Below are 115,343 nucleotides of genomic sequence, written 5' to 3' on the forward strand. Positions count from 1 at the left end.
TCAGCTTCTTCCGCCGGTTTCTCAGCCTCCGGCGCCTGCGCCTCATCCGCGTCCGCTTCCATAACGTCCTCGTCGATGTCCGCAATTACCGACTGCCGGTAATCTGTATCCAGGGCAGTGTCGCGATAACATTTCATGCCGGTTCCGGCCGGAATCAGCTGGCCGATAATGACATTTTCCTTCAGGCCTACCAGCGGATCCACTTTTCCTTTGATTGCCGCATCCGTAAGTACCTTCGTGGTCTCCTGGAAGGATGCCGCGGAAAGGAAGGAGTTGGTAGCCAGTGACGCCTTCGTAATACCCAGAAGCTCCTGCTGGCCGGTAGCCGGCTCCAGCCCTTCTGCTTCCAGTTTTGCGTTGGTTTCCTCAAAATCAAGGAAATCCACCAGGGTACCCGGAAGGTATTCGGAATCTCCGTTTTCCTCAATCCGGATCTTCTTCATCATCTGACGGACAATCACTTCGATATGCTTATCGTTGATTTCCACACCCTGCAGGCGGTATACACGCTGTACCTCTGCCAGCAGGTAATCCTGCACGGCAGCCACACCCTTGATTCTCAGGATGTCATGGGGATTGATGCTTCCTTCTGTGATCTGGTCACCAGCCTCAATCACCTGTCCTTCACTGACTACGATATGAGAACCATAGGGAATCAGATAGGACTTGCTGTCTCCGGTTTCTTCATTGGTTACAATAATGTCCACCTTTTTCTTGGTGTCGCGGATCTCGCACTTTCCGCCGAATTCCGCTACAATCGCCACACCTTTCGGCTTTCTGGCCTCAAAAAGCTCCTCCACACGGGGAAGACCCTGTGTGATATCGTTTCCGGCCACACCGCCGGTATGGAACGTACGCATGGTCAGCTGGGTACCCGGCTCACCGATGGACTGGGCTGCAATGATGCCTACTGCCTCACCGGCCTGAACACTCTGTCCGGTCGCCAGGTTGGTGCCATAGCATTTCGCGCAGATTCCCAGACGGGACCGGCAGGAAAGAATGCTTCTGACCTTCATGCGGCGGTCTTTGCTCTCCTGCTCCGCGAAAGGAACACCATCTTCGTCAATACCGAAATCCACCACTGCCTGGGCCCGTTTCGGTGTGATCAGCTGATTCCGCCCTACGATAATATTGCCGTCTTTGTCTTTTACGTCATAGCAGGAAGTTCTCCCGGTGATCCGTTCCTGGAAACTTTCCACCTCTTCCTTCCCTTTCATGAAGCTCATGACATAGGTGCCCGGAATCTCGTCCGCTCCCTCGCTGCAGTCATTTTCATTAATGATCAGTTCCTGGGAGACATCCACCAGACGTCTGGTCAGATATCCGGAATCGGCAGTACGAAGTGCCGTATCCGACAGTCCCTTGCGGGCGCCGTGGGCAGACATGAAATACTCCAGTACGTCCAGCCCTTCACGGAAGTTGGATTTGATCGGCAGCTCGATGGTACGTCCGGTGGTATCCGCCATCAGTCCGCGCATGCCGGCCAGCTGTTTGATCTGCTTATCCGAACCACGGGCACCGGAATCTGCCATCATGTTGATGTTGTTATATTCATCCAGGCCGTCCAGCAGCACTCTGGTCAGTTCCTCATCGGTTTCCTTCCAGGTCTCTACCACTTCCTTGTAACGCTCTTCGTCCGTAATCAGGCCTCGTTTGTAGTTCCGGGTGATCCGGTCAACGGTTTCCTGAGCTTCTTCCAGCATCTGTTTTTTCTGGGCCGGCACGGTCATATCCGAAATGGATACCGTCATGGCGGCGCGGGTGGAATATTTATATCCCATGGCCTTGATGTCATCCAGCACTTCCGCGGTCCTTGTGGCGCCGTGGGTATTGATTACCTTTTCCAGAATTTTCTTCAGATCACCCTTCTTTACCAGCTGATCGACTTCCAGCACCAGCTCATTGCCCGGGATAGACCGGTCAACAAATCCCAGATCCTGGGGCAGGATTTCATTAAAGATAAAACGGCCCAGGGTAGATTCGATGATCTGGGAGATCTGGGTGCCGTCCGGTTTTCTGCCATTGACCCGTACATGGATTCTGGACTGCAGCTGCAGCACTTTATTCTCATAAGCCAGAATTGCTTCATTCAGGCTCTTGAAGTATTTACCCTCGCCTCTGGAGCCCGGCCGTTCCTGGGTCAGGTAGTAGATGCCAAGGACCATATCCTGGGAAGGCACAGCTACCGGGCCGCCGTCAGACGGTTTTAACAGGTTGTTCGGAGACAGCAGCATAAACCGACACTCTGCCTGGGCTTCTACTGTCAGGGGCAGATGCACCGCCATCTGGTCACCGTCGAAATCGGCATTGTAGGCAGTACATACCAGGGGATGCAGCTTAATGGCTTTACCTTCCACCAGGATCGGCTCAAAGGCCTGGATTCCCAGACGATGCAGTGTAGGCGCACGGTTTAACATAACCGGATGCTCTTTGATGACTTTTTCCAGAACATCCCACACTTCATCCTGCTGGCGTTCCACCATCTTTTTCGCGCTCTTGATATTGTGGGCAGTTTCGTTGGCCACCAGTTCCTTCATAATGAAGGGTTTGAACAGCTCGATGGCCATTTCTTTCGGCAGGCCGCACTGGTAGATCTTCAGCTCCGGTCCTACCACGATTACGGAACGTCCGGAATAATCCACTCGTTTGCCCAGCAGGTTCTGACGGAATCTTCCGCCCTTGCCCTTCAGCATGTCAGACAGGGATTTCAGCGCGCGGTTGCCCGGGCCGGTCACCGGTCTTCCCCGCCGGCCATTGTCAATCAGCGCGTCTACTGCTTCCTGCAGCATACGTTTTTCGTTGCGGACGATAATATCCGGCGCGCCAAGCTCCAGCAGTCTGCTTAACCGGTTGTTTCTGTTGATGATTCTTCTGTACAGATCATTCAGGTCCGAGGTGGCAAAACGGCCGCCGTCCAGCTGTACCATCGGACGCAGATCCGGCGGAATCACCGGAATCACGGTCATGATCATCCATTCCGGCTTATTGCCGGATTCCCGGAATGCTTCCACCACTTCCAGACGTTTGATAATCCGGGCCCGTTTCTGGCCGCTGGATTCTTTTAACTCTTTTTTCAGAGCTGCGGCATCTTTTTCCAGATCAATGGCGCAGAGCAGCTCACGGATCGCCTCTGCACCCATACCCGCGCGGAATGCCGCGCCATAGGTGTCATAGGCTTCCTGATATTCGCTTTCGGAAAGGATCTGTTTGTAGCTTAAGTTGGTATCGCCCGGATCCAGCACGATATAGGACGCAAAGTACAGCACGCGCTCCAGCGCCCGCGGAGACAGATCCAGGATCAGACCCATACGGCTCGGGATTCCCTTGAAATACCAGATATGAGAAACCGGGGCTGCCAGTTCAATATGTCCCATACGCTCCCTGCGGACATTTGATTTTGTGACTTCCACGCCGCATCGATCGCAGATTACGCCTTTATACCGGATTTTTTTATATTTGCCGCAGTGGCATTCCCAGTCTTTGCTGGGTCCGAAGATCCGTTCGCAGAACAGACCGTCTTTTTCCGGTTTCAGGGTACGGTAGTTAATGGTCTCCGGTTTTTTTACTTCACCATGGGACCAGGCTCTGATCTTCTCCGGGGAAGCTAATCTGATTCGAACAGCATCAAACGTAGGATTCTGAACGGTTTCATTACTCATAGTATCTGTCATAAATACGCTTCCTCCTTAAATTACTCCTCGTCATCCAGTAAATCGTCAGAATCAAAATCGGCATACTCATCTGCCGGCTGTTCTGCCTCATCTTCCGGTGTCTCGGTTGCTACATTCTCAAATTCACCGGTCTGGGGATTTGCTTCCTGATGGGTGAACCCTTCTGCTTTGCCATATTCTCTGTTGCGGTCGTTGAACCCTCTGTCATCCGAAATAACGGAGTTGATATCCGTCGGGCCGTACTCGCTGGATTCCAACAGATGCACTTCTTCGCCCTCCGCGTTCTCCAGGGTAATATCCAGTCCCAGAGACTGCAGCTCTTTCAGCAGCACTTTAAAAGACTCAGGAATTCCCGGTTTCGGGATGTTCTTTCCCTTGATAATCGCCTCATAGGTCTTGACACGGCCGATGACATCATCGGATTTTACGGTCAGAATCTCCTGCAGGGTATAGGATGCTCCATACGCCTCCAGCGCCCATACCTCCATCTCGCCGAAACGCTGTCCGCCGAACTGTGCTTTTCCTCCCAGGGGCTGCTGGGTAACCAGGGAGTAAGGGCCTGTGGAACGGGCATGGATCTTGTCGTCTACCAGATGATGCAGCTTCAGGTAATGCATGTGGCCGATGGTAACCGGACTGTCAAATTCCTCACCGGTACGGCCGTCCCGCAGGCGGACCTTACCGTCTCTGGAAATGGGCACACCCTTCCACAGCTCTCTGTGGTCCAGATGGTCCCCCAGGTATTTCAGCACATCCGGGCGCAGCTCAGCCTCATGTTTCTCACGGAATTCCTCCCAGGACAGGTTGACGTAGTCATTGGCCAGGTCCAGGGTATCCATGATATCTACCTCGTTGGCGCCGTCGAAGACCGGTGTGCTCACATTAAAGCCCAGTGCCTTTGCTGCCAGGCTTAAATGGATCTCCAGCACCTGTCCGATATTCATACGGGAAGGCACGCCCAGGGGGTTCAGCACGATATCCAGGGGACGTCCGTTCGGCAGGAACGGCATATCCTCCACCGGAAGCACACGGGAAACGACACCCTTGTTTCCGTGACGGCCTGCCATCTTATCGCCGACAGAGATCTTTCTCTTCTGGGCAATGTAAATCCGAACGGCCTGGTTGACACCCGGCGCCAGTTCGTCGCCGTTTTCTCTGGAGAATACCTTGGCGTCTACTACGATACCATACTCTCCATGGGGCACTTTCAGGGAAGTATCCCGGACTTCTCTCGCTTTTTCGCCGAAAATCGCCCGGAGCAGGCGTTCCTCTGCGGTCAGCTCGGTTTCCCCTTTCGGTGTTACTTTTCCTACCAGGATGTCGCCGGCCCGCACTTCCGCGCCGATCCGGATAATTCCCCGTTCATCCAGGTCTTTCAGGGCATCTTCGCCGACACCAGGAACGTCACGGGTGATTTCTTCCGGTCCCAGTTTGGTGTCACGGGATTCTGCCTCATGCTCTTCAATATGAATGGATGTGTACACATCCTCCTGTACCAGACGCTCGCTCAGAAGAACCGCATCCTCGTAGTTGTAGCCTTCCCAGGTCATGAAGCCGATCAGCGGGTTTTTGCCCAGTGCCAGCTCGCCCTGTGAAGTGGAAGGACCGTCCGCGATCACTTCGCCTGCTTTTACATGGTCGCCCTTGAATACAATTGGTCTCTGATTGTAGCAGTTGGACTGGTTGCTTCGAACGAATTTCTGCAGTTTGTATACTTCTCTGGTGCCGTCATCATCATAACGGATCGTAATGGCGTCGGAGCAGGAGCGTTCGATCACACCGTCTCTCTTCGCCACAACGCAGACACCGGAGTCTACTGCCGCCTTCGGCTCCATACCTGTGCCGACCACCGGCGCGTCTGTTGTCAGAAGCGGCACGGCCTGACGCTGCATGTTGGCCCCCATCAGCGCGCGGTTCGCGTCATCATTTTCCAGGAACGGAATCAGGGCAGTCGCTACCGAGAACACCATTTTCGGGGATACATCCATGTAATCGAACAGGGCACGGTCGTATTCCTGTGTCTCATCCCGGAAACGGCCGGATACCATTTTACGCACGAAGTGTCCTTCTTCATCCAGCTGCTCATTCGCCTGGGCCACATGGTAATTGTCTTCTTCGTCCGCTGTCATGTATACGACTTCATCGGTTACCCGCGGATTTTCCGGATCGGTTTTGTCGATTTTGCGGTAAGGCGCCTCAATAAATCCGTACTGGTTAATCCGGGCATAGGAAGCCAGTGAGTTGATCAGACCGATGTTCGGTCCTTCCGGTGTTTCTACCGGACACATTCTTCCGTAATGGGAGTAGTGAATATCACGCACCTCGAATCCGGCACGGTCACGGGACAAGCCGCCGGGACCCAGCGCGGACAGACGGCGCTTGTGGGTCAGCTCGCCCAGAGGGTTGTTCTGGTCCATGAACTGTGACAGCTGGGAAGATCCGAAGAACTCTTTTACAGCCGCTGTTACCGGTTTGATATTGATCAGGCTCTGAGGCGAAATGGTATCCAGATCCTGGGTAGTCATACGTTCCCGTACCACACGCTCCAGACGGGACATACCGATGCGGTACTGGTTCTGCAGCAGCTCACCCACGGCGCGGATCCGGCGGTTGCCCAGATGATCGATATCGTCCGCGTTGCCGATGAGATGATCCCCGTCACCGTATTCCAGATGCATGTTGTAGTTGATGGAAGCGATAATGTCTTCCTTGGTGATATGCTTCGGAATCAGGTCATGGATATTTCTCCGGATGGCATCTTTCAGCTCTTCCAGGTCTTCGTGCTCGTTCATCAGCTGTTCCAGCACCGGATAGAATACCAGCTCGGTCACTCCCAGTTCCTTCGGATCACATTCCACAAAATTGGTGATGTCCACCATCATGTTGGACAGGACTTTTACATTTCTGGTCTCTGTCTGGATATATACGTAGGGGATGGCTGCGTTCTGGATCGCATCTGCCTGTTCCCTGGTGAGTTTTGTGCCTGCTTCGCAGATGATTTCACCGGTCACCGGGGAAACTGCGTCTTCTGCCAGCACATGACCGGCCACCCGGTTGCGCAGCATCAGCTTTTTATTGAATTTATAACGGCCCACTTTGGCCAGATCGTACCGGCGCGGGTCAAAGAACATGGCGGAAATCAGGCTTTCCGCGCTGTCCACGGACAGAGGCTCGCCCGGACGGATCTTTTTGTACAGTTCCAGAAGGCCTTCGCTGTAATTGGTGGCCACGTCCTTGCCGAAACTTGCCAGGATCTTCGGCTCTTCGCCGAACAGATCAATAATCTCCTGGTTGGTGCCCCAGCCAAGCGCACGGATCAGAACGGTAATCGGCACTTTTCTGGTGCGGTCCACATGGACATAGAACACGTCATTGGAATCGGTCTCATATTCCAGCCAGGCGCCCCGGTTCGGGATGACTGTACAGGAGTAAAGTTTTTTGCCGACTTTATCATGGGCGATATCATAATAGATGCCCGGTGAACGTACCAGCTGGCTGACGATAACACGTTCCGCGCCGTTGATGACAAAGGTGCCTGTCTCCGTCATCAAAGGAAGATCACCGATAAAGATCTCATGCTCATTGATTTCGTCTGTTTCCCGGTTATAGAGTCTCACCTTAACCTTCAGCGGAGCTGCATAGGTTGCATCTCTTCCCTTGCACTCTGAAATATCGTATTTTACATCCTCTCTGCAAAGGGTAAAGTCTGTGAACTCCAGGCTGAGATGACCGCTGTAATCGGTAATCGGAGATACATCTTCAAAGACTTCGCGCAGTCCGTCTTTTAAAAACCATTCATAGGAAGCTTTCTGAACCTCAATAAGGTTCGGCATTTCGAGAACTTCCTTCTGTCTGGAATAACTCATGCGCATGCTTTTTCCGCTATCTACCGGACGTATCCTGTTTTTCTCCATCGACGTTCCACCTCTCGTTTATCTGTACTTGATCAAAAACCTGCGGTGCTTCTGTGCGGATATTGTATTTTATCACATACAAGGGCGTTTTCAGGCTTCTAAAAAAGGGCGCAGTATCCCCTGTATTTCCGCAATAGTGCAACGTACATATTAACACCAGCTTTTCAGAAATGTCAAGTATTTTTTCTGCAAATTAAAAAAACAGCATCTGCAACGCTGCGTGCCGGGATCCCGGACACATACCACAGAAAAGATGCCGCCTGTGTTTTCGTAAAAAAAGGCCGCAGCACTGCTGCAGCCTTTCTGTCTGTTCTTTTGCGGAAGTAAAATTACTTGAGGGTAACTTTTGCGCCTTCTGCTTCCAGTTTCTCTTTGATCTGATCTGCTTCTTCCTTAGCTGCAGCTTCTTTTACAACTTTCGGAGCGCCGTCTACTACGTCTTTTGCTTCTTTCAGACCAAGACCTGTGATCTCACGGACAGCTTTGATGACTTTAACTTTGTTCGGGCCTACTTCTGTCAGCTCTACATCGAACTCTGTCTTCTCTTCGCCTGCTGCTGCGCCGTCAGCGCCTGCTGCTGCTACAACAACGCCTGCTGCTGCAGATACGCCGAATTCTTCTTCGCATGCTTTTACTAAATCATTTAACTCTAATACGCTGAGCTCTTTGATCGCTTCGATAAATTCTTCTGTGGTTAATTTTGCCATTATCGTTTTCCTCCAAAATCTGTTATTTTCGTTAATTACTCTGCTGCCGGAGCTTCTTCTGCTGCCGGAGCCTCTGCTGCAGCTTCCGCTGCTGCTGCACCGCCGCCATTCTCTGCGATCTGATTAAGAACGCGGGCAAGATTGGTAATCGGTGACTGAATGCTTCCAAGTAATTTGGAAAGAAGTACTTCTCTGGACGGAATGGAAGCCAGCTGCTGGATGCCGGCAACGTCGTAAGCTTCGCCTTCCACCATACCTGCCTTCACTTCCAGTTTGGGAGCTGTTTTCGCGAATTTGCAGATAATTCTTGCCGGTGCGGTTGCGTCATCTTTCGATACAGCAATGGCACTCGGACCTTTCAGCGCGTCGCTTAATGCTTCAAACTCGGTACCTTTGAATGCAATTCTCATCAGTGTGTTCTTATATACTTTATAAGTCACACCAGCTTCTCTCAGTTCCTTACGTAACTCGGTATCCTCGCCAACTGTCAGTCCGCGGGCGTCAACCAGAACGATTGATGCAGCGTCTTTAATTGTCTCGGAAATCTCCTGTACGATCGGCTGTTTCAGTTCAACTTTTGCCACGAATCGTGCACCTCCTTATAGTATTTTCCCTAAGACGGAGGGGAATAAAAAAACCTCTCTGCCCTGAGACAGAGAGGAAAATTTCTTTCGAACGAATCCAGCAGATTCGCTGTTCCCTCGGCAGGCTGCGATGATTATGCCTTACGGCGCCTGCTGTCTTCGGCGATTGCTATCGCATGATAGCACATTGTATGAATGATGTCAACACGAAATCATCAGTTAAACTTAACTGTATTCACTTTTACACCAGGACCCATCGTGGAGGTCAGGGTGATGTTCTTCAGGTAAGTTCCCTTCAGGGAAGAAGGTCTTGCTTTCGTGATGGCATCCATAAGCGTCAGGAAGTTGTCGGTTAATTGTTCTTTTGTAAAGGATGCTTTTCCAACTGGCACATGGATAATATTGCTCTTATCCAGTCTGTATTCAATCTTACCTGCTTTGATGTCGGCAATGGCTTTTGCCACATCCATGGTAACTGTGCCGGCTTTCGGGTTCGGCATCAGGCCTTTCGGTCCGAGCACACGGCCCAGACGTCCCACAACGCCCATCATATCCGGTGTAGCCACTACAGAATCAAAGTCCAGCCATCCCTCTTTCTCGATCTTCGGGATCAGCTCTTCGCCGCCGACAAAATCAGCGCCGGCTTCCTGTGCTTCATCCAGTTTTGTGCCTTTGGCGAATACCAGGACACGTACCTTTTTGCCGGTACCGTGCGGCAGAACCACCGCGCCGCGGATCTGCTGCTCTGCGTGACGTCCGTCGCAGCCGGTTCTGATATGGGCTTCGATGGTCTCGTCAAAGTTTGCCTTTGCGTTGTTCTGTACCAGTGCAATGGCTTCTTCCGGATCAAACGCATTGTGCTTGTCGTAAGATTTTACAGCCTCGATATATTTTTTTCCTCTTTTCATGAAATCCTCCTTGTGGTTGTATCGGGAGAGGGCCCTCCCACTGTCATGCTTACTCTTCTACAGTAACGCCCATGCTGCGGCAGGTGCCGGCAATCATGCTCATGGCTGCTTCCAGAGTTGCCGCGTTCAGATCCGGTTTCTTCAGCTCCGCGATCTCCTGCAGCTGTGCTTTGGTAATCGTAGCTACTTTCGTCTTGTTCGGAACACCGGAACCGGACTGGATCTTGCATGCTTTCTTGATCAGAACCGGAGCCGGCGGAGTCTTTGTGATGAAGCTGAAGCTTCTGTCCGCGTATACGGTGATAACGACAGGGATGATCAGGTCACCCTGGTCTGCGGTCTTGGCATTGAACTGCTTGGTGAATTCCACAATATTCACACCATGCTGGCCAAGTGCAGGACCTACCGGAGGAGCCGGTGTAGCCTTTCCGGCAGGAATCTGCAGTTTGATATATCCTTCTACTTTCTTTGCCATTTGAAATTGCCTCCTTCAAATCTGATGTCCGCGCCTTTACCCGCAGGACATCGCTACATTTTCTGTACGTCTGCGAAACTTATTTCTACCGGTGTCTCGCGCCCGAATAATTCCACATTGATCGTTACGATCTGTTTGGCGTGGTTCATGCTCTGAACAACGCCCACCGTATCTTTCCATACGCCGGCGATCACCTTGATGGTATCGCCTTCCGCATAGTCAACGACCAAATTCTCGACCTGAATTCCCAGAGGTCTCATCTCTGCTTCCGTAAGAGGAACCGGTTTGGATCCAGGGCCTACAAAGCCGGTAACGCCCCGTGTATTACGAACCACATACCAGGTGTCATCATTCATGACCATATTGATCAGAACATAGCCCGGAAACATCTTCTTCTGGACCGGCTTTTTCACGCCGTTGCGAAGCTCGACCACATCCTGCATCGGCACGCGGACCTCCAGGATCTCGTCTTCGAGATGACGGTTTTCTATCTTCTTCTCAATACTGGATTTTACTTTGTTTTCGTAACCAGAGTAAGTATGAACTACGTACCAGTTCGCTTTATCTGCCATAAATCTTCCTTTCCTCCCTGAACAGCCTAGAGATTTACGAGAATATCCACACCGTGCTGGATACCGAAATCCAGTGCGGCAATAATAATCGAGAGAATCACAGTAACAATAAGAACTGCCACTGTCTGTTTTCCAAGTGAAATCTTGTCAAGCCAGATAATTTTGCTGAATTCGGACTTCAGTCCTGCTCTCCAGCTCCCTTTTTCTTTCTTGTCTTTCTGATCGCCCATGCGATACCTCCTTCACTGGAACGGACTTATTTGGTCTCTTTGTGCAGCGTATGCTTTCTGCAGAAACGGCAGTACTTCTTAAGTTCCATTCGGTCCGGATGATTCTTCTTCTCCTTCGTCAGGTTGTAATTACGCTGTTTGCACTCCGTGCATTCTAATGTAATCTTAACACGCACAACTTCCACCTCCTATTTTTTGTGATTTTGGGCATAAAAAAAAAGCCCTGCTTCTTCCTACGCCAGATTAATATAGCATACCAGCTTTTTCGAGTCAACAGAAATTATTGTCCGGTCGACAATTCCCGGGAAATCCTTTATAGTAGGACTGCATCCGAAAAACTTCTCACAGCTGTAAGGAAAGGATACTGTCTGCTGTTATGATTCAGGATATTTTACCCCACAAATTCCACAATGAATACTGCCGGCCGGAATTTTCCCCGGAAGATACCGTTTTCTTATTTCACGAAAAAAAGGTGCTGTGCCGCACCTCTCCCGCCGGTCATCTCCATTTTCCCTCCCGCAGGGAATTTGAATGGAACATCCGCACGGTCTATCTGTTCCGTATCGACGGACACTGCTATTACCTGGGCGTGACCAGGGGAAAACACCCTTTCCCCTCCGGCTATTCCTTCGCGCCGGTTTTCTCCCTCCGTCAGTCCGCCCCGCCGGACCGCCGCATGGCCGCCGTCACCGCCTGGCACCTGTATGTATGGTATCGTGACAACCGGTTCTGCGGCAGATGCGGGGCAAAGCTCACCCATTCCGCCTCCGAGCGCGCGCTGTACTGCAGCTGCGGCAATCTGGTCTACCCGAAAATAGCCCCCGCGGTCATTGTCGGCATGGTCCATGGCAGCCGGATTCTCATGAGCCGCTATGCCGGCCGGGAATACCGGGGACACGCCCTGCTCGCCGGTTTCTGCGAAATCGGCGAAACCGCGGAGGAGACGGTCATGCGGGAAGTCATGGAGGAAACGGGGATCCGGGTCAAGAACATCCGGTACTACAAAAGCCAGCCCTGGGGCTTTGACAGCAATCTGCTGCTGGGATACTTCTGTGAACTGGACGGAGATCCCCGGATCACACTGGACCGGGAAGAACTGGCTGTGGCCGAATGGGTTCCCCGGGACGCGATTCAGGACGCGCCGGACCAGCTGAGCCTGACCCGGGAAATGATCCTGTACTTCAAAGACCACCCGGAGGCCTTTTCCTGACAGGCTGCCGGGATACCGGGTCACACCGCCTGACGGAATACCGGGACGCACCGCCCGCCGGGATACCGGGCACACCGCCTGACGGCTGCAGGGACTGCCGCCCTGCCGCTCCATCAGCCGGAAGTCCCGGATATTCCCGCGAACAGGCTGCTGTTTACCAGGTCCACGATCAGCGCATGGGCCCCTTTCCGTACTTCCGCGGCAGGCTTTCCCTGCTCTTCTTCCTTATTTATAAATCCCCAGATTCCAAGGGCAAAAAAGGCATTCAGACTTTCTCCGGAATACCGCAGATGAATCCGGTTCTGGTACCGGCTCTCAATATCCGCCATGGAACGGGTGATAAAACGATAGTAGGAAATCACCATCTCTGTGTCATCCAGCTTTTTTACCAGATTGTAGATTTTGATGTAACGGTCCCGGATATCCAGTATCGCGTCCATCAGATTCTGATAGCAGATCACCAGGTCATCGGCTGTGTTATTCTCCTTCTGCAGCTGCTGAAACCGTTCCAGCAGCTCCTGTTCCAGCTCGTTGAACACATCATCCAGCAAGTCATATTTATCCCCATAATGGTTATAGAATGTAATCCTGCTGGTATTTGCCGTTTCACAGATATCCTTCACGGTAATCTTCGAAAATGACCGTTCTTCCATCATGCGCAGCAGTGTCTGACGCAAATTCTGCCGCGTTTTATACACTCTCTTATCCAATCGGCGTCCTCCTAATTCATACATTTTTTCGTTTTGATTGATGACCCATTCCGGTCCGTCGATCCCCCCATTCATGACCTGCGCAACCGGAATGTCTGCAGACAGCCGGCGAGTCATTTTCGAATTGTAATACATGTTTTTCGAATTTTTCTGTATCCGCACTGTAAGCTTTATACTTAAAATAACATAACTTTTTAACTTTTCCTAGTAAATATAGCCAAATAAGAAATTTTTTCGTTATATCTAACAAAGATTATACGAATGTTAAAAAAACAGCGACGGCAGGATGCGTTTCATGCCAGTCGCTGTTTTTATCTGAGAAATATTTCTTTTTGATCACTGCGGGAAAACTTTTACATTGCCAGATTGCACAGAAGAAGCCCCGCTCCCGCAGACAGGAGAATCAGCAGCCAGTTGGGTGCCCGGAACTTAAAGAGCAGGAGCAGATCGGCCCCAAGGATTGCTCCGGTAATCAGGAACGCCGCCGGCAGGTTCATGTGCAGATCCAGTCCTGCGCTGAAATTCTGGCTGATCACAGACAGTACCACATTCAGCAGCAGCCCTGCTACAATCGGGCGGATCCACCGGCCGATCTGCCGGAACACGGAAACCTCCGCAAATGCCTCATACAGGAAGGCAAAGATGCAGAAAATACCGCCGGATGCCGAAACGCTGCAGGCGAACCCCGCCAGGGCAACACTGTATCCGCCGACGACTGTGCCCGATGCCCCATATCCGATGGAATATCCCACGCCTGCCAGGATTTTGCACAGGATTGACCCGGGCAGCACATTGGCCACCGGCACCAGACTGCCGTAAAAATCCGAATTGGACAGCATCCCGGTATGCACAAAAAGACCATCCGCCACAGTCAGATACGCGTCTCCTCCTCCAAACGACATAACGGAGGAAGCCAGTCCGCGGATCAGATAGGGAAGTGATTCCGATGTAACCAGCAGTCCGGGCACCGACAGCAACAGGGTAAATACCGCCCAGGCCAGCAGCTGCAGAAGCAGCGGTTTCGGACGGATCTGCACTGACACGCCGCTGCGGGCTGCGTCTTCCCGGATTCCCCGGATCAGTCCGCGGACCGCCAGGACTGCCATGACTGCCCACACCGTATATTTCACCGGGGCATATGCCAGCAGCCCGTTATTTCCCATACACAAAACATACACCGCGCTGACCGCGGCAGCGACTGCGGCATTCTTTTTATGGAATCTGCAGTTTGTGTACAAAATCCCGAAGAAGGCCAGCGCCAGCACCTGCACCGCAGACAGTCCGAAAAACGGCTCCGCCTGGATTCCCAGCAGCTGAAACAGCGTGCTTCCGCTGTTTAAGACAAAGACCCCTGCCATAATCACAGCCGCCCGGAACAGCCGTTTCTTTCCGGCGGCCCGTGCCATCTGCAGACTGTTTACCGCATAAAGGATCAGAAGGCAGCTGATAAAGGCGCCCAGCCCGATGGACAGGCACTGAATCTGACGCATCACACCGGCGCTGACATTGGACAGCAGCGACAGGATCACTACCGTAAGCAGCACACCGGGAACTGCCATCAAAAGGGACGCCGCAAGCATCCCTCTGATGCCTCCGGCCCGTTTTCCCAATCCCGCGGCAATTTCCACCGGAAGGGCCCCCGGCGTGACGCAGGCTTCCACCACTACTTTATTGTAATCCTCTTCGGTTACGATATGCTGGTCTTCGACCACTTCCCGCTCAATGACAGGAATCAGCGCGGAACCGCCGCCGAATCCGATGAGTCCGATTTTTGCCATGGACAGGTACAGCGGAAGCGTCCGCCTGCTTTTCCCGGCGGATGACAGCGCCTTCGCGCTGCTGCCGCGCTTTTTTCCAATCTTTAATTTTATTCCTTCTGGCTTGCGCTCTGCTGCTGCTTCCATCTTGCGTCTCTCCATTACCTAGTTAGTCTGTAGACTATTTGAATATTTCTATTTGTCTACATGATAACCTTTTCACAGAAAAAGAAAACACTTTTTCTTGAAATTTTTCGGTAACCATGCTATCTTTCATAATATATTTTTATTAATATATAATATTTTTCTTATGAATAAAGCAGGGGGATTTTTCAAAATGACTTTAAAGACACTGCAGATTTTTGTTACCGTCTATCGGGAGGGAAGCATTACCGGTGCCGCCTGCCGGCTGGGGATCACACAGCCCGCCGTCAGTTCCGCCATCCGGGAGCTGGAACACCACTTTGCCGTCAAACTGTTTCAGCGGTCCGGCAGAAGCATCGCGAAAACCCCAAACGCAGACACCCTGTATGACTACGCCTCCCACATCACCGCCCTGTACAGCGATATGAACCATGCCTTCCGGGACGCGGACGCCGGCATTCCGCTGCGCATCGGCTCCAGCATCAGTATCGGCACCTGTATCCTTCCCCGGTGCATCCGTGCCTATATTGACCATACCCATTCCCCGATGCCATATGTAAAGATTGACAGTTCTGATATTATAGTAAGGATGATTGAGGAAAACCAGCTGGACTATGCCCTGATCGAAGGAAGCACCCACTCCGGCCGGATTCTGTCCGAGCCCCTGATCACTGACCGGCTGATTCCGGTATGCAGTCCCGACCATCCGCTGGCTTCTAAAAAGCAGCTGCGTCTGGATGATCTGCGGGAGGAAAACTTTCTCCTCCGGGAGAAAAACAGCGGTACCCGGCAGCTGGCAGAATCGGTTCTGGCCCAGCATTCCTTCGTGCTGACTCCTGCCTGGGAAAGCACCAGCACGACGGCTATCATGGAAGCGGTATCCCTGAATCTGGGAATCTCCATTCTGCCGGCCCGTATGCTGACTGCAGCCCTGGCGGAGGGCTCCCTCAGGGAACTCTCCCTGCCCGGCATACGTTTTCAGCGCCAGTACTCCGTCATCTATCACCAGAACAAATATCTGACCCGCCGGATCACGGATGCCATTGATTTTTTCAAGCAGTATATCCGCGCCATGTGATCCGCACAAAGAAAGGACAATCCCGTGAAACTGAAAAGAAGACTCTCTCTGCTCCCCCTGATTCTCGCGCTGTGTGCCGCGCTTTCCGCCTGCAGCTCCGGTGCCGTCTCCGGAACCGCCCCCGCTTCCTCTGCCGAAACTTCGGTTCGGCAGGAAGCTGCCTCCTCCGGTTCGGATTCCTCCGGCTCTTCCAAAACCGCTGCTTCCTCCGAAACCCCCTCTTCCAAATCCGGTTCCGCCGGCAAAAGCAGCGGCATTTCGCTGAAAAAGCTCCCGGCTTATTCCGGATCCCCTTACATTGCCGTCAACAAAAACCGTCCCTCATTTTCCAAAAAAGAATTAAGCCGCAGGACTTCTTATCAGAAATTCAGCCCGCTGGACGGACTGGGACGCTGCGGAAAAACCACGGCCTGCATCGGCCCGGATCTCCTTCCTCGCACCAAGCGAGGCCCCATCGGCAGTGTCCGCCCTTCCGGATGGCATACCGTCAAATATCCCCGTCTGATCCGGGACCGCTACCTGTACAACCGGTGTCACCTGATTGCCTATGAGCTCACCGGACAGAACGCCAATGAAAAGAATCTGATTACCGGTACCCGCTATCTGAATATCGAAGGCATGCTGCCGTTCGAAAATAAAGTAACCGACTATATCCGCACCACCGGCAATCACGTCCTGTACCGTGTCACTCCCATTTTCAAAGACCGCTGCCTGGTAGCCTCCGGCGTGGAGATGGAAGCCCGCTCCCTGGAAGACAAAGGGAAAGGCATCTCCTTCCATGTATACTGCTACAATGTGCAGCCGGGCATCACCATTGATTATCGCGACGGCAGCAGCCGGGTCAGCGGCTCCGTCTCCGACACCGGAACCTCTTCCCAGGCGGCAGCCCCCAAAAAGCACAGCGCTGCAGCAAAAAGCTCCGGCTCTTCCGACACCCGGCAGACCTATGTACTGAACACAAACAGCCGGAAATTCCACCGGCCGGACTGCAGCAGCATCCGCAGGATCAAGCCTGCCAACAAAAAAAAGGTTACTGCCGGCCGCAGCGATCTCATCCGGGAAGGGTATGAACCCTGCGGAATCTGCACTCCGTAGCAGAATCCGCCAAATACGTGCAGAAACCCCGCTTTTTACACTGTCGTATCTCAACTTTTCGATCGATATAATAGAGCGTATAAGGAGAGATCATGACTACGAGGGAGTTAAACGAAGCAATCGGCAAAAGAATCGCAGGTCTTCGGGAACAGCGGCATCTGACCCAGGATGAATTTTCCGAACTGATCGGCACCAGCACCAAGCACTGCAGCGCAGCGGAGCGGGGTGTTTCCGGTTTTTCCCTGGAAAAGCTTGTCCGCGTATCCAAACTGTTTGATGTGTCCATGGACTATCTGATCCTCGGCCAGAAGCGGGAGGAAACTGCGCTGACCGGGTTTTTCCCGGAATCTATTCTGGATATTGCCGCTTCCGACAATGATGACGAAAAATCTGTTCTGCTGGAATATCTGCAGATGTACCGGAAAGTCCGGCAGCTCCCGGAAGAAACTTCCTGAACACAGCAGCCGCGCAAAGGAGAAATCCTCCCCTGCGCGGCTGCTTCTTTTCTGTCCGGCACGGATTACTGATTACTCATTCACCGTGCCGAGAATTTTACCCATATCCGCAATGTCATATCCGTTTACAAAACGGAACTCTTCCTGAAATTCCGGGGACTGAAGAATCTCCACCAGACGCCGGTACGGTTCCCTGGGCATATTGTGCTTTTTAATCACCAGATCATAACTTTCCTCCTGCAGCGGAATAAAGTCAATCCCGCGGATACTCAGCGCCACCTTCTTGGTGCCTACCCCGATATCCGCTTCTCCTTTGCTGACAGCTGCCGCCACAGCCAGATGAGAGGACCGCGGCGTACAGTATCCTTCGATATCCCTTCCGTCAATCCCAAGCTCCACCAGATGCTCATCCAGCAGAACCCTGCTGCCTGCTCCCGGCTCGCGGTTGGCCACGCTGATATCGTAACGTTTCAGATCCTCCCAGCCTTTGATTTTTTTGGGGTTGCCTTCCGCCACATAAAATCCCTCCGTTCGGCTGCAGATATGGATGATCACTGCCGGACAGCCGGGAAGAAGCCTGCGGACATGCTGAAAATTGTAGGTATTGGTCTCCATGTCCCACATATGGCTGGCAGCGGCCGAGACCTGATCCTTATACAGAGCTGCCAGGCTGTCATAACTGCCCTTGTACACCCGCTCTGTCTTCAGATTCGGCATCTGCCGGTTCAGATACTTCAGCAGCATGTCCAGGATTTCGTCCTGTCCGCACAGCCGGAACACTCTGTCCGTCCGCGCTGTTTCCGCCACCGTCTTCTGTCCCATCTGCAGACGGTCTCCCGACGGGAAAACAAAATCGGCTTTCGTTCGTCCGAAGTTCCCCTCTCCCTCTTTTTCCGCCATGGTTTCTTCCCGGGACTCCTGAATATAGCGCTGCACATCTTCATAGGTAAAGCGCATTTTTCTCCCGACTTTGTAACAGTTTAATTCGCCCCGTTTCACAAGTTCATATACCGTATTTTTGGCGATGTTAAGCATTTCCGCCACTTCTACCGCCGTCATAGCTTCTTTGTTCATGCTGATCCTCTCTTCTGTCTGCAGAAAGATGCCGGAAATACACTGCCGCTGCGGCTCTCCTTCCGGCTGCTCTTTTCTTAGCAAATAAATACGTTTTCATCATAGCAAATTCCATGATACCGCGCAAGGAAAGCACGTATTTTCACTTGATTCTGTCCCTTTTCATTTTTATTCACACAGCTTGACATCTTTTTCTGTTCTTATTATGATACATAATATCATAGAACGTATCAAAAGGAAGGAATTTTCTCTGTTTGTTACGTTTCGTCCTGTTTGTTATCGTCATAAAAGGAGGTATTTCAAATGATCAGCGCAAGAAACCAGATCAAAGGAACCGTAAAAGAAATCAAAGAAGGCGCAGTGAACGGAATTGTAAAGGTCGACGCAGGAAACGGCATCACCATTTCCTCCACGATATCCATGGAATCCATCCATAGCCTCGGCCTGGCTCCGGGCAAAGAAGTCACCGCCATCATCAAGGCCACTTCCGTTATGATTGCCAACGGCAAATTAAACATCAGCGCAAGAAACCAGCTTACCGGCACTGTAGCGTCCATCGAGAAGGGCGCGGTGAACGCGATTGTAAAACTGGACGTTCCGGGCGGCATCGGCATCACATCCACCATCTCCCTGGAAGCCGTTCAGGATCTCGGCCTGGCTCCGGGCAGGGAAGCCACTGCCATCATCAAGGCTACTTCCGTTATGATCGGCGCGTAAACTTCAGTTCCTTCTGGCAGGAACGCCTGTCCGCCTCAGTCTTTCTGAAGCAATCAAAATCAGGGACCGGCGGGGAAACACTTCTGTTTTCCCTGCCGGTCCCTGTTAATAACCGCCTTTATTTCCTTTTGCTGCTTCCTGTCTCCAGGTCTTCACGCAGGTGTGCAAGCACTTCCATCAGTCCCCGGAAAGAATTTTCCGGCCATTGATCTCTGCCTCGGTCACCATCCCCAGATATTCCACGCCTTCCGTCCGGATTCCGGACAGAATCACAACGGCTTTTCCATCTTCCATGCGGTACTCTTCCCGGCAGCTCTGTCCCACCGGTGTCCGTTCCAGCATTCTCTGGAAATCACCCAGGATCCCCTGCACTGCGCGGCCGCCTGCGCCGGCGGCCTGCAACGGCCCGTAGATACGGATCAGTTCCATCTGCAGCCGGCCAATCCATTCTCTTTCGTTTTTGTGTGTCATTCCTGCGTACCTCCTCTGCCGTCTTCTGTCGCTTTCAGGGCTTTGCTGATCATCTCCCGCTCATCACTGGCGCTGATCCGCTCCCGGATCTGCAGCATCCGCCGGTCCAGCTGATTGATCATTTCCGCGCTGTATGCCAGTTCTTCCACAATTGCGTCTGCATCCTTGATATCTTTTTTGTATTTCAGTTTATGCTCCAGGCTGGCCCAGAAATCCATCGCAATCGTGCGGAACTGCACTTCCACGATGCGGGTTTTCTTTCCGCCGGTCAGAAAGATCGGCACATCCAGAATCAGATGCAGGCTGCGGTATCCGTTTGTTTTCGGATGGGCGATGTAATCCTTTTCTTCTATCAGATGAATATCATCCTGCTCCACCAGACAGTTCCGCAGCATGTAAATATCGTCGATAAACGAACAGCTTACCCGGATGCCCGCAATATCCGTCAGGTTGTCCTCGATGTTTTTCACGGAAAAGGGAATGTTCCGCCGTTTCATTTTTTCATAAATGCTCACCGGTGACTTCAGACGGCTTTTAATCGCTTCGAAGGGATTGCGCTCTGTCCGCAGGGACAGCTCTTTATTCAGGATTTCCAGCTTTGTCCTGACTTCCCGGATGGCGCATTCGTATTCCATCATCAGATTCTGAAAGGCTTCCGCCTCTTTTTTATACTTCAGCAGCGCCTGGATATCACTGTCGCTGACCACTTCGTTCACTGTGGCTTCCAGGGCCCGATCCAGTTCGTCCCGTGTATGCTGTTCCATCTTTTTCACAAGCAGCCTCCCTTACTTTCCGCCGCTGCACAGCATCCTGCAGTCTTCTGACAGCTGATGCATGATCCGCGCGGTAATTCCCCAGAGCTCCTCACCCGGCCAGTTATAAAAAAACACTTCGTAAGGCCGTTCCCTCCAGGCATAATTCCGGCCCCGGGGGATCCGGTCATAGGGAAAATTCTCCCCCGGCTGCGTCGCCTGACGTGTCACATACCGTTCCGGCTCATTCTCCGCAAACCACTGAAGGGGGATCGTAAATACGTGATCCACTTCTTCCGGTGAAAAAGTGCCCCGATAATCATGGAGCCTTCCCAGGGTCACCCACAGGGGACGTCCCCCCGGCCCGATAAATCCGTCCAGCGGACTGATTACCTCCACCTGGCTCTCCGGAATCAGCAGTTCTTCACAAGTCTCCCGCACCGCTGTCTGCGCGCCGTTCTCTCCCGGCTCCATTCTGCCCCCGGGCAGACACACTTCTCCCGGCTGGGCATCCAGATGGGAGGCCCGCACTTCAAACAGCACCTGTGTGCATCCGTCTTTCTCCAGCAGAGGAATCAGCACACCGGCGCCCTGCTGCCTGGACTCCCGCAGAACCGGCTCCCTGTCTCCATACATCTTTCTGATTTGCTCTGTAATATCCATTCCGCTCCCTGCCTTTCCGCAACAGCACGGAAAAAGCTGCTGTATCATGTGCCTTTCGCCGCCGGGCCGGCAGAATTCCGGGCCGGCAGCTTTACACACTTCATACAGCAGCATCTGTGATCGCAGTGCAGTAGGTTCCGGACGGTCAGCGTTTTTTCATATACGCCACCACATAATAAGCGGATCCTGATTTTACGGTTTTTCTGCCGTATTTCGACACAGCAATCACCCTGATGTAATAATATCTTTTTCCTGTATTGATTGTTTTTCCTTTGTATTTCTTCAGATTATATCGGTTTCCCTTCACCGTTGCAACCTTTTTGAATTTCATGCCGCCGGTGCTGCTCCGTTTGGTTTTCTGCGGCGAAACGTAGACCATGTACCGGGAGGCGCCGGAAACCTTTTTCCACCGAAGCGCCACACGGTTCCGGTGGACATCTTTTTTTGTAGATGTTAACTTCGGCTGCGGCACGGCATAAAATGATGCGGAGGGTCCGGTGACGGACAGACCGCTCCCTGCTGCCTTCGGTGTGAGTTTTACGGTATAGCAGGTGGACGTGTTGGACTTGCTGAAATACGCAATGCAGTTCTGCCCGGATTTTACAGTAACCGTCTGCACCTTCTTGCCGGATTTCTTATAGAGTACAGCCGTGTACTGATTCGCGTATGAATTCGGCGCCCAGGCAACCTGCAGTCTGGAAGAAGCGGCAAAGGGCTTCCAGTAAGCGATTGTACGGACCTTCGGCAGGGACGCTGCGCCCCGGAATTCACTGGCTGCGTTATAATTTCCTGCGGAATCCGATGCCTGGAGATACAGGATATACATGCCTCCGGTCGGAATGCCCACCAGTTGAATCGACGGGTTTGTAACCGTCTGCCGGCCCCGGTTCACCCTCTGGCCGTCAGAAGAATAATACTCATACACACAGGTGTAGGAGGAAGCGCCGCTGACGGTATTCCAGCTGACCGAAGCGCTGTTTTTCGTCTGTCCGGTCTGGCGGAGGCCGGTAAATGACGGCAGCGTCTGCCCCCCCTTTACGGATACTCTGCCGGATCCGGCCGAATCAAGCCGCGGCACCACTGTACCGGCTTTCTGCTGTGCTGCGGCTGCCGACGCCGGCACCGCCGCGGCACCGGCCGCCAGGACGCCTGTTAACAAAACTGCTGCGGTACGAAGCTGTGTCTTTTTCATTTTCATAAAAGGACCTCCATTCTGAGTAAAACGCGCATCCCCCTGCCCGTCAACGGATGTTTGCCGGCTGCAAAGCTGATCTGATATATTAATTATATCGTATCCTGCCCTGTCTGCCTATATCCAATAGAGTCCTTATTCGTACTTTCCGTACCGCTTTTCTGCTGCTAATCCAGCGGATTTTCCTTCGCGTATTTACTGTAGCTGCTTCCGGACGAAGCCCCGGAAAAGTCAGTTTTTGTCGAATAGGAAGTCACCGTAATGGTATACTTGCTGTTTCCCTTGACATAGACGGTTCCGTCCGTTCCTTTTATCGTCACGGTATTGCCGTCCGTATCCCGAATCGTCCCCGCGCAGTTTAAACTGGTCACCGTGCTGTTTCCGGTTACCACCCAGGTGGAATCTTTGCTGATGACCACACTGCAGGTGCCGTCCCCGCCATCACCCGCATCTGATTCGTCATCTGCAAAAGAGCCCTTTAACGTACTGCCGTTTTTCATATAGAACTTCAGCGTGCTGATACTGTCATAAATTACCGTTCCTTCCATATCCTGCTGATCAGCGGTAAATGTACAGTCCGCGCCATTTTTTCCGCTGGTTCCCCAGCCCCGCTGATTGCTGTTGCCAGTGCATCGCAGGAAGAATTCCGCGTCATCTGCATAGGTAAGATCCACATTTTTCAGGTAAAACGTGCTTTCTGTATTCGTGGTATAAAACATACCGCCGTTTTTTGCGGTCAGGCTGCCGCCGGTCATCCGGAAGGTACTGTTTCCCTCTTCCGAATCTCCGGACATGCTCTGATAAAGGATCACATTCCATGTGGTGTCATTCTGCGCATCATCGCTCATATTGCCGGTGAGATCGCAGTTGTATAACCGAAGGGTATTCGCGCCTTCAATGCAGACCGCTTCCGATTTTTTGGCTGTCAGTTCCGCCTGGTTGACCGTGATATCAGCCGTACTGTATACTGCCGGGGAGCCGGTTCCTGCAGAAGTGTATGTTCCGCCGTCCACCACCATGGTGCCGCCGCCCCGGTCGCTTCGGATTGCCGCAGAGGATTCTCCGGAAGTGCTGACGGTGCAGTCCCATGCATAAAGGGTGCCGCCGCCCGCTGCATGCAGTCCGCCGGAAGTATCCTGGCTGGTCGTAATCTTTGTCCCGGACACATAGACGGTACCGCTGCCATAGGCAAACACGCCGGCTCCTCCTTTCGCGTCTGTCGTGATCGTACTGTTATTTAAAAACAGACTTCCCTTTGTCACCAGCGCAGCGGCGCCCACACCGTAAAAGCTGGAACTGTCGCCGCCTTTGCTGGTCTCCGAGGTTCTGGCAATCACCGCGTCGGATATCCTGGCTTCCGCGTCTGCGCCATTTACCAGCAGCGCATTTTCATCCGTTCCGGTGGATTGATACGTTTTCCCTTTTTCCGCAGTATCCGCGGAAATTTCGCGGACTGCGTCATAACTGGAAGGCGCGGAAGTCTGCTGCCCTCCTCCGCCGCCCGGTTTCTCCGGCACGGAAGAACTGCCTGATACACTGCCGGCTGTACCGGAGGAGGACGGAACTGCCCCGCATCCTGTCAGTACAGCCGCCGCCACAGCCGTTCCGCATAGAATAGTGATCGCTGCCCGTTTTCCCGGTTTTCGTTTGTTCTGCTCCATAAAAATTCCTCCTGCCGTTTTCTTAATTTTTTGTTTCTTCCAACAATGGAATCTTACAGATATTCTATGACGGAACTTTGTTTATCATATGAATTTTATATGTCTGCCCGGTGTTTTCTATTTCCGCACCGCTTTTCCGGAGATAATCCACGGCGCCGGCTCCTGGTCAAAAGTGTGTCCGGCATTCAGTTTGGACACCGCGACCTGGATGATCTCCGGATCCTGGATATCAAACCGTTCGAAGGTTTTTTCCATTTCCGCCGCTACCATGAAATCCAGGGTATAGATTACTACGCTGATCTCAGGGTTCAAGGCAGTCAGATACTCCAGTTCCTGCTCCATGCTGGCGGAAGCCACCAGGAACACCTGATCCGGCACCGGACACCCGTTCATGGAGGCGCTGTCCACATGGTCCACTACTTCCACATTGTGCAGCCCGAAATACTCGATGTTCTCCCGCATGGTCTCCCGGTCGTCCTGGTTGTATTCCACCGCGATTACCGTTCCTTCCGTCGCGATCAGCGCCGCTTCAATGGCAATGCTTTCCCCGCTGATGACACAGATGTTGTCCTGTCTTCCCACGTGCATCTTATTCAGAATCACCGACCGGATTTCACTGCCCACATAACGTACGGATCCTCTGCGGAAATCCCCGTTGTCCATCCCGATCTTATAGGTGCTTCTGGCATTGTCATTTATAATCAGCATTCCGGCAGACGCGTTAATTCCCCGGTTGATCATATTCCGCAGATGATCGTGGCGGATCGGACCGGAAGGCTGGGATCCGTCATTGTACCACACTTCGCAGTCTCCCAGTCCCGCGTTCCACATCCGGTAAAAGATATCCTCATCCCCGGCTTCGGTAAACACAAGCACCACACGGTGGGATTCCACCGTGGGAATGACATTTTTGTTTTTTCGGGTAATATCGATCATTTTTACCTTTTCCAGATCGATCTGTGTATTTCTGGCAAAATACTGCAGCCAGGACAAAATCACATCGTTGGTAAATGTCTGATTTTCCATAACATATGCTCCTTTGACTTTTCGATATACAATCTGACATCTTCCATCTTACCAGTTCACATCCCATAAGTAAACGTTTCCCGCTTTCTGTCCGTGCAGGCCGGCAGAGAATGTGCTAGTATTACAGTGAGCAGCACGGTTCGGCCACTGTTTTCTGGAGGTAATGAAATTATGAGTATACTGTTTTCTGTCTGGAACCACCTGGTGGGCTTCTTTGGAACTGTCTTTGTCCTGTTTGCAGTCATCAGCCTGGTACTGATTCTGCTGGAAATCCTGCACTATCGGACCGGACATTCCCACAGACGCAGCAGGAAGGAGTCATAAACATGCGCATTGTTCTGATCACCGGAGCATCCAGCGGCCTGGGCCGGGAATACGCCAGACAGCTGGATACTTCCGCAAAAGAAAATTTTGATGAGATCTGGCTGATTGCCAGAAGAAAAGAAAAACTGGAGGAGCTGAGCCGCGAACTGCAGCACACAAGCAGGGTCCTGGCGCTGGACCTGACCGCGGAAGACGCCTGCGGCCAGCTGGAAGAAGCGCTGACTGCCGCCGATGCCCGGGTGCACCTGTTTATTAACTGCGCCGGCTATGCCAAAATCGGCAATTATGCCAAGGTCAGCCGCTACGACTCCGCGCATATGATCGATTTAAACTGCAAAGCAGCCGTCTGCACCACCGTATCGGTCCTCCCATATATGGAAGCCGGGGACCGTATCATTGAAATCTGCTCCACCGCTGCCTTTCAGCCGCTGCAGCATATCAATATCTACGGCGCCGGCAAGGCATTTCTGTATCACTACACCCGGGCGCTCCGTATGGAACTGCTGCCGCGCCGCATCCGGGTGCTGGCCGTCTGCCCTTTCTGGATCAAAGATACCGAATTTATTTCCATCGCGGAACACAGTGAAGTTCCGCCAGAAGAGAAGCCGCCCATCCGGCATTATCAATTTGCCACCACAGCCCGTGCCGTGGTAAAAAAGAGCCTCCGGGCCAGCCGGGCCGGGTTTGCCGTCTGCACCCCCAGTGTGTTCTGCTTTCTGCACCGGCTGTTTTCAAAGGTAATCCCCCGGGAAGCTCTGCTCTATTTCTGGGAATTCATGCGGCGGATCTGACGGAACTTAATATTCCATATCCGTCCATCCTGCCAGGCTTCCCATGTCAAAGACATCTCTGTACTTCAGCGCGGCCAGAATCAGAGCCGCCCGCTTGGACCGGGCGCCGGAACGGCAGTATACAAAGACCGGCACCTCCTTGTCCGGCAGAATCTCAGCCGCTGTCTGAGCGTTGATGGTATTGACCGGAAACAGGATGGATCCCCGGGCGTGTCCGGTGATATACTCCATCTCATCCCGCACATCCACCAGATAGTACCGGTCCATCTGCTTCATTTTTTCCGCTGCTTCGTGCAGGGTTACTTTTTTTACCGGTGATTCCATCGCCTGTTTCTGCACTGTCTTATGATATATGAAAGGTCGTTTCATGATTCGTGTCTCCTTTTTTCGTTTCTGGAACTTGCCGTCTTCTCTGCCTTTCGGCTGCGGCTTATTTTACACGATTTTTTTCCCTTTTTCCAGTATCTGCCCGAAGCGGCGCCCTGAAAAACGCGAAAAAATTCCCGGATGCGGGGAGCGCTGTGTCTCCGGGCATCCGGGTTATTCACGAAATTCTGCTTAGCATCCGATTTTTAATCTCTGACAACTACCGAGATTCCGTTTGGAATACAGGTGAGGGAAGCATCCTCGCCTTTGATTTCTCTGGCCATCCGGTAAGCAGTATCCAGATCCGGCGCATAGGTCATTTTCAGACCTTCAATCATTTCTTTCTGTTCCGGTTCTGCCACAAAAATCACTTTGTGTTTGCGGACAATCCGCGCAAGGATCTGTGAGCACCACTGATCCGGGGCGGTATCGTTCTGCTCTGTGGCAAGGAACTTCTGATAAGCGTCCTCAATGGTGGGCTCATCCGCAATAATATGATAGAAGAAATCTCCGCCTGTGCCGTCAATGCAGGATGCCAGCATAATGATTACGCCGTCTTCCTTTACGGTGGCTTCCCCGGCTGTCATGCCTTTGGGGGACTGGTACGCGTTCTGATCCAGGGGATATCCGCCGTTTGTGGTGATGACGATATCCGCAGGCGCAGGTTTTACCGCGATGTAATCGGAAATAAAATCACAGCCCTTGCGGTGGGCGGTTTCGAAATTGCCGGCAAATGCGGCAACGGTCTTCTTATCTTCGTCAATGACTACATTGCAGATAAAGGCCAGGTTTGCCATTCTGGCTGCGGCGACCATATCTTCATGGATCGGGTTTTTATCCAGAATACCGGTGCGGGCATAGGGGCTGTCGATAAACTTGGAGCAGTGGTTGCCCATAACGGTTACCGCGTCTGCCACGCCGGGAAGGATGCTCTTGCGTCCGCCGGAGAATCCCGCGAAGAAATGGGCCTCGATAAATCCTTCCGCTACCAGCAGGGAAGCATTCACTGCCACTTTGTCCACAATACAGTCCGGGCCTGACGGCAGCACGCCGATTTTTGTGTTGGTTTCCGGATTATGCGCGTCATGGACAATGATATTATCTTTAAATTCATTGTATAATTCATCACCCAGCTTGTTTTTCAGCTCTTCCACAGTCGTCGGACGATGGAATCCCGTAGATACCAGCAGAGTGATTTTGATATCCGGACTTCCTTTGCGGAGTTCTTCGATCATCACAGGCAGAATATCTTTGCTGGGCACCGGTCTGGTGTGGTCGCTGATGATGATGACGCAGTCCGGTTTGCCCTTTGCCAGTTCGCACAGCCGCGGACTGTCAATCGGGTTCATCATCGCCTCTCTGACAATCTCAAGTCCGTTTTTGTCACTTTTCAGCTGATCCACCTTGGAGGTAAGCACCGGAGTATCATCCGGCACTTCCAGATCATAGGTTGTTTTGCCGTAAAAGAATTTAACTGTTTTCATGGTCTTGTACTCTCCTTCCTTTTCCTTTCTACCAATTTATCAGAAAATGTCGGGAATCACAATATACTCCTGTCAGTTTTTACTAAAAAAACTCTGTTTTTCCTTCTGTTACTGTAAAAAATACATTAAACTGCCGAATCTCCCACTGTGTATTTTCACTGTCAGATCATGCTGCCGGAGGCGGTCACTGTAACCGTCCCGCCAAATAAAAACAGAGAACCGCCGGCCATCTCCTCGTTCTTTTCCACCGATGTCTGACAGGTAATTTCCCCCCGGGCTCCCATCCGGCGGGCCCGTTCCCGGGTCAGACGGCAGAGATATTCCGCTGCGGTGTCCGCCGCTTCCTCAAAAGTCGCCCGATCGCGGTTCGACCCATCTGTAAAAACCCGGAACCCCGGATCGCTCCCGGAAGGATGGTAAATGATATCCAGGCTTTCCTGCACACGGACTCTCCCGGTCAGCGTACCGATGGCATTGGCCACTGCCGCATACCGGGGCAGGCAGAAAGAAGTATGCAGCCGTTCTGCCGCCGGCCGCAGGAATATGGGCGCCGGGCCGCCGACTCCCACAATGGGCAGCGGGCAGTGAAATTCTGTCCGCATCACGCCGTCTTTCTTCGGATCCAGGGTCAGCTTCAGATACTGAAGCAGTTCCTCCGGCAGTCCCTCCGGATACGTATGCCGGTATTCCTGTTCCAGAAGAATCCGCTCCAGATTCCAGACCAGTTTTTCCACAAACGCCCGATACACCAGTTCCGGCAGGGCATCCGCCCGGATTCCATGGATCCGGCCGAAGATTTCCGCAGCCATCCGGCTGGCTTCCCCGTCATATTCCGTATAATCGCCGGTCATGTGCATCATATCCGTAGGCGTCAGCCCGAAACGCATAATCCTGCCGTCTGCCTCCAGCGGGGCAAGGTTTTCCTCCAGGCGATAGCGGTCTCCCATCTGCGCCGCCTCTTCCAGCAGAATCGGACCGCTCTGCAGCCGTTCCAGGAACCTGCGCTCCCACTGGGTTTCCGCCAGTTCCTTCCCCTCTTTTTTCTGCAGGACAAATCCCTCCCAGGGCTCTTCCGTCAGAAAATAGCGCCGGGCCTGCAGGTTTTTCAGCTTTGCCCGGATCGACGGATCTTCCCGGCAGGCCACCGCCACTGGAATGACCCGGCAGGCATCCAGCACTGCCTGCCGGCCGGACCAGCGGACCGCGCTGTCTCCGCCCAGGCCGAAGGTATCTACAAACATCCCCTTGACAAAGGTCTTCCACCCGTTGATCCGGATGCCCTCTTCTGTCGTTACCGCCCGGTTTCCTTTTATGAGCGCCACATCCGTGGTGGTGCCGCCGATGTCCACAATCAAAGCGTCTGACTTCCCGCTGAGCCAGGCTCCGCCTACCGCACTGGCCGCAGGGCCGCAGAGAAGGGTCTCCACCGGATGCTCTCTGGCAAAGGCCTCGCTCATCAGGCTGCCGTCACTGCGCACAATATGCACCGGCAGCTTCAGTCCTCTGCTGTCCAGTACGTTTCTCACAGCTTCCAGAAATTCATGAATCACAGGAATCAGCCGGATATTCAGATAAGTCCCGGCGCCCCGCCGTATGATATTGCGATCGGAAAACAGATCGCTGCCGCAGACAATGGGCACCTGACAGGTCTCTGCCAGAATCTCTTTTGCCCGGTGTTCAAAGGCGCCGCTGTTTCGCTGGGGATAACTCTGCACGATCCCGATGGCCTCCGCGTCTGCAAACTCATGGGCCATTTCCCGCAGGCTGTCCCAGTCCGGCTGCACCGGATCCACATAACCGCCCTCCGGAAGTCCATCCATCACCCGGATATCCTCCAGACTGTCAAATCCGTATTCCCGATATACACTCCGCAGCACCTTCCGGTCCGCTCCAATCAGCAGCAGGCGTACCCGGCCGCCCCGGTTTTCCACACAGGCATTGGTGGCCAGTGTGGTGGAAAGAGCTGCCAGCTCCGCCCGGCGGAGCTGGTCCGGCTCCAGCAGATCCAGCGCCGCCGCTATGCCGTCTTCCAGATGTCCCTTTGTTGTCAGCGACTTGCCGGCGGACAGCACTTCTCCGGATTCCGAATCATAGAGCACCGCGTCCGTACAGGTCCCGCCGGTGTCAATTCCAAGACTGATCATCTGTTTCTCCCCCTTTTTCCGTCATTTCATACTGCGTCGTTCCGGATTATTATATCTGTTTTGTTCCGAATACTTTTAGAATTTTTTTGGATTCTTAATAATTTTTTCTCTGACAGCCACTTGCCGAACGAATCCGAATAGGGTAATATATCGAAGATTACATGCGTTCTGCAGGAGCACCTGTACGAACATTTCGATGACTTTCAAGCAAAAGGAGATCGCCTATGAGAAAATGGAAAAAGATCCTGGCGGCCGGCGCTGCTGTAATCGTAACAGCTGCCAGCGTTTCCGCCTGCAGTTTTCAGGATATTTTATCCAACAATAATAACAGCAGCTCATCCAGCGCCGCGGAAGAAGAAAGCAGCCCTTCCTACACCGGCCATACCACCATTGCCTTTTACGGCGTGGACAGCCGGAACAGCAAGGACAAAGGACGGAGCGACGTGATCATGCTCCTCTCCATTGACAATGATTCCCAGGATATCAAAGTCGTATCGGTCTACCGCGACACATTTCTGAATGTGACCCCGGACAAAGATACCGCCAACTTTGAAAAAGCGAATGCCGCCTACGCCTATGGCGGGGTGGAAGGCGCCAATTCCATGCTGGAGAAGAGTCTGGATCTGACCATTGACAATTACGCCACCTGTGATTTCGGCACCATCGCCAAAACCATTGACATTCTGGGCGGCGTTCCCATCAACATCAGCAGCAAGGAAGAACTGGGCTACCTGAACAAATACATCAGCAACACCAACAAGATTCTGCACACCAAGTCCAAGCATATCTCCTCCACCGGCAAGCATACCCTGGACGGTGTCCAGGCGGTGGCCTACACCCGGATCCGCTATACGGCCGGCGGGGATTACAAGCGGGCCCAGCGGCAGCGCACGGTCTTTTCCCAGATCGCAAAAAAGGCAAAATCCGCCAATTTCACCACGCTGATCAAACTGATGAACCAGGTGTACCCGAATATCAACACCAACTTAAAGAAATCCGAGATGCTGTCCATGGTCAAAGCCATGCGGGGCTATTCCACCAACGACATGCGGGGCTTTCCCTTCAAACGGGCAGCCGTCACCCTCGGTTCCAAGGGAAGCGTTGTGGTCCCCTGTGACCTCAGCACCAATGTGAAGCAGCTGCACAAATTCCTGTACGGCGCCGATACTGCATACACCGTATCCGATACCGTCAAAGAATACAGCCAGCACATTATCAACGAAACCGGCCTGACCTGTTCCAGCGCGGAAAGCGACGCCTTCGACTCCAAGGATTCCGCTTCCGGAAAGTCTGCGAACAAAACCCCTTCCGCAAAGACCTCTTCCACGGAAAAGAAAGCAGCCAGCTGACCCGCTGCCTGCAGAATCCCATATCATCCGGCGCTTCCATGAGCCGGATGCCACATATAAGAATAAGCTGCAGCAGCGGATATCAAACCGCTGCTGCAGCTTATTTTTTTCTTCCCAGAATCTTTATCGATGGGTTCTCCGGAAAGATCCGGCAGATGCGGATTTCTTCCCTCCGGAAGCATGCCTGTTCCTGCGGGCGCCGTGTCCCTTTCTGCCTGCAGAGGCCTTCGGTTTCTTCTCACTGTTGATCCTGCGGGGCGGAATCAGACACTTCGGTCCGAAGCCGATCAGGTCCTCTCTGCCTGCCCGCAGCAGCGCTTCCCGGACCAGGTCGTAGTTTTTCGGATTGCGGTACTGGATCAGCGCGCGCTGCATGGCTTTTTCATGGGGATCGGAAGCCACATAGACCGGCTCCATGGTACGGGGATCCAGACCGGTATAATACATACAGGTGGACAGTGTGCCCGGTGTGGGATAAAAGTCCTGCACCTGCTCCGGCGACAGCTTTCTCTCATTGAGATACTCCGCCAGCGCGATGGCGTCCTCCATACGGCTTCCCGGATGGGAAGACATGAGATACGGCACCAGATACTGCTCTTTTCCGATCTTCTGGTTCACCTTCTGAAATTCTTTCACAAACGCGTTGTATACCCGGACCGAAGATTTACCCATATAATTCAGCACCCGTTCGGAAATATGTTCCGGCGCCACCCGCAGCTGACCGCTGACATGATACCGGCACAGTTCTTTTAAGAAGTCCCGGTTTTTGTCTGCCATCACATAATCGAACCGGATTCCGGAACGGACAAAGACCTTCTTTACGCCGGGCAGCCCCCGCAGCTGCCGCAGCAGCGTCAGGTAATCGCTGTGATCCACTTCCAGCTGCGGACAGGGCTCCGGATACAGACACTGACGGTTGACACAGGCGCCGGATGTCATCTGCTTTCTGCAGGCGGGCTGGCGGAACTGGGCGGTGGGGCCGCCCACATCGTGAATGTACCCTTTGAATTCCGGATCTTTCGTCATCCGCCGGGCTTCCGCCAGGATGGAATCCCGGCTCCGGGCCTGCACGATCCGTCCTTCATGGAAGGTCAGGGCGCAGAAGCTGCAGCCGCCGTAACAGCCCCGGTTGGAGGTCAGACTGAACTTCACTTCCGCCAGCGCCGGGATTCCCCCGACCCGGTCATAGGACGGATGCCAGGTGCCGGTATAGGGCAGCCCGTAGATATCATCCATCTCCATGGTGGTCAGCGGCCGGGCCGGCGGATTCTGCACCACAAACATGCTGCCGTCATAGGTCTCGTACAGGCGCCGGGCCTGAAAAGGATCCGTATTCCGGTACTGGATGGCAATGCTTTCCGCGTATTTTTTCCGGCTGCCGCAGATTTCTTCGAAATCCGGCAGCCGCACGCCCTCATAGATATCTTCTTCATTTCTTGTTTTGTACACCGTGCCCGGAATGTAAGACAGATCGGATACCCGGAGCCCGCTGTCCAGCGCTTCCGCGATTTCCAGGATGCTGTGTTCTCCCATTCCGTAGGAAATCAGATCCGCGCCGGACTCTAAAAGCACGGAACGGCGCACCTTGTCCGACCAGTAATCATAATGTCCCAGGCGGCGCAGACTGGCTTCCATGCCGCCGATGATAATCGGCGTGTGTTTGTACACCCGGCGGATCAGATTGCAGTAGACCACCACGGCCCGGTCCGGCCGGTGCCCCATCTCTCCGCCGGGGCTGTAGGCGTCTTTTTTCCGGTGTTTTTTGGAGACTGTGTAGTGATTCACCATGGAGTCCATATTGCCGGAAGAGACCAGGAATCCAAGCCGCGGTTCCCCATATTCCGTCATACAGGCCGGATCCCGCCAGTCCGGCTGGCAGATCAGACCCACCCGGTAGCCTCTGGACTCCAGCAGTCTGCAGATAATCGCGCTGCCGAAACTCGGGTGATCCACATAGGCATCCCCCGATACATATACGAAGTCCGGCTGTTTCCAGCCGGCCTTCTCTGCTTCCTCCCTGCTGAGGGGCAAAAATGTATGCTGCATCAGAATTTCACCTGAACATTCTCCCGTTCCTCTGTCTGACTGACTTCATACATCTCCTTTTTTGTGAAATGGAACATGCCGGCAATCAGATTGCTGGGGAACATCATGACTTTGTTATTATACTGCTTTACGGTGCCGTTGTAATATTTTCTGGAATTGGCGATGTCCTCTTCCACCCGTTTCAACTGGTTCTGCAGATCCAGAAAGTTTGTATTTGCCTTCAGTTCCGGATAAGATTCTGCCACGGCAAACAGGCTCTTTAAGGCTGTGCTCAGCTGATTCTCTCCGTCCATCCGTTCGCTGACACTGCCGGCGCCCCCGATCATCTGCCGGGCTGCCGTCACCTTTTCCAGCGTACCGGACTCATGGGCCGCGTACCCCTTGACCGTTTCCACCAGATTCGGGATCAGGTCATATCGTTTCTTCATGTATACATCCATAGTGGAAAACGCCTCTTCTACATTGTTTCTGCTTCGGATCAGTCCGTTATACGTACCGGCAATCACAAGCAAAACAATTACCACAATGGCAATAATAACGATCCATGCTATCATATGCTTCTCCTCCTGACTGAGTTTTGTCTATCATAGCACAACCCGGCCGGTGCTGTCTGCAGTTTTTCACAGAATGCCCCGGCAGAAATTCCCTGCAGAAAGAAACCGCCCTGCCCGGACCCCCGGGAAAGACGGTTTCTTCTGCAGGGCCGAAGCCTGCCGGATCTTCTGATTTTTCTGCCGGATTATCCCAGCGCTCTGGTATACATCCGCACCAGATCTTCTTTGTCCGGTGCAGTACTGCAGTTTTTAATATTTCCTGCCTGGATGGCGATTTCCGCGTAAGTCCGGATTTCCTCCGCTGTCAGCCGGTACTCCGGCCTGCCCAGCAGCTGTTCCATCTGTACCTGGAATTCTTCCGTGGTCTCCATCCCCAGATAACTCAGACACTGGTTTAGTTTCTTTTCCTGTTTCTCTTCATAAAAATGAAACAGCGCAGGCAAAAGATAGCCGTTGGCTCTTCCGTGGGGCGTCTCCTTAAAGTAAGTCAGCTCATAGCCCATGGCATGGACCGCCGTGGTCCCGGTATTGGCAATCACCATGCCGGCCAGTGTGGAGGCATACAGGAGATTCTCCCGGTCTTTCAGCGTCAGGGTATCTGCCGCAACCGCCGGCAATGCGGCGCAGATCCGTCGGATGGACTCCCCGGCCAGCAGATCCGTCAGCGGGGAGGCATGTACGTTCAGGAACCCCTCCACCGCGTGAGAAAGCGCGTCCACAACAGTATCCACGGTCGTTGCATGCTTCAGGGTCTGTGTGTACCTTCCGTCGCAGAAAGACACTGCAGCGAAGATGCCCTCATAATTAATGGAGGACTTGGTTTTCGCCGCGTCATTGGTTATAATCGAGGCCTTCGTCACCTCTGATCCGGTTCCTGCTGTGGTAGGCACTGCCGCGATCGGAAGGACCCGTCCGGTATAGGGTCCGGTAAACAGCCGCTCCGGCGGAAGATCCTCTCCGGCCAGCAGTGCAATGGCCTTTCCGGAATCCATCGGACTTCCTCCGCCGATGCAGATTACGAAATCACAGGCTTCCTGCCGGGCAATCTCTGCGCCGCGGTACACCAGATCCATGGTGGGATTCGGGGTCACCTGGTCAAACAGCACGTATGCCTGTCCGTTCGCCTCCAGGGCCGCTGTCACATCATCCAGGGCGCCCACGGCTTTTGCCGCATGTCTGCCGGTTACCACCAGAGCCTTCTGTCCCAGGCCTTTCAGGGCTTCCCGATTTTCTCTGATACAGTTTTCACCGAAATATACCCTGGCAGGCATATAAAAAGAAAAATTCATTATGCTTGTTTCCTTTCCTGCATAGCTTCCGGAAAACGGATCCGGACATAATCCTCAATCAGTTCCACACATTTCTCTCTGCCGATCCGCCCGCTGTTTAACACCAGATCGTAGTTCGTGGGATTCGTCCAGTCCTTGCCCCCGGAATAAAACTGATAGTATTTGGCACGGTACTGATCCGTGCTGTGGATCAGCTGGTTCGCTCTTTTTTCTGTGACGCCCATTTTGGACATAATAGATTTCAGACATTCGGACCGGGTTGCCTCGATATAGAGGGAAATCACATTGCTGTAATCCTTTAAAATATCATCCGCGCATTTGCCGATGATAATGCAGCTTTCTGTCTGGGCCAGACTGCGGATCAGCTCTGCCATTATATTAAATAAATTCACATCAGATGTAAAGCCGTGTTCATGGGGCTCCAGCACCGTATTCACCGGGATGCTGTGCATTCTTCTGACCAGCCGCTGCCTGCGGAGTTTTTCATCCACATCCACAAAGAGGCTTTCGTCAATGCCGCTTTTGTCCGAAGCCATCGTAATCAGCTGACGGTCATAACAGGGAATTCCCAGTGCCTTGGAAAGACGCATGCCGATATCTTTTCCGCCGCTTCCGAATCCCCTGGCGATGGTAATCACATAATTCTTTTCTCTCTTCTGCATAACGTTCTCCTTCAAAAACGGTTCCGGGTCCCGCAGCAGGCAGAACCCGGAAAACAGGTGGAATGATCAGTCTCTGTCGGCTTTCAGCACCGCGTTCAGCATAACAGAAGCGCCTTCTGTACAGTGTTCCGGAGAAGAATATTCCGGTTCGCAGTGGGAAAGCCCGTCTCTGGACTGAACAAAGATCATCGTTGCAGGAAGTACATACGCCGCAAACTGGGCATCGTGACCGGCGCCGGAATGGATATACTGATGGGATACCCCCAGTTCCTCACAGGATTCTTTCACATAACCGACCAGCTTCTTATCCCAGTAAACCGTATCCCGGTTCCATGCTTTTTCCACTTTGCAGGTACAGCCCGCCCAGGTCTGCTTCTCACAACTCTTTACAATATCCAGCACCTGATCCAGTACCTTCGGATCTTCATGACGGACATCCAGGGAAAAATCAAAGTAATCCGGCACACAGGTATGCACGCAGGGGTGGCAGACCACTTCGCCGGTGGTATACACCAGTTCCGGATGGTTCAGGGCATCAATCTCTCTGTGCAGATAAAGCAGGGCCTGTGCGGCTGCATGGAACGCATCCTTCCGTTTCGGCATAGGGAAAGTTCCTGCATGGGTGGTCTGTCCGTAGAATTTCAGACGATAGTTAAACATCCCCAGCACACAGTCCACCACTCCGATGTCCTTCCCGTTGTCCTCCAGAATCGGTCCCTGCTCGATATGCGTCTCAAAATAGTACTGATAACGGTCCGGACTCAGGCGGTATTTCTTCTCCCCTTTATAACCGGAATGCTCCAGGGCTTCCCCAAAGGTGCTGGTGTTGTCCAGAATGCTCCTGGAAGCCATCATGTCCTCATAGCGGAAGCCACTGCGGATATCTTCCGGCAGATAGTCGTAGCAGACGATGCCGGAACACATCATTGCCGGCGGATACAGGGATCCTTCCTCGTTGGTCCAGATCATGGCGGTAATCGGATGCTTATGAGGAATGTGTTCCGCGGCAATCGTTGTCAGCACTTCCATGGCGGACATAACCCCCAGAATTCCGTCATAGTTCCCGCCGTTTTTTACGGAATCCACATGGGATGCCATAACGATGCGTTTGGCATCGGGATCCGAGCCCGGAAGCGTGGCATACATATTGCCTACATCATCCACTTCAATCTCCGCGCCGATGGCCTTCATTCTGCGCTCATACTCCTGTCTGGCCTGAATCGCTGCCGGCGACAGGGAGTAACGGGTGATTCCGCCGTGACCCGCGTCACCGAATTTTGAAAATGTTGCAATCATATCCTTCATTCTGTCCATACTGCATGTATACATAATTATCTGCCTTTCTGTTTGTTCTGTCTTTCTTTTACTCACATTTCCCGCAGTCCGGGAAACCGCCGCTATCTGGCGTGAATTCTCGGTATGACCCGGGCGCCGGCGGAAATCGCGCCTGCCGGGCATACCAGCCGGCACAGCTGACAGCCGACACATTTTTCCGGGTTCAGCCGCGGCTTCTCTTCCATGACAATGGCCTGATGTCCGCCGTCAAAGCAGGAAATGCTGCATCTGCCGCACCCCACACAGGCCTGCCGGTTAAACTTCGGATAACTGACGGTTTTACGGTCCAGCGCATCGGTGGGGACCACTTCGTCCAGGGCCTTTCCCACCAGATCCCTGACAGAGGAAATCCCGGTTCGCTGCAGATATCGTATCATACCGTCCAGCAGATCTTCAATGATCCGGTAGCCATACTGCATGACGGCTGTGGTGATCTGTACGGTATCACACCCGCAGGCCAGAAACTCCGCGGCGTCTCTCCAGGTCTCAATTCCTCCCATTCCGCTGATCGGAACGGAACACAGCTCCGGATCCTTTGCCAGGTCTGTGATAAACCGCAGGGCAATGGGCTTTACTGCTTTGCCGGAATATCCGCCCACACAGGAGCGGCCGCCCACATCCGGTTCGGAAGCAAAGGAATCCAGATCCACATTCATGACGCTTTTTATGGTATTGATTGCCGCGATGCCGTCTGCGCCTCCGCCGACAGCCGCTTTTGCCGCCACAGTCATATCCGTGATATTCGGCGTCATTTTGGCCAGAATCGGAAGGGAAGTTCCCCGCCGGACTGCCTGTGTAAATGTATAGACCAGGCGCGGATCCGTGCCCACGTCGCTGCCCAGCTGTTCACCCACCATCTGGGGGCAGGAAAAATTGCATTCGATCAGATCTGCCCCGGCATCCTCCACCCGGGCGGCCAGTTCGGTCCATTCGGCTTCGCTGCTGCCCATGATGGAAGCAAGAAACACCTTTTCCGGGTATCTCTTCTTCAGGTGACGGATGTACATGAGATTTTCTTCCAGCGGATGGGTGGAAATCTGTTCAATGTTTTTAAATCCCACAAAGGGGTTGCTTTCCTTGCGCAGGGCGGAAAACCGGGGCGAAGCTTCCTGGGGTGTAAACATGCCGATGGTTTTTCCGGCCACGCCTGCCCAGCCCATATCAAAGGCCTTCGCGATCATTTCTTCATTGCTTCCCACCACCGAGGAAGAAAGCAGGAACGGATTTTCAAAACGGACCCCCATGGAAGTAATGGACAGATCCGGGTTTCCTTTTTCCTGCCGGTCCGGCTCCGGAATTTCCCCGGAACCGGCCAGTTCCTGCAGGCAGTCAAGGATCTCCGTAATCGGTACCGGACGGTCGATCTTTCTTCTCCGGCAGGCCTGCATCGCCTTCCGCTCTTTTTCCGGATCCCGCCCGGCAACCTTTGCCAGGGCACCTTCGTAATTGTCAAACCGAATGGAACGTATCACGCCCGGAAGATCTGTCTTTCCGCCATACGCCTGCTGGCAGGCGGCCTGCGAACACAAAAGACATCTGCTGCAGGCTTCCTGCAGCCGCATTTTTTCATAAGCCATGACTGTTACCTCCTGTCCGCCGGACCGCCGCAGAACGGATTTCTTTATCCGCGTCCGGCAATCCGCTTTACAAATCTTCCGTCTCCCGGTTTCCCGACATAGGCGCCGTGATCATAGACCAGTCTGCCCCGCAGATAGGTCTGTATCGGATATCCATGGAACGTATGGCCTTCCCAGATGGTATGGTCATAATCGGAATGCATGTTTTCCATGGAAACGGTTACCTCTTCCTTCGGGTCGTAAATGACGATATCCGCGTCTTTTCCCACGGCCAGAGAACCTTTCTGTGCGCATCCGAATATCTTTGCCGGATTTGCGGCACATACCTCCACGGCCCGCTCAAAGGTGATTTTTCCTGTATTCGCCGCGTCCAGCATATAGGGATAGAGATTTTCCACGCCGGCGCAGCCGTTTGGAATCTTGGAAAAATCATGCAGTCCCCAGTCTTTTTCCGCCTGCTGGAACGGGCAGTGATCCGTGGCGACTGTGTCAATATAGCCGGCCTGCAGCGCCTTCCAGAGGGCCTGACGGCTCTCCTCCCCCTTCATCGGAGGAGAGCAAACAAAGTTTCTTCCGTCTTCCCTGCGGTATACGTCACAGGTAAATTCCAGATACTGGGGACAGGTCTCCACATAGACCGGATACCCCTGGTTCTTTGCCTGGATCACTGCCTCCAGACCTTCCTGATCTGACATATGCACGAGGTAAACCGGTGTGTTCAGGTGGGTGGCCCAGTGTACGGTTCTCTTATCCGCCTCGGCTGCCACAAATTCCGGCCGGCTCATATAATGGTACCAGGCCGATGTCTTTCCTTCCTTCAGATACTGCGCCGTGCGCAGGTCGATCAGATCCGGGTTCTCCGCATGGACATTGATCATGGCGCCCAGTTCCCTGCCCCGCAGCAGCAGGGTGGCCAGCATGCCGTCATCTACCATCATGCCTTCCTTCTTGTACACCAGAAAGCATTTAAAGCTGGTGATTCCGGCTTCTACTGCCTCTTCCATCTCATCCAGAATCGCTCCGTCGTTAAAATCCGTGATGCAGCAGTGGAACGCATAGTCACAGCAGGCATCGGTCTCACAGATTTCTTTTTTGGAATGGATCAGTCCCAGGATCGTCTCGCCCCGGTGCTGCACCGGATAATCAAAAATGGTCGTGACACCGCCGCATACAGCCGCCCGTGTGCCGGAGAGATAACTGTCGGCGGAAACGGTTCCGCCAAAAGGCATCTGCATATGGGTATGCGCGTCGATGGCTCCCGGCAGAACCAGCTTTTCGGAAGCATCCACGGTATGTTCCGCTTCCAGTTCCAGATGCTTTCCGATGGCCTGTATTTTTCCATGGTCCACCGCCAGATCCGCCTGAAAACTCTCGGACGCGGTTACTACCGTTCCGCCTTTTATCAGCAATTCCATATCCTTCACCCTTCTTTCGTTTTTTTATCGTTTTTTATTTAAAGTTTTCCGGTTTGTATACCAGATCCAGCCCGGATCTCTGGAATACCTGCGATACTTCCACCAGGTTCATGCCGGCTGCGTCCGCGGAAGCCAGGTTGGTCAGCCATGTGACGCCGAAATCAACGGTTCCGTTGTTGACTGCTGTGGTTTCGGAAATATCTCCGCCGCCGGATACAATTTTTACGGTCAGACCCGCATCTTTGTAATATCCTTTGCTTTCCGCAACGTAATATCCCATAAACTGAGCCTGCGGCAGCCATTTCAGCTGGATGGAAACGGATTTTTTCTCCGGTTTGAAAGAACCGTCCGACTTCTCAATGCTCTTCATAAAGCTGTCGTCCACCACGTCGCTGTCCTTGAGTGCCTTCAGTTTCTTCTGCGCGGAGGAGTCCTCCAGCTTCACGTATTTCTTCGCGATGGAAAGGGTCTGGTCCACAGCCTTTTTCTGGATACTGCCCAGATCTGTCACAGTTTTTCCGTCCATGTCGGTGGTAACCAGCTTGGCCACTTCACCGGCCATATATTTCTGATGATCCTGGGATACAGAAGAACCGGCCTTGTACACGATCTGCGCTGCCTCTTCCGGATGTTTCACCGCATAGTCCCATCCCTTCATGGAAGCGTATAAAAATGCCTTCACCGTCTCCGGATTTTCTTTGGCAAACTGCTTCGTACAGAAGATGTTATCTTCCAGCATTGCCACGCCTTCCTTGTTCATGTCGATGACATTCACTTTATTTCCATAGCCGTAGCCGCCGTCATAACTGTTCTTCACCAGTCCCAGTTCGTTATAGGTCATGGCGGAAGCCAGCGTAATGGAATCATTGTCAAACTGATCCATGCTGTAATCCTGGCTCAGATATTTATCCGACAGATTGTATTTTGCCAGCAGGGCCAGCAGCTCATACTGATTGCCCAGGCCCCAGTTTCCAATCTTTCCGTCTTTGGCTGCCTTGGTCAGCACCTCTTTCGTGGAAAGTTCGGAAGATGCGCTCTCATTTTCCGCGGAAGCACTGACAGATGCAGCGGCGCTGCCGGAAGAAGCGTCTCCGGAAGTTTTGGAAGAACTGCCGCAGCCGGCCAGAAGCATGGCGCTCATTGCTGCCGCGCATCCGATACTGAGTAACTTCGTCAAATGTTTTCTTTTCATTTTTTTGTCCTTTCTGCCGATGGGTTCAGCCATTTTTGTCTGCTTATCTGAATGGTTTCTGTATTTTCAGTGGTATCGTTTCATAATCAGCGTCTGTGCCAGCATCAGCAGTACATAAGACGCGATGCCGATGACACAGGCGGCGGTAATATAAACCCAGGCGATGGAATACTGTGCCAGTACGATGTTTTCCCTGATCTGCCGGCCTACCCCGATGATATTCTCCGCGAAATATTCACTGACAATCGCGGTCATGATGCTGGCCGGAACAGATACTTTCAGTGCGGTGAAAATATAGGGTACGGAGTTGGGCAGCTGCAGCCGGAAGAAGATCCGCGCCTTTGACGCCGCGTAGGTATCCATCAGATCTCTGGAATAGGGCTTTAACTCGGTCAGGCCGCGATAGGCATTCAGGCTCATGTTTGCCGCCGCGATCAGCAGCACCACAATGGTCTTTGATACCATGCTGCGGACGTCTGCCTGTGTGGATACATCCCGGGTCCAGTTATTCATCACCGGTGCCAGGGCCGCCGCCGGCATGGAGGCGAATGCGCCTACCAGAAACAGCCCGCCTTTTCCCATCCGCGGGAAAAAGGATGCCAGGACAGCTGCCCCGTAGCCGGCCAGAGAACCGAACAAAAGTCCCAGCCCGGTCACTGCCAGCGTCGCTTTGCTGTTGGAAATCACTGCGTCCCAGTTTTCCCCGATCAGTTCGCTGATTTTTGTGGGAACCGGAAGCACAAATGTGTCTACCCGAAACAGCGCCTGCAGAATACCGCCCTGCCAGAGCGCGAAAATCACTATGCCCAGCAGTACCGGAAGCACAATAGTGGATACCCGCTGTACCGTCCTGCTGTCTGCCAGTCTCCGGTAAAGGCTTTTTTTACGCTTTATCTTCTGCGAATAACCTTCCATAATGTTCCTTCCTTTCTTTTGCTTCTTCTGTCATCGCATGGTTTCTGCCTCTGCTGTGTTTCCAGCCGCCTTTTTTTCTTCCCGGTGTGGTCAGGTTTTCCACCCAGCCGATGATCAGTGTGCTGAGGACACCGACGATGGCGCTGAAGAATACGATCAGCCAGAAGACGTATATGCTCATGGCATGTTTCAGCGCCTGGGAAAGTACGCAGCCCAGGCCGCCGTCTCCCTGCAGGGTGTCCACCAGAATCGATGCGGTGATCGCCATCGGCGCCGCGATTTTCAGTCCGGTAAAGAGATAGTGTCTGGCGGAGGGAATCAGCACCTTGCCGTAAATCTGCCGTCTGGATGCCGCGTAGGTGGCCATCAGGTCATACTGATCTTTGCCCACCGCGTGAAAGCCGGCCAGTACATTGGTGGCCACCGGGTAAAAACTTAAGATCGCCGCGATAATAATCCGGCTTCGGTTGATATCTCCGGTCATAGCCAGAATGATAGGAGCCATGCCGATCACCGGGATCAGCTGGATGATCATCAGATAGGGGAGGATCAGTTTTTCCACAATTCCGGACAGCTTCATCACCAGGGCCAGGCCAAATCCGGCCAGTGCCCCGAGCAGAAACCCGATCAGTGCCCTTCCCAGGGTAGCTCCTGCGCTCTGCAGCACCACTGCTGTCGCTGTCTGTCCGGCGGATACCGGCTGAGGTGATACCGCCGCCAGGAGAATCTGGTACAGATGGGGCATGATATTCTGGGGTGTCGGCTTTACCGAAGCCACATAGGAGGCCCCGATCTCCCAGGCGATAATGATCACTGCAAACCAGAAGGCGATCCGAAACCATTTCCGATCCATCAGTGAACTTCTTTTGTTCTTCATCAGTAACTGCCTCCTTCAAAGCTGTCACGCACTGCCTGTTCCAGTTCCGCGAAGTGTTCCGTCGCTTTTAAGTCCAGCGTCCGCGGTCTTGGAAGATCAATATCCACAACTGCGGAAAGTCTTCCGGGATGCGGGGATAAGACACAGACCCGATCTGAGAGGAACACGGCTTCCTCAATGTTGTGTGTGACAAATACTACCGTTTTTCCTGTTTCCCGCCAGATCTTTAACAGATCTTCATGCAGTTTGTCTTTGGTGAATTCATCCAGTGCCGAAAAGGGCTCATCCATCAGGAGAATATCCGGTTCGATGCCGAAAGCCCTGGCGATGTTGACCCTTTGCTGCATGCCGCCGGAAAGCTGTCCCGGGTAATGATCTGCAAAATCTGTAAGGCCTACCATATGGAGCATTTCCATGGCCCGTTCTTCTCTCTGCTTTTTGCTGCGGTACATCATCTCCAGCGGAAGCTCCACGTTTTTTTTCACGGTTCTCCAGTCAAACAGCACCGGCTGCTGGAAGACAAATCCGAACTTATGCTGCAGTCTGGCTTCCCGGGGCGTCATCTGCTCCACCCAGAGTTCCCCGTAGGTCGGCTCCTGCAGATCGGCCACACACCTGAGCAGTGTGGTTTTCCCGCAGCCGGAGGGACCCAGGAGTGAAATAAATTCGCCTTTCTGAATCTTTAAATTGATATCCTTCAGTGCCTGTACGTCATTTCCGGCGTTGTCCTGAAAGAATACGCTGATTCCTTTTGCCACGATTTCGCCGCTGCTGCTCCGCAGCTCCTGTGTTTCTTCTGTTTTTCTGATTACTGCTGCTTCCATACCGTCTTCTCTTTCTCTTTCTGTGCCATAGAAAAAAGCACAGCCGGGCTTTCTGCTGATTCGCAGCGCCTTTGCTGTGCTTTTTTTATGTATCTTCACTGTATCCGGTTTCAGATCATGGTCTGATCCACTTCTGTCAGTACTTCATCCATCTTTTTCATCTCTTCCCGCAGCTGCTCTTCGGTAATAATCAGCGGCGGTGCCACCAGAATCATATTCTCATGGCTGAAGGTCAGAAATCCTTTCTGTTTTAACATGCCGATAATCTTTTTCATCTTTCCTTCCGGATCTTTTCCAAAGGGCACCAGCGGTTCCCGGGTCCTGCGGTCTTTCACCAGTTCCACCGCGGAAAACAGGCCGATGTAGCGGACATCTCCCACGGAAACATGTTTCGCTTTCAGGTCTTCCAGAATCTCTCCCAGAACTTTTCCCACCGTTTTTACATGTTCCGGTATGTTATGTTCCAGATAATAGGTGACACAGGCAGTTCCCGCCGCGCATGCCAGCGGGTGTCCGTTGTAGGTCAGCCCGCAGGAAAGCACATGATCGTCAAAATACTCTGCCACATCTTTGGAAACCACTACGCCGCCCAGCTGTACATATCCGCAGGTAACGCCTTTCGCGAAGGTGACCAGATCCGGTTTGACATCGAAATTCTGGAAGGCAAACATGGTTCCGGTCCGGCACCAGCCGGCCATTACCTCATCACATACCATCAGGATGCCGTATTTATCACAGATTTTCCGAACCCCCGGAAGATATCCTCTGGGCGGAATGATGACCCCGTTGGTACCGGTAACCGTCTCCATGATAATGGCCGCCACCTGGTCTTCTCCTTCAAACTGGATCTGTTCCTCCAGCCGTTTCAGACACCAGTCGGTATATGCTTCCTCTGTGTCAAAGGGAAGCGCATCCCGGTACCGGTACGGATCCCGGAATTTGATGAATCCCGGAATGCCCGGTTCCAGCGGAAACCGTCTGGGTTCGCCGGTGAGATTGCCTGCCCCGAAAGATGAGCCGTGATAGGAACGGTATCTGGAAAAGATTTTCTTTCTTCCGGTATACATCCGCGCGATCTTGATCGCGTTTTCATTGGCATCTGCTCCCGCATTGGTAAAGAATACTTTTGCCATATTGTCCGGCATCTGACGGATAATCAGTTCTGCCAGATCTCCTCTGTCCTTATCGCCGTAGGCTTCACTGACAAATGCGTACTGATCCAGTTTCCTCCGGATCGCGTCATTGATTTCCTGATTTCCGTAACCCAGATTCATGTTGACGTGCATGGAAGACATATCCGCGTAGCGATTGCCTTCATAATCATACAGATAGATGCCGGATGCCCGTTCGATGGGAATCGGATTCACGTTTTTCTGCGCGTTCCATGACTGCAGTACATAACTTTTCTGTTTGTTCCGAATGGCTTCGCCAATTGCTTTCTTCTCTGTAGCTTCCATAGTTTACTCCTTTACCTTCCGCCGGCGTTCTGCAGCTCCTTCTGCCCGCTGCCGGAAGCAATTTGTTTTTCATTGGATGCCCTTACTATACGGATTTCTGTATCCCGGTACAATGGGCCGCCGTCCAAAGCGCATTATGCCCGGGCACAGCATCGTCCCCTCCGCCGGCGATGCGACGATTGCGTTCCCGGCCGGAACTTGCTATAATATTCCCCAGGAAACAAAGAGGTTCTGCCCATTGGGCGGAGCCTCTTTTTTTGCGTGAACTGCACATCTCCCGCAGCAGAAAGGATTCAATTGTATGGAACTAAAACGATTAATTCAGCAGACGGAAGCGGTCACCCATGTCACCATTCATTTAAAAGCCGGTGCCCTGGGGCTGGAAAACAATGTCCGCTGGATGCATATTATTGAGAAATACAATACCGTGGAATTTATCAATGCCGGGGAACTGGTGCTGACCACCGGCATCGGCAATCTGGATGAAACCGAACTTCTGCAGATTATAGAAGCCGCCTGTCACCGGCACGCCTCCGGCATCCTGGTCAACACCGGTCCCTATATCCCGGAAATCCCGGATGCCGTCACCGCCTTCTGCGACGCCCACGGGTTCCCCCTCTACACCATCGCCTGGAAGGTGCAGCTGGCGGAAATCATGCATCAGTTCAGTATTTTTCTGACGGAAGAGGACCGGAAATACATCGAAACCGTAAACGCGTTTCGAAATGCCATCTTTCTCTATGAGCAGAAGGATCTGTATGAAATCTATCTGAATCGCTGCGGCTTCGATCCGGAATGGAATTACACAGCTGCCGTAATCCGGATCCATACGGACGCCTCCTCCGTCGATCTGACCCTTGCCGCGGAAAAGGCCTCCACCGATCTGCACAATTCCCTGTCCCATCACTTTCACCACACCATGGTCTTTTCAGACACGGACCGCATCATCGCAGTCGCGGGAAACTGCAGCACAAACACACTGAACTGCTTCCTTCAGGAGCTGCAGCGGTACCTGAAGATCTATCTGTCGGAGCAGGTATCCTGGACCATAGGCGTCGGCAAAACCACCAAAAGCATCCGTTGTCTGTACAAAAGCTACCGGCAGGCCGCTTCTGTGCAGAAGCTGCAGGAAAAACCGGAAATTTCCCGGGGAAAAATCTTTTATTCCGAGATGGGAATCTATAAGCTGCTGATGAATATCGAAGATCCCGAGATCATTGAGGACTATCTGGAATATACCCTCCGCCCGCTGCAGGACTATGACAGTCTGCATGAAGACGCCCTGGTGGAAACGCTGCGCTGTTACCTGAACAACGACGGAAGTGTGAAAAAAACCGCGGACCAGCTGTTTGTCCACCGGAATACCGTAAACTACCGGCTTCGGAAGATGGAATCCCTGCTGGGCACCAGCCTTTCCTCCAACGAGGGACGCATGCAGCTGACGGTGGCGCTGATGCTGCAGGATATCCTGTGATATGTGCCCGCCGGTCCGCTGACGCAGAATCCCTCTGTTCCCCGTTTCGTCTGCGGCTCCGGCACAGAAAAAACCGCAGGAAAACCGGAATGGCAAACTGCCCCCGATTATCAGATCTTCGGTCTGACAATTGGAGGCGGTTCCATTGCTCACAGTTTTCCTGCGGTTTTTCTTATTCTTCGGCCCGGGTCATCCCCGGCCCATCAGGCGGAAAATCGCCGTAAAGGCGCCGGCGCTGACTGCGCCCATAATGATCCCCGCCAGAATCACGCCCAGCATCACAGCAATGACGCTTTTCTTAAAGCCGAAATCCAGCAGGCTGGCGGCCAGTGTCCCGGTCCAGGCGCCGGTGCCCGGAAGGGGAATTCCCACAAAAAGAAGCAGCGCGAGAAACAGGCCTCTTCCGGCTTTTTCCTTCAGTTTCTGACCGCCTTTTTCTCCTTTTTCCAGGCAGAAGGTAAAGAATCTGCCAATCAGCGGTTTATCTTTTCCCCACTGCAGAAATCCCCGTGCGAAGAGATAGATAAACGGCACCGGAATCATATTGCCGATGACGCACAGAATATAGGACTGCAGCAGGGGCAGGTGCAGCCCCTGTGAAATGGGGATCGCTCCCCGCAGTTCCACAATGGGCACCATGGATACAAAAAAGCAGATTAAGTAGTTCTTAAACACAGAAACCTCCTGATGTTCTGATTTCCTCTGCCGGCTTCTTACATCTTACTCGGCAAGTGACTTGGGATTCACCATATCGTCCAGCAGCTTCTCCGCGCTGACCAGACGGACACAGATCGTAAACAGGTGGGCGGCCATCTTCAGGTCTTCAATCGGCGGATAGGACGGCGCCACGCGGATCGTTGTATCATAAGGATCTTTGCCGTAGGGCCAGGTCGCGCCGGCCTTTGTCATGGTCACGCCGGCCTTTTTGCATTTGCGCACCACACGCTGCGCGCAGCCCGGCAGGGTTTCAAAACTGATGAAATAGCCTCCCTTGGGCTTGGTCCATTCGCCAATGCCCAGCTCGCCCAGATTATCTTCAAAGATCTGCAGCACTGCCTCGAATTTCGGGCGGAGAATATCTGCCTGTTTCCGCATATGCTCCACCATCCCGTGGATATCGCCGAAAAATCTCACATGGCGCAGCTGATTTACTTTGTCGTGCCCGATGGTCTGGCAGGAAAGCTGTTCGATGATCTCTTCCATATTGTTCGGAGAGGTGGCCAGCGCCGCAATGCCGCTGCCCGGGAATGTGATTTTGGAAGTGGAGGCAAATTTGTATACCATATCCGGATTGCCGGCCCGCTTGCATTCTGCCAGAATCTCAATCAGATAATCCTGGTCCTCGTCGTAGAGATGATGGATCCCGTACGCATTGTCCCAGAAAATACGGAAGTCCTTGGCCGCCGGTTTCAGATGGGCAAACCGGCGGACCGTGGTATCCGAATAGGAATACCCCTGCGGGTTGGAATACTTGGGTACGCACATGATTCCCTTAATGGACTCATCCTTTGCCACCAGTTCCTCAATTTTGTCCATATCCGGTCCTTCCGGAGACATGGCAATGGGGATCATCTCAATATGAAAATGTTCCAGGATCTTAAAATGACGGTCATACCCCGGTACCGGACAGAGGAATTTCACTTTGTCCAGCTTGCACCAGGGGGTACTGCCCATCACACCCTGGGTCATGGCACGGGATACGGTATCGTAGATGACATTCAGCGCGGAATTTCCGTAGATGATGATATTGTCCGGATTGTTCTCCATCATATCGCCCATCAGTTCCTTCACTTCCTGAATGCCGGTCAGTACGCCATAATTTCGGCAGTCTGTGCCATCCTCGCAGCGCAGGTCCGCCTGGGAAGACAGGATATCCATCATTCCCATGGAGAGATCCAGCTGCTCGGTACATGGCTTTCCGCGGCTCATATCCAGAGTCAGATCCATATCCTGGAATCTGCGGTACTCTTTCTTCAGCTTGCTGATTTCTGCCTCAAGCTCTTCTTTGCTCATTTCTTTATACGGCTTCATTGCGATACCTCCCATTCCATACCTGTCATTCAAAAAAAACCTAAATGATATACTACTAACAATCTTACCCAAATGCAAGGGAGTCATCTAAAAAACATTTATTTTCCTCTGTGTCTGAATCTGTACCGGAGGGCAGCCAGAAGCCCTGCAGCAGCCAGGGATCCTGCCAGGAGCCCCCCGGCGGCATGCCTTCTGTCGCCGGTTTTCACCGGTTCTGTTTTCCGGCTGTTCCCGCTGCTGCCGGACGCGTCCGCCACTTCCGTGATATGCTCCGGCTCTGTCACCTGTATTTCCTCCAGGTCTTCTGCCCCGGGCGTATTCTCTCCCCGGGCCGCTGCCCGGTTCCGGATTTTTCCGTCTCTGTCAAACCTGCGGAAATCCGGATCCAGCTTCGTCCGGTAGGTCACTTTTAGTTCTTCACCATAAGACAGATCCACACCCGTGTCAATCCGGAAGGAGGTATCTTTTACCCGGATTTTACAAGTTTCGGTAATCTCTTTGTTTTTCCAGGTAACCGCGATGGAATCTCTGTCCATATGGGCTCCGGGATCCAGGATCTGATCCGTGACGGTCACCCGGCGGGCGGTTTCCTTTTCCCGCTCCTGGGTAACCAGCAGCGTGTATTCCGGTGTGTCCCCCGGATTCTGCCAGGTGTCCCCGGTCAGTTTATCCATATTCAGCCCCGGCGCTTTGACTGTTACGGTATGGGCTGTGCCGGCCTTTCCCCGGTCGCTGCGCACTTCCGCTGTATTTTCCCCTTTTTCGCCTGCCAGCTTTCCGTCTTCAATCACCGCCCGGTAAGTCACTGTCATTCCGGTCAGTGTCTTAGGGCCGTTCCATTCCTCCCAGGCGGCTTTCTCTTCTTTCCCCATCCGATCTGTTTCCGTAAGAAACGGATGGGCTCCTTTTTCCGATACCAGATTCCGGTTCGTAACAATCACAAATCCGTTCTCCCCCACGGACACAGCGGCATCTTTGATCAGAGTTCCTTTCGGATCCAGCAGCGTAATGGAATCCGGAAGAAGCCGGATCCCCTTGGTGCGGATCCGGTCCTGAATCACCACATGGCGGGCCAGGGTTCCCGGCTTCCGGTTGCTGACAGACAGGCGGTATTCCACTTCCTCGCCGACCCGGTATTTGTCCCGGCCGGCGGTTTTCTCTATGAAATCCTCTTCCCGGTTGATCCACACCCGTTCCCGGTCCCGGGCCTCCGGTACCGCATAGGCCAGGGCAGCGGCTGTATTGGTTACGGTCTTCCCGGCGGCTGCCCCGTCTGCTTCCGCCCGGAAGGTTATGGTAAGAATCTTTCCGTAAGGCAGGACCGCTCCTTTTTTCTGGCGCAGGATCCAGCCATTGTCCGGCGCGGTGTCCAGGATATAGTCCCCCGGATCCGCTCCTTTGATTTCGATGCTGTCTTTTCTCACTTTAAGATCCCGGGGCAGTGACAGATCCTGCACCCTGAGATCTGTGGCGTCCGCCTTTGGGTTGCGGTTTTCCACCTGAATCGTATAGGCCGTTTCCTCTCCCGGCTTCCCTTCAAAATGGTCCGCCTTTTTCTCCACAGCCAGACCGGGAGCGCCTTCGTTTTCCCCCCGGGGATCCGTTTTTGTGGTCAGATGCAGGGATGTGCGGGTCTGATTGGAAAAACGCCGGGTTCCGTTGATTGCCACCGAAGCCCGGTTCTCCCAGCAGACCCGGGTACGGGATTCGGAAAAATGCCGGTGCGCTTCCAGTTCCTCTTCCGTAAGATTTTTCCGCAGCCCCACGGTAAGAAAGAGCGCGATTTCCCCGCCGTCCGCTGCTGTTCCTGTCAGTTTTCCGGATTTCAGGGCCTCCGGTTTCGCCCGGGCGGTTATTTTCCCGTCTGTCCGGTCAATCGCGAAGCATTCTGTCAGATCCTCGCCCTTTTTGTTCCGCAGCTGAACCCCTGCGGTGGCTGCGTCCAGGCAGCTGTCCAGCTGATCTTCCCACACCAGGCTTTCCAGCAGAAGGCCGGCGGGAAGTTTCTGCCGGACACAGTAGGTCATTGTCTCATATCTGTGACGCAGGGAATTGGATGTTACTTTTGTTTCATCCGCGTCCGTTACCGTCTTTTCCGGCTCTTCCGGCTTTGGCACCGGCACATGGGTGACGGTCTGTTCCGTCTCTTTTTTCATTCCGTCCACCGTCAGCTCCCCACGGTTGCGGAAAATCCACTCCTGCTCCGATTCCCCGTGCCTGTGAGAGGGATCCAGGCGGGACCGGTCGCCGGAACGGGCCTCCGGACGCACCGATACATCCACCAGCAGACGGATGCGGCTGCCTTTGCGCCCGGTTCCGTAAAAGTCAGCATCCGCAAGAAGCTCCTCTTTGGCCCGGGCAGTAATCTCATTATTTGCAACCAAAATGTCAAACTGCCCGGTCAGTTCTCTGCCCTCTTCGGAAACAATCCGGATATCCGATGGTCTGATCGCATCCCCGTCACCGGAAACCAGACAGGTGTCTATGGCATCTTTCCATACGAAGCTGCTGTACTGCTCGCCGGCATTGTCCGCGATTCCCGCCGGAACCCGGTAACTGAGCTCATAGCGCCAGGAACTGCCGATATTCGGCACGGTATTTTCTGTCACGCCGGTTTCATCCGCTCCCTCGCCCAGGTCAGATACCTGTTTGCTCAGTTCTCCGTATGTCTTCCAGAAGGAATACCGGGAAGTGGCAAACCAGGCGCGTACCCCCTGTCTGCCGGGATGCGCCTGCCAGTCCGACTGTTTGCCGCCGGTTCCGGAGGATCCGGTATAATACGTCACCTTCAGGCGGCTGGAATGATAGGTAATGCCGAACATCTTCTCCGGTGTATGCACATCATCCGCGTCACGCAGGTCTCCGGCATCCGCAAAAAGATAAATGTCTCCATTGTCTGCCCGGGTATTGCGCTTTTTCGCTGTCAGACCGGCATACAGCGCCGTATCATCCGTGACGGCAGCCTGCGTCACGCCGCCCTGTACCGCCATGGCCTGCCCGTTGTCCACATCATTGTAGGTAACGTTGGATTTGATCGTATAGGACCTGCCCGGCGTCCTGGCTGCCGCGGATCCATAGGCAAAGGAATAGCTGATTTCCGCCTGTTCCACCCCCACGATATCCACGGCCGGCAGACCGCCTTCCAGGCTTTTTCCAAAGGCCGCGTAAGGATGGACATATGCCGGCGCGTTCTTTTCAAAAAACTTCCAGGGGCGGGTCCGGTATCCGGAAATCCTGGCGGTAACCTTCACCGGTACATAGCCGCTCCATTTTCCCTGCCGGACTGCGTTGCTGTCCGCGGGATCGTAGTAATAATAATTGTCATAGACCACAGACACCCCGTCCGCGTCGGTCTGGTCCAGGTTGTATACAATACTGTTTTTCCCGCCCAGTGTCTCCCGTTCCTCATTCTGTATCCAGGACGGCGCCGGCACACTGCCGGCCGACCAGGTGACCCGGGATAGGGCTGCGGCGGGGACACCATCATAAGCGGGAACCAGCGTTCTCCCGTATTCCGGATCAATCCGGAAGGCATGGCCCTTCGTCAGGGAAGAAGAAACCAGCGCGGAGGCACTGTCTCCGATCAGGGCAGAGGCAGGTTTCCTGTTTTCGGACTGCTGGATCATCTGATAGACTTTTTCTGTACTGTCTGACGCCTCGCGGATCTCTGATCCGACGCCCAGAGCCGCAAGAGGGGCCGTAAGGGGCAGCACAGCTGCCAGGCCGCCGCAGAACAGGATCTTCCGTTTGTTTCTTTTTTTCATGGATCATCGCTGGGAATGCCACAGACGGGAGGATATTTCGACCGGAATATCCGATGCAGGAATATGCGTCTATCCTAGCACATTCCGCAGACACACTCCAGAGATTTTCCGCTGTACAAAACAGAGATTTTACACCCGGTATTCCGGAAAAATCAAAAGGGAGCAGACCCTCCTCCGGTCTGCTCCCTTCGTCTGAATTTCTTTCCCTGTCCGGCTTTGTCCCTGCCGGGTCCCGGCTTGGCGGCCGAAAGAAAAGTGCACAATCCTACCGGGCCACAATCTCCAGTTCCCGCCGCAGATATCCCATGATCTGATCCCGAAGCAGCTGCAGGGCCTCTTCCTGCGCCGGGTACCAGACGGATGTCCCGTCCCTGTGCCGGATCTGTATTCCCGCGTCGGAACGAGCCAGAGTATCCGGATTCTCCACAGTTCCTGCCGTCTGACGCAGCCGCGACAAAAGCCAGGTTTCCTCCGCGGGGGTCAGATTTCTCCGGTATTTCTCATCTGCGCTGAAGAACTCCCCGCCGATCTGGCTGTTTTCATACAGAAGCATCCATCGGTCTGCTTCTGTCTCCAGTGTAAATCGATCCTCCTGACCGCCCCGGATCAGGGGTTCCGCCTCGGAATGCAGCGTAAATCCCGCAATGCCGGCCAAAGGATTCTCTTCCCCTGCCTTCCGTACTGCTGCCAGGGGCACCGACACCTGGCGCACCGGTTCGTGGGGCAGGAACAGATTGTCGGTGCGGTGCGCAAGAATCTCCTCCCAGCCCGGAAGGGTAGACAGGATTTCTTCCCAGTGTTCGCTGGGAAGCCTGCTGACTGCTGCCTTCAGTTCGGGCGAGGGCCGAAACCGCTCATCCCGGATGCTTCGGAGCAGACGCAGGATCCGGCTGTTCCAGACTTTTGTGGAATTCATATCATAGTAATACGCAAATCCGCCCGGTGTGCTGTTGTCCACACAGTAATAGACAAATCCGGTCAGCAGATCAATCTCCAGGCTTCTGATATACTGCCCCGGCTTTTCCTCCAGCGTCAGCAGTCTGCGCCTGGAGCGCCTGCCGAGGGGGATTTTATACGCGCCCTTTTCATCTTCATAATTCAGGCATCCGCCGTTAAGAAACGCGCGGTAAGTGCCCCGGACGTCTGATTTTTTTATTTCCTTCACGATCCTGTCTTCCTGTTCTTTCTGTCTGCCGGGTCAGGCGTTCCGCTTTGCCCTGGCTTTTTCGAATGCTTCTTTATTCTTATAAAATCCGGTTCGTTTCATGTAATCGGTTTTGACGGCGCAGATCCAGGTTTTTCCCTGATTCAGGGTAATTTCCTTTCCCTTGGAATCATAATAGCGGGTCGGCCCGGTTTTGCCTGATTTCTTCCAGGTGATGGCCTCGTATCTGCCCCTTGTAATGTAATACCCCTTGCCGCTGCCGGTATTCACCACATCCAGATATTCATGGGTCTTGTCCAGTACGCTCCATTTGCAGCTCTGAATGATGATATTGGTGACTTCCAGCTGTTTGCCGGAATTGGTATCCCGGTGGCGTTCTCCCCAGTCATAGTGACGATAGACCTTTCGGGAAGCATCATAGACAAAATACCCCTTGCCGCGGTAATATCCGGGATCTACGATTTTCGCGGATTTGCCTTCCGTCAGTTCCATGGGCTTTGCGTCATCCGTATGGAACCGGAGTCCGTTCCGGAATCCGGATTTGTGGGCAGTCCGGTACTTCCGTTTCTGAATGCCCGCGGCCAGGGCCCTGCCATTGGTATAGGCATTGTGGGGCGCCCGCCGGGTGCTGTCCCGGAAATAAGTCACATTGGCCAGATCGCCGTCCATACCATTCAGGTCATCGATGGCCTTTAATTTCGGCTTGGCGATCCAGGACTGCCCGTAGTGGGCGTAGATGGCGTCCTGTTCCTGCGCCCAGTAGATAAAATAATGGCGGGCGCTGCGGCAGGGCATCAGTTTGTCTGCTTTTTTATAATTCTGCATCACCAGCATGTATCTGGTTTCGTCCCCTTCCATCGGCGCCTCATAGATAAGATCCGCGGCACGCAGCCCGTAATGGGGATATCCGCCGATCTCGTTGCTGATCATCAGCGCCACCGGACGCTGACCGGCCAGTTTCGCGCTGATCCACTGGCCGGTCAGGGGACTTCTCTCCTGGCCGGGATGGGTATCCTGCACGGTCTGTTCTGCCGGGCCGGAACTGTCCGGCAAACTGCTGCCGGCGCTGTTCTGCTGTCTGCCGCAGGCCCCAAGCAAAGTTACACTCAATGCCGCAAGCAATCCGATGGAAACAATCTTTTTCTTTTTCATCTCATTTTCTCCACACTGCATCATCTGTTTACGGTACCGCACACCCCTGAAATCTCTGTTTTACTGCTGCAAAACCACGGACTGTGAATTAAGAAAATTATAGCATACTCCCGGTATCCCGTAAATCAGCCGCCCGGTAATCCCCCTGCTTTCTGTTCACGCTTTCTTCACACTTCAAACAAAATTACATAACAAACCTTTCGTATGATCAGTACCAGAAACAGCAGAAATGATTCAGACAGAAAACAAGCGCAGCGGGCCGGCAGATCTGCCTCCGCTGTGTGATCAGCAAATAGAAGGAGGATACACTTATGTATGAAGAAGATAAAAAAAGAGAAGAAGTGACACTGCCGGAGATCACAGTGGAATATGTGGAGGAAACGGGTTCCGGCGCCAACCATGACAGCCGGAATACCCGGGGACGGAAAACAGGACCCCGGAAGAAACTAGGATTTATCGGAAAGTCCCTCTGCGCGGCAGTCATAATCGGCGGCATTTCCGGCGGTATGGTGCTGGGGTCCTTTGCCCTGGGGTCGAATATCACCGGCAGCGCTTCCGCCACCACCACCTCCGCCGCGCTGAGTACGGTATCCGGCTCTTCCGGCAGTACCGGCAGTTCCGAAAGTTCCGGTTCTTCCTACTCCGTTTCCCAGATTGCGTCCAAATGCACCTCCTCCGTAGTGGCCATCACAAACAAGAGTGTCACCGAAACCCAGAACATGTTCGGTCAGAATACCATGTCGGAAAGCGAAAGCGCCGGCTCCGGCGTCATCATCAGCCAGTCCGGCGGAAAAGTCTATATTGTCACAAACTACCATGTCATCGAAGACGCCGAGACCCTCACCGTCTGCTTCAATGACTCGAAAAAATACGTCTACAAGGCCTCTGTCGTAGGCACGGATGAAGAGAATGACCTGGCGGTTATCTCCGTCTCCACCAAAAGCATGAGTTCTGCCGCCCTGAAATCCATCACCGTGGCAACCATCGGTGATTCTTCCAAATCTTCCGTGGGCGACCAGGTGGTAGCCATCGGCAACGCGCTGGGATACGGCCAGTCGGTGACCTCCGGTTACATCAGCGCCCTGAACAAGGAAGTAACGGTCAGTGACAGCGGAACCACCCAGACCCTGATTCAGACCGACGCAGCCATCAATCCGGGCAACAGCGGCGGCGCCCTGTTTAACATGCAGGGAGAACTGATCGGCATTAACTCGGCGAAATATTCCGACACCTCTGTAGAGGGCATGGGATTTGCAATTCCCATGTCCAAGGCAGAATCCATCATCAAAAATCTGATGAAAGGCAACTCCAACGCGAAGCTTACCAACGGATACGGCTATCTGGGCATCTACGGCCAGGATGTGGACTCTTCTGATTCCGAATCCTATAACATTCCCCAGGGAGTCTATGTTTCCCAGGTACTCAGCGGATCTGCCGCGGAAACTGCCGGCCTTCAGAAAGGTGATGTCATCACCGGCTTAGGCAGCAAGACCATCACCAGCATGTCGCAGCTGCAGAGCGCCCTGCAGTATTATAAAGGCGGAACAAAAGTAAAAATCACTTACTACCGCAGCAGCAACGGCAGCTACAGCAAAAAGACCGTATCCGTTACGCTGGGAACCGCCAGCAGCTCCTCCTCTTCTTCCTCTTCCGGAAATTCCAGCCGGAGCGGCAGCAATTCCGAAACCTATGGCAATTCCGAAAATTCCCGGGATTACAGCCAGTACTTCGGCAGCGGCCAGGGTTCTTCCCAGAATTACGGATACTGACAGCAAAAAAAAGGAACTTCTCCGGCCGGAGAAGTTCCTTTTTTTCCGGGCTGCTTCAGATCGGAAGCTTTCGCCCTTCTTTTTTCCACTGCAGGAATTCCGCAGTGGCGGTAAAAATCACGTCGCCGGAAGAATTCAGGGCTGTTTCCATGGAGTCCTGAATGACGCTGATAATAAATCCCACGCCAACCACCAGCATGGCCGTATCATTGGAAATCCCGAACATGGAGCATCCCAGCGGCACCAGAAGCAGGGAACCGCCGGCAACCCCACTGGAACCACAAGCCGCCAGCGTGGCTACCACGCTCAGCACAATAGCAGAGGGCAGATCCACATGAATCCCCATGGTATATGCCGCCGACAGGGAAAAGGTCGTGATCGTAACCGCCGCCCCGTCCATATTTATGGTGGCTCCCAGGGGAATGGAAACCGAATACATGTCCGGGTCCAGTCCCAGGTCTTCGCACAATTCCATATTAACCGGAATATTCGCCGCGGATGACCGGGTGAAGAATGCCGTCACGCCGCTCTGCCGGATACAGCGAAAGATCAGGGGATAGGGATTGTGCCGCAGGGTAATTCCCACAATCAGCGGATTCACCACCAGCGCCACCAGAAGCATCGTGCCCACCAGCAGGGCCATCAGTTTGCCGTAAGTCACAAAAATATCCAGTCCGCTGGAAGATACGGAATCAAAGACAAGTCCCAGGATGCCGAAGGGCGCGCAGCTGATAATCCAGCGCACCACCTTGGATACTGCTTCTGACAGATCCATCATCAGTGTCTTTGTCGTCTCTCCGGCCTTTCTTAAGGCCACCCCCAGGATCACCGCCCAGAACAGGATCCCGATGTAATTGGCGTTGCCAAGGGACTGGACCGGATTGGACACCACGCTGGTCAGAAGTGAAGTCAGCACTTCCGAAACTCCCTTCGGCGCCGCCGACGTATCCGCTGACGCGGCGGAGGAAGGCAGGGCAATCTCCACCGGATTCAGGAAATTCATTCCCACAGCCACAATCGCCGCGCAGAGCGTACTGAACAGATACAGGGCAATGACTGTACGGAATTTTTTTGCGCTGCCGCTTTTTGCCTGGGAAAGAGACGCGGATACCAGGACGAATACCAGTACCGGCGCGATTGCTTTCAGCGCTCCCACAAATAAAGTGCCCAGCAGGGCGATCCCCTTTATCTCCGGCGCCAGGATGCCCAGCACCGCGCCAATTGCCAGCCCGATGAGAATCCTCAGAATCAGGCTCATGCCATTCCATTTTTTCAGAATTTTTTTCATTTTCTCTGCTCTCCCGGTGATCAAAAAGGATGCAGCCGTCTCCATCTACGGAGGGCTGCCGGTTTTCAGACGTATTTGTTGATTATATCGGATTCCCCCTGTCTATGCAAGCATTCTGCAGTGGAGAAACAGATCCCCCAGCGCCCCTTCATATTCCGCAATGGTCCGGGCTTTCCGGATTTTTCGGATGTATTTCCCGCTGTCCGGGAACCTGCTGCCCAGATAGCCCCAGATCTCCTTCATTTTGCACATAACCTGCAGATCCCCGGACATTTCCGCCGCGTAGTCATTCATCAGGCAGTCCAAGAACTGTTTCAGTTCCTCCGGTTTCATCGGTTCGCCGCCCCGCAGTCTGCGGAAAACTGCCGGATCCGCCACCATTCCCCGGCCGATCATAACTGCCCGGACCGCCGGAAACTGCGCTTCGATCCGCCGGCAGTCCGCCACGGTATTCACATCTCCGTTATACACCAGCGGGTGTACACAGTCCGCGTAAAACCGGGCAAATATTTCCAGATGGGGCTTTCCCTGATACATCTCTTTCTGTACCCGGGGATGCACTGTGACCTCCGCCAGGGGGTAGCGATTGTATACAGCAATCAGCCGGTCTGCCTCTGCCGGCTCCCGGACGCCGATTCTGGTTTTCACTGACAGGACCGGGCTTTTTCCCTCTTTTTCCTTTTTCTGCCGCAGCAGCTCAAACACCTGCGCAAAGAACCGGTCCAGGCCATCCGGGTCTTCCAGCATACCGGCCCCCTTGTGCCGCGCGGTCACGGTCCCGGACGGACAGCCCAGATTCAGGTTGATCTCCGGATATCCCAGATCATACAGTTGCTCCGCGGCCCATACCAGCTGTTCCGGCCGGTTGGTGAGGATCTGCGGAATCAGGGTCAGTGTCCGGTTGTTTGCCGGAGCCACATCTCTCTGTTCTTTCTTCTTGAAGGTCAGGGTCTGATTCGCTACCAGAAACGGGGAAAAATACCGGTCCGCTCCCGGAAAAAACTTCTGGACAGCATTGCGGAACGGATAACCGGTGATTCCCTCCAGCGGTGCTGCGTAATACTTCATCCGTGCTTCTCCTAACTTTCTGAAAAATCCGTATCCATTGCCACCTGCAGGGTATACTCCGGATACCGTTCCTGTACATCCGCGATCACATGGCGGTACAGCGCCCGGCGGTCCTCTGCCTCGAAGCCCACCACCAGATCAAACCGAATGGTCTTTTTTTCTTCATTCAGGTAGAAGCCGTGCATCTGACGGATATGTTCATGGCTCATGACAATTTTTCTGACTTCCTCCCGTACCTCCCGGGCCCGCGGATCCCTGGTGTTTAAGGAATACACACCGATGGCTGTCAGGATCACATGACATTCATGGTATACTTTTACCGCGATTTCCCGCAGCAGCTCATCCAGCCGGTCCACGGAACAGGTATCCGGCACTTCGATATGAATGGATCCGTTGTAGGTATCCGGTCCGTAGTTGTTCAGCACCAGATCGTAAGCGCCCTGCACTTCCGGAAAACTGCAGACAATTCCCTTGATTCTGGCCGCCATTTCCGCGTCTGCCCGTTCGCCCAGGATTTTGGACAGAGTCTCCCGCAGCATATCTATTCCCGATTTGATGATCAGAGCAGCGATTGCCGCGCCCAGCCACGCTTCCAGGGACAGCCCGGTCCACAGATAAATCAGCGCGGCAGCCAGCACTGCGGCAGAGATCACCGAATCCAGTGTGGCATCCGCCCCGGAGTTTTTCAGGGAGTCGGAATTCACCCGTTTGCCGCGGCTGGTGACAAAGCGCCCCAGCAGGATTTTCACAAGTACCGCCACTGCAATAATTACCAGCGGCACCGGCGCGTACTCCGGCGCCACCGGATGAATAATCTTGCCGATGGATTCCTTCAGGGCGGTAATGCCCGCGTAAAGCACCAGGACCGCAATCACCATTGCCGTCAGATATTCGATCCGTCCATAGCCGAAGGGATGCTTCCGGTCCGGCTCCTTTCCCGCAAGCTTTGTCCCGGCAATGGTAATGACCGAGGAGGCCGCGTCGGAAAGATTGTTGACCCCGTCCATGGTGATGGCGATGGAGTGGGTCGCGAGGCCTGCCAGCGCCTTAAAAGCTGCCAGCAGTACATTGGCCAGTATGCCGATCACACTGGTCCGGATAATCACCTGGTCTCTGGAGAGCGTCCCGCCGGCACCCCCGCTGTCCTGTTCTTCTTTTTCAAATTGTTCCTTTGTTTCCTTCAGTGTTCCCGCCATGGATTCCTTTTCTCCTCCCTGTGTGCTTTCTGGAATCTAAGCATAGCACCGCGGAATCTTCCGCGCAAGAACCGGAGCAAAAAGAACCGGGGCGTTCCTGGGAGCAGAAAGGCGGGATCCCTTCCGGAATCCCGCCTTTCTGCTCCCATCTGCTGTTTTTGCGGATGCATCTGTTTATTTTTCGATGGATACGAATTCGTAATCTTTGTCTTCCACCGCTTTCTGAATCTCCGCATCTGCCACGGCGCCGCTGAGGTTCAAAACCGCGGTTCCCGTCTCATGGCTGACCTGTGCGCTTTCCACGCCGTCCAGCGCCTCCAGCGCTTTCTTTACCGCAGCCTCGCAATGGCCGCACATCATTCCTTTAATATGTACTGTTTCTGTCATCTCACTTTTCTCCTTTCGTGTGCTGCATTCTGTATGATGAACAGCCGGCTCACCGGCTGCCGCATCCTCTTCTGTCTGTCCCGGAACGGAGTTTTCTTCCGGTTCGCTGCCCAGAAGCCGCCCCTCTGCATCTGTCGGTACCGGATGACGGGCCTTCCGGTCATGCCGGGGATCGAAAAAGCGGAACAGATTCAGCCGCAGCGCGTTGCATACCACAAATACACTGGAGCAGCTCATGGCCGCCGCTCCCCACATGGGGCTCATGAACAGCCCCAGCTTCGCATACGCGCCGGCCGCCAGCGGAATCAGCGCCACGTTATAGATCAGCGCCCAGAACAGATTCTGCAGAATATCCCGGTAGGTCTGCCGGGACAGGCGTATGGCTGCCGCGGCATCTTTCAGCCCGGATTTCATCAATACCACATCCGCGGCATCAATGGCCACATCCGTGCCGGCACCGATGGCAATGCCGATATCTGCCCGGGTCAGCGCAGGCGCGTCATTGATCCCGTCTCCTACCATTGCGGTCTTGCCTTTTTCCTGGAGGCGGCGGATGACGGCTTCTTTTCCCTCCGGCAGCACACCGGCCACCACTTCATCCACACCGGCCTGCCGGCCGATGGCTTCCGCTGTCTTCCGATTGTCTCCGGTCAGCATCACCACATGGAGTCCCATCTCTTTCATCTGACGGATGGCCTCCGCGGAATCTTCCTTGATCGTATCTGCCACGGCAATCACACCGGCCAGTCTGCCGTCTGCGGAAAAATACAGGGGGGTCTTGCCGTCTGCCGCCAGTATCTCTGCCTGCTGCCCCAGGGCATCGGGAATCTCGGCCCGGGATTCGATGAATCGGGCATTTCCCCCGTACAGGCGCTTTCCATCCAGGACTGCCGTCAGGCCGCTGCCGGTCATGGTCTGAAACTCCGAAACCTCTTCGGCCTCCATGCGGTTCGCGTCCGCATAAGCCATCACCGCTTTTGCCAGCGGATGCTCGCTCTTTGCTTCCAGCGCGGCTGCCAGACGAACCAGTTCCCTGTCGGAATAACCTTCTGCGGGAATCAGATCTGTCACCTGCGGCGTTCCCTTGGTAATGGTACCGGTTTTGTCCAATGCAATAATCTGCATGGTACCGGTCTCCTGCAGGGATTCCGCCGTTTTAAACAGGATCCCGTTCTTTGCGCCCATGCCGCTGCCTACCATAATGGCCACCGGCGTCGCCAGGCCCAGCGCGCAGGGGCAGGATACCACCAGCACACTGATGCCCCGCTGCAGTGCCAGTCCGATGTCTCCGCCGCTGAGCACCAGCCAGATCACCGTCACCGCTGCCGCAATCAGCATCACCGCCGGCACAAATACGCCGGAAATCCGGTCCGCCAGTTTTGCCACCGGCGCTTTGGTCGCCGAAGCGTCGCTGACCATGGCAATAATCTGGGCCAGCGTGGTATCCTCGCCTACCCGGGTGGCCCGGCATTTCAGAAAACCGCTCTGATTCAGGGTGGCCCCGGATACCCGGCTGCCCGGTTCCTTATCCACCGGAATGCTTTCCCCGGTCAGTACGGACTCATTCACTGCGCTGTTTCCTTCCAGTACTTCGCCGTCCACCGGAATGTTTTCTCCCGGACGAACCGCAAAGATATCACCCGGTACGACTTCATCCACGGAAACCTGCTGCTCCACGCCGTCCCGAATGACATTCGCCGTCTTCGGCGCCAGTTTCATCAGGCTTTTCAAAGCGTCCGTGGTACGCCCCTTGGAATAGGATTCCAGGGTCTTTCCGATGGTAATCAGCGTCAGGATCATAGCGGCAGACTCGAAATAAAATTCGTTCATCACCGGAGCTGCTGCCGCATTGCCTCCTCTGCTCTGCAAATCACTCATCACAAACAGCATCACCAGACTGTATCCGAAGGAAGCGCCGGCGCCGATGGCAATCAGGGAGTCCATATTCGGCGCCCGGTGCGCCAGGCTGCGGAATCCGCTGATGAAAAATTTCCGGTTGGTATACATAATAACCATGGTCAGCAGCATCTGCAAAAGCCCCATGCCCACATGATTGTCCTGCAGAAACGGCGGCACCGGCCATCCCCACATATGCGCACCCATGGAAAAATACATCAGTACCAGCAGCACGATTACCGAAGCGGTCAGCCGCCGGATCATCTGAGGCGTGGTCCTGTCTTCCAGCGCCTCTTCCTCTGCCTGCAGTCTCTCTGTGATTCCTGTCTTCTTTGCGGATTCAAAAGTCCTGATCCGGGCGCCATAGCCGGCGTCCTCCACTGCCCGGCATACCGCGTCCGCGTCCGCGGTGCCTTCCACCCGCATGGAATTCGTCAGCAGGCTGACGGACACATCGGTCACGCCCGGCACCTTTGCCACCACTTTTTCCACCCGGGCCTGGCAGGCAGCACAGCTCATTCCTGTTACATCATACTGTTCCACCTGTGGATCCCTCCTTTACTTCATCAGTTTCTGCAAAAGCTTCAACAGCTCATCCACCTTATCTTCCCTGCCCGCGCGGATGTCCTCCGTCACGCAGGTACGGATATGATTGGCCAGCAGAACCTTGTTAAAACTGTTCAGCGCCGCGTTTGCCGCAGCCACCTGGGTTATAATATCAATGCAGTAGGCATTGGCATCCAGCATCTTGCGGATTCCGCGGATCTGTCCTTCCACCCGTCTTAACCGGTTGACCAGATCTTTGTATTCTTTTTCCGAACGCTCCTTGGTCTTATGTCTGCAGCAGTCGGGAATGGCCTGTGTTTCTTCCAGATTTCTCTCTCCGGAACAGCAGTTCTTTCCATCAGCCATCTGGGTCTCCTCCTCTCCGTCCGAACCGCCTGACCCGATACAGGCATCCGGCGGTTTTCTGTTTTATGATGGTATCCCCTTATGGGATATCCACTTGTTTATATACCCTCACGGGGTATCTTCCTGTTTTCATCACTATATACCCCCATGGGGTACTTTTTCAATTGGCACTTTCCACAGTTTTTCCATAAAAAGGCACAAAAAATCTGTGCACTATATACCCTATCCGGGTATTTTATGCACAGTCCATCCTTCCGTTCCGGATTCTTTTTACAGGAAATCCACACAGCCGGTATCCAGATGATACATTGCGCCTGAGACCTGCAGATCCGGATGTTTTGCTTCTGCCTGCAGCGCCCGGCGGATCTGTTCCGCGCCGTAGCGGGCATTTCGGCAGCCGGCCCGGTAATCATCCGTCTCTTCCCCGATGGCAGGAAGGATCGATGCCACCAGAGAACCGATGAACCCGTCCTGCTGCCTGCGAATGGCCGCGTCCACCGCGCCGCACCGGGTATGCCCCAGCACCACCACCAGCGCCGCGCCCAGATGATCCACCGCATACTCGATACTGCCCAGCTGGTGCGCGTCAATAACACTGCCGGCCACGCGAATCACAAACAGTTCCCCGATACCGGCGGAAAAAACCGCTTCCGGGATGACCCGGGAATCCGAACAGGAGACGATCACCGCATAGGGGTGCTGGCCGTGCAGCGCCAGATTTCTGGCTTTCCTGGTCAGGTCTCCGGCGGGACAGTCCGTTTCCATAAAACGCTGATTTCCCTCTTTCAGTTTTTCTAATGCTTCTTCTGCTGTCATAATCTTTCCCCTCAATGCTAAACACTTTTTTACCATTATATCTATTTTCGTTCGATAAATCAATTTTTTAGCGTTTAGGAAATAAACTTTTCATCAATGAATAAACCTCAGGCAGCAGATCTGCCTCTGGCTCCCCCTTGCTTTTTTTCGGAAAATACATACAATAGGAATACAATACCCTCTTGCGGTATCAGTCTCAGGGCCCGTGCCCTGCGAAAGTGAGGTAATACCATTGATGAAAAAAGCAAACCGCACATCCACCACCCGCAGAACCCTGCACTATTTCTGGGCAGTGACTAAGACCCATCCCTTCATTTTCCTTCTGGGGATTCTGTCCACCCTGGGGTATGTGGGACTGCTGACCTATGCCAACAGCTACTACATGGGACGCATTGTCGATCGGGTGACTGTCGGATCTGTTCCGGCCGATCAGGTCTTTCCGGTCTTCGGTCCCTATATTGCAGCGCTGATTATTGTCAACATTGTGGGGCAGATCTGCTCCAAACTGCAGGACTACTCCTGCTGGAAACTGGAAATCTATGCCAGCTACGATCTGGCCACCACCTGTTTTGACACCCTGTCCAATCAGTCCATGACTTTTCACAGCAACCGGTTCGGCGGCTCTCTGGTCAGTCAGACTTCCAAATTCATGAGTGCCTATTCCCAGCTTGCGGAACTGATGATTTACTCCATTCTTCCGATGCTCTTCTCCGTCATCCTGATCATTGTTATGCTGGTACGGACGGTTCCGCTGTTTGTTCTGATCCTGTGCGTGATCCTGTTTTTCTATATCCTGGTCACTTATGTGATGTACAAACGGGCCCTGCATTTAAATTCCGAGGCATCTTCCGCTCAGAATGCCCTCTCCGGCGAACTGTCCGACGCGGTAACCAATATTCTTTCCGTCAAAACCTACGGCAGGGAAGACTATGAGCGCAGCCTTTTTGAAAAAGCAAATGCCGACGTGGTGCAGGCGGATTCCCGCCGCATGCGCTCTTCCAACCGCAAGGGCGCGGTATCCTCTTCCCTCATCGTCCTGATTATGGCTGTGGTTACGGTCTTTATCGCCGGCGGCAATGCCTGGTTCGGGATCTCTGCCGGTACGCTGGTGATGATGTTTACCTACACCTTCCAGCTCACCAACCGTTTCAATATGATCAATTCCACCATGCAGCGGTTAAACCGCGCCATCGGAGATGCCGCGGAAATGACGGAAGTCCTGGACGCTCCTACCCTGGTGGCAGACCGGCCGGATGCCCTCCCCCTGGAGGTACGCCATGGAGCCATTGATTTCAGCCATCTTTCCTTCCGCTATCCCGATGCAGGGGAGCAGGATCTGGTCTTTGATGATTTTTCCCTCCATATTCCCGCCGGACAGCGGGTGGGGCTGGTGGGACGGTCCGGATCAGGCAAAACCACCCTGACCAAACTCCTGCTGCGTCTCTCGGATATCCAGCAGGGTGAAATTCTGGTAGACGGCCAGAACATCTCGGCCTGCACCCAGCAGTCCCTGCGGCGCCAGATTGCCTATGTCCCCCAGGAAGCACTGCTGTTCCACCGGACCATTCGTGAAAATATCGCCTACGGCAAACCGGATGCCACGCCGGAGGAAATCCGTACCGCTGCCCGGGAGGCCAATGCACTGGAGTTTATCGAAAAGCTCCCCCAGGGGTTTGATACCCTGGTAGGCGAACGGGGCATCAAGCTTTCCGGCGGCCAGCGGCAGCGTGTGGCCATCGCCCGGGCCATTCTGGCAGACGCCCCGATTCTGGTGCTGGATGAGGCAACCAGCGCCCTGGATTCCGAATCGGAAAAACTGGTACAGGACGCCCTGATCCACCTGATGCAGGGCCGCACTTCCATTGTAGTGGCCCACCGTCTCTCCACCATTGCTTCTCTGGACCGGATCATTGTCCTGTCTGACGGCAGAGCAGCCGAAGACGGCACCCACGAGGAACTGCTGAAAGCCAACGGCGAATACGCGCTCCTGTGGGGCCGGCAGACGGGAGCTTTTCTGGAAAACGAATAGCAGATCCATCCGCTTCTGTGCCTTGTTTTAAGGGGCGGCAGCACCAGTTTCCGGTGCTGCCGCCCCTTATTCCGTTACCGATGCAGCAGGTTTCCCTCATACAGTACCCGCAGCAGAAATTTTCTCTCCTGATCCGCAAACCGTATGAGCACCGCATCCTCTGTGACTGCCATAACCTCCCCGGTACCGAACACCCGGTGCCGCACCTCCCCGCCGGTGTCAATCCCGGCCCGAAACTCTTCAAAGGTTTCTTTCGGTTTTCCGTGGAAGCTTCTCCCTGCAGCAGAACTGCGGACATATGCCGGCCGTGCGGTTCCTGAGGCTGCTGTCCCGGATGTTCCTCGTTCAGCAGTTCCCTCCGTTTTTCCCTGTGCCGGAATTCCCGCGCCTTTCATCAGTTCCCGGATAAACAGGGACGGCCGGGATTTCTGCCGAAACAGATACAGCCGGTTTTTTGCCCGGGTGACTCCCACATAAAACAGGCGCCGTTCTTCTTCGTAGGCTTCCAGCTCTTCTTTTTTCGCCTGCTTCGGATTCAGGGGGATGGATTCCGGAAAGATTCCGTCCGCCACATCCAGCAGATAGACCGTATCGTATTCCAGGCCCTTGCTGGAATGAATGGTAGACAGCAGGAAGGGACAGCCGGGATCATTTTCCTTATACCGCAGAATCCGCGCCAGCTCATCCAGACGGGCCAGCAGGGATTCCGGCGACGCTTCCCCGTAGGAAAGGCTGCGCAGGATATAAAGTTTGTTGTCGTTTATACCGGCCCGGTCCAGATAGGCCGCGTATCCCATGTCCCGGATAATCCGGCGGATGCCCTGATCCGCGGAATCTGTCAGAAGCGCCTGCAGCTGACTGCGGATATGGCGGACACTTTTCTCTGTCCCGGAAGTCAGCGGAAGAAACCGGACCGCCGCGTCCAGCACCGGAATCTGCCGCTCCCTGCTCAGGCTGCAGGCCGCCCGGGCCTTTTCTTTGCTCAGATAGGTTCCCATTTTATAGTAAATCTGCAGAAACAGTTCCGTATTTTCCGGATCCCGGGCAAACTGTATGATCTGACGGATATCCGTTACGATTCTGCTGGTAAAGAATCCGGGATCCGCGTTTTTTACCTGATAGGGAATCCCGTTGCGCTCCAGCAGATCTGCCAGGGGCAGCATGCTCTCATTGTCCCGGTACAGCACTGCGGTGCGGTTTCCGCAGTTGGCTGCTGCCTTCACCAGATAACTGTACTGCGCGTATCTGCTTCCCACTTCGATGGCTCGCACGATCCCCCTGTCGGTGCGGTGTGCCCGCATTTTTTTCTGATGTCTGAGGATATTTTTCTGAATAAAGGCATCTGCCGCCTGCACAATGCCCCGGGCGGAACGAAAATTTTCCTCCATCAGCAGCACCTTTGCCCCCGGATGTTCCTGCTCAAACTGCAGCAGGGCCTGGGGATAGGCCGCCCGGAATCCGTAGATGCTCTGGTCCTCGTCCCCCACCATAAACAGGTTGCCCTGTTTACCGGCCAGCAGGGCAATCAGCGCATGCTGAATCCTGGAGGTGTCCTGTGCCTCGTCCACACACAGATACGGATAGCAGCTGCGGAAATACTGCAGAGTCCGGGGACTGCGCCGCAGGATGGTGTAGGCATAGGCCATCTGGTCATCATAGTCCATAAGCCCCCGTTTCCGCATTTCTCCGTGGTAGCGCTGATAAATTGCGGAAATCTTCATCTGGGCCGTATCATCCAGCCTGCGGATTTCTTCCTCTGTCAGCATCATATTCTTGATATAGGTAATCAGTGTCCGTACGGTCTTGCGGTCATTTTCCGTCGCGTATCCGCCTTCCACCTGCTGATAGATCTCTGCCAGCAGATGCAGGATCTCTTTTTCATCGGTGACCAGGCGAAAGGCCTCCCGCCCGGTCTGCCGGCCATAAAAATAGATCACCCGGGCACAGATCCCGTTAATGGTACGGAATTCCAGATGCTGGGCCAATTTCGCTCCAAACCGTTCGGAAAAACGGTCTGCCATATCCCTGGTGGCCGCCGCAGTATAGGTCAGGGTCAGGATGCGCTCCGGCGCGATCCCTTTGCAGAAAATCATGTATGCCAGCCGGGTCACGACTGCCGTGGTCTTCCCGCTGCCCGGAACGGCCAGCAGAAGCACCGGTCCTTCGGTAAGCTTCACCGCTTCTTCCTGCTGCGCGTTCAGATGGATCCCATACTGCTTCTGAAACTCTTCAAATGTCACCCTGTACCCATTCCTTTCCTGGCGTTTCCTGATTTTCACTGTGCCCTATTGTAGCATATTCCGCCTTCTGAAAAAAGAACCGGCTGCCCTGTCTTCCACTGCTTCACCGCCGGATCCTGCTTCTGATCCGGCGGCGAAACCGTTTCTGACACGGCAGCCGCCTGCTTTTATTCTTCTGTACTGTCTTCCGTCTCCATGGACGCTTCTTCCTTCAGTGTCCCGTCGATCCGGCGTCCCGGCCGGTGGTACTGAGGCACCTCCGGCATCAGCTTCCGGGACATGGTCTCCAGGATATGCCGGAGAAATTCCTGCTCTTCCCGGGTCAGATCCGTCTTTAACCGGTCAAACACCTGGCTCTGATACTGACAGCTGATATTGTAATAGTCAATATATTTCTGGGTCACTTCCAGATAATATTCCCGCTTGTCCTTCTGGGACTGCACTTTGCGCACATACCCTTTTTTGATCATGTTGTTGACCTTGTATGCGGCATTTGGCGGAGAGATCTGAATAAACGATGCAAATTCGTTGATGGTGGGCCGTCCCATGGCATAGATCACTTCCATGCAGAAGGTCTCCACGGTGGTCAGCGTTGCTTCCCGGTTGCCAAAACTGCGGAATACTTCCCGGTAAAAATGCATCTTGAATTTCTCATATACTTCGTAAAATGCTTCTGTTACATCCAATGTCTTCCCTCCATGGATCCTGTATTTTCCCCCTTCGCCTGCAGATCCGGCATTCCTTACTCCGTCTGCGAAATTGCAAATGTAAGCTCTGCCGTAACTGCTTTCTGTCCGTCTACGGAAGCCACTGCTCTGCCTTTGCCCACAGGTCCCTTGCGGGAAATGATCTCACAGTGCAGCTGCAGCACATCTCCCGGCTGAATCTGCCTGCGGAATCTCGCGTTGTTCACTCCGCCGAAAAAGACAAGTTTTCCCTTATTTTCCTCTTCGGTAAGAAGCGCCACTGCCCCGGTCTGTGCCAGCGCTTCCAGCACCAGCACCCCCGGCATTACATGATGGCCCGGGAAATGGCCGCAGAACTGCATCTCATTGGCGCTGACGCACTTGATGGCATCCGCGAACTGTCCCGGTTCACATTCCGTCACCCGGTCAATCATCAGAAAAGGGTACCGGTGAGGAAGGATCTCCTCAATTTCATTCGAATTCAATCTCATCTTAAGACCTCTGCTTTCTGAATACAAGGGTAACATTATGCCCGCCAAATCCGAGGGAATTGGATATAGCGACATTTATCGGGGAAGAATAGCCTTGGCCGGGCACGATGTCCAGGTCGCATTCCTCATCCGGTACCTGATAATTAATGGTGGGCGGCAGAAAATCCTGCTCCATTGCCTTTACGGTCAGAACTGCTTCCACTGCCGCGCTGGCGCCCAGGAGATGGCCGGTCATGGATTTTGTGGAGCTGATTTTCAGCTGCTTTGCATGGGCGCCGAATACCTGCTTCACCGCTGCGGTTTCACACCGGTCATTCATCGGTGTGGATGTGCCGTGGGCATTGATGTAATCCACTGCCTCCGGCGCCACCTGCGCGTCTTTTAACGCATCTGCCATACAGCGGGCTGCCCCGGCGCCGTCCTCCAGAGGAGCGGTGATATGATGGGCATCACAGTTTGCGCCGTATCCTGCCAGTTCTCCGTAAATATGAGCGCCTCTGCTTACCGCATGTTCGTATTCTTCCAGAATCAGGCAGCCTGCGCCTTCTCCCATTACGAATCCCCTGCGCTCTTTATCAAAAGGAATCGAGGCCCGGGAAGGATCCGATTCCGTGGTCAGTGCTTTCAATGTGGTAAATCCGCCGATGGACAGGGGAGTAATGGCTGCTTCTGCCCCGCCGCATACCATAAGGTCCTCATAGCCGTCCCGAATCAGACGAAAGGCGTCTCCGATGGCGTTGGCCGCGCTGGCGCAGGCGGATACCGTACAGCTGCAGTGTCCGTGAAGTCCGAAGCGGATGGCAATCTGGCCGGCAGCCATGTTGGAGATGGATTTCGGAATAAAATGGGGAGACACCCGGTCAAACCCCTTTTCCAGTCCTTTGGTCTGCTCCTGTTCGATAGTGCTGATGCCGCCGATTCCGCTGGCCATAATGATTCCCCAGCGATTCCGCTCTTCCCAGGTATCCGTATCCCCTTCCGGTTCTTCCAGTCCCGCATCTGCCATGGCCTGCACAGCCGCTGTCATGGCAAACTGGGTATAGGGATCCATTTTTCTCAGTTCCCGTTTGTCAATGTATTTCTGAAAATCCGGATCTTTGACTTCACCGGCCAGGGTCACTTTCCGCCCTGCGGTATCATAGTGTGTAATCGGCCCGATTCCGTTTTTTCCCTGCAGGACAGCATCCCACGCTTCTTCCACGGTATTGCCGATGGGGCAGATGATGCCCAGTCCGGTAATTGCTACTCTTCTGCTCATGTTTTCCTCCTATACGGCCATTCCGCCGTCCACACACAGGACCTGACCGGTCAGATACGCGGATTCCCTTGCCGCGAAAAAGGCGATGGCATTCGCCACATCTTCCGGTTCCCCGGCCCGTCTGGCAGGAATCGAATCCGCAATGGCTTTTTTTGCTTCTTCACTGACTGCCGCCATCATTTCCGTGGCAATCATGCCCGGTGCCACCGCGTTGACTGTGATTCCCTTCGCCGCCAGTTCCTTGGCCAGGGATTTTGTCATGCCGATCACTGCCGCTTTGCTGGCGGAGTAATTGGCCTGTCCCGCGTTGCCCCGGATTCCCACCACACTGCTCAAGGAAATGATCCGGCCGTACTTCTGCTTCAGCATAATCCGGGCCGCCCGTTTCATACAGTAAAAGGTTCCGTAAAGATTTACCTGCATGACACGGTCAAAGTCCTCCGGTTTCATCCGAAGCATGATATTGTCCCGGGTAATGCCCGCATTGTTCACCAGAATGTCAATTCTTCCGCCAAATTCCATGGCCTGCTGAAACAAAGCGTCCACCTGCGCAGGATCTGCCACGTCGCCTTTCACACACAGGGTACGGACCCCGTATGCTTCACAGGCCCTGGCTGTCTCCTGTGCCTTTTCTTCATTTCCCGCGTAATTAATGACAATATCGGCTCCCTCCTGTGCCAGACGGATGCATACCGCTCTTCCGATGCCGCGGCTTCCGCCGGTAACCAGGGCCACCTGATTCTCAAGTCCCATATTTTCCTCTTTTCTCCGTCTGTCCTGACGGACGTCTATTTTCCTGTCTCCGGAATTCCTGTTTTCCCATCCCCGGAACACCTGTCTTTCCGTCCCGAACGCCTGTCTTCCCGGCTCCGGAACGCTCTGTTCCCCGGGTCTGCGGATTCCTAACGCCCGAACCGCTCCAGCAGTTCGGCCATGCCGGCCGCGTCTTCCACCGCGCTGACCCGGATCTCTTTTGCCGTACGCTTCACAAAGCCGGACAGCGCCTTTCCGGGGCCGATCTCAAGGATGGTATCCACCCCCTGCGCTTCCATATAGCGAATGGTCTGCGCCATGCGGACACTGGACTGCACCTGCTGCTCCAGCAGTCCGGGAATGGTCTCTCCCTCTGCCAGCGGCCGGGCCGTGGTGTTAAAAATCACCGGAAACTGCATGGTTCCGAACTGCATCTGCCGAAACTGTTCCCGCAGGGCCTCCCCGGCGGGATGCATCATGGATGTGTGAAACGCGCTGCTGACCTTTAAGGGCACCGCGCGGCGCGCCCCGGCCTCTTTCGCAAAAGCTGCCGCTGCCTGCACCGCTTCCCGCTGTCCGGCAATCACGGTCTGACTGCTGGTGTTGTAATTGGCCACTTCCACCAGACCTGTGCCGGACGCTTTCCGGCAGGCCTCTTCCACGGCTTCGGCGTCCAGTCCCATAATGGCATACATGACGCCTTCCTGTCCTCTGGCGGCTTCTTCCATTGCTCTGCCCCGAAAGGCCGTCAGCTTCACCAGGGTCTCCGCGTCAAACACACCGGCTGCGTGAAGGGCGCTGTACTCGCCAAGGCTGAGCCCCGCTGCCATCTCCGGCCGGATCCCGTGTTCATACAGCACAGCCGTCACACCGGCCGCAAAGGCGGCCAGCGCCGGCTGTGTGTTGCGGGTCTCCATCAGTTCCTCCATGGTGCCGTCAAACATCATGGCCTTTAAGTCAAATCCCGGATCCACCCGATCCAGCACCGCCGCGAAGGCGGGATAGGCGTCATACAGATCTCTGCCCATTCCCGGTTTCTGACTGCCTTGTCCTGCGTATAAAAAAGCTAATTTCATGCCTGTAATCCTCTTATCACTTCTGCCGCTTCCTGCTCCAGGGAGGCGAAGATATCCGCCACCGGCCGAATCTCCTTCAGCTGGCCGCATACCTGGCCGGCCATCAGGGATCCTTCTTTTGTATTGCCGTCAAATACTGCCTTGCGCAGGGATCCCAGCGTCAGTTTCTCCAGTTCCTCCCGGCTGGCCACCTCTTTTTCCAGTTTCAGATACCGGCGGGCCATCTGATTTTTCAGTACCCGGACCGGCGCGTTCTGGCTTCTGCCGGTCACCACGGTACTGTTGTCTCCGCTGTCCAGCAGGGCCTGCTTGTAATTCTCATGAATCGGGCACTCTTCACTGACCAGAAGACAGGTACCCACCTGCACACCGCAGGCGCCCAGGGCATAGGCGGCCGCCAGCTGTCTGCCGTCCGCGATTCCTCCTGCCGCGATCACCGGCACATCGATCTGGTCAATCATCTGGGGCACCAGTGTCATGGTCGTCATCTCGCCCACATGGCCGCCGCTCTCACCGCCTTCCGCGATGATCAGGTCCGCGCCGGCCCGTACCAGGCGCCGGGCCAGCGCCACGCTGGCTGCCACCGGAATCACGGTGATTCCCTGCTCTTTCCACCGATCCATATATTTTCCCGGATTTCCCGCCCCGGTGGTCACCACACGGATTTTCTCCCGGGCAATCAGATCTGCCATTTCATCCGCCTGGGGATTCATCAGCATCAGATTTACCCCGAAGGGCTGATCGGTATGTTTTCTGGCAATGGCAATCTGTTCCTCCAGAGTGGCCGCGTCCATCCCGCCGGATCCGATCAGCCCGAGAGCGCCCGCATTGGAGCAGGCTGCCGCGAATTCACCGGTTGCAATATTGGCCATACCGCCCTGAATAAAGGGGTAACGGATAGCAAGAATTTCATTGAGTCGTTTCATTGATCTGTTTTCTCCATTCTCTGTATGCGTCTTACCACTCCAGATAAGCGCTTGCCCAGGTCAGTCCGCCGCCGAATCCGGAGACAAACATCCGGGTTCCCGGACTGCACATGCCGGCCTTCTTCATATCCGCCAGGGCCAGCGGGATGCTGGCGCCGGAGGTGTTGCCGTACCGATCCAGATTCATAAAGAATTTTTCCTCCGGCAGTTTTCTCCGTTTTCTGACATAATCAATAATGCGCCGGTTGGCCTGGTGGCAGACAATATAATCGATTTCCCCGGCAGATACGCCGGAGTCCTGTTCCATCAGGGTAATTCCCCGATTGATGGCTCCCGTGGCAAACCGGAACACCGCGTGCCCGTCCATATGAATCCACTGCTCCGGATACATCAGTCCCGGTGTATGCAGCGCTTCCGCATTTCCCCGGGAACCCAGCCGGCAGAAAAACCGGTGACTGTCGGAACGGTGGAGCACAGCAGCCGCCGCGCCGTCTCCAAACAGCACGCAGGTGCCCCGGTCCTGCATATTCAGCATTCTCGACAGCTGTTCCGCGCCGATCAGCAGTGCGTAGGGCCGTTCGATATTGCCGCAGCCCAGCATGGCGCTGACCACATTCAGTCCGTAGACGAAGCCCGCGCAGGCCGCGTTGACATCAAAGGAGGGGGTATCCTCGGGTATGCCCAGCGCCGCCTGTACCAGGCTTGCCGCGGAGGGGGTGTTGTAGTCCGCCGAGATCGTGGCCACCACACACAGACCGATCTGATCCGGTGTAACGCCCGCGTCTTCCAGCGCATTCCGTGCCGCCTCCGTGCACAGCTGGGTATGGGTTTCTCCTTTGCTGAAATACCGGCTCCTGATTCCGGTTCTGGTGCGGATCCACTCGTCTGAAGTATCCACAATCCGTGCCAAATCTTCATTGGTCACACGGTTGGCCGGCAGAGCGGCGCCCATTCCGGTGATCTGTATTCCCTGCATTTTACTTTTCTCTCTTTCCTGACTATTCTGCGTTTGCTTCCGCCTATCCGTTGGTCTTTCGCCGCACCGGATGTCTGTCCCCTTCAATATGGCGGAATTTTTCATAACGCTGCGCTATCAGCTCCTGCGCCGGTATGCGCATCAGCCGCTGCAGTTCCGTGCTGAGCTCCTGTTTGATCCGGGCCGCGCAGGAGAGGAAATCTTCCTGAATCCCCCCTTCCGGCTCCGGGATCACCCGGTCGATCAGCCCTGCTTCCAGCAGTTCGCCCGCAGTCATTTTCATCACTTCACAGGCCTCCCTGCTGCGTCCGGCGTCCTTCCACAGAATGCTGGCAAATCCCTCCGGGGAAAGGATCGAATAGACCGCGTTCTCCAGCATCCAGACAGAATCCGCCACCCCCAGCGCCAGGGCGCCGCCGCTGCTGCCTTCTCCGGTAACAATCGCGATCACAGGTACCTGCAGGGTACTCATCTGCGCCAGATTTTCGGCAATTGCCGTGCTGATTCCGTTTTCTTCCGCTTCCATGCCCGGATAGGCGCCCGGCGTATCGATCAATGTAATCACCGGACGGCCGAACTTTTCCGCCTGCTTCATCAGGCGCAGGGCTTTGCGGTAGCCTTCCGGCCCCGGCATGCCGAAGTTAAAATTTAGATTTTCCTCCAGGGTACTTCCCTTTCTGTGGCCGATCACCGTTACCGGCTGTTTCTCGAAAAATCCGATGCCGCCGTATATGGAGGCGTCTTCTTTTCCCAGCCGGTCTCCGCACAGCGGGAGAAACTCTTCAAACAGTTCCTCAATATAATCTGTGATTTTCGGCCGTCTGCGGTCCCTGGCCAGCAGGAGACGGTCGTAAGCTGTCAGTTTTTTCTTCATGCCTCTGCCTCCCTGTTCCGCCGATGTTCCCGGGGTTCGTGCAGGCGCAGGATCTGTCCGATGATCTTGCGCATATCATTCTTCGGCACCACCCTGTCCACAAATCCGTGCGCCAGCTGGAATTCCGCCCGCTGAAATCCCTCCGGCAGGGATTCCCCGATGGTCTGCTCGATGACCCGGGGGCCGGCAAATCCGATCAGGGCGCCGGGTTCCGCCAGAATAATATCCCCGAGGCTTGCAAAACTGGCGCTGACGCCTCCGGTGGTGGGATGCATCAGGACGGAGATATAGAGCCCGCCGGCATCCTTGAAGCGCTGAATGGCGGCGCTGGTTTTGGCCATCTGCATCAGGCCGTAGAGTCCTTCCTGCATCCGGGCACCGCCGCTGGCGGAGAAAATAATCAGGGGACAGCCCCGTTTCTGTGCTGCCTCAATGGTGCGGGTCAGTATTTCTCCTACCGCGCTGCCCAGGCTTCCCATCAGGAAGTCCCGGTTCAGATATGCCGCGAAGGCTGTCACTCCTTCGATTTTTCCGTAACCCGCAATCACCGCGTCCGAAAGGCCGGTTTTCTGTCTCAGGTCCTTCAGTTTTTTCTTATAGCCCGGAAAATTCAGCGGATCCACACTTTCGATCCTGTCATAGACCGCATGGAAAGTGCCCTCGTCAAACAGCAGCTCCAGGTCTCTGCTGCCGCTTTTTAAACTGACATTGTGTTCCCGCAGTTTTTTAAAGGAGAGCATTTTGTTCCTGCGTTCCGTAAAGCTGGTAAAACTGTTCATTGCCTGCGCCTCTTACACTTTCTTCCTACTGTTCCTTCATTTTGTTGCTTTCCCGGTTCCAGGCCAGAAGCCCGCCGGTATTGCGCTCAATAAAGGAGGTATCCACATTGCCCATCATGTAATCCAGATTGAACATGATCAGCAGCAGAAATTCGATATTTGTATCCACGCCCTCAATGATGGTCTCCTCCAGAGCCATCCGCATTCTGCGGATCGCCTCCAGCCGACCCGGCGCGTGGACGATGATTTTGGCCACCATGGAATCATACCAGGGGCTGATTCTGCATCCCTGATACAGTGCGGTCTCCACCCGCACATCAAAGCCGCCCGGCAGATGCAGGAATGTCACCTCGCCCGGGGACGGCAGGAAATTATTTTCCGGATTTTCCGCGTTGATCCGGCATTCAATGGCATGCCCGCCGCAGTGAATCTCATCCTGCTTATAGGACAGCCTGAGGCCGGCGGCAATCCGGATCTGTTCCCGGATCAGATCCACACCCGTTACCATCTCTGTCACCGGATGCTCCACCTGGATCCGCGTATTCATTTCAATAAAATAGAAATGCCCCTCGGCATCCAGCACGAATTCCACTGTGCCGGCGCTGTAATACTTCACTGCCCGGGCTGCTTTTAACGCAGCCTTTGCCATGGCATTTCTCTGTTTTGCGCTGAGTATTTTGGCCGGTGACTCTTCGATCAGCTTCTGATTCCGCCGCTGCATGGAGCAGTCCCGCTCACCCAGCTGGATGATATTGCCATGCTTGTCACCTAAGATCTGAAATTCAATATGATGGGGATTTAAGATCAGTTTTTCCAGATACATATCCCCGTTACCGAAGGCAGCCAGTGCCTCGGCCCGGGCGCTTTCGAAAGCGGCCTCCACTTCATCGGCATCGAAGGCGGTGCGCATTCCCCGGCCCCCGCCGCCCGCGGAAGCTTTCAGCAGTACGGGATATCCGATCCTGTCCGCGATTTCCCTTGCCTGGGCCGCGGATTCCACCAATCCGTCGGAACCGGGAACCACCGGAACCCCATTCTTCCGCATCAGGCTTCTGGCAGACTGTTTGTCTCCCATTCCGCGGATCATGTCCGCAGACGGACCGATAAACTCGATTCCGCTGTCTGCGCAGGCTTGGGCAAAGTCCGCGTTTTCCGACAAAAATCCGAATCCCGGATGGATCGCCTCGCAGTGATATGCCCTGGCAGCTTCCAGGATACTGTCCTGGTTCAGATAACTGGCCGCGGCTGCCGCGGGGCCGATGCAGACGGCCTCGGTACAGAACTGCACCGGCATGCTGTCCGCGTCTTCTTCGGAATATACTAAAACGGTTTCAATCCCCAGTTCTGTACAGCAACGGAGAATACGCATGGCGATTTCGCCCCGGTTGGCGATGAGCATTCTCTTAAACATTGCCCTTCTCCTCAATGCGCATCAGTACTTCTCCGTACTGCGCGAATGTGCTGTCTTCTGCCAGGATCTCTGTTACCACACCGTCACAGGGCGCCGGCACTTCGTTAATAATCTTCATGGCTTCGATCAGACCCACGGTCTCGCCTTTTTTCACGGAAGCGCCCACTTCCACATAGGGGGCTTCTCCCGGTTTGGATGCCCGGTAAAAGATTCCAGCCAGCGGCGCGGTCAGTTCGGTTCCGGCAGCCGCCGCGGATGCTTCCGGCTGTGCCGTTGTCTCCGGCGTCTGCGCGGCGGCAGAAGCAGACCCTGCTGCCGGTACCTGTGACACGGAAGGTGTCCCTGCTGCCGGTACAGGAACCGGAGCCGCGCAGTACGCAGGCTCCGGTTCAAAAAAAGCTTCTTTCTTTCTTACCGCAAGTTTGATCTCTCCGGCCTCAAACTCCAGCTCGCACATTTCAGACGCCTGAAACTGGGACAGCAATTCCTGTATTTCTTTCATTTCCAGATTCATGCTGATCACTCCCTTAGTTTGCGTGCGCGTCGATGTAGGATACGATCTCACTTACCTTTGTCAGTTTTGCGGCTTCCTCTTCCGGAATCTCAAGGCCGTATTCCTCTTCCAGTGCCATGATCAGCTCAACCGCGTCGATGGAATCCGCTCCCAGATCCTTGATCAGGTCCACATCCATTGTGATGTCATCCTCATTAAAGCTCATGGTATCTACGATAATTTCTTTTACTTTGTCAAATGTTGCCATGGTGTTTTCCTCCGATAAATGATTGTCTTTTCAGTCCTGTCATTTCAAACTATTTTATTAAATCTTTTTATTAAATAATTTGAACGATTAAAACTTAAAACAATTGAAGGAGTTTGTCAACCGGATTTTTCATCTCCCTGCCGTCGTTTCGCTTTTTATGCAATCCGTCATGCCGTTGGTTTTTTGACATCATGTCTCTTCTTCCGCCCTGCTCCCCTTCCGGACACCGCCGAAGGAAATCAGCAGAAGCGCCGCCAGAATCAGCACACAGCCCAGGATACTCAAAAACGATACCTGATCCCGGTACACCAGCATACTGACCACGATACTGGTGACCGGCTCCAGCATATTGATAAAGGAAGCCCGTCCGGCGCCCAGCCGTCCGATCCCCGCAAACAGAAGCATGGCGGAGGCAGACAGCAGGATGCCCACCAGAATGGCCAGACTCCAGTGCACGGCCGTTTTCGGATAGCTGTATTCTCCCCGGATGGCTGAGACGGCCAGGGCAGCCAGGGTCACAAAGAGATTGTAGTAAGCCGCGCGGACCATCGGCGACAGCCGGGCCGTCCGGCTCTTTTCATTGGCGATCATATAAAACGCATAGGCAAAGGAAGTGACCAGCGCCACCAGGATGCCGATTTTCCGGCCGCTGAACCGTCCGCCGGAAATCAGAAAAAGGCCCAGGACCGACAGAAGAACCGCCCCGGCTTTCCAGCCGGTCATCTTTTCCCGGAACACAACGGTCATAACCAGGCACACCAGAGCCGGATAAAAAAAGTGGATCATCGTGGTGAATCCCACCGGAATCATGGTATATGCCACATTCAGCAGGTAATCCGTCAGAAACAGTCCCAGAATGCCGACGGCCGCCAGCTGCAGAAGCGTCCGGCGGTCCACCCGGAAGGACTCCTTCCGAACAGTTCCCAGCAGCGCGGCAAAGGCCCCGGCGCTGGCATTGCAGATCACCACCAGTGACAGCGGCGAGACGCCGGAAAGTAAAATTCCTTTCTGCACCGAAGGATAAATTCCCAGAATCACCGATGCAATCGCTACAAGTAAAAATCCCATGTTCATTCCCCCTTGTTCGGTTGGAATCTCCCGGGGACAGTTTCCGGGAGATCCTGCGTAACTGTCTGCTGTTATTCTATCGGAAAAATCTGCTGAAAAAAAGCCAGGCAAGATATTCATCTTGTCTGGCTCCTTTACGGTCCCATTCCGGCTGCAGCCCCTGCTGCGCCTTGCACGGCACTCTTTTGCAAATGCCCTCCGATGTGCGGCAGCGCTGCGCTGCCGGCTGTGGTCCACATTCTATCAGGCAGTTTTTCTTTTGTCAATCATCTGCCGGTCTCCCGCCGGGTCCGAATCAAAAATTATCTTTATTTTCCGCGTATACTTCCGGCAGAATGGCGGCGAGGTTTGTGAATTCCTTGATATTATGGCCGAAGAGTCCCTGCGGAACAAAGGGCGGCACCGCTGCGCCTTCCGGAAGTGTCCGTACCGGTTTTCCCTCTGCCAGGCCGTATCCGATCCAAAATCTGGAGCAGAACATAACACCGTCCTGATAAGGATACCACTTGTGGGTCATGGCAGCAGCCACTTCGCTTTTGCCCACAGCGCAGACCAGGGAAGCACACTTGTCTGTGCCGATGATGGATTCATCATATCCGAAATCCGCCGGGCGCATGAACTGAAGAGCCAGGGCATCCGGACCGTTGCCTGCGTCTTCCATAATCATATGGGTCACGCCCCAGGTCTTCTCCCGGTTGGGAACCGCAGGATCAATGACGTAATCCACTTTATCTGCCTTGGCAAACCAGTGGTCTTCCGGATCCCAGATTTTGTAACGCAGGTCAGAGCCTACACTGTGCCACGGGAACCACCAGTCCAGCATTTCCACCGTTACCCCTGGCATATAGGTCTCGTTGCACACGAAGCCCGTGCCGTCGGGATTTACCCCGTATCCCAGCTGGCAGAAATTCTCGTCTTCTCCCTTCAGGAACAGGTTTTTATCATCAAAAGAAACACTCTGTCTGGCCGGCTGTCCGTCACGAATCGCGATTTTCTTCTCCGGAATCGGCGCCAGGTCCCGCTCATAAAATTTAAAATAGGATAAGGTCTGTTCTTCTTTGGTTACACCGATTTTTTTACCCATTTGCTGATCCTCCTTATGCATGGATGCGCTGCTCTGCGTTTGCTGTCCTCATTATAACAGAATCTCAGGGCGGCTGCTATCCGCATACGGACGGAAGGCTACTCTGTTTTTATCGTTTGCTACAGCGTTTTATCTGTACCGCTGTCCGCCCCGGCCGGTTTGCAGGATCTGCCCAGTTCTTTCAGCATCTCCCGGTCACTGCGGATTGTGGAGCCGCTTGTGGTCAGCATATTTCCGGTAATCGTCGCGCTGACGCCGCAGGCAAAGGCGTCCCTGCCGTCCGCCGGCATTAAGCTGCGTCCCCCTGCCATGCGGATCTGCGCCTCCGGGTTGATCAGGCGGAAGACCGCCATACAGCGGTGGATTTCCTTCTCTTCCAAGGGGCTGCGGTCTGCCAGCGGCGTTCCCGGGATCGGCATCAGAATGTTGATCGGAATGGAGCCCACACCCAGTTCCTGCAGCTCCAGCGCCATGTCAATCCGGTCTTCCCAGGTTTCTCCCATACCCATGATGCCGCCGGAGCACACTTCCATCCCCGCAGCCCGGGCGCGTCTGATCGCCGCCACTTTATCCTCATAGGTATGGGTGGTGCATATCTCAGGGAAAAACCGACGGGAAGTCTCCAGATTTTCATGATACCGGGTAACCCCTGCCTCCCTCAGTCTGGCGAACTGCTCATCGGTCAGAAGGCCGAAGGACGCGCACAGATCGATGGCGCAGCGTTCCTTCATTTCCGCGAAAGCCTCTGCCGCGTGTTCAAAATCATCGCCGCTCAGCGCCCGCCCGGAAGTTACGATGGCAAACCGGTCCACGCCGCCCGCCGCGTTTTCCATACAGGCCGCCAGCAGCCGCTCCCGGTCCATCAGGTCATAGACTTCACAGTCTGCTCCGTGGTGCGCGGACTGGGCGCAGAATTTGCAGTCTTCTCCGCAGTGTCCGCTTCTGCCGTTTACAATGCTGCACAGCTCCACCCGGTCTCCGCACAGCGCGCGGCGTACGGCATCCGCAGCTTCACACAATTCCTCCAGATCACAGGTAACCAGAAAAGACAGGTCTTCTCCCCGCCTGAGTCTGCGTCCCGCGATGATTTCTTCCGCAATGGTTCCGATCTCCATGATAGTTTCTGATGGCCCGGAAACAGGCGCTCTGTCCCGGACCGGCTCCTTTCTGACGTAATATGCCCTTACTATACGTCAGCAGGCGCTGATTGTCAACTTTTATTGCAATTTAGTTTACATTTCAGGACGCCGGTTTCTGATGCTCCCGCAGCCAGCGGATTTCCTCCTCATATCCGGCCAGGTCATTGGGGGTCTCCAGATAGAACGGCAGATTCCTGAGGGCCGGATGGCTGATGATCCTGACGCAGGCTGCGGCGCCAATGGTTCCCTGGCCGATTTTTTCATGCCGGTCCTTATGGGAGCCCAGCGGGTTTTTGCTGTCATTTAAATGAACGGCTTTCAGCCGTTCCAGCCCGATGACCGCATCGAATTCCCGCAGCACGGCATCCAGATTTTCTGTAATGTCATAGCCTCCGTCGAACACATGGCAGGTATCCAGGCAGACGCCCAGGTGGCTGCTTAATTCCACCCCGTCCAGAATCCGCCGCAGTTCTTCAAAGCTGCGCCCGATTTCCGTGCCTTTTCCCGCCATGGTTTCCAGCAAAACCGTGGTGGTCTGTTCCGGGGCAAGCACTTCATTCAGCATCTCTGTGATATACGCGATGCCCATGTCCACGCCCTGGCGCACATGGCTGCCCGGATGAAAATTATAGCAGCTGCCGGGAATATGCTGCAGCCGGGCCAGATCATCCGCCATGGTTTCCCGGGCAAAGGCCCGGACCCGCGGATCCGCGGAACACCCGTTTAAGGTGTAGGGCGCGTGGGCCAGCGGGGTGTGGATTCCGTTTTCCCGGGCAAAATTTACAAACGCTTCCGCGTCTTTTTCATCCAGGGGCTTTGCCCTTCCGCCCCGGGGATTCCTGGTAAAATACTGAAATGTACTGGCCCCGATGGACAGGGCGGTTTGTCCCATGGCCAGATAGCCTTTGGATGAGGATAAGTGGCATCCGATGGTAAGCATTGCGGTGTTCCCTTTCTTTTTACTGTTTTCCACGGCTGTTTAATCTGCGGTTGTTGGAACAGCAGTCCATTTTCCCGCTGCCGAATTCCTTCTGATTCTCCCGGGCCATATGATCCAGGGTTTCCTTCAGTTTTTCCTTCAGTGTCTTTTTTTCTGTCTTATCTTTCATAGTGTTTCCTTCTTAAAACATACTTAACTGCTATGTTATTATACCACACCGGAAGCCTTTCCCTTGTTTTTCCTGGAGTTCCGGATAATTGACAACTGCAGCTGTCTTCGCTAGTATGACAGTAAACGGCTGCCCGCGGCAGCACATACCTACGGAGAGGAGTTTCTTTTGGAACATAAACGAAGACAGCATTACAGCGGCAAATACCCGAAACGCTTTGAAGAAAAATACAAAGAACGAAACCCGGAAAAATACAGAGATACCATCGCCCACGTCATCGCCAAGGGGAATACCCCTGCAGGCATGCATATCCCGATCTGTGTGGATGAAATTCTGGAATTTCTGAATGTCCGCCCCGGCCAGACCGGTCTGGACTGCACCCTGGGATACGGTGGCCATTCCCTGGAACTGTTAAAGAAACTGGGAGAAAACGGCCACCTCTACGGCCTGGATGTGGATCCCATCGAATCGGTGCGCACCCGGGACCGTCTGGCCGCAGCAGGCTTCGGCCCTGACCGCTTCACCCTGATTCAGACAAATTTCGCCAACATCGACCAGGTGGCTGCGTCCCACGGCCCTTTTGACTTCCTACTGGCGGATCTCGGCGTTTCCTCCATGCAGATCGATAACCCAGCACGGGGATTTTCCTACAAGGCCGACGGACCGCTGGATCTGCGCCTGAACCCGGAAGCCGGACAGCCTGCCGCCCGGCGTCTGCAGGAAATGGACGAAGCGGAGATTTCCGGCATGCTGACGGAAAATGCCGATGAACCCTGCGCAGACCAGATCGCCCGGGCCATTGTGCGGGCACGTCGCAGCGGACAGCAGATCCGGACCACCACGGACCTGCGGCGGATCATTGCGGACGCCCTGTCCTTTCTTCCGAAACAGGAGCAGAAAGAAGCCGTAAAAAAATCCTGCGCCCGCACCTTCCAGGCGTTACGGATCGACGTAAACCGGGAATACGAAGTTCTTTACGAACTGCTGCGCAAACTGCCGGAAGCCCTTGCCCCCGGCGGACGGGCCGCGATTCTTACTTTCCATTCCGGGGAAGACCGTCTCGTAAAGCACGTTTTCCGGGAACAGAAAAAACAGGGGCTGTACACGGAAGTATTCAAAGAGGTCATCCGCCCTTCGGCGGAAGAATGCAGACGAAACCCCCGGGCCCATTCCGCCAAGCTGCGCCGGGCCATCCGCTAATGACTCAGACAGGAGATTCCCATGACCAATGAACAGATCTTAAAGATCTATGGAACAGACTACAGACGCAATACCCGCACCCTGCTGGAGGCTGCGGACCTGGCTGCGCGGATTCCCTCCGCTAACAGCCGGATCCTGATCAAGCCCAATCTGGTATCCCCCGTTCCGGCCTCCGCCGGAGGCACCACCCACCCGGAAATCGTCGCCGGAATCATCGAATACCTCCAGGACCACGGATTTTCCCATCTGCGGATCGCCGAGGGCTCCTGGGTGGGCGACCGTACTCCGGAAGCTTTTGACTGCTGCGGATATTACGCCCTGGCCCGCCGGTACGGCGTGGAACTTCTGGATACCCAGCAGGATACCTTCTATTCCGCGGACTGCGGCGGCATGACACTGAAGATCTGCAGCTGTGTCCGTCAGGCGGATTTTATCATCAACGTACCGGTTCTGAAGGGACACTGCCAGACCAAAATCACCTGTGCCTTAAAAAACATGAAAGGCCTGATCCCCAATGCCGAGAAAAGAAGATTTCATGCCCTGGGGCTCCACAATCCCATCGCCCACCTGTCTGCGGGCATCCGGCAGGACTTTCTTGTGGTCGACCACATCTGCGGGGACCTGGATTTCGAGGACGGCGGCAACCCGGTGGTCCGCGACTGCATTATGGCCGCCGCTGACCCGGTGCTGACCGATGCCTATGTCTGCCACCTGCTGCATTACCGGCCGGAAGATGTCCCCTATCTGACCCTTGCCGCGGAACTCGGGGTCGGTTCCCTGGATCTGACCCGGGCCGAAATCCTCACCCTGGGGGATTCCCGGCCGGAGGAACTCCCTTATACCCGCAAAGTCGTGGAACTGGCAGACGCGGTGACCGAAGTGGAATCCTGCAGCGCCTGCTACGGATACCTGATTCCAGCCTTGGACCGCCTGAAAGAAGAAGGGCTTTTCTCCCGCCTGACGGAAAAAATCTGCATCGGCCAGGGATTCCGGGGACAGACCGGCACGCTTGGCGTGGGGAACTGTACCCGGGGCTTTGCTTTCTGCGTGGAAGGATGCCCGCCCACAGAAAATCAGATCTATGACCAGCTGAAAGCCTATCTGTCCTCTGTGCAGCCGGAATCTCAGAAAGAAAGCGCCGACGGCACCCAGGCTTCCTAAGAAGCGTGGGGCCATCGGCGCTTTCTTTCTCTGTCGTATCGCAGATTTATTTTGCTCTGCCGCAGCATTTTTTGTATTTTTTTCCGCTGCCGCAGGGACAGGGATCATTGGGATAGATCTTCTTTGTCTTTAATACAGTCTTGGCGGACCAGCTTTTGGTAAAGCGATCCGGTCTGCGCAGACTCCTGCCGACTGCCGGCTGTTCCTGGTCCGCTGACGCCGCAGCTGCTGTCCGGCTGCTGCCCGCTGCTTCTTCTGCCGCCGGTTCTGCTCCCCCTGCTTCCTCCGTGCCGGTGGCTGTACCCGTCGGCTGTACATCTTCTGCCTGTGTGAACACCGCACGCTCTTCTTCTGTCAGGACTGTAAGATCTGCCTCAGCTGCCGCTTCGGCAACTGCCTCCGCAAGCTCAGCTTTCTTTAATTTCGATACACCCTTCAGTTCCAGCTTTTTTGCCAGTTCTTTCAGGTCTGCCACCGTATATGTTTCTTCCAGCAATTCCTTTAAAAGTGCCATACTTACCTCACTCATAGAATCAATCGTTTCTTCTGTTCATTTTCACAACGTTACTTATAATAGCATAAAAGTAAAAATTCGTATACCGCCTGAGACAGAAAAACACCCAAAATCTCCCGTATGCCTCACATACCGTCAATTTCGGGTGTATGGTCAGAGGCCGGCCTTTCGTCCGGGTCCCCTGTTATCTGCCTTCCGAATAGGCACAGGCTGCCGCCACGAGGCCGCGGAACAGCGGATGCGCGTGGTTCGGTCTGGATTTGAACTCCGGATGTGCCTGGGTTCCGATATAGAACGGTTCATCCGGCACTTCGATCATTTCCACAATCTTGCCGTCCGGTGAAATGCCGGACAGGATCAGGCCCGCTTCTGTAAGACGGTCCCGGTATTCGTTGTTGACCTCATACCGATGGCGATGCCGCTCGGAAATCTGGTCTTCACCGTACAGCTTATGGGCGAGGCTGCCCTTTTTCAGTACACAGGGATAGGCGCCCAGACGCATGGTGCCTCCCAGATCGGTTACATTCTTCTGTTCCGGCATCAGATCGATCACCGGATGTGTGGTTTCCTGTACCAGCTCCGCGCTTCCGGCATCTTTCCAGCCCACCACATTTCTGGCATATTCCACCAGGGCCATCTGCATGCCGAGGCAGATGCCCAAGAACGGGATATGGTTGATCCGGGCATATTCCGCCGCCTGGATCATTCCTTCTGTGCCGCGGTTGCCAAATCCTCCGGGAATGATCATTCCGTCGATTCCCTTCAGATAATCTTCCGGTGTGCCCTTTTCCATTTCTTCCGAATCCACCCAGCGGATCCGCACTTTCACCTGGTTCTCAATGCCGCCGTGATTCAGCGCTTCCACTACAGACAGGTACGCGTCATGCAGCTGGGTGTATTTTCCTACCATGGCAATTTCCACGGCTTTCTTCGGTTCTTTCAGGGCGCGGACCAGATTCTGCCACTCTGTCAGGTCCGGTTCCGGGCAGGGCATCCGCAGACACTCGCAGACTGCCTGGGCCAGTTTTTCCTCTTCCATCATCAGCGGCACCTCGTAGATCGAAGACGCATTCATGTTCTGCAGCACATGCGTCGGCGCCACATTGCAGAACAGGGCGATTTTGCCCCGAATGGCATCATTCAGCGCATGTTCCGTACGGCACACGATAATATCCGGCTGGATGCCCATGCCCTGCATCTCTTTTACGCTGGTCTGGGTGGGCTTGGTCTTCAGTTCTTCCGACGCGTGCAGATACGGAATCAGGGTGACATGGATCATACATGCGTTTCCCGGGCCGGCTTCCTGCATAAACTGGCGGATGGCTTCGTAGAACGGCTGGGATTCAATGTCTCCCACGGTGCCGCCTACTTCAATAATGGCAACCTGTGTCTTTTCGTCACAGTCCTCGCCTGCCCTGCCCTGATAAAACCGGCTTTTGATCTCATTGGTCACATGGGGAATTACCTGTACCGTGCCTCCGCCGTAATCTCCATGGCGCTCCTTATTCAGGACGGACCAGTAGATCTTGCCGGAAGTCACGTTGGAATTGTGGTCCAGATTCTCATCGATAAAACGTTCGTAATGGCCCAGGTCCAGATCGGTCTCGGTTCCGTCGTCTGTGACAAACACTTCGCCGTGCTGGATCGGGTTCATGGTACCGGGATCCACATTCAGATAAGGATCAAACTTCTGCATGGTTACCTGATATCCCCTGACTTTCAGCAGACGTCCCAGCGACGCGGCTGTGATTCCCTTGCCGAGTCCGGATACGACACCGCCTGTTACAAATACATATTTTATCATTCTCTGACCCCTTCCTGTCTGTACAGATCGCTTCACAAAAAAAGAGACAAAGCCCCTCTCTACCGCCGCACTGCAGTTGAGACGTCCTTGCCTCGCATATCCTGAATCCTGATCCGCCTTCCGCGGTTTTTCAAATCATGCTGTAGATTATATGCTTGCCCCCTCGGATTGTCAAGTGGTTCTTTTCCCTCCGGCTGCCAGGCAGGATCTCCGCCCTGTTCGTTTCCCCTGACTGAACAGCGGGCGCCGCTCCGTCAGTCCGGAGGGCGCCCGCTGTATGCATCTTCTGTTTTCGCTTTCCTTTAAATGAAAGCCTTAATCCTGCAGCGCGTCATAGCCTTCTGCGCCTGTGCTGATCTTAATTGCGTTTTCCACATTGTATACGAAGATTTTCCCATCCCCGATGTGTCCGGTATAAAGGACTTTCTTCGCCGCGTCAATTACAGTACGCGGGGAAATCTTGCTTACAACGATATCCACCTGAATCTTCGGCAGCAGGTTCATGTTCAGTTCCGCGCCACGGTATTTGGTGGTACGTCCGCCCTGGGCGCCGCAGCCTAATACATTGGTGACGGTCATGCCGTTGATGCCGATTTCACTCATGGCATGGTTCAGTGCCTCATACTTGCTCTGTCTGGTGTAAATCGTAATCTTTGTGATGCTTACATCACTGCCCAGCGAAACGGAAGGATCTGCTGTTCTCAACTGTACCGGAACCGCTTCATCCATCGGAACCTTTCCTTCTGCCAGCGCTTTGTCCCGCTCGATTTCAGCGGCAGCCGCAACCGCATGGGAACCGAAGTTGTTGATGCTGGAAGTCAGGGCAAAGTCTGCGTACGCGCTTTCCAGACCGTGTTCACTGCGGTCCAGTCCTTCGATTTCATCCTCTGCGGAGCAGCGCAGACCTACTGTTTTCTTTAATACCGTAAATACAATGACCATGGTCACTGCTACCCAGGCGATGACAGATACCACACCCAGAAGCTGCAGTCCCAGCGCATGGAAACCGCCGCCGTATACCAGGCCGGCTTTTTCTCCCAGGCCATAGTCATAATAGGCCAGGAAACCAACCAGGATGGTTCCGACACAGCCGCAGCAGCCATGCACGCCTACCGCGCCGACCGGATCATCCACCTTCAGTTTCTGGTCTACAAATTCAATGCCGAAGACTACCACAAATCCGCAGACAATGCCGATAATCGCTGCGCCGACCGGTGTGACGGTATCACAGCCGGCAGTTACGCCTACCAGGCCTGCCAGGGTACCGTTTAATGTCATGGAAACATCCGGTTTGCCATAGCGGATCCAGGTGATGATCAATACGGTAATCGTTGCGATTGCGGCTGCCATATTTGTGGTATAGAAGATTCTTGCCGCAGACAGATATGCGCCGCCGCTTAGCGCGGTTGTGGAACATCCGTTGAATCCGAACCACGCGAACCAGAGGATAAATACACCCAGGGCAGCCTGCAGCAGGTTGTGTCCGGGAATGGCGTTTGCCTTGCCGTCTTTCGTATATTTTCCGATTCTGGGACCGAGGATTGCCGCGCCTACAAACGCTGCCACACCGCCGACCATATGGACTGCCGTGGAACCTGCGAAATCATGGAAGCCCAGCTGTGCCAGCCAGCCGCCGCCCCAGATCCAGTGGCCTTCAATCGGATATACTACCAGGGAAATAATGGCGCTGTAAATACAGTAAGCCGCGAAGTTTGTCCGCTCTGCCATGGCGCCGGATACGATGGTGGCTGCCGTCGCGCAGAACACTGTCTGGAAAATCATGGTGGTGAAATCATCGGAATGCAGTGAGAACAGATTCAGTCCTCCGATAAAACCGTTGCATACCTGGTTGGTTCCAAACATAATGCCAAATCCGATAAACCAGTAAGCCGGTGTACCGATACAAAAGTCCAGAAGGTTTTTCATAATAATGTTACCGGTATTTTTCGCCCGGGTCATCCCCGCTTCCACCAGTGTAAAACCGGCCTGCATGAAAAATACCAGCGCTGCTCCCAACAGGGTCCAACCCGAATCAAGAGCTGTTGCCAATGCCTGTAGTGTCATAACACAATCTCCTTTCAGTTGCTTTTTTTTATATAGAAAAGGCGCCGTGGAGATCTTCTCGATCTCTCCGGCGCCTTTGCCATATCCTGTCTGTTCTTTTTATTTGTCCATGTCCGTATACCCCATCAGGTATCGGTCTGTCTCCACCGCGCAGGCCCTTCCTTCACTGATGGCCCATACCACCAGCGACTGGCCCCGGTGCATATCACCTGCAGTAAACACGCCCGGCTTACTGGTCATATAGCTATCCGGCTGTGTCTCCACCGTGCCCCGGCCGGTGCATTTTGTACCGAATGCCTTTGCCGTATAAGGCTGGCATCCCACAAATCCGGCTGCAACCAGAATCAGGTCACAGGGAACTTCTTTTTCCGTGCCTTCCACTTCGACCAGTTTCCCTTTGTCAAAAGCGGTCTGCACCAGGACAGCTGATTTCAGCTTGCCTCTGACGGTTTTCACTTCCCGGATCGTGGTGGTAAACTCTCTCGGGTCTTTGCCGAACACCTGGATGGCTTCCTGCTGACCGTAATCCGTTTTCAGGGTTTTCGGCCATTCCGGCCACGGATTATCCGCGCTGCGCTCTTCCGGCGGCTTCGGCATGATTTCCAGCTGACGGACACTTTTGCATCCCAGGCGGATGGACGTTCCCACACAGTCATTGCCTGTGTCGCCGCCGCCTAAGACAATCACATGTTTGCCCTTTACCAGCGATTTTACATTGGTTTTGCTCTTTCCCTGCCCCAGGACGACCTGGCGGGTAACTTCTGACAGGAAATCCACGGCGTAGTACACGCCTTCCATTCCTGCTTCATATCCCTTTGCCGCAAAGGGCCGGGGCTCTTTGGCTCCGGTACACAGGATCACTGCGTCAAAGCTGTCTGTGAGCTCTTTGGCCGATACGGTATTGCCCACATCCACACCTGTGCGGAAAACCACGCCTTCTGCTTCCATCAGCTCCCGTCTCCGCCGGATATACTGTTTGTCCAGCTTCATATTCGGGATGCCGAACATCAGCAGGCCGCCGATCTCTTCCTCCCGTTCAAAGACGGTTACACTGTGTCCTCTGTGGTTCAGCTGATCCGCAGCTGCCAGGCCCGACGGGCCGGCGCCTACGACAGCCACCCGCTTGCCGCTTCGGATCTTCGGGATCCGGGGTTTCATCGACCCGTTGGCAAAGGCGGTTTCAATAATAAATAACTCATTGTCATGCACGGTCACCGGATCATCATTCATTCCGCAGATGCATGCCTTTTCGCAGAGTGCCGGGCAGACCCTTCCGGTAAATTCCGGAAAATTATTGGTCTTGAGCAGACGGCTCAGCGCCTGCTCATTCTGTCCCCGGTAAACCGCGTCATTCCATTCCGGAATCAGGTTGTGCAGCGGACAGCCGGTTACCATCCCCTTCAGCTTCAGTGCCGACTGGCACAGGGGCACGCCGCAGTCCATGCAGCGGGCAGCCTGCTGCCGGCGTTTTTCCTCATTCAGTGCGTCATGGAATTCCGAAAAATCTGTAATTCTATCCTGTACCGCTTCCGTTCTGTTGTCCATCCGCCGGTACTCCAGGAATCCTCCTGCTTTTCCCATAATTTCTGTCTCCAATCCTGATTGTTCTATGCCTGCGCTGTTTTGCCTGTGATCTCGTTAAATGCTTCCATTACCGCATTGTCATGAGACAGGCCCTGCTCTTCAAACCGTCCGATGGCGGATAACACTTTCTGATATTCCAGCGGAACAATCTTCTTGAAGTGGGGCCGGTAGGTTTCAAAATCATTCAGGATGTCGCCGGCCAGTCTGGATCCGGTTGCTTCATAATATTCTTTCAGAATATCCTTCAGTTCAGCGATGTCATATTTGTCGGTCAGTTCATCCGCCGGCGCCATATCTTTATTCATACGGCGGTACAGACGGTGATCCATATCCAGGACATAAGCCACACCGCCGCTCATTCCGGCGGCAAAGTTCTTGCCGGTGGGGCCTAAGATCACTGCGCGTCCACCGGTCATATACTCCAGTCCATGGTCGCCGCAGCCTTCCGCTACTGCCACCGCGCCGGAATTCCGGACACAGAACCGCTCGCCGGCCACGCCGTTGATAAATACTTTGCCTGCAGTCGCTCCGTAAAGCGCCACATTTCCCACAATGATATTCTTTTCCGGGGCAAAGGAAGAACCCTTCGGCGGCTGAATGATCAGCTTTCCTCCGGAAAGGCCCTTGCCGAATCCATCGTTGGCGTCTCCGTATACATGAATCGTCACACCCTTCGGCAGGAATGCGCCCAGTGACTGTCCGCATCCGCCGTCCAGAATAATCTGGTAGGTATCGTCTTTCAGGGTATCCCCGTAGCATCTGGTTACTTCCGAACCGAAAATCGTTCCTACGGAACGGTCGGTGGAAGATACCTTTGTATGGTATGTTTTCGGCTGACCGTCCGCCAGAAGCGGCAGCAGCTCTTTTTCGTCGATTGTCGTACTGAGACCGAAATCATAGACTTGTTTCGGGTCAAAATGCTGCATTTTTTCGGATGCCGTCTTCGACTGAAGGATTCTGGTCAGATCTACCATCTGTGCCCGTGTCGTAAAGGGATGGTCCTTCACTTTCAGGCAGTCGCTGCGGCCCACCATCTCATCCACGGTGCGGAATCCCAGGGAAGCCATGATTTCCCGCAGCTGTGTGGCAATAAATGTCATGAAATTCATCACATATTCCGGTTTGCCGGTAAAGCGTTTTCTCAGAACTTCGTTCTGTGTCGCGATACCAACCGGACAGGTATCCTGGTTGCAGACACGCATCATCATACAGCCCATGGTTACCAGCGGAGCTGTGGCAAAGGCGAATTCCTCCGCGCCAAGAAGGGCTGCAATCGCCACATCCCTGCCGCTCATCAGCTTGCCGTCCGTCTCCAGAATCACGCGCTGCCGCAACCCGTTCTCCATCAGCGTATGGTGCGCTTCCGCCAGTCCCAGTTCCCAGGGAAGGCCTGCACCGTGTACGGATGACATGGGCGCGGCTCCTGTACCGCCGTCGTATCCGGAGATCAGGATTACCTGGGCACCGGCCTTGGCTACACCGGAGGCAATGGTGCCGACCCCGGCTTCTGATACCAGTTTTACGGATATTCTTGCCTTTCGGTTGGCGTTTTTCAGGTCATAAATCAGCTGCGCCAGATCCTCGATGGAATAGATGTCATGATGGGGCGGCGGGGAGATCAGGGATACTCCCGGTGTGGAGAAACGGGTATGCGCTACCCACGGATAAACCTTTTTCCCCGGCAGATGTCCGCCTTCGCCCGGCTTTGCGCCCTGGGCCATCTTGATCTGAATCTCGTCCGCGCTCATCAGGTATGCGCTGGTGACGCCAAAGCGTCCCGATGCCACCTGTTTGATTCTGGAATTTTTCTCCGTGCCGAACCGTTCCGTCAGTTCTCCGCCTTCGCCGGTATTGGATTTTCCGCCCAGACGGTTCATGGCAATCGCCAGCGTCTCATGGGCTTCCTTGGACAGAGAGCCGTAGCTCATGGCGCCGGTTTTAAACCGTTTGACAATCTCGCTGACCGGCTCCACTTCTTCCAGGGGAACCGGTTTCTTCTTCGGATCAAACTGCATCAGTCCCCGCAGGGTATGGGGAAGTTCATTGTCTACCATAGCAGTGTACTCGCAGAACCGTTTGTAGTCATTGTTTCTGGTGGCCTGCTGCAGCGCGATGATCGTATCCGGGTTGTACAGATGATCTTCTTTATTTTCCCCGCTTCTCAGCTTGTGGAAGCCGATGCTGTCCAGTGTGGTATCCAGCCCCAGCCCCAGGGGATCAAAAGCCCGGTCATGACGGAACATGACGCCCTCGCCGATTTCCTCTAAGCCGATGCCGCCCACACGGCTGACTGTGCCGGTAAAGTAGCGGTCAATCACATCCTGACGGATGCCGATGGCCTCGAAGATTCTCGCGGACTGATAGGACTGCAGCGTGGAAATTCCCATCTTGGCCGCAATCTTAACCACCCCCTGCAGCAGGGCGTTGTTGTAGTCATCAATCGCCGTATGATAATCCTTGTCAAGTACTCCCTGATCAATCAGTTCCGCAATGCATTCATGAGCCAGGTACGGGTGGATTGCCCGGGCGCCGAAGCCCAGCAGGCAGGCACACTGATGCACATCCCGGGGTTCCGCGCTTTCCAGCACAATGGAAACCTGGGTTCTCTTCTTTGTGCGTACCAGATGCTGCTCAACAGAAGAAACTGCCAGCAGAGACGGAATGGCCAGATGGTTTTCATCCACGCCCCGGTCCGTCAGGATAATAATATTCGCGCCTTTTGCCACGCTGCGGTCCACACTGATGGACAGCTGCTCCACCGCCCGCTCCAGGGAGGTGTTTTTGTAATACAGCATGGAAATCTCGCTGACCCGGAATCCCGGCTGATCCAGCGCTTTGATTTTTAACAGATCCACGCCTGTAAGGATCGGGTTATTCACTTCCAGCACATGGCAGTTGCTGCTTTTTTCTTCCAGAAGATTTCCGTCAGAACCGATATATACCGTCGTATCCGTCACAATCTTCTCCCGGAGAGAATCAATGGGCGGATTTGTCACCTGCGCGAACATCTGCTTAAAGTAGTCAAAAAGGCTCTGATGTTTCTCCGACAGAACCGCCAGAGGCACATCATGTCCCATGGATACAATGGGTTCGGTGCCGTTTTCCGCCATGGGATGGATCATGTTCTTCACATCTTCATAAGAATAGCCGAAGGCTTTGTAGAGCTGATCTCTGCGCTCCTTGGAATACATGGGAATCCGTTTGTTCGGAATCTTAAGGGCCGACAGATGCAGCAGCTCTCTGTCCAGCCATTCGCCGTAAGGCTGCCGGCCGGCATAATATTTTTTGCATTCCTCGTCGGAAATAATCCGTCCCTTCCTGGTATCTACCAGAAGGATCCGTCCCGGCTGCAGCCGCTGTTTTGCCACGACGTGTTTCGGGTCCAGTCCCAGCACGCCTACCTCGGAAGAAAGGATCAGACGGTTGTCATCTGTAATATAGTACCGGGACGGACGCAGACCGTTTCGGTCCAGAGTGGCGCCCAGGATATCGCCGTCGGTGAAAATCACAGCCGCCGGACCGTCCCAGGGCTCCATCATGGTGCCGTAGTAATGGTAAAAATCTTTTTTCTCGGAAGGCATGTCCCTGTCGTGTTTCCACGGTTCCGGAATCGTAACCATGACAGACAGGGGCAGATCCATCCCGTTCATATACATGAATTCCAGGGTGTTGTCCAGAATACCGGAATCCGATCCGCTGCGGTTCACCACCGGGAAGATTTTGAGCATGGTGTCCTTGTTCTTTAAGAATTCGGAAGACATGGTCTCCTCCCGGGCCAGCATACGGTCCACATTGCCGCGGATAGTATTGATTTCTCCGTTGTGGGCGATAAAACGATAGGGATGCGCCCGTTCCCAGCTGGGGGTGGTATTGGTGGAGAATCTGGAATGTACCAGCGCAATGGCTGTATGATAGTCCCTGCTCTGAAGGTCTTCATAGAATTCCCGCAGCTGTTTTACCAGAAACATTCCCTTGTATACAATGGTTCTGGAAGACAGGGAACAGATATAGGTATAGGAGCCGTATCCTTCCGTATGTTCCGGATCCGGCTTCTCTTCCGAACTCTGCTCAAACTCCCGGCGCAGCACATACAGCAGCCGGTCGAATTCGAAGCCCGGCGCCACATGCTCCGGACGCTCGATAAAGCACTGCGCGATGTAAGGCATGCAGTCCCTGGCCATATCGCCTAGGATTTCCGGATGTACCGGAACCTTGCGGAAGCCCAGGACCTTCAGGCCGTTCTTGCGGGCAATCACTTCAAACATTCTGCGGGAAAAAGTCCGCTTTAACTGATTCTGCGGGAAGAAAAACATCCCGATTCCGTAGTCTCCCGCTTCTCCCAGCTGAATGCCTTCCTTTGCCGCTGCTTTGACAAAGAAATTGTGGGAGATCTGTGTCAGGATCCCTACGCCGTCTCCGACTTTTCCACTGGCGTCTTTTCCGGCGCGGTGTTCCAGCTTTTCCACGATCGACAGCGCGTCGTCCAGCACCTGGTAATCCTGGCGGCCGTCAATATTGACCACCGCGCCGATTCCGCAGGCATCATGCTCCCGGAATACCATATTTTCCGCATCCCGGGACGCTGTGCTGTCTGATCTTCTCATCATAGGGTTGTTCATCTGTTACTCTCCTTGTGTTTTTTCCCTGCAGGGTATGGATCCCTCATACCCTGCTGCCCTTCGCTGCCGGTTCGGCAGCCTGTGCCTTACTCGGAAAACAGCATATCGCTGTATACCGGGAACGGCCAGTATTTTTCATCGGTAATTGCTTCCAGCTGGTCCGCTGCAGTTCTCGCGCTGACCATGTCCGCGATTACAACATCTTTATAGTAGTCCATGGCTACCACATTATCTTCCGGTACTGCCTCCAGGTGGCTTTCCAGCTTCTCTGTGGCATCCAGCAGCGCGTCGGTCAGAACGGCCAGTTTCTCGCAGGTCTTTGTTTCATAGACCACCGGCACTTCCGCTGCTTTCAGATCTCCCATCCGTCTGCACAGTTCTGCGGCATAGGCGGATACTGCCGGAAGGATCTGTCTGCGGATCATATCGTCCATGGTGTGGGCTTCAATGGAAATCTGCGCGCAGTAGGTATCCACGTGGATGTTGTATCTGGCAAAGATTTCTTCTTTTGTATAGATACCGTTGCTTACATACAGATCGATGTTTTTCTGATCGATGTAATGCGGGATTGCGTCCGCCGTTGTCTTCAGGTTGCTTAATCCCCGCTTTTCTGCTTCCTCAATCCAGGAGTCGTCATAGCCGTTGCCGTTGAAGATGATGCGCTGATGTTTGATCAGGGTCTCACGGATCAGGGTGTGCAGTTCTTTCTGGAAGTCATCGGTTTTTTCCAGAATATTCGCGAACTCTTTCAGCTCCTGTGCCATAATGGTGTTCAGGGCAATATTCGGTCCGGAGATGGACTGGGAAGATCCCAGCATACGGAACTCAAATTTGTTGCCGGTAAATGCCATCGGCGAGGTCCGGTTTCTGTCTGTCGTATCCTGACGGATGGCGGGCAGCATGTCAATGCCGATCTCCAGCATCTGCTTGCCGTTTTCCTTAAATTCCTTGTCGTTGATAATGGACTGGACAATTGCCTCCAGCTCGTCCCCAAGGAAAATGGAAATGATGGCCGGCGGTGCCTCCTGGGCGCCTAATCTGTGATCGTTGCCGGCGCTGGCCACTGTGTTCCGCAATGCTTCCTGATATTCATCCACACCTTTGATAAAGGCGGCCAGGAAAAGCAGGAACTGGGCATTCTGGCTGGGGGTGGAACCGGGGCTGAACAGGTTGCGTCCGGTATCGGTTCCCAGGGACCAGTTGTCATGTTTGCCGGAACCGTTGACACCTGCAAAAGGCTTTTCATGAATCAGGCAGGCAAAGCCGTGACGGTCTGCCACCTTTTTCATCAGTTCCATGGCCAGCTGGTTCTGGTCGGCTGCCTGGTTGGCGTCACAGTAGACAGGCGCCATTTCGTGCTGGGCCGGTGCCACTTCGTTATGTTTGGTTTTGGACAGCACGCCGACTTTCCACAGCTCGTTGTCCAGATCTTTCATATATGCGGATACCCGGGGCTTCAGCTGGCCGAAGTAATGATCCTCCAGCTCCTGTCCTCTCGGCGGTTTGTTTCCGAACAGGGTTCTGCCGGTCAGCCGCAGATCCTCACGCTGATCCCTCAGTTTCTTGTCAATCAGGAAGTATTCCTGTTCGGAACCTACCTGGGCGGTGACCCGTTTTGTCTCCGTATCCCCGAAAAGCCGCAGGATTCTGACTGCCTGTCTGGATACTTCATCCATGGACTTTAACAGCGGTGTCTTTTTATCCAGTGCCTGTCCGGAATAGGAGCAGAAAATTGTGGGAATGTATAAGGAATCGTCTTTGACAAAGGCAAAGGATGTGGGATCCCATGCCGTATAACCTCTTGCCTCAAAGGTGGCCCGCAGACCGCCGGAAGGGAACGAGGAAGCATCCGGCTCGCCTTTTACCAGCTCTTTGCCGGAGAATTCCATAACGATCTTCCCGCCTTCGGAAGGATTGATGAAGCTGTCGTGCTTCTCTGCTGTTACGCCGGTCATCGGCTGGAACCAGTGGGTAAAGTGGGTCGCGCCTTTTTCAATCGCCCACTGCTTCATCCCCTCCGCAATTTCATTTGCGGTCGCGAGATCCAGCTGCGTGCCGTCGGTGACACATTTTTTCCAGGCCTGATACGTAGCCTTGGAAAGACGCTGTTTCATGGTTTCTTCGTTAAACACCATACTTCCGAAAAGTTCCGGTAAAGTTTCTGTACTGCTGGTCATAGTCAGTCCTTTCTCTGCCTGCGGCAGTCGAATCAATTTTTTAAGAAGCTGGAATTTTCACATTTTGCCACTGTAAAAAACAGAAAAAAGGCAATGGGAATCCAACGTGGATGTGGCCCCATTGCCGCTATTCGTTTCAATTATTCCATTGCCTCCGGCAGATGCGCTGCCTGCTGTTGTGCTGCAACACATACCTGCTGTAAAAATTTGTCTTTGATTATATGGCGTCCGTATGGAATTGTCAATAGGATTTTATGGTTGACTTCTGAAAAAAACTGTGTATACTGACTGTAAAAGCAAAGGCGCTTTGATCGGTATCCCGGTCAGAGCGTCTTTTTCTTTATTATCAAAAACACTTCCCCTTTTTGGAAGTGCTTACAGGAGGAACAAATCTATGTGTTCAATCATGGGTTACATGGGCAGCCGGATGACTGCCGAAGAATTTGCGGACGCACTGGCCGCCACCACATCCAGGGGCCCGGACGCCACCCGGATCACCGATATCCCCAACGGGTATCTCGGTTTCAACCGACTCGCTATTATGGGGCTGACTGCCTCCGGTATGCAGCCGTTTACACGAAACCGGAACGCACTGGTGTGCAACGGTGAGATCTTCGGATTCCGTCCCATCAAGGCACAGCTGGAAGCCGAGGGCTGCCGCTTTGAAAGCGACAGCGACTGCGAAATCCTCCTGCCGATGTATGAGAAACTGGGCACCGACATGTTCTCCCGTCTGGACGGGGAATTTGCCCTTATTATATATGATGCAGACAAAGACTCCCTCATCGCAGCCCGCGATCCCATGGGCATCAGACCCCTTTACTACTGTTATGACAGCGATGAAAATATTGTGTTTGCATCTGAACCAAAGAATCTTACGAAATATTTCGACCGTATTATGCCGTTTCCACCAGGGTATTACTACGAAAACGGAGAGTTCATCTGTTATCGGGACATGTCGGAATCCAGTTTCTATTCCAAAGATTCTATGGACGAAATCAGCCGCAACATACACGATAAGCTGATCGCCGGCGTACGCAAGCGGATGGACTCCGACACACCGGTAGGCTTTCTGCTGAGCGGAGGCCTGGATTCCTCCCTGGTCTGCGGAATTGCGGCCCGGGACAGCAGCCGGCCGATCCGCACCTTTGCCATCGGCATGGATACGGATGCCATCGACTTGAAATATGCCCGGGAAGTGGCGGAATATATTCACAGTGATCACACGGAAGTCATTATCTCCGCCCAGGATGTCATCGATGCCCTGGAGCCGGTTATCCGGATTCTCGGCACTTACGATATCACCACCATCCGTGCCTCCATCGGCATGTATCTGGTGTGTAAATACATCCATGAGCACACGGATATCCGCGTGCTGCTCACCGGCGAGATCTCTGACGAACTCTTCGGCTACAAATATACCGATTTCGCGCCGAGTCCGGAAGCCTTCCAGGAAGAAGCCCGGAAACGGATCCACGAAATCCACATGTACGATGTGCTTCGGGCCGACCGCTGCATCAGCAGCAACAGCCTGGAAGCCCGGGTTCCCTTCGGTGATCTGGACTTCGTTGACTACGTCATGCATATCGATCCGGAGATCAAGATGAACCATTACGGCATCGGCAAATATCTGCTGCGCCATGCGTTTGAAAAAGACGCCCTGATCCCGGAGAATATCCTTATGCGGGAAAAAGCCGCCTTTTCCGACGCGGTAGGCCATTCCCTGCGGGATGACCTGCAGGACTATGCGGAACAGCACTACACAGACGCCGAGGCCCAAGCCCTTTACGGCAAATACAAAAACCCGTCACCCTTTACCAAAGAATCCCTGCTCTACCGGGAAATCTTTGAGAAATACTATCCGGGTGAATCCCAGATGGTGATCGACTACTGGATGCCGAACCGGGACTGGGAAGGATGCGATGTCAACGATCCTTCTGCCCGTGTACTTTCCAACTACGGCGCTTCCGGCGAATGATGCCGTCCCTGCCGTCCGCCCGATCCTTCGCGGACTTCTGAAAAAAACACGCCGGCAATAGCCGGTTCAATACCTGCCGTCCATTCCGGACGGCAGGTTTTTTATCTGGCTGCGGAATTTATTCAAACCGGTTTTTCGATGTCTCTTCCGGCAGTTCAGTCGGATATTCTCCGGAGAAGCATGCGGTACATGTCTGGTCCGCGTATTCCCCCGCCAGCTGTCTGGCATGTTCCAGGGACAGATAGCCCAGGGAGTCCGCGCCGATAAACGCGGCGGTTTCCTCCACGGAGTAGCGGCAGGCAATCAGATTCTCCTTGGAATCAATATCTGTGCCGTAATAGCACGGATTGAGAAACGGCGGCGCGGAAATACGCATATGCACTTTTCTGGCGCCTGCGTCCCGTACCAGCTGTACCAGACGTCTGGATGTGGTGCCCCGGACAATGGAATCATCCACCAGGATCACGTCTTTGCCCCGGATGACTTCGGATATGGCGTTTAATTTCAGGCGCACCAGTTTTTCCCGCTCTTCCTGTGTCGGCGCAATGAATGTCCTGCCGATGTATTTATTCTTCATCAGACCGATTTCATAAGGGATTCCCGATCCTCTGGAATAGCCGATGGCTGCGTCCAGGCCCGAATCCGGCACGCCGATGACCAGATCCGCCTGTACCGGATGCTCCTTGGCCAGGAATTTTCCCGCTTTTACCCGGGCTTCATGGACGGAGATCCCCTGGATCACAGAGTCCGGACGCGCAAAGTAAATATACTCAAAAATGCAGAAGGAAGGTTTTTTCTTTCCGCAGTGGGTGCGGATGGAACGGAGACCGTTACCGTCTGCCACAACAATTTCACCCGGATCCAGCTCCCGTTCGAATCTGGCGCCTACCGCATCCAGCGCGCAGGTCTCCGAAGCAAATACATATGCGCCTTCCGGTGTCCTTCCGTAACACAGCGGGCGGAATCCCCGGGGATCCCTTGCGGCAATCAGCTTGGCCGGAGACATCAGAAGCAGCGAGTATGCGCCGTCGATGGTATACATGGCGCGTTCCAGCGCCTCTTCGATGGAGCCGCAGTTCAGTCTTTCTCTGGTCACAATGTATGAGATTACCTCAGTATCGCTGGTGGTGTGAAAGATGCAGCCTTTCATCTCCAGTTCTCTGCGCAGCACATCTGAATTCACCAGATTGCCGTTATGGACCAGGGCAAGCTGTCCTTTGATATGTTTGATGACCATTGGCTGGGCATTGCTTCTGGTTACTGTGCCGCTGGTAGAATAGCGGACATGCCCTACTGCCATATTGCCCGCTCCAAGGGCATCAATCTCCGCCTTGCTGAATACTTCCTGCACCAGGCCGAGATCCTTGTGTACATAGATCAGGCGGTCTCTGTTCACTGCGATGCCGGCAGATTCCTGCCCTCTGTGCTGCAGCGCGGTCAGTCCGTAGTACACCTGCTGAGCCAATGCTCCGTCGGTCTCCTGACGGATGCCGAAGATTCCGCACTCTTCATGTATTTCCTGCATGGTATCTGTTCCTCCTTCATGCACCGACTATACGGTTCCAGCAAAAAAGTTACTCCAGTTTCCTCAGATATGTCAAGGGCTTTTCCCTGTTTATCGGAAAATTCTTGACACGCAATTTCCCGCAACGTATAATTTGACTGTATTTTGAACTGATTGAGGCAAAGACGTCCGCAGATACCCACTGAAGCATCGGCCGGATTTTCTTGCCTCTTTTTTGTTTCTGCTGCGCAGGCGGATATGGAGGATTCATATGAAAGCATACAGAGAAATTATAGATTTTATCGAAGAGGAAAATGTCCAGTTTATCCGGCTGGCCTTCTTCGACGTGTTCGGCAAGCAGAAAAACATTGCCATCATGCCCGGTGAGCTGCACCGCGCCTTCACGGAAGGCATCTCCTTCTATGGCGGGGCGATTGCCGGTTTCGGCACGGCAGCCCGCTCGGATCTCTTTCTTCATCCGGACCCCACTACCTTTTCCCTGGTGCCCTGGCGGCCCATCGACGGCCGTGTCGCCAAGATGTTCTGTGATATCACCTATCCGGACGGCACTCCCTTCGAACGGGACAGCCGCGCCATCCTGAAGCAGGCGGTATCCACCGCCCGGGAGAAAGGCGTGGAAGTGTATTTCGGACCGGAAGTGGAATTCTATGTCTTCAAAAAAGACGATTACGGCAATCCCACTAACATTCCGCTGGACAACGCCAGCTACATGGATGTGGATCCGGAAGACCGGGGCGACAACATCCGCCGGGATATCTGCTTTACCCTGCAGGAAATGAACATCACCCCGGAAACCTCCCATCATGAACAGGGTCCCGGCCAGAATGAAGTGGATTTCCGCTACTCCGATGCCCTGACTTCCGCGGATAATACCGCTACCTTTAAATGGGTCGTAAAAAGCATTGCCGAAAGCAACGGCAACTGGGTGGACTTTTCCCCAAAACCCCTTCCGGACAAACCGGGCAATGGCATGCATCTGAACATTTCCATTCTGGACAAATCCGGCAAAGACCGGACCGATTCGTTTATGGCAGGCATTCTCCACTATATTCTGGATATGACACTGTTCCTGAACCCTACCGCGGAATCCTACAACCGCCTGGGGCACAGCATGGAAGCGCCCCAGTATGTCAGCTGGTCCGCCGAAAACCGCTCCCAGCTCATCCGCATTCCCGCATCAGATCAGAAGCGGATCGAACTGCGCTCCCCGGACCCCACCGCCAATCCCTACATTGCTTACGCCCTTCTGATTTACGCAGGACTGGAAGGACTGGAAAAAGGCCTTGTCCCCAGCGCTCCTGTCGACAGGAATCTCTATCAGGTGGATGTGGCCCTGGAAGAGGATCTGACTCCCCTTCCGTCTTCCATCAGCGAAGCCGCGAAATACGCGAATCAGAGCGCCTTTATCCGTGAGCACATCCCGGCGTCTCTTCTGGACGCGTATCTGAAACAGGCACAGCAGTAAGAAAGGACAGGTATGGCACGCACAGAGTATTCCTGCAATGCACTGATTGTCACCAAAAGCACCAATGCATACAATTCCATTGCCACCGTGGTCAAATCCGTTTTCACGAAAACCACCCAGGCCGCTTCCATCGTGCAGGCCCGTCAACGGCTTGCCTCCGGCGATATCCGGGCACTGATCATCAACACCCCCGCAGCAGATGAATTCGGCATTGAAGCCGCCATCGATCTGTCTTTCCGGCACACCATCGCGATTCTTCTGATTGTCAAGGCGGATATCTACGACCGGGTAAACTATCAGACCCAGGGCACCGGTATACTGGTTCTGACCCGGCCTCTGAAGGGACAGATCCTTGTGGAAGCAGCCAATATCATGAAAGCCACCCAGAGCCGGTTGGCTGTCATGGCTGCCGAAAACGCGAAACTGCGCAAACGTCTGGACGAGCTGGGACTGATCACCCGGGCCAAATGCCTGCTGATCGAACACGAGCATCTCACCGAGGACATGGCGCATCACACGCTGGAAAAGACCGCCATGGATCAGGGACTGTCAAAGAAGGAAGTGGCGGTTCAGATTATCCGCAGATATGAATAATACGGCGGAATACCGATCCCTCCAACGGAGGAACACAGCTTACCTGCTGTAAAGATTCTGTAAACTGTTTCGAAACAAAACATGAAACTTATCAGGGTCCGCAGAAAGCATTAGAACATTGGACCGGATTGTACTATAATAATCTTATCTTGTGAACGGCATAAAACACAGCAAGGAGAACTTATACACATGAAGATATTACTGGTTTATCCTGAGTATCCGGTTACATTCTGGAGCTTTAAATACGCACTGAACTTTATCCACAAAAAATCAAACCTCCCGCCCCTGGGCATCCTGACCGTAGCGGCCATGCTTCCGGAGGACTGGGATCTGGAGCTGGTGGACATGAATGTTGACCCTCTGCGGGACAGTCAGATCCGCCGGGCGGATTATGTCATGATCAGCGCGATGAATATTCAGCAGGACTCGGTCCGCACGGTGATTGACCGCTGCAAAAAGCTGAATACCAAAACAGTGGGCGGCGGCCCCCTGTTTTCCACCGAACCGGAAAAATACGATGACGTAGATCATCTGCTTCTGTATGAAGGTGAGATCTGCGTACCGGAATTTGTGGCAGACCTGAAAAAAGGTACGCCCCGGCACATCTACCGTTTTGAAGAATATCCTTCCATTACCGAAACCCCTATCCCCCGCTGGGATCTGTTAGATAAAAAACAGTACGCCATGCTCAGCCTGCAGTACTCCCGGGGCTGCCCGTTCCACTGCGAATTCTGCAACATCGTGTCCCTGTTCGGGCATACGCCCCGCACCAAGAGCACCGATCAGATTCTGGCCGAGCTGGACGCCATCTACGACATCGGCTGGAGAGGCGCCATCTTTTTTGTAGATGACAATTTTATCGGCAACAAGAAAAAATTAAAGACCGAAGTTCTTCCTGCCATGATCCAGTGGATGCGCCAAAGAGACTATCCCTTTGCCTTCTTTACGGAAGTATCCATCAATCTCTCCGATGATGAGGAACTCATGAACCTTATGGCAGAAGCCGGGTTTGACAACGTCTTCATCGGCATTGAGACTGTGGACGATGACTGTCTGAATGAATGCGAGAAAGTCCAGAACCAGAAGCGTGACCTGGTGGAATGCGTCCGAACCATCCAGCAGCACGGCATGCAGGTCCAGGGCGGATTTATCATGGGATTTGATCACGAAAAACCCACCATCTTCAAAAATATGCACCGGTTCATTCAGCGCAGCGGCATCGTGACCGCCATGGTCGGCCTCCTGACAGCGCCTCCCGGCACGAAACTCTACGACCGCATGAAAAAAGAAAACCGGCTGGTGGACGAGTTTTCCGGCATCAACACCAAAACCGACATGAATTTTATCCCAAAGATGAACATGGACACGCTGCTGCATGGCTATACCAGCATGGTGCGCTCCATCTACAAGCCGAAAAACTACTACCACCGTGTCCGGACGTTTCTGGCCAACTACAGGCCGAAAGGACTGCACAAATCCAAACTGACCCTTACGGAATTTAACGCCTTTCTGAAGTCCTGCTTCCTTCTTGGAATTGTATCCAAAGACCGGAACGACTACTGGAGACTCCTGTTCTGGACACTGAAAAACCGCCCGGAACTCTTCGGACGGGCGGTTGCTTTCTCGATTTACGGCTATCACTTCCGCAAGTGTCTGCCGGAACAGCTGTAAGTATCTTTGGAAACGGCTGCCGGTTTCCTCTTCCGTAAGTATCTTCGGAAATGACTGCCGGCTCCCTCTTCTGCAAATATCTGCGGAAGCGGGAGCCGGCTCTTTTTCAGCACAGAATCAGTTCGGTGACAAAGACCACTGCGCAGCATACCGCTGCCACCTGAAACAGGCCGGCCCTCAGCCATGCGCAGAGGACACCGGCCGCCAGGGCCAGGGCACCGGCGGCCGGTGTCTGTGTGGCTTTCAGAATCGCCGGAAATGTCATCACAGCCAGCGTCACATAGGGCACGTAGTACAGAAACGACTGCACAAACCGGTTGCGGATCGGCTTCCGGATCAAAAGAATCGGCAGCACGCGCACCAGATATGTGGTCAGTGCCATCAGCCCAATATATACATATACATTCGGAGCCATGCTACAAGTTCTCCTTTCTGCTTTCCGGCGAAAGGCCGGTTTCCGGATGTTCCTGTTCCGAAAGCGCCTCTCCGGGCGCTTTTTCCGGCTGAATCGGGCACAGCAGCGCCGCCAGCGCGGATATTCCGACGGTCAGAAGAATGGTGCGGTTGCCTTCTGACAGTCTGGAAATTCCGGGCAGCACGCCGGCTGCCCAGCTGGCCGCAAAGGCAATGGCCACAAACACACCGACTTTTTTATCTTTTCTGGATGGCGGGATAATAATCGCGAGAAACATGCCGTACAGCGCTACGCTTAAGGCGCTGACCAGCCGCAGCGGAAGAATGTTTCCCACCACAATCCCGGCTGTGGCCCCCGCCGCCCACACAGGCATACAGAGACACCAGGCTCCCAGCGGATACAGCACCTGCAGCGGCCCCCTTCTGGCAATCGTTATGCCAAAGATTTCATCTGTAATGGTAACCCCTGTCAGCATCCGCTTTCCCAGTGAGGTCCCAGGCGGAATTTTCTGATTCAGTGCAAATCCCATCAGAAGGTAGCGCGCATTTGTAATTATGGACACCAGCACCAGCTGCAGATAGCCTGCCTGGGCCGCAAACATGGTAAATCCCACATACTGGCCGGCCGACGCATAGACCAGCGCGCTGGCCAAAAAGCCCTGACCGGCAGTAAATCCGGCACTTCTGGCAATGATTCCCAGTGAAAATGACACGGCGAAATACCCGATAGCGATGGGAACTCCATCTCTGACGCCGTCTGTAAAAACTTTTCTTTTCTGATCCATTTCCTGCCCCGTACGATCTTTCTCCCTGTTCCGTACAATTTTTTCTGCTCTGTACCATCTTATTTCCCGCTTCCCAGGATCTCTGTAACAGACCTGGTCCTGCAGATCCGCAGGCAGAGCTTTTCCTCTTTTCCCGGATCCGGCAGATTTCTTTTTCTTCTGCCGTTTTCAGCCCAGCCGACGGTGATAAGTTATACCGGATTCACATGGACCATGCAGTGCTTTACCCGCGGAAAATTCTTTTCAATCGTCCCGTGCACCTGCTCCGCAATCGCGTGTGCCTCCCGCAGGCTCATATCGCCTGCTGCACGGATTTCCACATCCACATAGACTTTGGATCCGAAGGTGCGTGTTTTCAGTTCATCCACACCGCGCACACCGTCCACTGAGCAGATGGTGCGGCGCAGTTCTTCCACAGTCTCCGGCGTGCAGGCATGATCTGTCATCTTGCTGACCGCATCCCGGAAAATATCTATCGCAGATTTTATGATAAAAATGCAGATCACCACGCTGGCCAGGGGATCCATCGCCGGGAAACCCATCCGGGCGCCGATCACACCCACCAGACTGCCCACCGAAGACAGGGCGTCGGAGCGATGATGCCATGCGTCCGCCATCAGTGCGGTGGAGTCAATCTGTTTGGCCGCGTTTCTTGTATACCAGTACATTCCCTCTTTGACTGCAATGGATACCACTGCAGCCACAAGCGCAAGCAGACCGGGAATTCCCAGATGTTCGTAGGAACCCGACCGAAGTGTCCGGATTCCCGCCATTCCGATTCCGGCGCCGGTAATGCCAAGCATCACCGCCAGCACCAGCGACGCCACACATTCAAAGCGTTCATGGCCGTACGGATGGCTGGCATCCGACTCCCTGCCGGAGATCTTTACACCGATGATTACAATAAATGTGCTGAGCACATCTGAAGCAGAATGGATACTGTCCGATATCATTGCGCTGGAACCGGCAAAAATACCAGCCAGCAGTTTGAACAGTGTCAGCAGTACATTGGTCACAATACTGACCGCTGATACCTCCATGGCAATTTTTTCTCCGGACTGATGGTCTGTGTCATATTCTTTCCATTTCAATGTATCACACCTCATCTTCCGCATAAAATAAAACAGATTCCAGTCGATTATACTGTAGAACCGGACAGTATGCAAATCTCCGGAACAAACGCCGAAGATGGCGGAAAAACATTGAATCCTTTTGTTTCTTCCACTCTTTTTGCCGTCTGCGCCGGATATCTGCTTCAGCAGAAAAACTCCCGGCAGCTGGATCTGCTGCCGGGAGGCCGACGCCCCTGGGGGCCGTTATATTACCGGATCTGTCTGTTTTTACCGGATTTTCAGTTTCTGCGCTTTCTTATCTGTTTTCATAACCGGCTTCCTGTTTCACAAATGTGCCGGCATTGATCTCATCGACTGCCGTAATCATCTCATCTGTCGTATTCATAACGATCGGGCCGTACCATGCCACCGGTTCTTCCAGACGAACCGAACTCATAAAAAGGATCTCGATGGGCTCATCCAGCGCGGCAACTGTCACCTGGTCCCCTTCTCCCAGTTTTGCCGCCGTCTTGGCAGCCACATGGGTTCCGCTGACCATGGCGTCGCCTTCCAGTGTAAAGACCATAGCGGAACGTCCCTCCGGAAGGTCCAGAGTCACGCTGCCCCGGGGATCCAGGAAAATATCATAATAGTCCAGCGGCAGATATCTGCCCTGTATTCCGCTGGCAGATCCGTAATTTCCCGCGATCAGCCGGAGTTTTCCGTGTTCCAGCGGAAATTCCTGAATTTCCTCTCGCAGGATTCCATGATAAAAGGGAGGTGCCTGCATCTTGTCCTTCGCCGGAAGATTCAGCCAAAGCTGCACTCCCAGCATCCGCTCCGCCGGCTGCGGCATTTCTTCGTGAAACGCGCCGGATCCGGCCGTCAGCCACTGGGCCTCTCCGTCACGGATGGCCGCTTCTGTTCCCAGATGGTCCCGGTGCACAATTTTTCCCCGGGATAAAAAGGTCACTGTCTCGATGCCCCTGTGGGGATGCATCGGAAATCCGGCTGTATAATCAGCCGGATCGGCAGAGTCAAACGCATCCAGCATCAGAAACGGATCATACATCTCTGCCGTCTGGTTTCCCAGTACACGCACCAGACTGACACCTGCGCCATCGGTCGTTCTGGTTCCTGTCACCTGATGAATTACTTTTTTCTCCATATATCTGTCCTTTCCCGCAGAAACAGTCCGGTCAGCTTCCCGATCTGCCGCCGCTTCCTGAAAACAAACGCTTTCTTACCACGGGATCTGTCGAATCCCGTTTCAATCGGTCTGACTAAATGTGTAAGACTGGATCATATATTATTGGACTGTTTTTGTCAAGTATGTATTCCGAAATGTCTCCTCCTCTATCTTCCAAAATGTCTTTCCCCTTATGCTCTGCTTCTTTTTCCCGATCTGCTCCCTCCCCCTTAACAAGCGGTCCGAAATCTAGTATGATAAATTGGATTTATATCGAAACAACTTGGCAGAAATGGAGGCTTTCATGAAAATCATTGTCTTAGACGGATATACGGAAAACCCCGGCGATCTTTCCTGGGACGGCCTGCGGGCCCTGGGGGAACTTACCGTATACGACCGCACTTTATCCGCGGCGGATGCCATTGCCCGCATCCGTGACGCCGAAATCGTCTTTACCAACAAAACCCCTGTGACCGCAGAGGTGATCCGTGCCTGTCCCGGGATGCGCTACATCGGCGTACTGGCCACAGGATACAATGTTGTGGATCTTGCTGCTGCCGCCGAGGCCGGCGTCACCGTAACCAATATCCCCTCCTACGGCACAGAATCCGTTGCCCAGTTTACCATTGCCCTGCTGCTGGAACTCTGCCATCACATCGGCGCCCATTCCGACAGTGTCCGACGGGGGGACTGGGAACGCTGCCCGGATTTCTGCTACTGGAATTATCCTATGATGGAATTAAACGGAAAAACCCTGGGCATCATCGGCTTCGGGCGCATCGGTCAGCGGGTTGCCCAGATTGCACGCGCCTTCGGCATGAATATCCTGGCCAATGCCAATCACCCGGATCCTTCCCTGGAGGATACCCACTGCCACTACACAGACCTGAACCGGCTTCTGGCGGAATCCGATGTGATATCCCTTCACTGCCCTCTCAATGACAGCACCCGGGAACTCATCAACCGCCACACCATTGCCCGGATGAAAGACGGCGCCCTGCTGATCAATTCCTCCCGGGGCGGCCTTGTCAACGAATCTGACCTCCGCGGCGCCCTGGACAGCGGAAAACTGGGCGGAGCTGCAGCAGATGTGGTCTCAGCCGAACCCATCCGCAGTGACAATCCCCTGCTGAACGCCCGCAACATGATCCTGACACCCCATATCGCCTGGGCGCCCCGGGAAGCCCGGCAGCGGCTGATGGATCTGGCGGTGAGCAACCTGGAGGCATATCTTGCCGGCAAGCCGGTAAATGTTGTATCGTAGCTTTGACCTGCCCGCCTGTGCAGGCATGAGGTTTCTCAGAAAGTTACCGGCGATTTCCGCATCTTTCCCTTGTAACTTTCCCCCGGTTTTGCTATGATTCAATCAGATACACAAATATCCTTTTCTTTTTGTGTTATCTGAATACTCGTTGCGATGGGCAGAGAGGTCCGTTTTTTTGGATCTCTCTGCCCATTTTCTATCTATTGCCGTAAAAACACGGAAAAGGAGGCTTCTGCTATGTCTGCATTTGAACGCATCCAGTCCGGCATTCCCCAGATGGATCAGGCCCTGGACAGCATCCGGCTGGGCGATAACGTTGTGTGGCGGGTGACAGATCTGGAGGAATTCCGCCAGGTAGTCACCCCCTTTGTGGAACAGGCGCGGAACGATCATCGAAGCATCTATTATATCCGCTTCGCCAGCCATCCGCCGCTGGTGCAGCAGCAGCCCGGCGTCACCGTGATCCCCGTGGAACTCTCCCACCGCTTTGAAACCTTCACCGTAGACATCCACCGCATCATCGAATCCGCCGGCCGTGAAGCGTTCTACGTCTTTGACTGTCTCTCCGAACTGCAGACCGCCTGGGCCACCGACCTGATGATGGGCAATTTTTTTCAGGTGACCTGCCCGTTTCTGTTTGAGCTGGATACGGTTGCCTATTTTCCGCTGATCCGCGGCAAACATTCCTCTTATGCCATCGGCTGCATCCGGGAAACTGCCCAGGTATTTCTGGATATGTATACCGGGACGCCTTCTTCCGCATCCGGGGATCCTCTTTACTATGTCCGCCCGGAAAAAATATGGCGCCGGGACTCTGCCACCATGTTTCTGGCCCACATGTTCCGCCCTGCGGAAAAAAGTTTTCAGCCGATTCTGGACGGCGTCCAGGGCAGCCACTTCTATCAGGTGCTGTCCCGGTCCGGCAGTCAGACCGTCTCCAGCTGTGCCGACAGCTGGGACCGATTTTTTGACAATACCCGGATGCGCCTGGAAGCCGGTGAGGACGTTACCGAAGCCTGCACCCGCATGTGCCGTATCATGATGACCCGGGACGAGCGTATGCGCCTGATGGTGGGAAAACATTTTCAGCCGGAAGACTACCTGCGGGTCCGTGACCATATGATCGGCACCGGTATGATCGGCGGAAAATCCTGCGGCATGCTCCTGGCCAGAAAAATCATCGCCAATCTCCATCCGGAAATCAGCGCCCGTCTGGAGCCCCACGACTCCTTCTATGTCGGTTCCGATGTGTTCTACACCTATATTGTACAGAACCATTTCTGGAAACTCCGGGTGCAGCAGCGCACCGAAGAAGGATATTTTGCCCTGGCCGAGACCTGCGCGGAACATTTTCGGAACGGCAGATTCAGCCGCAGCATGCGGGAGGAGTTCGTACGCCTGCTGGAATACTACGGAGGCGATCCCTTTATCGTGCGCTCCAGCAGTATCCTGGAAGACGGATTCGGCAACGCGTTTGCGGGTAAATACGAATCGGTCTTCTGCTCCAACACCGGCACGATTACGGAACGGCTGGAGGAATTTGAACAGGCCATACGTACGGTTTACGCCAGCACCATGTGTCTGTCTGCCCTGGATTACCGCAAACGGCGCGGCCTGGACAAACGGGACGAACAGATGGCGCTTCTGATCCAGCGGGTATCCGGCTCTCACTTCGGCACCTGGTATCTGCCCTGCGCCGCGGGTGTCGGCTATTCTTACAGTCCTTACCGGCTGATGCGCCAGAGCGATCCCCGGGCGGGCATGCTGCGTCTGGTCATGGGGCTTGGCACTTCTGCCGTGGATCGGACGGCTGAATCTTATCCCCGTCTGGTCAGCCTGGATATGCCGGAAAAGACAGCCGCCGCTGACATTGCCCGGCGGCACCAGTTTTCCCAGCGCAGATTTGACGCGCTGGATCTGGTTGCCCGAAGCGTCCGGCAGCTGCAGCTGGAAGATATCCTTGAACTTCTGCCGGAGTATCTGAAAAAGCTGCTTTTAGAAAACGATTACGACGCGGAACGCCGGCTGCGGGAACGCGGCATCTACCGGCGCATCCCGTTTATTTCCTGCCGGGGACTGGTGGAACACAAAGCCCTGATGCAGGACATGCAGTGCATCCTTCAGACCCTTCAGGCAGAATACGACTACCCGGTAGATACCGAATTCACCATCAATCTGGCGCAAAACGGCGAATACATCATCAATCTGCTGCAGTGCAGACCGCTGCAGATTTCCTCCGGGCAGCAGGAAATTCCCCAATGGACGAATATTCCGAAGGAAACTGTTTTCCTGGAGTGCGTCGGCACATCCATGGGATGGTCGGATCAGTTTCCGGTGGATCTGCTGGTCTGGGTAGACCCTGTGGGCTACTACAACATGCCCTATCAGAAAAAACACGCCGCAGCATCTGCTGTAGGCCGGATCAACTGGCACTTTCGCGGAAGCGGCAAAAAGCTGCTCCTGATGGTGCCCGGCCGCATCGGCACTTCTTCCCCGGAACTCGGCGTGCCCTGCACTTTTTCTGATATCAGCGAATTTTCTGCCATTTTTGAACTGGCAGACTCCAGAGCCGGCTATCAGCCGGAACTGTCCTATGGCAGCCACTTTTTCCAGGATCTGGTGGAATCCGGCATTTTGTATACTGCAGTGTTTGAAGCCTCCAGTACACGCTGTTTCCATCCGGAATGGCTGAAAAAAAGCGGGAACAGACTGAAGGATCTGTTCCCGGATCTGAAAGATCTGGAGGATATTATCCGGATCTGCACGCCGGACGCTGCCCACAGCCTGCTGCAGTATGATATGCAGAAAGATCGTCTGCTTCTTCAGCTCACACCTGCAGGGGAAACTGATTGATCCCAGGGTTGTCCCATAGCTTCCCGATTGGCCCGGGGGCTGTTCCTGTGGCTGACGCGGCACAGCAGCCACAGGCGGCCCGTTACCGCGGCTGCTGCTCAAAGTCTCCGCCGATGTTCTCCAGCAGAACATCTTCCACCCCGCCGCAGGCCATGCTGTTTTTCTCTCCATTGATTTCTGTATTGTCAATCGTAATGACGCGGCAGCCCCTTTCCGGATGCCGCATCATTGCCCTGGCATTCCGGATCACTTCCGCTTCACCGCATCCGCCGCCGATGGTCCCGATGGTCTGTCCGTTGGCGCCAATCAGCATCTTTGTGCCTTCCTTCCGCGGAGAAGACCCCCGTTTTCCCACAATCGTGCCCAAAACCCACCGGGTCCCGGTATCAGTCTGTGTCAGGCACTCCAGGATATCATCCGGGTAGCCGCTGCCTGTTCCGCTGCTTCGGGGATGAGCCTTGGTTCCGCGGCAGATCTGTATGATCTCCGCCAGAATCGATACCGCGATTTCCTCCGGTGTCTCCGCGCCGATATCCAGTCCGATCGGCATGTGAATCCGGTCCGTAATGTCATCCGGATATCCCTGCTCCCGCAGCTGCTCCCGAATCACCGCTGTCTTTCTTCTGCTGCCCATCATTCCCAGATATGCCCAGGGCTTGGGAAGGATCTTCTGCAGGCAGTCCGCGTCTGACCGATGTCCGCGGGTCATGATCACGAACCAGGTGTTCCTGTCTCCCCTGATTCCATCCAGCGCCTGACAGAAATCATCGCAAACCGTGCGGTCCGCGCCTGCTTCCCCCGCCTGACCTGCAGGCAGCGGCCGGTCATCAATCACCGTCACGTGAAATCCCAGCTGTCTGGCCTGCCGCGTCAGAGCCAGTCCCACATGTCCGGCACCGCAGATCACCATTTTTTTTCTGCCGCTGAGCTGCTCGTAAAACACTTCGCAGCCGTCGATCTGACAGCGGCCGGTGCCGTTCAGCCCCTTCAGTTCCTGCAGATGCTTCAGCCAGAAGGAGCCTTCCGCATATACCGGACGCTGTTCGCTGCCGGACACCAGGATCTTCTCACCAGCTGCTGTTCCGCTCAGTACCGTAGCTGTCAGATGCTCTTCCAGCATATCTCTTTCTTTGATTTTCTGATAGAATTCCGCCCTCATAGCAGCTCCTTCCCTCTTATTTTTCCGAACTTTTTGACAGGTTTCCATATTTTTTGTTTGGTTTTATTATAGCACCGCCCGGGAAGATTGAAAAGGAAGAAAGCGCACAAAAATCTAACTTTTCTTTAGACAGTATGCCTGTTTTTCTGCATTCGGAAATCTGCTAAACTGATAGCACACCCCAAACGAAAGGAGACACAAAGGATGGAAGCATTATACCGGCTGCTGCGCATTACGCCGGGTATTACTTCTGTCATCGGCAGCGGCGGAAAGAGTTCCCTCATCCGCTGTCTGGCAGAAGAACTGCCCGGACGGGTGCTTGTAACCACTACCACTCATATGTATCCCTGGCGCCCGGAACATTTTCTCCCGGTCACCGGACCGGAGGATCTGCCCGCCATGGTCGAAGGGCTGGCTCAAACGCCCCTTCTCTGCATCGGCACTCCCGCTGCGGATGGAAAGATTTCCGCTCCCGGCGTCCCGTTTTCTGAACTTCTGCCTCTGGCAGACTATATCCTGGTGGAGGCCGACGGCTCCCGGCAGCTTCCGCTGAAGGCCCACGCGGACTGGGAGCCTGTGATCCCGGACGCCTCCGGACAGACCATCTGCGTCGTCGGTGCCTCCGGCTTCGGAGGGCCCGTCCGGGAAGTCTGCCACCGCCCGGAGCTGTACTGCCGGCGTTCCGGCCTGTCTCTCCAGGATCCCGCCACTGCGGCCTCCTGTATCCGGGTTCTGCTGCAGGAACAGCTCTGTACCCGCATCTTTATCAATCAGGCGGATCCGCCGATTTCCGCTTCTTTGCGGCAGGAACTGGATCTTTTCGCAAAACAGTGGAAAAAAAATGTGTACGCAGGCTCGCTGCGTACACATCATTGGTTTTCTCTGCATCCGGAATGACTTCCGGATGCAAAATGACATTCTTTCTGTAAATAATTAAGAAAGAGTCTGCCTGTATGGAGCAGTTCCATACAGATGCAGAATATATATGAAACATATCATTTGCGGGCGGGTTCCCCTTTTCCTGAC

General features: G+C 54.1%; 94 protein-coding genes and 1 other annotated feature (1 of these 95 only partly in view). Of the genes, 20 read left to right on the top strand and 74 right to left on the bottom strand.

What is annotated here, in order from left to right; all coding sequences use genetic code 11:
- The 9 genes from rpoC to rpmG all read right to left on the bottom strand — a co-directional run.
- Window positions 1-3,671: the 5' portion of a DNA-directed RNA polymerase subunit beta' gene (gene rpoC / locus CXIVA_RS01540; protein ID WP_013976247.1), read on the bottom strand. Its footprint begins 127 nt before the window's first position; the window shows 3,671 of its 3,798 coding nt (coding positions 1-3,671); its start codon is at window positions 3,669-3,671; its stop codon lies beyond the left edge, outside the window.
- A 20-nt stretch (window positions 3,672-3,691) separates the two neighbouring features.
- Window positions 3,692-7,585, bottom strand: coding sequence for a DNA-directed RNA polymerase subunit beta (locus tag CXIVA_RS01545; protein WP_013976248.1), 3,894 nt, complete (start codon window positions 7,583-7,585; stop codon window positions 3,692-3,694).
- Between the two features lie 329 nt (window positions 7,586-7,914).
- Window positions 7,915-8,292: a 50S ribosomal protein L7/L12 gene (rplL, locus tag CXIVA_RS01550; RefSeq protein ID WP_013976249.1), complete on the bottom strand. Its 378-nt coding sequence runs from the start codon at window positions 8,290-8,292 to the stop codon at window positions 7,915-7,917.
- A 35-nt stretch (window positions 8,293-8,327) separates the two neighbouring features.
- On the bottom strand, window positions 8,328-8,876 hold the full coding sequence (rplJ, locus tag CXIVA_RS01555; protein ID WP_013976250.1) for a 50S ribosomal protein L10: 549 nt from the start codon (window positions 8,874-8,876) through the stop codon (window positions 8,328-8,330).
- A 38-nt stretch (window positions 8,877-8,914) separates the two neighbouring features.
- Window positions 8,915-9,057: a sequence feature (ribosomal protein L10 leader region), on the bottom strand.
- 34 nt (window positions 9,058-9,091) lie between these two features.
- Window positions 9,092-9,784 (bottom strand): 50S ribosomal protein L1, encoded by a 693-nt coding sequence (gene rplA / locus CXIVA_RS01560; RefSeq protein WP_013976251.1) that lies wholly within the window; start codon window positions 9,782-9,784, stop codon window positions 9,092-9,094.
- 49 nt (window positions 9,785-9,833) lie between these two features.
- Complete coding sequence (gene rplK / locus CXIVA_RS01565) at window positions 9,834-10,259, bottom strand: 50S ribosomal protein L11 (protein WP_013976252.1); 426 nt, start codon at window positions 10,257-10,259, stop codon at window positions 9,834-9,836.
- A gap of 53 nt (window positions 10,260-10,312) precedes the next feature.
- Window positions 10,313-10,831 (bottom strand): transcription termination/antitermination protein NusG, encoded by a 519-nt coding sequence (gene nusG, locus CXIVA_RS01570; RefSeq protein WP_013976253.1) that lies wholly within the window; start codon window positions 10,829-10,831, stop codon window positions 10,313-10,315.
- 26 nt (window positions 10,832-10,857) lie between these two features.
- A complete protein-coding gene (secE, locus tag CXIVA_RS01575; RefSeq protein WP_013976254.1) occupies window positions 10,858-11,061 on the bottom strand; it encodes a preprotein translocase subunit SecE in 204 nt (67 codons plus the stop codon).
- Between the two features lie 26 nt (window positions 11,062-11,087).
- Complete coding sequence (rpmG, locus tag CXIVA_RS01580) at window positions 11,088-11,237, bottom strand: 50S ribosomal protein L33 (RefSeq protein WP_013976255.1); 150 nt, start codon at window positions 11,235-11,237, stop codon at window positions 11,088-11,090.
- 200 nt (window positions 11,238-11,437) lie between these two features.
- Between rpmG and nudC the strand changes: the two genes are divergently transcribed.
- Window positions 11,438-12,271, top strand: coding sequence for an NAD(+) diphosphatase (gene nudC / locus CXIVA_RS01585; protein WP_013976256.1), 834 nt, complete (start codon window positions 11,438-11,440; stop codon window positions 12,269-12,271).
- A 113-nt stretch (window positions 12,272-12,384) separates the two neighbouring features.
- On the opposite strand, the gene CXIVA_RS13250 is transcribed toward nudC, so the two are convergent.
- Window positions 12,385-12,981 (bottom strand): TetR/AcrR family transcriptional regulator, encoded by a 597-nt coding sequence (locus CXIVA_RS13250; RefSeq protein WP_013976257.1) that lies wholly within the window; start codon window positions 12,979-12,981, stop codon window positions 12,385-12,387.
- A 353-nt stretch (window positions 12,982-13,334) separates the two neighbouring features.
- A complete protein-coding gene (locus CXIVA_RS01595) occupies window positions 13,335-14,885 on the bottom strand; it encodes a chromate transporter (RefSeq protein ID WP_013976258.1) in 1,551 nt (516 codons plus the stop codon).
- A gap of 190 nt (window positions 14,886-15,075) precedes the next feature.
- Here CXIVA_RS01595 and CXIVA_RS01600 point away from each other — a divergent pair, with 190 nt between their 5' ends.
- From CXIVA_RS01600 to CXIVA_RS13255, 3 genes are all read left to right on the top strand, one after another.
- The gene (locus CXIVA_RS01600; protein ID WP_013976259.1) at window positions 15,076-15,960 is read left to right on the top strand and encodes a LysR family transcriptional regulator; all 885 of its coding nucleotides are present in this window, start codon (window positions 15,076-15,078) and stop codon (window positions 15,958-15,960) included.
- A 24-nt stretch (window positions 15,961-15,984) separates the two neighbouring features.
- The gene (locus CXIVA_RS01605; protein ID WP_013976260.1) at window positions 15,985-17,055 is read left to right on the top strand and encodes a DNA/RNA non-specific endonuclease; all 1,071 of its coding nucleotides are present in this window, start codon (window positions 15,985-15,987) and stop codon (window positions 17,053-17,055) included.
- A 92-nt stretch (window positions 17,056-17,147) separates the two neighbouring features.
- A complete protein-coding gene (locus CXIVA_RS13255; protein WP_013976261.1) occupies window positions 17,148-17,510 on the top strand; it encodes a helix-turn-helix transcriptional regulator in 363 nt (120 codons plus the stop codon).
- Between the two features lie 72 nt (window positions 17,511-17,582).
- Here CXIVA_RS13255 and CXIVA_RS01615 read toward each other — a convergent pair whose 3' ends face one another.
- Window positions 17,583-18,584, bottom strand: coding sequence for a helix-turn-helix transcriptional regulator (locus CXIVA_RS01615; protein WP_013976262.1), 1,002 nt, complete (start codon window positions 18,582-18,584; stop codon window positions 17,583-17,585).
- Between the two features lie 303 nt (window positions 18,585-18,887).
- Between CXIVA_RS01615 and CXIVA_RS01620 the strand changes: the two genes are divergently transcribed.
- Window positions 18,888-19,301 (top strand): TOBE domain-containing protein, encoded by a 414-nt coding sequence (locus CXIVA_RS01620; protein ID WP_013976263.1) that lies wholly within the window; start codon window positions 18,888-18,890, stop codon window positions 19,299-19,301.
- A gap of 177 nt (window positions 19,302-19,478) precedes the next feature.
- On the opposite strand, the gene CXIVA_RS01625 is transcribed toward CXIVA_RS01620, so the two are convergent.
- From CXIVA_RS01625 to CXIVA_RS01650, 6 genes are all read right to left on the bottom strand, one after another.
- Window positions 19,479-19,772 carry a hypothetical protein gene (locus tag CXIVA_RS01625; protein WP_013976264.1) on the bottom strand — a complete coding sequence of 98 codons (294 nt, stop codon included), beginning with the start codon at window positions 19,770-19,772 and terminating at the stop codon, window positions 19,479-19,481.
- Window positions 19,769-20,536 carry a GTP pyrophosphokinase family protein gene (locus CXIVA_RS01630; protein ID WP_083835046.1) on the bottom strand — a complete coding sequence of 256 codons (768 nt, stop codon included), beginning with the start codon at window positions 20,534-20,536 and terminating at the stop codon, window positions 19,769-19,771. The genes CXIVA_RS01625 and CXIVA_RS01630 overlap by 4 nt, the downstream gene beginning before the upstream one ends.
- Window positions 20,537-20,557: 21 nt before the next feature.
- Window positions 20,558-21,187 (bottom strand): CoA pyrophosphatase, encoded by a 630-nt coding sequence (locus tag CXIVA_RS01635; RefSeq protein WP_013976266.1) that lies wholly within the window; start codon window positions 21,185-21,187, stop codon window positions 20,558-20,560.
- A gap of 145 nt (window positions 21,188-21,332) precedes the next feature.
- Window positions 21,333-22,385 (bottom strand): hypothetical protein, encoded by a 1,053-nt coding sequence (locus CXIVA_RS01640; protein ID WP_013976267.1) that lies wholly within the window; start codon window positions 22,383-22,385, stop codon window positions 21,333-21,335.
- A 161-nt stretch (window positions 22,386-22,546) separates the two neighbouring features.
- Window positions 22,547-24,040: a hypothetical protein gene (locus CXIVA_RS01645; RefSeq protein WP_013976268.1), complete on the bottom strand. Its 1,494-nt coding sequence runs from the start codon at window positions 24,038-24,040 to the stop codon at window positions 22,547-22,549.
- Window positions 24,041-24,157: 117 nt separating this feature from the next.
- Complete coding sequence (locus CXIVA_RS01650) at window positions 24,158-25,066, bottom strand: precorrin-6B methylase (RefSeq protein WP_013976269.1); 909 nt, start codon at window positions 25,064-25,066, stop codon at window positions 24,158-24,160.
- A 171-nt stretch (window positions 25,067-25,237) separates the two neighbouring features.
- Here CXIVA_RS01650 and CXIVA_RS14065 point away from each other — a divergent pair, with 171 nt between their 5' ends.
- Both CXIVA_RS14065 and CXIVA_RS01655 read left to right on the top strand, forming a co-directional pair.
- The gene (locus CXIVA_RS14065) at window positions 25,238-25,390 is read left to right on the top strand and encodes a hypothetical protein (RefSeq protein WP_013976270.1); all 153 of its coding nucleotides are present in this window, start codon (window positions 25,238-25,240) and stop codon (window positions 25,388-25,390) included.
- Between the two features lie 2 nt (window positions 25,391-25,392).
- Entirely contained in the window at window positions 25,393-26,181 is a 789-nt protein-coding gene (locus CXIVA_RS01655; RefSeq protein ID WP_013976271.1) for an SDR family NAD(P)-dependent oxidoreductase, read from the top strand.
- Window positions 26,182-26,187: 6 nt separating this feature from the next.
- On the opposite strand, the gene CXIVA_RS01660 is transcribed toward CXIVA_RS01655, so the two are convergent.
- The 3 genes from CXIVA_RS01660 to CXIVA_RS01675 all read right to left on the bottom strand — a co-directional run bounded on the left by CXIVA_RS01660 (window position 26,188) and on the right by CXIVA_RS01675 (window position 30,175).
- Window positions 26,188-26,550 carry a rhodanese-like domain-containing protein gene (locus CXIVA_RS01660; protein ID WP_013976272.1) on the bottom strand — a complete coding sequence of 121 codons (363 nt, stop codon included), beginning with the start codon at window positions 26,548-26,550 and terminating at the stop codon, window positions 26,188-26,190.
- A 203-nt stretch (window positions 26,551-26,753) separates the two neighbouring features.
- Window positions 26,754-28,031: a nickel-dependent lactate racemase gene (gene larA, locus CXIVA_RS01670; RefSeq protein ID WP_013976273.1), complete on the bottom strand. Its 1,278-nt coding sequence runs from the start codon at window positions 28,029-28,031 to the stop codon at window positions 26,754-26,756.
- A gap of 161 nt (window positions 28,032-28,192) precedes the next feature.
- Complete coding sequence (locus tag CXIVA_RS01675) at window positions 28,193-30,175, bottom strand: hydantoinase/oxoprolinase family protein (RefSeq protein ID WP_013976274.1); 1,983 nt, start codon at window positions 30,173-30,175, stop codon at window positions 28,193-28,195.
- A gap of 224 nt (window positions 30,176-30,399) precedes the next feature.
- Here CXIVA_RS01675 and CXIVA_RS01680 point away from each other — a divergent pair, with 224 nt between their 5' ends.
- Entirely contained in the window at window positions 30,400-31,524 is a 1,125-nt protein-coding gene (locus tag CXIVA_RS01680) for an LCP family protein (protein WP_013976275.1), read from the top strand.
- Window positions 31,525-31,647: 123 nt separating this feature from the next.
- On the opposite strand, the gene CXIVA_RS01685 is transcribed toward CXIVA_RS01680, so the two are convergent.
- From CXIVA_RS01685 to CXIVA_RS01740, 12 genes are all read right to left on the bottom strand, one after another.
- On the bottom strand, window positions 31,648-33,570 hold the full coding sequence (locus CXIVA_RS01685) for a YgiQ family radical SAM protein (protein ID WP_013976276.1): 1,923 nt from the start codon (window positions 33,568-33,570) through the stop codon (window positions 31,648-31,650).
- Window positions 33,570-34,124, bottom strand: coding sequence for a LemA family protein (locus CXIVA_RS01690; RefSeq protein ID WP_013976277.1), 555 nt, complete (start codon window positions 34,122-34,124; stop codon window positions 33,570-33,572). The genes CXIVA_RS01685 and CXIVA_RS01690 overlap by 1 nt, the downstream gene beginning before the upstream one ends.
- A 185-nt stretch (window positions 34,125-34,309) precedes the next feature.
- Window positions 34,310-35,413 (bottom strand): iron-containing alcohol dehydrogenase family protein, encoded by a 1,104-nt coding sequence (locus CXIVA_RS01695; RefSeq protein ID WP_013976278.1) that lies wholly within the window; start codon window positions 35,411-35,413, stop codon window positions 34,310-34,312.
- Window positions 35,413-36,075, bottom strand: coding sequence for a cytidylate kinase-like family protein (locus tag CXIVA_RS01700; protein WP_013976279.1), 663 nt, complete (start codon window positions 36,073-36,075; stop codon window positions 35,413-35,415). The genes CXIVA_RS01695 and CXIVA_RS01700 overlap by 1 nt, the downstream gene beginning before the upstream one ends.
- A 66-nt stretch (window positions 36,076-36,141) precedes the next feature.
- Entirely contained in the window at window positions 36,142-37,404 is a 1,263-nt protein-coding gene (locus CXIVA_RS01705) for a Zn-dependent hydrolase (RefSeq protein WP_041727543.1), read from the bottom strand.
- Between the two features lie 68 nt (window positions 37,405-37,472).
- Window positions 37,473-38,987, bottom strand: a complete 1,515-nt coding sequence (gene preA / locus CXIVA_RS01710) for an NAD-dependent dihydropyrimidine dehydrogenase subunit PreA (RefSeq protein ID WP_013976281.1) — start codon at window positions 38,985-38,987, stop codon at window positions 37,473-37,475.
- A 44-nt stretch (window positions 38,988-39,031) separates the two neighbouring features.
- Window positions 39,032-40,402, bottom strand: coding sequence for a dihydropyrimidinase (gene hydA / locus CXIVA_RS01715; RefSeq protein WP_013976282.1), 1,371 nt, complete (start codon window positions 40,400-40,402; stop codon window positions 39,032-39,034).
- A gap of 34 nt (window positions 40,403-40,436) precedes the next feature.
- Window positions 40,437-41,594: an ABC transporter substrate-binding protein gene (locus CXIVA_RS01720; RefSeq protein WP_041728170.1), complete on the bottom strand. Its 1,158-nt coding sequence runs from the start codon at window positions 41,592-41,594 to the stop codon at window positions 40,437-40,439.
- Window positions 41,595-41,660: 66 nt separating this feature from the next.
- Window positions 41,661-42,509, bottom strand: coding sequence for an ABC transporter permease subunit (locus CXIVA_RS01725; RefSeq protein ID WP_013976284.1), 849 nt, complete (start codon window positions 42,507-42,509; stop codon window positions 41,661-41,663).
- Entirely contained in the window at window positions 42,478-43,386 is a 909-nt protein-coding gene (locus CXIVA_RS01730; RefSeq protein WP_013976285.1) for an ABC transporter permease subunit, read from the bottom strand. The genes CXIVA_RS01725 and CXIVA_RS01730 overlap by 32 nt, the downstream gene beginning before the upstream one ends.
- Window positions 43,386-44,210: an ABC transporter ATP-binding protein gene (locus CXIVA_RS01735; RefSeq protein ID WP_013976286.1), complete on the bottom strand. Its 825-nt coding sequence runs from the start codon at window positions 44,208-44,210 to the stop codon at window positions 43,386-43,388. The genes CXIVA_RS01730 and CXIVA_RS01735 overlap by 1 nt, the downstream gene beginning before the upstream one ends.
- 110 nt (window positions 44,211-44,320) lie before the next feature.
- Window positions 44,321-45,667 carry an aminotransferase class III-fold pyridoxal phosphate-dependent enzyme gene (locus tag CXIVA_RS01740; RefSeq protein WP_013976287.1) on the bottom strand — a complete coding sequence of 449 codons (1,347 nt, stop codon included), beginning with the start codon at window positions 45,665-45,667 and terminating at the stop codon, window positions 44,321-44,323.
- 301 nt (window positions 45,668-45,968) lie between these two features.
- On the opposite strand from CXIVA_RS01740, the gene CXIVA_RS01745 reads away from it, so the two are divergent.
- Window positions 45,969-47,141: a PucR family transcriptional regulator ligand-binding domain-containing protein gene (locus tag CXIVA_RS01745; RefSeq protein WP_013976288.1), complete on the top strand. Its 1,173-nt coding sequence runs from the start codon at window positions 45,969-45,971 to the stop codon at window positions 47,139-47,141.
- Between the two features lie 189 nt (window positions 47,142-47,330).
- Here the strand turns inward: CXIVA_RS01745 and CXIVA_RS01750 are convergent, their stop codons facing one another.
- From CXIVA_RS01750 to CXIVA_RS01770, 5 genes are all read right to left on the bottom strand, one after another.
- A complete protein-coding gene (locus CXIVA_RS01750) occupies window positions 47,331-47,780 on the bottom strand; it encodes a small multi-drug export protein (RefSeq protein ID WP_173363200.1) in 450 nt (149 codons plus the stop codon).
- Window positions 47,781-47,861: 81 nt separating this feature from the next.
- A complete protein-coding gene (locus CXIVA_RS01755) occupies window positions 47,862-49,172 on the bottom strand; it encodes a hypothetical protein (RefSeq protein ID WP_013976290.1) in 1,311 nt (436 codons plus the stop codon).
- 98 nt (window positions 49,173-49,270) lie between these two features.
- A complete protein-coding gene (locus tag CXIVA_RS01760) occupies window positions 49,271-52,936 on the bottom strand; it encodes an isopeptide-forming domain-containing fimbrial protein (RefSeq protein ID WP_013976291.1) in 3,666 nt (1,221 codons plus the stop codon).
- Window positions 52,937-53,201: 265 nt separating this feature from the next.
- Complete coding sequence (locus tag CXIVA_RS01765; protein WP_013976292.1) at window positions 53,202-54,101, bottom strand: hypothetical protein; 900 nt, start codon at window positions 54,099-54,101, stop codon at window positions 53,202-53,204.
- A 33-nt stretch (window positions 54,102-54,134) separates the two neighbouring features.
- On the bottom strand, window positions 54,135-55,253 hold the full coding sequence (locus CXIVA_RS01770) for a DUF3048 domain-containing protein (RefSeq protein WP_013976293.1): 1,119 nt from the start codon (window positions 55,251-55,253) through the stop codon (window positions 54,135-54,137).
- Between the two features lie 311 nt (window positions 55,254-55,564).
- Here CXIVA_RS01770 and CXIVA_RS01775 point away from each other — a divergent pair, with 311 nt between their 5' ends.
- Window positions 55,565-57,022, top strand: a complete 1,458-nt coding sequence (locus CXIVA_RS01775; RefSeq protein ID WP_013976294.1) for a trypsin-like peptidase domain-containing protein — start codon at window positions 55,565-55,567, stop codon at window positions 57,020-57,022.
- A gap of 55 nt (window positions 57,023-57,077) precedes the next feature.
- Here CXIVA_RS01775 and sstT read toward each other — a convergent pair whose 3' ends face one another.
- The 6 genes from sstT to CXIVA_RS01805 all read right to left on the bottom strand — a co-directional run bounded on the left by sstT (window position 57,078) and on the right by CXIVA_RS01805 (window position 64,585).
- The gene (gene sstT, locus CXIVA_RS01780) at window positions 57,078-58,310 is read right to left on the bottom strand and encodes a serine/threonine transporter SstT (RefSeq protein WP_013976295.1); all 1,233 of its coding nucleotides are present in this window, start codon (window positions 58,308-58,310) and stop codon (window positions 57,078-57,080) included.
- Window positions 58,311-58,412: 102 nt separating this feature from the next.
- Window positions 58,413-59,378: a tRNA-dihydrouridine synthase family protein gene (locus CXIVA_RS01785; protein ID WP_013976296.1), complete on the bottom strand. Its 966-nt coding sequence runs from the start codon at window positions 59,376-59,378 to the stop codon at window positions 58,413-58,415.
- Window positions 59,379-59,389: 11 nt separating this feature from the next.
- Entirely contained in the window at window positions 59,390-60,574 is a 1,185-nt protein-coding gene (locus tag CXIVA_RS01790) for a cation diffusion facilitator family transporter (protein ID WP_013976297.1), read from the bottom strand.
- 174 nt (window positions 60,575-60,748) lie between these two features.
- Window positions 60,749-63,400: a heavy metal translocating P-type ATPase gene (locus CXIVA_RS01795; RefSeq protein WP_013976298.1), complete on the bottom strand. Its 2,652-nt coding sequence runs from the start codon at window positions 63,398-63,400 to the stop codon at window positions 60,749-60,751.
- A gap of 15 nt (window positions 63,401-63,415) precedes the next feature.
- Window positions 63,416-63,769 carry a metal-sensing transcriptional repressor gene (locus CXIVA_RS01800; protein WP_013976299.1) on the bottom strand — a complete coding sequence of 118 codons (354 nt, stop codon included), beginning with the start codon at window positions 63,767-63,769 and terminating at the stop codon, window positions 63,416-63,418.
- A 270-nt stretch (window positions 63,770-64,039) separates the two neighbouring features.
- A complete protein-coding gene (locus tag CXIVA_RS01805; protein ID WP_013976300.1) occupies window positions 64,040-64,585 on the bottom strand; it encodes a carbonic anhydrase in 546 nt (181 codons plus the stop codon).
- 235 nt (window positions 64,586-64,820) lie between these two features.
- Between CXIVA_RS01805 and CXIVA_RS01810 the strand changes: the two genes are divergently transcribed.
- Entirely contained in the window at window positions 64,821-66,614 is a 1,794-nt protein-coding gene (locus CXIVA_RS01810; protein WP_013976301.1) for an ABC transporter ATP-binding protein, read from the top strand.
- Window positions 66,615-66,688: 74 nt separating this feature from the next.
- On the opposite strand, the gene CXIVA_RS01815 is transcribed toward CXIVA_RS01810, so the two are convergent.
- The 18 genes from CXIVA_RS01815 to CXIVA_RS14070 form a co-directional block, all read right to left on the bottom strand.
- Window positions 66,689-68,854 (bottom strand): ATP-dependent helicase, encoded by a 2,166-nt coding sequence (locus tag CXIVA_RS01815; protein ID WP_013976302.1) that lies wholly within the window; start codon window positions 68,852-68,854, stop codon window positions 66,689-66,691.
- Between the two features lie 167 nt (window positions 68,855-69,021).
- The gene (locus CXIVA_RS01820) at window positions 69,022-69,540 is read right to left on the bottom strand and encodes a MarR family winged helix-turn-helix transcriptional regulator (protein WP_013976303.1); all 519 of its coding nucleotides are present in this window, start codon (window positions 69,538-69,540) and stop codon (window positions 69,022-69,024) included.
- 56 nt (window positions 69,541-69,596) lie between these two features.
- The gene (gene fabZ, locus CXIVA_RS01825) at window positions 69,597-70,031 is read right to left on the bottom strand and encodes a 3-hydroxyacyl-ACP dehydratase FabZ (protein ID WP_013976304.1); all 435 of its coding nucleotides are present in this window, start codon (window positions 70,029-70,031) and stop codon (window positions 69,597-69,599) included.
- A gap of 1 nt (window position 70,032) precedes the next feature.
- Window positions 70,033-71,289 (bottom strand): beta-ketoacyl-ACP synthase II, encoded by a 1,257-nt coding sequence (gene fabF, locus CXIVA_RS01830; RefSeq protein ID WP_013976305.1) that lies wholly within the window; start codon window positions 71,287-71,289, stop codon window positions 70,033-70,035.
- A gap of 9 nt (window positions 71,290-71,298) precedes the next feature.
- Window positions 71,299-72,042: a 3-oxoacyl-[acyl-carrier-protein] reductase gene (fabG, locus tag CXIVA_RS01835; RefSeq protein ID WP_013976306.1), complete on the bottom strand. Its 744-nt coding sequence runs from the start codon at window positions 72,040-72,042 to the stop codon at window positions 71,299-71,301.
- 149 nt (window positions 72,043-72,191) lie between these two features.
- Window positions 72,192-73,118, bottom strand: coding sequence for an ACP S-malonyltransferase (fabD, locus tag CXIVA_RS01840; protein ID WP_013976307.1), 927 nt, complete (start codon window positions 73,116-73,118; stop codon window positions 72,192-72,194).
- Complete coding sequence (locus tag CXIVA_RS01845) at window positions 73,115-74,044, bottom strand: nitronate monooxygenase (protein ID WP_013976308.1); 930 nt, start codon at window positions 74,042-74,044, stop codon at window positions 73,115-73,117. Before CXIVA_RS01845 ends, fabD begins: the two co-directional genes overlap by 4 nt.
- A gap of 31 nt (window positions 74,045-74,075) precedes the next feature.
- Window positions 74,076-75,020, bottom strand: a complete 945-nt coding sequence (locus CXIVA_RS01850) for a beta-ketoacyl-ACP synthase III (protein ID WP_013976309.1) — start codon at window positions 75,018-75,020, stop codon at window positions 74,076-74,078.
- A gap of 43 nt (window positions 75,021-75,063) precedes the next feature.
- Window positions 75,064-75,894 carry an acetyl-CoA carboxylase carboxyltransferase subunit alpha gene (locus tag CXIVA_RS01855; protein WP_013976310.1) on the bottom strand — a complete coding sequence of 277 codons (831 nt, stop codon included), beginning with the start codon at window positions 75,892-75,894 and terminating at the stop codon, window positions 75,064-75,066.
- Entirely contained in the window at window positions 75,891-76,673 is a 783-nt protein-coding gene (locus CXIVA_RS01860; RefSeq protein ID WP_013976311.1) for an acetyl-CoA carboxylase carboxyltransferase subunit beta, read from the bottom strand. Before CXIVA_RS01860 ends, CXIVA_RS01855 begins: the two co-directional genes overlap by 4 nt.
- Window positions 76,674-76,698: 25 nt before the next feature.
- Window positions 76,699-78,084: an acetyl-CoA carboxylase biotin carboxylase subunit gene (gene accC, locus CXIVA_RS01865; protein ID WP_013976312.1), complete on the bottom strand. Its 1,386-nt coding sequence runs from the start codon at window positions 78,082-78,084 to the stop codon at window positions 76,699-76,701.
- Window positions 78,077-78,598, bottom strand: a complete 522-nt coding sequence (accB, locus tag CXIVA_RS01870) for an acetyl-CoA carboxylase biotin carboxyl carrier protein (RefSeq protein WP_013976313.1) — start codon at window positions 78,596-78,598, stop codon at window positions 78,077-78,079. Before accB ends, accC begins: the two co-directional genes overlap by 8 nt.
- A gap of 13 nt (window positions 78,599-78,611) precedes the next feature.
- A complete protein-coding gene (gene acpP, locus CXIVA_RS01875; protein ID WP_013976314.1) occupies window positions 78,612-78,845 on the bottom strand; it encodes an acyl carrier protein in 234 nt (77 codons plus the stop codon).
- Window positions 78,846-79,034: 189 nt separating this feature from the next.
- Window positions 79,035-79,913, bottom strand: a complete 879-nt coding sequence (locus CXIVA_RS01880) for a DMT family transporter (RefSeq protein ID WP_013976315.1) — start codon at window positions 79,911-79,913, stop codon at window positions 79,035-79,037.
- Between the two features lie 295 nt (window positions 79,914-80,208).
- Complete coding sequence (locus tag CXIVA_RS01885) at window positions 80,209-80,997, bottom strand: hypothetical protein (protein ID WP_013976316.1); 789 nt, start codon at window positions 80,995-80,997, stop codon at window positions 80,209-80,211.
- 119 nt (window positions 80,998-81,116) lie between these two features.
- Entirely contained in the window at window positions 81,117-82,106 is a 990-nt protein-coding gene (bioB, locus tag CXIVA_RS01890; protein ID WP_347475640.1) for a biotin synthase BioB, read from the bottom strand.
- A 130-nt stretch (window positions 82,107-82,236) separates the two neighbouring features.
- Window positions 82,237-83,076, bottom strand: a complete 840-nt coding sequence (locus tag CXIVA_RS01895; protein ID WP_013976318.1) for a deoxyribonuclease IV — start codon at window positions 83,074-83,076, stop codon at window positions 82,237-82,239.
- A gap of 19 nt (window positions 83,077-83,095) precedes the next feature.
- The gene (locus tag CXIVA_RS14070; protein WP_013976319.1) at window positions 83,096-83,245 is read right to left on the bottom strand and encodes an LDCC motif putative metal-binding protein; all 150 of its coding nucleotides are present in this window, start codon (window positions 83,243-83,245) and stop codon (window positions 83,096-83,098) included.
- Between the two features lie 168 nt (window positions 83,246-83,413).
- Here CXIVA_RS14070 and rsmH point away from each other — a divergent pair, with 168 nt between their 5' ends.
- Together rsmH and CXIVA_RS01905 are read left to right on the top strand one after the other, a co-directional pair.
- Window positions 83,414-84,445 carry a 16S rRNA (cytosine(1402)-N(4))-methyltransferase RsmH gene (rsmH, locus tag CXIVA_RS01900; protein ID WP_013976320.1) on the top strand — a complete coding sequence of 344 codons (1,032 nt, stop codon included), beginning with the start codon at window positions 83,414-83,416 and terminating at the stop codon, window positions 84,443-84,445.
- A gap of 21 nt (window positions 84,446-84,466) precedes the next feature.
- Window positions 84,467-85,606 (top strand): DUF362 domain-containing protein, encoded by a 1,140-nt coding sequence (locus CXIVA_RS01905; RefSeq protein WP_013976321.1) that lies wholly within the window; start codon window positions 84,467-84,469, stop codon window positions 85,604-85,606.
- A gap of 46 nt (window positions 85,607-85,652) precedes the next feature.
- On the opposite strand, the gene CXIVA_RS01910 is transcribed toward CXIVA_RS01905, so the two are convergent.
- The 6 genes from CXIVA_RS01910 to CXIVA_RS01935 all read right to left on the bottom strand — a co-directional run bounded on the left by CXIVA_RS01910 (window position 85,653) and on the right by CXIVA_RS01935 (window position 98,368).
- Window positions 85,653-86,135, bottom strand: a complete 483-nt coding sequence (locus CXIVA_RS01910) for an SEC-C metal-binding domain-containing protein (RefSeq protein WP_013976322.1) — start codon at window positions 86,133-86,135, stop codon at window positions 85,653-85,655.
- A gap of 169 nt (window positions 86,136-86,304) precedes the next feature.
- Window positions 86,305-87,924: a CTP synthase gene (locus tag CXIVA_RS01915; RefSeq protein WP_013976323.1), complete on the bottom strand. Its 1,620-nt coding sequence runs from the start codon at window positions 87,922-87,924 to the stop codon at window positions 86,305-86,307.
- A gap of 315 nt (window positions 87,925-88,239) precedes the next feature.
- Window positions 88,240-89,988, bottom strand: a complete 1,749-nt coding sequence (locus CXIVA_RS01920) for an ammonium transporter (RefSeq protein ID WP_013976325.1) — start codon at window positions 89,986-89,988, stop codon at window positions 88,240-88,242.
- 99 nt (window positions 89,989-90,087) lie between these two features.
- Entirely contained in the window at window positions 90,088-91,569 is a 1,482-nt protein-coding gene (locus CXIVA_RS01925; RefSeq protein WP_013976326.1) for a glutamate synthase subunit beta, read from the bottom strand.
- A 26-nt stretch (window positions 91,570-91,595) separates the two neighbouring features.
- Window positions 91,596-96,176: a glutamate synthase large subunit gene (gene gltB / locus CXIVA_RS01930; protein WP_173363202.1), complete on the bottom strand. Its 4,581-nt coding sequence runs from the start codon at window positions 96,174-96,176 to the stop codon at window positions 91,596-91,598.
- A gap of 101 nt (window positions 96,177-96,277) precedes the next feature.
- Window positions 96,278-98,368 (bottom strand): glutamine synthetase III, encoded by a 2,091-nt coding sequence (locus CXIVA_RS01935; RefSeq protein WP_013976328.1) that lies wholly within the window; start codon window positions 98,366-98,368, stop codon window positions 96,278-96,280.
- Between the two features lie 394 nt (window positions 98,369-98,762).
- On the opposite strand from CXIVA_RS01935, the gene asnB reads away from it, so the two are divergent.
- Entirely contained in the window at window positions 98,763-100,346 is a 1,584-nt protein-coding gene (asnB, locus tag CXIVA_RS01940; protein ID WP_013976329.1) for an asparagine synthase B, read from the top strand.
- Window positions 100,347-100,464: 118 nt separating this feature from the next.
- On the opposite strand, the gene purF is transcribed toward asnB, so the two are convergent.
- Complete coding sequence (purF, locus tag CXIVA_RS01945) at window positions 100,465-101,871, bottom strand: amidophosphoribosyltransferase (protein WP_013976330.1); 1,407 nt, start codon at window positions 101,869-101,871, stop codon at window positions 100,465-100,467.
- Between the two features lie 250 nt (window positions 101,872-102,121).
- Here purF and CXIVA_RS01950 point away from each other — a divergent pair, with 250 nt between their 5' ends.
- The 3 genes from CXIVA_RS01950 (at window position 102,122) to CXIVA_RS01960 (ending at window position 105,601) form a co-directional block, all read left to right on the top strand.
- Window positions 102,122-103,336, top strand: a complete 1,215-nt coding sequence (locus CXIVA_RS01950) for a glutamine synthetase family protein (protein WP_013976331.1) — start codon at window positions 102,122-102,124, stop codon at window positions 103,334-103,336.
- A gap of 12 nt (window positions 103,337-103,348) precedes the next feature.
- Window positions 103,349-103,930 (top strand): ANTAR domain-containing protein, encoded by a 582-nt coding sequence (locus CXIVA_RS01955; protein ID WP_013976332.1) that lies wholly within the window; start codon window positions 103,349-103,351, stop codon window positions 103,928-103,930.
- Between the two features lie 189 nt (window positions 103,931-104,119).
- Window positions 104,120-105,601: a B12-binding domain-containing radical SAM protein gene (locus CXIVA_RS01960; protein WP_013976333.1), complete on the top strand. Its 1,482-nt coding sequence runs from the start codon at window positions 104,120-104,122 to the stop codon at window positions 105,599-105,601.
- A gap of 106 nt (window positions 105,602-105,707) precedes the next feature.
- On the opposite strand, the gene CXIVA_RS01965 is transcribed toward CXIVA_RS01960, so the two are convergent.
- From CXIVA_RS01965 to CXIVA_RS01985, 4 genes are all read right to left on the bottom strand, one after another.
- On the bottom strand, window positions 105,708-106,016 hold the full coding sequence (locus CXIVA_RS01965) for an AzlD domain-containing protein (RefSeq protein ID WP_013976334.1): 309 nt from the start codon (window positions 106,014-106,016) through the stop codon (window positions 105,708-105,710).
- Between the two features lies 1 nt (window position 106,017).
- On the bottom strand, window positions 106,018-106,800 hold the full coding sequence (locus CXIVA_RS01970; RefSeq protein WP_013976335.1) for an AzlC family ABC transporter permease: 783 nt from the start codon (window positions 106,798-106,800) through the stop codon (window positions 106,018-106,020).
- A gap of 191 nt (window positions 106,801-106,991) precedes the next feature.
- Complete coding sequence (locus CXIVA_RS01975) at window positions 106,992-107,840, bottom strand: cation diffusion facilitator family transporter (RefSeq protein ID WP_041728197.1); 849 nt, start codon at window positions 107,838-107,840, stop codon at window positions 106,992-106,994.
- Window positions 107,841-108,168: 328 nt separating this feature from the next.
- Window positions 108,169-109,020, bottom strand: coding sequence for a pirin family protein (locus CXIVA_RS01985; RefSeq protein ID WP_013976337.1), 852 nt, complete (start codon window positions 109,018-109,020; stop codon window positions 108,169-108,171).
- A 325-nt stretch (window positions 109,021-109,345) separates the two neighbouring features.
- On the opposite strand from CXIVA_RS01985, the gene CXIVA_RS01990 reads away from it, so the two are divergent.
- Both CXIVA_RS01990 and CXIVA_RS01995 read left to right on the top strand, forming a co-directional pair.
- Entirely contained in the window at window positions 109,346-110,305 is a 960-nt protein-coding gene (locus CXIVA_RS01990; protein WP_013976338.1) for a D-2-hydroxyacid dehydrogenase, read from the top strand.
- A gap of 237 nt (window positions 110,306-110,542) precedes the next feature.
- On the top strand, window positions 110,543-113,158 hold the full coding sequence (locus CXIVA_RS01995; protein ID WP_013976339.1) for a PEP/pyruvate-binding domain-containing protein: 2,616 nt from the start codon (window positions 110,543-110,545) through the stop codon (window positions 113,156-113,158).
- 82 nt (window positions 113,159-113,240) lie between these two features.
- Here CXIVA_RS01995 and CXIVA_RS02000 read toward each other — a convergent pair whose 3' ends face one another.
- The gene (locus CXIVA_RS02000; RefSeq protein WP_013976340.1) at window positions 113,241-114,317 is read right to left on the bottom strand and encodes an XdhC family protein; all 1,077 of its coding nucleotides are present in this window, start codon (window positions 114,315-114,317) and stop codon (window positions 113,241-113,243) included.
- 204 nt (window positions 114,318-114,521) lie between these two features.
- Between CXIVA_RS02000 and yqeC the strand changes: the two genes are divergently transcribed.
- Window positions 114,522-115,214, top strand: a complete 693-nt coding sequence (yqeC, locus tag CXIVA_RS02005; protein WP_013976341.1) for a selenium cofactor biosynthesis protein YqeC — start codon at window positions 114,522-114,524, stop codon at window positions 115,212-115,214.
- Window positions 115,215-115,343: the final 129 nt, after the last annotated feature.

It is taken from the genome of Clostridium sp. SY8519, from assembly GCF_000270305.1.
Taxonomy (GTDB): Bacteria; Bacillota; Clostridia; order Lachnospirales; family Lachnospiraceae; genus SY8519.

Bases quoted from the DNA above. Each gene is read 5' to 3' on its own strand.
- CXIVA_RS01545 (WP_013976248.1), bottom strand. From the start codon at position 7,585: ATGGAGAAAAACAGGATACGTCCGGTAGATAGCGGAAAAAGCATGCGC.
- rplL (WP_013976249.1), bottom strand. From the start codon at position 8,292: ATGGCAAAATTAACCACAGAAGAATTTATCGAAGCGATCAAAGAGCTC.
- rplA (WP_013976251.1), bottom strand. From the start codon at position 9,784: ATGAAAAGAGGAAAAAAATATATCGAGGCTGTAAAATCTTACGACAAG.
- rplK (WP_013976252.1), bottom strand. From the start codon at position 10,259: ATGGCAAAGAAAGTAGAAGGATATATCAAACTGCAGATTCCTGCCGGA.
- nusG (WP_013976253.1), bottom strand. From the start codon at position 10,831: ATGGCAGATAAAGCGAACTGGTACGTAGTTCATACTTACTCTGGTTAC.
- secE (WP_013976254.1), bottom strand. From the start codon at position 11,061: ATGGGCGATCAGAAAGACAAGAAAGAAAAAGGGAGCTGGAGAGCAGGA.
- nudC (WP_013976256.1), top strand. From the start codon at position 11,438: ATGATTCAGGATATTTTACCCCACAAATTCCACAATGAATACTGCCGG.
- CXIVA_RS01595 (WP_013976258.1), bottom strand. From the start codon at position 14,885: ATGGAAGCAGCAGCAGAGCGCAAGCCAGAAGGAATAAAATTAAAGATT.
- CXIVA_RS01600 (WP_013976259.1), top strand. From the start codon at position 15,076: ATGACTTTAAAGACACTGCAGATTTTTGTTACCGTCTATCGGGAGGGA.
- CXIVA_RS13255 (WP_013976261.1), top strand. From the start codon at position 17,148: ATGACTACGAGGGAGTTAAACGAAGCAATCGGCAAAAGAATCGCAGGT.
- CXIVA_RS01615 (WP_013976262.1), bottom strand. From the start codon at position 18,584: ATGAACAAAGAAGCTATGACGGCGGTAGAAGTGGCGGAAATGCTTAAC.
- CXIVA_RS01620 (WP_013976263.1), top strand. From the start codon at position 18,888: ATGATCAGCGCAAGAAACCAGATCAAAGGAACCGTAAAAGAAATCAAA.
- CXIVA_RS01625 (WP_013976264.1), bottom strand. From the start codon at position 19,772: ATGACACACAAAAACGAAAGAGAATGGATTGGCCGGCTGCAGATGGAA.
- CXIVA_RS01630 (WP_083835046.1), bottom strand. From the start codon at position 20,536: ATGGAACAGCATACACGGGACGAACTGGATCGGGCCCTGGAAGCCACA.
- CXIVA_RS01635 (WP_013976266.1), bottom strand. From the start codon at position 21,187: ATGGATATTACAGAGCAAATCAGAAAGATGTATGGAGACAGGGAGCCG.
- CXIVA_RS01640 (WP_013976267.1), bottom strand. From the start codon at position 22,385: ATGAAAATGAAAAAGACACAGCTTCGTACCGCAGCAGTTTTGTTAACA.
- CXIVA_RS01645 (WP_013976268.1), bottom strand. From the start codon at position 24,040: ATGGAGCAGAACAAACGAAAACCGGGAAAACGGGCAGCGATCACTATT.
- CXIVA_RS01650 (WP_013976269.1), bottom strand. From the start codon at position 25,066: ATGGAAAATCAGACATTTACCAACGATGTGATTTTGTCCTGGCTGCAG.
- CXIVA_RS14065 (WP_013976270.1), top strand. From the start codon at position 25,238: ATGAGTATACTGTTTTCTGTCTGGAACCACCTGGTGGGCTTCTTTGGA.
- CXIVA_RS01655 (WP_013976271.1), top strand. From the start codon at position 25,393: ATGCGCATTGTTCTGATCACCGGAGCATCCAGCGGCCTGGGCCGGGAA.
- CXIVA_RS01660 (WP_013976272.1), bottom strand. From the start codon at position 26,550: ATGAAACGACCTTTCATATATCATAAGACAGTGCAGAAACAGGCGATG.
- larA (WP_013976273.1), bottom strand. From the start codon at position 28,031: ATGAAAACAGTTAAATTCTTTTACGGCAAAACAACCTATGATCTGGAA.
- CXIVA_RS01675 (WP_013976274.1), bottom strand. From the start codon at position 30,175: ATGATCAGTCTTGGAATTGACACCGGCGGGACCTGTACGGACGCGGTG.
- CXIVA_RS01680 (WP_013976275.1), top strand. From the start codon at position 30,400: ATGAGAAAATGGAAAAAGATCCTGGCGGCCGGCGCTGCTGTAATCGTA.
- CXIVA_RS01685 (WP_013976276.1), bottom strand. From the start codon at position 33,570: ATGCAGCATACATTTTTGCCCCTCAGCAGGGAGGAAGCAGAGAAGGCC.
- CXIVA_RS01690 (WP_013976277.1), bottom strand. From the start codon at position 34,124: ATGATAGCATGGATCGTTATTATTGCCATTGTGGTAATTGTTTTGCTT.
- CXIVA_RS01695 (WP_013976278.1), bottom strand. From the start codon at position 35,413: ATGAATTTTTCTTTTTATATGCCTGCCAGGGTATATTTCGGTGAAAAC.
- CXIVA_RS01700 (WP_013976279.1), bottom strand. From the start codon at position 36,075: ATGCAGAAGAGAGAAAAGAATTATGTGATTACCATCGCCAGGGGATTC.
- CXIVA_RS01705 (WP_041727543.1), bottom strand. From the start codon at position 37,404: ATGTATACATGCAGTATGGACAGAATGAAGGATATGATTGCAACATTT.
- preA (WP_013976281.1), bottom strand. From the start codon at position 38,987: ATGGCTTATGAAAAAATGCGGCTGCAGGAAGCCTGCAGCAGATGTCTT.
- hydA (WP_013976282.1), bottom strand. From the start codon at position 40,402: ATGGAATTGCTGATAAAAGGCGGAACGGTAGTAACCGCGTCCGAGAGT.
- CXIVA_RS01720 (WP_041728170.1), bottom strand. From the start codon at position 41,594: ATGAAAAGAAAACATTTGACGAAGTTACTCAGTATCGGATGCGCGGCA.
- CXIVA_RS01725 (WP_013976284.1), bottom strand. From the start codon at position 42,509: ATGGAAGGTTATTCGCAGAAGATAAAGCGTAAAAAAAGCCTTTACCGG.
- CXIVA_RS01730 (WP_013976285.1), bottom strand. From the start codon at position 43,386: ATGAAGAACAAAAGAAGTTCACTGATGGATCGGAAATGGTTTCGGATC.
- CXIVA_RS01735 (WP_013976286.1), bottom strand. From the start codon at position 44,210: ATGGAAGCAGCAGTAATCAGAAAAACAGAAGAAACACAGGAGCTGCGG.
- CXIVA_RS01740 (WP_013976287.1), bottom strand. From the start codon at position 45,667: ATGGAAGCTACAGAGAAGAAAGCAATTGGCGAAGCCATTCGGAACAAA.
- CXIVA_RS01745 (WP_013976288.1), top strand. From the start codon at position 45,969: ATGGAACTAAAACGATTAATTCAGCAGACGGAAGCGGTCACCCATGTC.
- CXIVA_RS01750 (WP_173363200.1), bottom strand. From the start codon at position 47,780: ATGGTGCCCATTGTGGAACTGCGGGGAGCGATCCCCATTTCACAGGGG.
- CXIVA_RS01755 (WP_013976290.1), bottom strand. From the start codon at position 49,172: ATGAAGCCGTATAAAGAAATGAGCAAAGAAGAGCTTGAGGCAGAAATC.
- CXIVA_RS01760 (WP_013976291.1), bottom strand. From the start codon at position 52,936: ATGAAAAAAAGAAACAAACGGAAGATCCTGTTCTGCGGCGGCCTGGCA.
- CXIVA_RS01770 (WP_013976293.1), bottom strand. From the start codon at position 55,253: ATGAAAAAGAAAAAGATTGTTTCCATCGGATTGCTTGCGGCATTGAGT.
- CXIVA_RS01775 (WP_013976294.1), top strand. From the start codon at position 55,565: ATGTATGAAGAAGATAAAAAAAGAGAAGAAGTGACACTGCCGGAGATC.
- sstT (WP_013976295.1), bottom strand. From the start codon at position 58,310: ATGAAAAAAATTCTGAAAAAATGGAATGGCATGAGCCTGATTCTGAGG.
- CXIVA_RS01785 (WP_013976296.1), bottom strand. From the start codon at position 59,378: ATGAAGTATTACGCAGCACCGCTGGAGGGAATCACCGGTTATCCGTTC.
- CXIVA_RS01790 (WP_013976297.1), bottom strand. From the start codon at position 60,574: ATGGCGGGAACACTGAAGGAAACAAAGGAACAATTTGAAAAAGAAGAA.
- CXIVA_RS01800 (WP_013976299.1), bottom strand. From the start codon at position 63,769: ATGGCTGATGGAAAGAACTGCTGTTCCGGAGAGAGAAATCTGGAAGAA.
- CXIVA_RS01805 (WP_013976300.1), bottom strand. From the start codon at position 64,585: ATGACAGCAGAAGAAGCATTAGAAAAACTGAAAGAGGGAAATCAGCGT.
- CXIVA_RS01810 (WP_013976301.1), top strand. From the start codon at position 64,821: ATGAAAAAAGCAAACCGCACATCCACCACCCGCAGAACCCTGCACTAT.
- fabZ (WP_013976304.1), bottom strand. From the start codon at position 70,031: ATGAGATTGAATTCGAATGAAATTGAGGAGATCCTTCCTCACCGGTAC.
- fabF (WP_013976305.1), bottom strand. From the start codon at position 71,289: ATGAGCAGAAGAGTAGCAATTACCGGACTGGGCATCATCTGCCCCATC.
- fabG (WP_013976306.1), bottom strand. From the start codon at position 72,042: ATGGGACTTGAGAATCAGGTGGCCCTGGTTACCGGCGGAAGCCGCGGC.
- fabD (WP_013976307.1), bottom strand. From the start codon at position 73,118: ATGAAATTAGCTTTTTTATACGCAGGACAAGGCAGTCAGAAACCGGGA.
- CXIVA_RS01845 (WP_013976308.1), bottom strand. From the start codon at position 74,044: ATGAAACGACTCAATGAAATTCTTGCTATCCGTTACCCCTTTATTCAG.
- CXIVA_RS01850 (WP_013976309.1), bottom strand. From the start codon at position 75,020: ATGCAGGGAATACAGATCACCGGAATGGGCGCCGCTCTGCCGGCCAAC.
- CXIVA_RS01855 (WP_013976310.1), bottom strand. From the start codon at position 75,894: ATGAAGAAAAAACTGACAGCTTACGACCGTCTCCTGCTGGCCAGGGAC.
- CXIVA_RS01860 (WP_013976311.1), bottom strand. From the start codon at position 76,673: ATGAACAGTTTTACCAGCTTTACGGAACGCAGGAACAAAATGCTCTCC.
- accC (WP_013976312.1), bottom strand. From the start codon at position 78,084: ATGTTTAAGAGAATGCTCATCGCCAACCGGGGCGAAATCGCCATGCGT.
- accB (WP_013976313.1), bottom strand. From the start codon at position 78,598: ATGAATCTGGAAATGAAAGAAATACAGGAATTGCTGTCCCAGTTTCAG.
- acpP (WP_013976314.1), bottom strand. From the start codon at position 78,845: ATGGCAACATTTGACAAAGTAAAAGAAATTATCGTAGATACCATGAGC.
- CXIVA_RS01880 (WP_013976315.1), bottom strand. From the start codon at position 79,913: ATGGGATTTTTACTTGTAGCGATTGCATCGGTGATTCTGGGAATTTAT.
- CXIVA_RS01885 (WP_013976316.1), bottom strand. From the start codon at position 80,997: ATGGGTAAAAAAATCGGTGTAACCAAAGAAGAACAGACCTTATCCTAT.
- CXIVA_RS01895 (WP_013976318.1), bottom strand. From the start codon at position 83,076: ATGCTTACCATCGGATGCCACTTATCCTCATCCAAAGGCTATCTGGCC.
- CXIVA_RS14070 (WP_013976319.1), bottom strand. From the start codon at position 83,245: ATGAAAGATAAGACAGAAAAAAAGACACTGAAGGAAAAACTGAAGGAA.
- CXIVA_RS01905 (WP_013976321.1), top strand. From the start codon at position 84,467: ATGACCAATGAACAGATCTTAAAGATCTATGGAACAGACTACAGACGC.
- CXIVA_RS01910 (WP_013976322.1), bottom strand. From the start codon at position 86,135: ATGAGTGAGGTAAGTATGGCACTTTTAAAGGAATTGCTGGAAGAAACA.
- CXIVA_RS01915 (WP_013976323.1), bottom strand. From the start codon at position 87,924: ATGATAAAATATGTATTTGTAACAGGCGGTGTCGTATCCGGACTCGGC.
- CXIVA_RS01920 (WP_013976325.1), bottom strand. From the start codon at position 89,988: ATGACACTACAGGCATTGGCAACAGCTCTTGATTCGGGTTGGACCCTG.
- CXIVA_RS01925 (WP_013976326.1), bottom strand. From the start codon at position 91,569: ATGGGAAAAGCAGGAGGATTCCTGGAGTACCGGCGGATGGACAACAGA.
- gltB (WP_173363202.1), bottom strand. From the start codon at position 96,176: ATGAGAAGATCAGACAGCACAGCGTCCCGGGATGCGGAAAATATGGTA.
- CXIVA_RS01935 (WP_013976328.1), bottom strand. From the start codon at position 98,368: ATGACCAGCAGTACAGAAACTTTACCGGAACTTTTCGGAAGTATGGTG.
- asnB (WP_013976329.1), top strand. From the start codon at position 98,763: ATGTGTTCAATCATGGGTTACATGGGCAGCCGGATGACTGCCGAAGAA.
- purF (WP_013976330.1), bottom strand. From the start codon at position 101,871: ATGCAGGAAATACATGAAGAGTGCGGAATCTTCGGCATCCGTCAGGAG.
- CXIVA_RS01950 (WP_013976331.1), top strand. From the start codon at position 102,122: ATGAAAGCATACAGAGAAATTATAGATTTTATCGAAGAGGAAAATGTC.
- CXIVA_RS01955 (WP_013976332.1), top strand. From the start codon at position 103,349: ATGGCACGCACAGAGTATTCCTGCAATGCACTGATTGTCACCAAAAGC.
- CXIVA_RS01960 (WP_013976333.1), top strand. From the start codon at position 104,120: ATGAAGATATTACTGGTTTATCCTGAGTATCCGGTTACATTCTGGAGC.
- CXIVA_RS01965 (WP_013976334.1), bottom strand. From the start codon at position 106,016: ATGGCTCCGAATGTATATGTATATATTGGGCTGATGGCACTGACCACA.
- CXIVA_RS01970 (WP_013976335.1), bottom strand. From the start codon at position 106,800: ATGGATCAGAAAAGAAAAGTTTTTACAGACGGCGTCAGAGATGGAGTT.
- CXIVA_RS01975 (WP_041728197.1), bottom strand. From the start codon at position 107,840: ATGGAGGTATCAGCGGTCAGTATTGTGACCAATGTACTGCTGACACTG.
- CXIVA_RS01985 (WP_013976337.1), bottom strand. From the start codon at position 109,020: ATGGAGAAAAAAGTAATTCATCAGGTGACAGGAACCAGAACGACCGAT.
- CXIVA_RS01990 (WP_013976338.1), top strand. From the start codon at position 109,346: ATGAAAATCATTGTCTTAGACGGATATACGGAAAACCCCGGCGATCTT.
- CXIVA_RS01995 (WP_013976339.1), top strand. From the start codon at position 110,543: ATGTCTGCATTTGAACGCATCCAGTCCGGCATTCCCCAGATGGATCAG.
- CXIVA_RS02000 (WP_013976340.1), bottom strand. From the start codon at position 114,317: ATGAGGGCGGAATTCTATCAGAAAATCAAAGAAAGAGATATGCTGGAA.
- yqeC (WP_013976341.1), top strand. From the start codon at position 114,522: ATGGAAGCATTATACCGGCTGCTGCGCATTACGCCGGGTATTACTTCT.